The following is an 83,647-nucleotide window of genomic DNA, read 5'->3' on the forward strand; positions in this document are numbered from 1 at the left end:
TGATGATCGCGGTGCCTGCCACGAGGCCGAGGTTCCAGCCCAGGCCGAGCAGGGCGAGGGCAAGGGCAAGCGCAGCGACGGAGTCGGCGGGCGCGGCGGCGGCGAGGATGCCCGCGGCCAGGAGGGTGATGCCGGAGGCGACGGCGACCTTGATACGGCCGTAGCGGTCGGCGAGTCGTCCGGTAAGGGGCGAGGGCAGGTACATGGCGGCGACGTGGACGGCTATGACCAGGCCGGAGGCGGCGGTGGTGTGGCCGTGGTCGTGCATATGTACGGGCGTCATCGTCATGATCGCGACCATGACGAGCTGGGTGAGGACCATGATCAGCGCGCCCAGGACGACACCTGCGCTGCGGCCATGGACCGGAGCGGTCTCCTCCGTACCGGAGGTGCCGCTGTCGGCCGGCTGCTCGGCGTCGACGGTTCGGGCGAGCAGCAGGGGGTCGGGGCGCAGCCAGATCGCCAAGACGAGGGCGGCTGCCGCGTAGGCGACGGTGGCCAGGAGGAAAGGGCCGGCCAGGCGGGGGATGCCGAGGGTGTGGGCGAGGTTGCCGGTGGGCGCGGTGAGGTTGGGGCCGACTACGCCGCCGAGGGTTGTGGCGACCAGGACGGTGGAGACGGCGCGTCCTCGGCGGTCGGGGGCGGCGAGGTCGGCGCCGGCGTAGCGGGCCTGGAGGTTGGTGGCGGTGCCGGCGCCGTAGACGAACAGGGCGATGAACAGCAGAACGGGGTTGTCGGCGACGGCGGCGGCGATGACACCGGCGCCGCCGACCGCCCCCGTGAGGTATCCCGCGGCAAGGCCAGGCCGACGGCCACGGGCCTGGGAGATGCGGCCGACCGCGACGGCGGCGAGTGCGGATCCCGCGGTGAACAGGGCGCTGGGCAGGCCGGCCAGGCCGGTGGATCCGAGCATGTCCTGAGCCAGCAGGGCGCCCACGGTGATGCCGGCGGCGAGCCCGGCACCGCTGAGGACCTGGGAGACGACCAGGACGGTCAGGATGCGTCGCTGCGCCTGGGAGCGCGCGGATATCTCGGGCGGAGCGGAAGCGGTGCTGGTCAAGGGGGTTCTTTCGACGGGGCCGCGAGAGCCGGGCGAGCGGGCCCGGCCGTCGCTGCGAAGAGCGGGCGCACGGCCGGGCCGGGGGCGGATGGTCAGGAGGCGTCGAGGGCCTGCGTGAGGTCGGCGATGAGGTCGTGGGCGTCTTCCAGGCCGACGGACAGGCTGATCATGCTGTCGGCGATGCCCCGCTTCGCGCGCTCGCCGGGCGAGACACCGTGGTGGGTGGTGGTGATCGGCTGGGTGACCAGGCTCTCCACGCCGCCGAGGCCGGGGGCGATGGCGAACAGCCGCAACCGGTCCACGACGGCGGCGGTCTCTTCGGCGGTGGTGTCGAACGCGAACGTCGTGTGGGTGGACATTCCCTGCGCGGTGGTGTCGGTCATGCCTCTCCTGCTCGTCGTCGCATCTCACGTAGGGGCCGATGGCCCCGTTCTCACAGCGCGGCAGCCGCCTTGAGCAGCGCGGTCGCAGCCGTTTCGATGTCCTCGGGCGTGCTCCAGCGGCCCAGGGACAGCCGCAGGGCCCCGAGCGCGCGCTCCTCGTCCAGACCCATGGCGGTCAGGACGGGGGAGGGGGTGTGGGTGCCGCTGTGGCAGGCCGAGCCGGTGGAGGCCGCCAGGCCGGGTGCGGCGGCGAGGAGTTCGTGTCCGAGCACGCCGTCGATGCTGACGTTGAGTGTGTTGGGCAGGCGTCCCGTTTCGGGACCGTTGAGGTGGATGCCGCCGGGCAGGGTATCGGCCAGGCGCCGGTACAGGCCGTCCCGGAGTGCCGCGATACGGTCCGGTGCGCCGTCGGCGAGTTCCCCGGCGGCGAGTTCGGCGGCCGTGCCCAGCGCGACGGCGAGCGCGACGCTCTCGGTGCCGGCACGCAGGCCCCCTTCCTGTCCTCCGCCGTAGACGAACGGTTCAAGGGCGACGCCCTGTCGGACGTACAAGGCGGAAATGCCCTTCGGGGCGTACATCTTGTGGCCGACCACCGTCAGCAGGTCGACGCCCAACTCCCGTATGTCCAAGGGGATTTTTCCGGCCGCCTGGGCGGCGTCGCAGTGGAAGAGCGCCCCGTGGGCGCGGGTGATGCGGGCCAGTTCGGCGATGGGCTGGAGGGCGCCGGTCTCGTTGTTCGCGGCCATGACCGAGACCAGGATCGTGCGCTCGGTGAGGGCGGCGACGAGCGCCGCCGGGTCGACCAGACCGTCGTGGTCAACGGGCAGATATGTCACGTCGGCGCCGTGAAAGCGCTCCAGGGCGCGGCAGGTCTCCAGGACAGCCGGGTGCTCGGTGACCTGGGTGATCACATGCGGGCGCTCGGCCTTGGCGCTCAGTACGGCGCCGCGCAGGGCGAGGTTGTCGGCCTCGGAGCCGGAGCCGGTGAAGACGATCTCGTCGGGCCCGGCCCCGATCAGGGACGCGACCTGCGCGCGTGCCTGATCGAGCGCGTGGCGGGGGTGATCGCCGTAGGAATGGCTGCTGGAGGGGTTGCCGAAGTGATGCCCCAGGTGAGGCAGCATCGCGTCGACCACCCTCGGGTCCACCGGGGTGGTGGCGTTGTAGTCCAGATAGACCGGCCCGCCCCGCAGCCCCGGGTGCGCGGGGATCACGCGGCTTCTCCGGTGGCCACCGGCAGGTCGGCGAGGCGCCACTCCAGCATGCCGTCGGACAACCGTACGGCTCGCCGCCCACGGGCATGGAGCAGTCGTACGGCATCGTGGGCCAGGACGCAGTACTCGCCTCGGCAGTAGGCGACGACCTCGGCATCGGCGGGCAACTCGGCGATCCGGTCGGCGAGTTGCTCGAAGGGGATGGAGAGCGCACCGGGGATGTGCCCGGCTGCGTACTCCTCGGCCGGACGCACGTCCAGGACGATGACCTCGCCCGCCTGCGCGCGGGCCAGCAGTTCTTCGCGCCCGACCCCCTCCGACTCGTCGTCCCCGAGGTAGGCGGCGCGGGCGGCTTCGACACCTGCCTGGTGGGTCTGGGCCACCCGGCGCAGCAGGGCGTACAGCGCGGCGACGTCGTCTCCGGCCAGCCGGTAGTGGATGCGCACACCCTCACGGCGGGTGGCCACGAGCCCGGCCTGCTTGAGGGTCTGCAGATGCGCGGACGCGGTGGTCAGGTTCAGCCCGGCGGCCTTGGCGAGGGCGTCGACAGTGCGCTCTCCCTGAGCCAGCAGATCGAGCAGTTCCAGACGCTTTCCACTGCTCAGCGCCTTACCAGTGTGGGCGAAAGCGTCGTACAGCGCCGACCTGCGCGCGGGGTCTTCCAAGGCATCCTCCATAAATCCATGGAATATTGTATCCATAGGTGGGTGCTGTGACCACCCAGCGCTCACCGTGACACCAGGAGAGCCTGATGCGCTTCGCCGACGATCACCTGATACCGCTGGTCGACGAAGGGCTGGGCAACAGCGCCTACCTCGTCGACCTGGGCGACGGACGCGCCCTGGCGGTGGACGCGAGCCGGGATCTGCGTGCTCTGCGCACTGCCTCCGAGCGGCGCGGGTTGAGCGTCGCCGGCGCGCTGGTCGCCGGAGTCCTTGCCGATGCCTACGACCTCACCACAGCCATCTGGACCGTCGCCGTCCTCACAGCGGTCTCCGGCCTCGTCGTCGCGGTCCGCATGGACGAAACCCACCCGCGACCCGCTCCGACGAACAACTGAGACGGACAACGCCGAAGGGCCCCACCGCGAACGGTGGGGCCCTTCGACATCGTGCCCGGTGAGGCACTGGCGGAGGATACGAGATTCGAACTCGTGAGGGGTTGCCCCCAACACGCTTTCCAAGCGTGCGCCCTAGGCCTCTAGGCGAATCCTCCGCCGGAAACATTACATGACCGAGAGGAGTGCTCGCGAACTCGTTCCCTGCCCCGGACATCAGGTAGCCTTGGCGCAGCCCCTCACGCGGCGCTATCTGACTGAACTCCCCCAGGGCCGGAAGGCAGCAAGGGTAGGTCGGCTCTGGCGGGTGCGTGGGGGGCGTTTGCGTTCCGGGGTTCCTGGGGCGGGGTCCGTTGTCAGTGGGCGCCTATAACCTCGTATGCGTGTCGTCTCTCGCTCTGTACCGCCGCTATCGCCCGGAGACCTTCGCCGAGGTCATCGGGCAGCAGCACGTCACCGACCCGTTGCAGCAGGCGCTGCGCAACAACCGGGTCAACCACGCGTACCTGTTCAGCGGGCCGCGCGGCTGTGGCAAGACGACCAGCGCGCGCATCCTGGCGCGGTGTCTGAACTGCGAGCAGGGTCCTACGCCCACGCCGTGCGGTGAGTGCCAGTCGTGCCAGGACCTCGCGCGCAACGGCCCCGGTTCCATCGACGTCATCGAGATCGACGCCGCTTCCCACGGCGGCGTGGACGACGCCCGTGACCTGCGTGAGAAGGCCTTCTTCGGGCCGGCCCGCAGCCGGTACAAGATCTACATCATCGACGAGGCCCACATGGTCACGTCGGCCGGCTTCAACGCGCTGCTGAAGGTCGTCGAGGAGCCGCCGGAGCATCTCAAGTTCATCTTCGCGACCACCGAGCCCGAGAAGGTCATCGGGACCATCCGGTCGCGGACCCATCACTACCCGTTCCGGCTCGTCCCGCCCGGGACGCTGCGGGAGTACCTCGCCGAGGTGTGCCAGAAGGAGGCCATCCCGGTCGAGGACGGCGTCCTCCCACTGGTCGTGCGCGCCGGTGGCGGATCCGTGCGTGACTCCATGTCCGTCATGGACCAGCTGCTGGCAGGCGCCGCCGCGGACGGTGTGACGTACGCCATGGCGACCGCCCTGCTCGGCTACACCGACGGCTCCCTCCTCGACTCCGTCGTCGAGGCCTTCGCCACCGGTGACGGGGCCGCGGCCTTCGAGGTGGTCGACCGTGTCATCGAGGGCGGGAACGATCCCCGTCGGTTCGTCGCCGACCTGCTGGAGCGGCTGCGTGACCTGGTGATCCTCGCCGCCGTCCCGGACGCGGCCGAGAAGGGGCTCATCGACGCCCCCGCCGACGTCGTCGAACGCATGCAGGCCCAGGCCGGCACCTTCGGCGCCGCCGAGCTGAGCCGGGCCGCCGACCTCGTCAACGAGGGCCTGACCGAGATGCGCGGCGCCCACTCGCCCCGCCTCCAGCTGGAGCTGATCTGTGCCCGCGTCATGCTCCCCGCCGCCTACGGTGACGAGCGGTCCGTCATGGCCCGACTGGACCGCATCGAGCGCGGCGTGAACTTCTCCGCCCAGGGCCCCGCCGGTATGCCCGCCATGGGGTACGCGCCAGGGCCCGAGGGACATGGGGCGGCGGCCGCTGCTGCGGCTGCTCCCGTGGCGCCGGGCGGCGGTCCGGCCGCGGCCCGGGCGGCGGTCCGCGCCTCCGGAGCGCCGGGTGGCGGGGCCCCCGGGGGCCCGGGTGGCCCCGGGGGCCCGGGTGGCCCCGGCGGCCCCGGTGGTGGCAGTGGCAGCGGCGGTCATGCCGCGGAGGCTGCGGGCGGGTATGGGCAAGCACCCGCTGCGGCGGGTCAGGAAGCGCAGCAGCCGGCGGTTTCGGGCGAGCCTGCTCCCACCAGCCGGCCCGCGCCCCCCGGCCCGGCCGACGGCGGGCACGCCCAGCCTGCCCAAGCCCGGCCTGACCAGCCGCCCCAGACGCCCCCCGCCCAGGCTCCCGCTCCTTCCAACGCCCCGGCAGCGCCCGCCGCCCCGGCCCCCGGCGCCTGGCCCACCGCGGCCTCCGCCGGCAGCGGCCGTCGCCCGGGCGGCTGGCCCACGGCCGCCTCGGGGTCACCCGCGCCCGCAGCCACACCCGCATCCACACAGGCATCCACACCCGCGTCGAACCCCCAGGCAGCGACCACCCCCGCCCAGAGCGCGCCCGCACCCACCAGCCCCCCACCGGCGCCCCCGGCCTCGGGCCCGGCACCGGCCGCTCCCGCCGCCCCGGCCCCCGGGGGTCTCGACCCCCGCATGCTCTGGCCGAACATCCTGGAAGCGGTCAAGAACCGCCGTCGCTTCACCTGGATCCTGCTCAGCCAGAACGCCCAGGTGGCCGGGTTCGACGGCACCACCCTCCAGCTCGGCTTCGTCAACGCCGGCGCGCGCGACAACTTCCTGAGCAGCGGCAGCGAGGACGTGCTGCGGCAGGCGCTGGGCGAGCAGTTCAACGTCCAGTGGAAGATCGAGGCGATCGTCGACCCGTCCGGCGGCTCGGCACCGCAGGCCCCGTCCGGCCCGTCCGGGTTCGGAGGCGGCCAGGGCGGTCATGGCGGCGGCACCGGTGCCTACGGCGGTGGCGGTGGCGGCGGTTACAACGCCGGCGGCGGAGGCGGCGGCCACAGCCCCGGCAGCGGCGGCGGTACGGCGACCGCCCAGCGCCCCGCCCCGTCCCAGTCGTCGGCCCCCTCAGCCCCCGCCCAGCAGTCGAGCACACCCACCCGCGGATCCACACCGGCCCCCGCACCCACCGCCTCCGTACCCCAGCCCTCCGCCCCGGCGCCCCGGTCCGTCTCCGTCGAGGACGACATCCCCGAGGACGACGATCCCGACCTCGACGAGTCGGCCCTCTCCGGCCAGGAGCTGATCGTCCGGGAGCTGGGGGCGACGGTGGTGGAGGAGTTCTCCAACGAGCCCTAGGGGGTGCTCGCACGAGCCCCGGCCGCGAGCCGGCCCGAGCGACCAGCCAAGGCGCCCCGTTTTGGAGAAACCTCCAACCAAGTCAAGCCGGCCGCAGCGGTGTGTGTTTCGCGATCGCTCGCGGCCCGGCTGCCGGACTACGCACTCCAGCTTGCTGTCATTGCGATGCGTTCCTTCCACTGCCTCATGCCCTGACCGTCCGCCTCCCAGCGGTCGCAGAACTGGCGCAGTTGTTCGCATCTGGCCAGCATGGCGGCCTTGCGGTCCGCCCACGTGGGCACTTGCCCGCCGTAGGCTCGGAAGAAGTGGTCCAGGGCGTGGACGCATCCGGGGTGATGCATCCGCACGATCCACTCGCACCATGCAAGGTCTTCGACGGGAGCTCCGAGGCGGGCGAACTCCCAGTCGACCACGGCGGTGACTTCGAGGGTGTCGGGGTCGAGCAGCACATTGTTGGGCCCGAAGTCCCCGTGCACCAGGACCTCGCCGGCCTCGTGCCTGCCTGCGGTCAGCACGTCGGGCGCGACCATGTGGATGCGACGCAGCAGTTCTCCGCAGCTCGCCAGCACCGCCGCGGGCTGAGCTTCCAGGAGGTCCTGGCCCGGGATGCCTGCCATGAAGCCGAGCGTCAGGGTGGCCTCGGTCGCTGCGTGCACCGGCGGCACGGGCAACTGGTCCTGGAGTCGGGTCAGGAGAGTGTGCTCGCGACGCAGTCTGAGGTCGGCGTCGGGTCCTTCATAGGTCTTCTCCACGACGGTCCCGTCGCCAAGGGTGCTGTTGGTGTAGCCGTGCTTCAGGGGACGCATCCGCAGATCATCAACCACCTGCGGTCCCCCGGTCACTCCTGGCTGCCTACCCGGTCGCGGACGAGAGGAGTGTTGGGAAGGCCCGGTCTTCGTCGAAGCGCTGCCGGCTCTGGAGGCAGTGGTGGAGTTGTCCGAGGAAGCGGTTGAGCAGGTGGCGCCGCTCTGGCGGGAGGCTTCTCGGGCCGGGCTGACCACAGGCATTGCCCGACACCCACGTCACCGCCACGGAACCCACCGGGTGGACAGCGGCGCCGGTCTCAGAGCGGGCCTCAAGGGCCAGAGAGGGCCAAGGCGTACCGCGGTCCGTCGCAAGCCGCTCGCTTCCCCCTTGCGGGCGCCGGTCCGAGCCGCTTACACCCTGGATTAGGCTGACCCCCGTGAAGGTCCTCGTCATCGGCAGCGGCGCCCGCGAACACGCCCTGTGCCACTCCCTGTCCCACGACCCCGACGTCACCGCGCTGCACTGCGCCCCCGGCAACGCCGGCATCGCCGAGGTCGCCGAGCTGCATCAGGTCGACGCCCTGGACGGCACGGCCGTCACCACGCTGGCCAGGCGGCTCGGCGCGGACCTCGTGGTCGTCGGCCCGGAGGCGCCGCTGGTCGCCGGTGTCGCCGACGCCGTCCGCGAGGCCGGCATCCCGGTCTTCGGCCCGTCCGGCCGGGCCGCTCAGCTCGAGGGCTCCAAGGCCTTCGCGAAGGACGTCATGGCGGCGGCCGAGGTTCCCACGGCGCGGTCGTACGTCTGTACGACCCCTGAGGAGGTCGACACGGCCCTCGACGCCTTCGGCGCTCCGTACGTGGTCAAGGACGACGGGCTCGCCGCCGGCAAGGGCGTCGTCGTCACCGACGACATCGAGACGGCCAGGGCGCACGCCACCGCCTGCGAGCGCGTGGTCATCGAGGAGTACCTCGACGGCCCCGAGGTCTCCCTGTTCGCCGTCACCGACGGCGAGACGGTCGTGCCGCTCCAGCCCGCCCAGGACTTCAAGCGCGCGCTGGACGGCGACGAGGGCCCGAACACCGGCGGCATGGGGGCGTACTCCCCGCTGCCGTGGGCCGACCCGAAGCTGGTCGACGAGGTGATGCAGACCGTCCTCCAGCCGACGGTGGACGAGATGAAGCGCCGTGGCACACCGTTCTCCGGGCTGCTCTACGCCGGTCTCGCGATCACCTCCCGCGGCGTGCGCGTGATCGAGTTCAACGCCCGCTTCGGCGACCCCGAGACCCAGGTCGTCCTGGCCCGGCTGAAGACGCCGCTGGCCGGTCTCCTGATGGCCGCGGCCACCGGCAACCTCGCCCATCTGGAGCCGCTGCGCTGGAGCGACGACGCGGCCGTGACCGTGGTCGTCGCCTCGCACAACTACCCCGGCACCCCGCGCACCGGCGACCCGATCACCGGTCTCGACGAGGTCGCCGCCCAGGACGCGCCGCACGCGTACGTGCTGCACGCCGGCACCAAGCGTGACGGTGACGCGATCGTGAGCGCCGGTGGCCGCGTCCTGTCCGTCACGGCCACCGGCAAGGACCTCGCCGAGGCCCGCGACCGCGCCTACACGGCCGTCGGCCGCATCCGCCTCGACGGCTCCCAGCACCGCACGGACATCGCCGCGAAGGCGGCCGGCGCGTAACCGACCGTCAACACCGGCACCCCTCGTCACGCCAACGTGGGAAACCATCCCGCTCGGTGAACCCCGCAGGCCCCGGATCCGTCTCAGGATCCGGGGCCTGAAGTTTTCGGTATGCCGGGCCTGATCCTCGCTGTCCGTCATCCACCTTTCCCCAAAGCCATTCCATCGAGTGACCGATGTTCTATCCGGCTGACGGGGGGTGGAGCCCCAACTAGGGTGCGGCGCAAGCGTTCGGGCACTTGGCCCACCGGCATTGCGATGTCAGTGGCGGGTGCCACAGTGGGGGAGTGAGCAAGGAAAGCGTCAGGTCAACGGGGAGGGGGTGAGGTCGGTCGTGACCGGAATGGGTGTCGAGGCAGGCGCACAGGCCGCGCGGGCACGGGCACTGGTCGTGCTGCGCATCCGCAGCCGCGCGCTGGCCGTCGCCCTGCTGCCCGCCGCCGTCGCCGTGATCCTGCTCGCGGGCGCCGCCGGCGGCCGTCTCGTCGGCCCCGGCTGGAATGCCGCCCGCTGGATCCTCACGCCGGTCGCGGTCCTCGTGCTGCTCGCCGCCGGCGGCGTCGCCCTGGTCGTCGTCCGGGCCCGGCCCGCCATGAGCCCGACCATCCCGATCGCCGAGGAATCGGCCCCCGACCTGTACCGGATGGTGCGCGACCTCGCCGATCGTCTCGACGTCCCCGCGCCCTCCGCCATAGCGCTCACGCCGGACTGCGACAGCTGGCTGGAGGACCGCACCCATCGGGCCCACGGCCCGCCCCCCGCCGAGGAGCACGACGACATAGCGGGCGGCGGCAGACACCCGCACCGCCGGCACCCGGTCGCACCGGTCCTCGTCATCGGCTCCCCCTTCCTGTGGTGGATGCGGGTCGGCGAGCTGCGCGCGGTCCTCGCCCCGGTCGTCGCCGGTACGGGCCCCTCGGCGCACCCGGACATAGCCGCCGCCCGGCGCTTCGTGCGAGGTCTGGACGCCGCGGTGGCCGTGGCCTCGGCGCCGGAGCGCGGGCCGGTGTCGCGGGCCGTGCTGGCCGGTGTCGGCTGGGTGGCCCGGCTGCTGCTGCGCAGTTGCCGTGTGCACGCCTCCGAGATGGAGCGGGGCGTGGCGGCCGCGGCCGCGGAGCGTGCACAGGCTGTGGATTACGGGCTGCGGATCGTCGCCCAGGAGCAGGTGGGCCTGGCGTACGCGGGCTGGGACCGGCTGCTGACCCGGGTCGCGCTGCCCGCCTGGCGGATGGGCCGCTGGCCGTCCCGGCTCGACGCCGGCGTGGTGGCCGCGCTCACGGAGCTGTCCCGGCGCGACCGCCTGGCCGAGGGCTTCGCGTCCCGACTCGGTGAGCGGCCCGCCTGCGATCTGCTGGAGGAGCCGGGCGTGGTCGACGAAGCGGCCTCTCTCCTCGCCGCGCGCCTCTTCCACGGCGGCCCGGCGGGGCCCGGTCCCGACTGGTCACCGGTCGGCTGGAGCGAGTATCCGGAGGAGGTCGTGGACCGCAAGTGGCGCGTCGACGCGGCCCGGCTCCACCGGGTCCTGGACTCCATGGGCGTCCGCCCGGCCCCGGGAAGCCCGGCCCCGCACACCGGCGGCCCGACGCTGTCCCGCGTCCTCGACCACCTGACGGACCGGGCCGGAGAGATGCCCTTCGCCACCCGGAGCCCCGAACCACCCCCGGACGACGAAGAGGACCTCTCCGGCACGACCCCGCGCAGCGCCACCCTCGCCGCCCGCCTCAGAGCCGAACTGTCCCGCGAGGAAGCCACCGCGACGCCGGGCCCGCCGACTGCCGCCGCCTCGACCACAGCCACCTCGGCCACCACCCCGTCGAGCGCCGCCCCGCCGCCCACCTCCCCCTCGGCCACGGCCCCGCCGCCCACCAGCCCCCCGCCCACCCCGGCCCCCGCAGCCCTCTGGGACGACCGGACCCTCCCCCTCTCGCCTCTCCAGCCGCCGCGCACGGCCCGTGAACTGCTCGCCGACCACCTCACGGCGATGATCTGCTGCGCCGCGATGGACACCGCGGGCGCGACACCGGGCCTGGACTGGCTGGACGGCCCGACCCTCCTCCACAACGGCGAGCGCACCGCCGACCTGGCGCCCAAGGTCCTCACCCTGATCGAGGACGGCGACTCCACTCCTCTGCGGGCCTGGCTGGCCGAACTGGGGATACGGCCGGAGAAGCCGGTCCGGCTCGGCTGACTCCGGACCCTCGGACCCCTGGACTCCGGGGGGAACGCCTGCCTCCGCTTCTGGCCAATTCGAAACGAACAGTAACGAAGTGCGCGCATTATGTGATGTGCTTGGACCGTTCGCGCACATGGCAAGAGCTTGCGACATACGACAAACACATAGGCACGAAGGAACCACACAGGTCGCAGCTCACCACATCGCACGCACAGCCACGGGGGCGAAGGGGAGGGGAAGCACCATGGGCTCGGAGCAGATCCGCCGCTGGGAGTCGGGAGCGCTGGCGCACGCCGTGACGGATCCTTTCGGACAGGGCCCCGTTCCGTGGCTGCGCGGAAACGTGACGTACTTCGACGACAGCGGCCACGTCGTCCCCTGGTACGTGGACCAGGATCCGGCCCGGGCCCCGAAGAAGGACAGCCGCTCCGGCGGCCCCCGCGCGGCCGACGACGTCCACCGCCAGATCAAGGGTTTCACCTCCACCGGCGCGGTCGCGCCCGGCGAGGCCATCGACTTCCACATCACCGTCGACCCACCCCAGGAGTTCGGCGTCGACATCTACCGCATCGGCCACTACGGCGGTGACGGCGCCGCGAAGATCACCACCAGCCCGCGCCTGTCCGGCATCGTGCAGCCCCCGCCGCTCACGGCGGACCGCACGGTCTCCTGCCACCACTGGTGGCTCTCCTGGCGGCTCCAGATCCCGTCGTACTGGAACACCGGCGCGTACGTCGCCGTCCTCACCACCGCCGACGGCTACCGCTCCCACGTCCCCTTCACGGTCCGCCACGACCTGCCCGCCGACCTGCTCCTCGTCCTGCCCGACATCACCTGGCAGGCGTACAACCTCTACCCGGAGGACGGCCGCACCGGCGCCAGCCTCTACCACGCCTGGGACGAGCAGGGCCGTCTGCTGGGCGAGTCCGAGGCCGCCACCACGGTCTCCTTCGACCGCCCGTACGCGGGCGCGGGCCTCCCCCTGCACGTCGGGCACGCCTACGACTTCATCCGCTGGGCCGAGCGCTACGGCTACGACGTCGCCTACGCGACCGCCGGTGACCTGCACGCGGGCCGCGTCGATCCCACCCGCTACCGCGGCCTGGTCTTCCCGGGCCACGACGAGTACTGGTCGGCCGCGATGCGCGGGGCCGTGGAGCGCGCCCGCGACGCCGGCACCTCGCTCGTCTTCCTCTCCGCCAACTCGATGTACTGGCAGGTGGAACTGGGCCCCTCCCCCTCCGGCATCCCCGACCGCCTGCTGACCTGCCGCAAACGCAGGGGCCCCGGCAAACCGGTGCTGTGGCGGGAGATCGACCGGGCGGAGCAGCAGCTCCTCGGCATCCAGTACGGAGGGCACGTCCCCGTGCCCCACCCCCTGATCGTGCGCAACGCGGGCCACTGGCTGTGGGAGGCGACCGGGGCGCACGAGGGGGACGAGATCGAGGGCCTGGTGGCGGGCGAAGCCGACCGCTACTTCCCGCGCACCCCGCTGCCCGAGCACGAGGAGCGGGTGCTGCTCGCCCACTCGCCGTACACGGACAAGGAGGGCACTGCCCGCCACCAGGAGACGTCCCTGTACCGCGCGCCCTCCGGCGCCTGGGTCTTCGCATCCGGAACGTTCGCCTGGACCCCGGCCCTGGACCGCCCCGGCCACATCGACGCCCGCGTCCAGCGGGCCACCGCAAACCTCCTGGACCGCATCTGCAAACGCGACTGACCCGCTGTCCGCGATGGCTCCCGCATACGGGAGAATCGACCCATTGGACATCACCACGGGGAGGAACCGTGTCCGGATTCGTAGAGAAGCCCGAGCCGATCCAGGTTCCGGGCCTGGTGCATCTGCACACCGGCAAGGTGCGCGAGCTGTACCAGAACGAGGCGGGCGACCTCGTGATGGTCGCCAGCGACCGCATCTCCGCATTCGACTGGGTGCTGCCGACGGAGATCCCCGACAAGGGCCGGGTCCTCACCCAGCTCTCCCTGTGGTGGTTCGACCAGCTCGCCGACCTGGTCCCGAACCACGTCCTGAGCACGGAACTGCCCGCGGGCGCCCCCGCCGACTGGGAGGGCCGCACGCTCGTCTGCAAGTCGCTCCGGATGGTCCCCGTGGAGTGCGTGGCCCGCGGCTACCTGACCGGCTCGGGCCTGGTCGAGTACAACGAGTCCCGCACGGTCTGCGGCCTCGCCCTCCCGGAGGGCCTGGTCGACGGCAGCGAGCTGCCCGCCCCGATCTTCACCCCGGCCACCAAGGCCGCCGTCGGCGAGCACGACGAGAACGTCTCCTACGAGGAGGTCGCCCGCCAGGTCGGCGCCGACACCGCCGCCCGGCTGCGCCAGGCGACCCTCGCCGTCTACTCCCGGGGCCGGGACATCGCCCGTGAGCGGGGCATCATCCTCGCGGACACGAAGTTCGAGTTCGGCTTCGACGGCGACGACCTGCTCCTCGCGGACGAGGTCCTCACCGCGGACTCCTCCCGCTTCTGGCCGGCCGACGCCTGGCAGCCGGGCCGCGCACAGCCGTCGTACGACAAGCAGTACGTCCGCGACTGGCTGACCTCGGCGGAGTCCGGCTGGGACCGCAAGAGCGAGCAGCCGCCGCCCGCGCTGCCGCAGCAGGTCGTCGACGCCACTCGCGCCAAGTACGTGGAGGCGTACGAGCGCCTGACCGGCACGAGCTGGACGTAGGACGCGCACGGAGAAAACCCGTGGACACGGAGAAGCCCCCCGGCCGGAGCCGGGGGGCTTCTCACTGGAGCGAACGACGAGGTTCGAACTCGCGACCTCAACCTTGGCAAGGTTGCGCTCTACCAACTGAGCTACGTTCGCATGCGCCGTGGCGCGGGAACCACTATACCCAACCTCGCTCCCGCGCGAGCCGCACCGCCGCATGCCGGTTCTCCGCCCCGAGTTTCGACACGGCCGACGACAGGTAGTTCCGCACGGTCCCCTGCGACAGGGCGGCCCGCTGAGCGATCTCCGCCACGGGCGCACCGTCGGCCGCGAGTTCCAGCACCTCGGCCTCCCGGGCGGTCAGCGGCGAGTCCCCGGCGGCGATGGCGTCGGCGGCCAACTCCGGGTCGACGTAACGGTTCCCGGCGTGCACCGTGCGGATGAGCTCCGCGAGCCGCTGCGCACTCACGGTCTTCGGCACGAACCCCCGCACCCCGGCCTCCAGCGCCCGCTTCAGATGCCCGGGCCGCCCGTGGCTGGTGACGATGAGCACCTTGCAGCCGGGCAGGTCGGTGCGCAGGGATGTGGCGACCTTCACACCGTCGGCGCCGGGCATCTGGAGATCCAGTACGGCGACGTCGGGCCGGTGCGCCCGGGCCATCGCGAGCGCCTCGGGCCCGGTGGCCGCCTCGGCGACGACGATGAGGTCGTCCTCCAGCGACAGCAGTGCGGCGAGCGCCCCGCGAATGAGGTGCTCGTCATCGGCGAGCAGCAGCCGCACCGGCTCCACGGCCGTCATGACGTGACCTCACTCACAGCGGGCACAGCGGGCACAGCGGGCACAGCGGCGAGGGACTCGCACGGGGCGGACTCCGACGGCAGCGGAATCTCCGCCGTCAGCCGGAACAGCCCCTCGCCCGCCGGCCCGGCCTCCAAGGTCCCGTCGATCTCCGCCAGCCGCTCCCGCAACCCGGCGAGCCCGGAGCCGGACGAGCCGGACGACCCGCCCCCGTCCCCGTCCCCCGCGACCCCGTCGTTCTCCACCGACAACACCACTCGCCCCTCCAGAACCCCCAGCCGCACCGCACACCACCGTGCGTCCCCGTGCCGCAGGACATTCGTCGCGGCCTCCCGCACGACCCACCCCAGGGCGGACTGCACCCCGGCCGGCAGCCCCGCCGGGGTCCGCCCGCGCACCGTGCAGTCGATCCCGGCCGCGGTCAGCACCCCTTGCGCACCGGCGAGTTCCGAGGCGAGATCGGCCTCCCGGTAGCCGCGCACGACCTCGCGGACCTCCCGCTGCGACTCGTGCGCGAGCCGCTGCACCTCGACCATCTGCGCCACGGCCTCCGGCCGCCCCCGCTGGGCGAGCTGCACTGCCAGTTCGCTCTTGAGCGCGATCACGGCGAGGTTGCGCCCCATGACGTCGTGCAGATCCCGCCCGAACCTGAGCCGCTCCTCGGCGACGGCGAGCCGGGCCCGGGTCTCGCGGGCCTCGTCGAGTTCGTAGACGGCGTTGAGCAGCCACACGGAGAAGACAGCCGTGAAGGCGATGAACACGCTGCCGACCAGCACGATCGACGCGGTGAACAGCGCCGTGAGGGCGGAGGCGCCGAGCGCGGACGTCACGACCCAGGTGCCTGCCGCGAAGCCGGCCGCGATGCCGAAGGCGCGCCGCCGGTCGCGCACACCGAGCGCGATGATGCCGGGACCGAAGATCAGGATCACTCCGAAGACCCCACCGGCGGCGGTGTCGACGTCTTCGCCTCCGGGTCCGTGCTCGGCGATGCCGATCGCGGCGACGGAGGCCGCGGCGGTGACGGCGGCCAGGGTCCACATCAGCCCGACGGGCTGGGGCCTGCGGCCACGCGTCCAGTCCACCGCCCGCGACACGGTCACGAAGGCGAGGGTGGCGTGCACGGCCACCACCACCATGACGGCACCACCGAGCCGTGCCCCCAGCGGGGCCGCGGACGTGAGTCCGACGGAGAAGAACTCCATCACCGCGAAGAAGTAGAACGACCACCGCGTGTACGTCTCGACCTTCTCCGGTGTGCTCTTCCGCCGCCACCACCTGCCCGGCCCGCGCATCAGCCCGTCACTCCCCCTTCGGTCAGCGCCGCGGTTCCCAGCGGAACCACCGCCGTACAGCAAACACCGCGATGAGGATCCAGGCCATCGCCGTCGCGAGGGCGCCCAGCGCCTCGGAGGCCGGCAGATCGCCGGTCCAGCCGCCGCGCACCAGGGTGACGACGGGGGTCAGCGGCAGCAGTTCGCAGACGGAGGCCAGCCGGTCGGGCATCAGCTCCAGCGGGAGGAACATGCCGGAGCCCATCATCGACACGAGCAGCAGCGGCATGGGCGTGACCTGGGCGCTCTCGCCGGTCCGCGTCACGGCGGCGGTCGCCGCTGCGAGGGCCGCGCACATCACGAGCCCCAACAGCAGTCCGACGACGGCCAGATGGGGCGCGGACGGCGCGGACAGGTCCAGCAGCACCGAACAGCCCACGGCCAGCAGCAGGCACTGCGCGAGTCCGGTGAGGGCGGCCGGCAGCGCGGAGCCGGCGAGGATCTCGACGTCCCGCAGCTCACCGGTGCGCAGCCGCTTGAGGACGAGTTCCTCACGCCGGACGACGAAGGCGCCGACGAGCACCGAGTAGACGGCGAACAGCAGGGAGAAGCCGACCGCGGCGGGCAGCACCAGGGTGCCGGTGTTCAGCCCGGCTTCGGCGAGGTCCATCTCCTCGGCCGCCGACCGCACGCTGAGCGGCATCACCAGCGGGACGAACAGCGCCGCGACCAGCGCGCCCCTGGTCCGCCCGAGCAGGGTCAGTTCGGCGCGGGCGAGGGCGGTCATCCGGCTCAGCGCAGTGGTCGCCGCCGGTGCCGGGCGGGGCGTCGTGCGGATGGTGCTCATGCCGCGTACTCCTTCGTCGTCGGGCCCGTGGCCCGGCCCGCGGAGACCTCCTTGGCGATACGGAGGAACGCCTCCTCCAGGGAGGCCGGCCGCACGTCCAGGCGGCGCAGTTCCACCCGGGCCCGCGCGGCCCACAACAGCAGTTCGGTGGCCGTCCGCTGCAGCTCGTGGGTGCGGAGCCGGACGGTCCGGCCGTCGGTCTCGTGCCCGGTGACGCCCAGCTCGCCGAGCGGCGGGAGATCGCCGACGAAGTAGCCGTCGGGCAGGTCGAAGGAGATCCGCGACGGTTCGGCGGCGGTCACCTCGGCCGGGGTTCCGGTGGTGGCGATGCGGCCCTCGTGCATGATCGCCAGCCGGTCGGCGAGGTTCTCGGCCTCCTCCAGGTAGTGCGTGGTCAGCAGCACCGTCGTACCGCCGTCGCGCAGCGCGCTCACCAACTCCCAGGTCTCGCGGCGGCCTTCGGCGTCCAGCCCGGTGGTCGGCTCGTCCAGGAAGAGCACCTCGGGGGCGCCGAGCAGCGCGAGCGCCAGGTCCAGCCGGCGCCGCTGACCGCCGGACAGCTGCTTGACCCGGATGCCGGCTTTCGACTCCAGCCCGACCAGCGCCAGGACCTCCGCCGGCGGCCGCGCCCCGCTCACACAGCCCGCCCACATCCGGGCGGTCTCCGCGACGGTCAGCTCGGACGGGAAGCCGCCCTCCTGGAGCATCACGCCGGTGCGCGGCCGGACGAGGGCCCGGTCGGTGTACGGGTCGTGCCCGAGGACCCGGACCCGCCCGCCCGACGGCGCCGCGAGTCCCTCCAGCAGTTCGACGGTCGAGGTCTTGCCCGCGCCGTTGGTGCCCAGCAGGGCGAAGATCTCCCCGCGTCGCACGGAAAAGGTGATTCCGCTGACCGCCTCGAACCCGCCCCCGTACACACGTCGCAGGTCAGTGACCTCTATCACGTGTTCGTGTCCGTTGGTTTCCATGTCTTCAGCGTCCCGGCCCCGCGGCCGGGGAAGCAGTGCGCGCTGTCATCACTCGGCATGACAAATGTCAGAAGGCAGGGGAGCAAACACGAAGAAGACCCCGGTCCATCAGGACCGGGGTCTCATTCCCGAGCGGACGACGAGGCTCGAACTCGCGACCTCAACCTTGGCAAGGTTGCGCTCTACCAACTGAGCTACGTCCGCATATGCTCCCGATCGGCTCTCACCGATCGGTGCGGGCACCAGCCTACCTGATCCACATGAGTGGTCGGTACTGGCGATGCAGAGCGGGTGACAGGAATCGCACACTGCGCCTTCCCCCTGGAAGGGGGATGTTCTACTACTGAACTACACCCGCATGTTTCCGTGAGCCGGGCCTTTCGGCCTCGCCCCTCGGCGTGCTCCAGACTCTAGCTGATCAGCCGGGGTGCTGCGCAAGTCGGTTGCCGCGAGGGGCGGGTGACCGGTCGTCCGTCCGGGTCTCACCGGGCCGTCACTGGGCGGCGGTGAACGCCTCGTAGACCTTCTTGGGGATGCGCCCGCGTGCGGGGACCTCCATCTTGTGGGCCTGGGCCCAGGCCCGCACGGCCGACGGGTCGGGGGCGACCTCCGTCTGCCGGTACGCCCGGCCCGAGCGGGACCGCTTGCGGCCGGCCTCCACGTAGGGCGCGAGCGCCTTCCGCAGTTCGCCGGCATTGACTTCGTTCAAGTCGATCTCGTACGACTTGCCGTCCAGTCCGAAGGCGATCGTTTCCGCCGCTTCCGAGCCGTCGATGTCGTCAAAGAGAGTGACCACGACCTTCTGCGCCACGAATATCGGTCCCTTCCTGCGGCACTTGCCAATTCATTTCTACAGTGCCTGGCAATGCATTGTGAAATCCGACTAAATCCTTCCGCGTGTCCAAAATCAAGAGGGGAGCGGAGCGACTTCGTTGGAAGGGTGGTGGCGGGAGACGGGTGGGCGCAATAGGTTTCGGGCGTCGACCCGGAATCTTTCCCGGAAATTTTCGTGTGTGGGTCCGTCGATGCAGGATCGTGATGACCGTCACGTAGTTTCCTACAAGTCGACGCGCGTAGAATTTTTGTGCGGGTAGTCTGAAGGAACCTGCTCAGCACCACACACCGGGAGTGCCAGTGGCACGCGTCGTAGTCGACGTCATGCTCAAGCCGGAGATCCTCGACCCCCAGGGCCAGGCGGTGCAGCGCGCACTGCCGCGGCTGGGTTTCGAAGGGATCTCGGACGTCCGCCAGGGAAAGCGTTTCGAACTGGAAGTTGACGGGCCGGTCGACGAGGCCGCCCTCGCCCGCATTCACGATCTTGCGGAGTCCTTCCTCGCGAACACCGTGATCGAGGACTTCACGGTCCGGGTCGAGGAAGTCGCGGAGGCCGTGAAGTGACCGCTCGTATTGGCGTCGTCACTTTCCCAGGCAGTCTGGACGACCGGGACACGCAGCGCGCGATCCGCCTCGCGGGCGCCGAGCCGGTCGCCCTGTGGCACAAGGACAAGGACCTCAAGCAGGTCGACGCCGTGGTGCTGTGCGGTGGTTTCTCCTACGGCGACTATCTGCGCGCCGGGGCCATCGCCCGTTTCTCGCCGGTCATGGAGCCGCTGATCGAGCAGGCGAAGGCCGGCCTGCCGGTCCTCGGCATCTGCAACGGCTTCCAGATCCTCACCGAGGCCCATCTGCTGCCCGGCACGATGCTGCGCAACAACCACCTGCACTTCATCTGCCGTGACCAGAAGCTGCGGGTGGAGAACGCCGAGACGGCCTGGACCAGCGACTACACCGCCGGCCAGGAGATCCACATCCCGCTGAAGAACATCGACGGGCAGTACGTCGCCGACCAGCGCACGCTGGACACGCTGGAGTCCGAGGGCCGGGTCGCCTTCCGGTACCTGGACGTCAACCCCAACGGCTCGAACAACGACATCGCGGGCGTCACCAACGAGGCCGGCAACGTCGTAGGCCTCATGCCGCACCCCGAGCACGCCGTCGAGCCGCTGATCGGCACCGGTCGTACCGACGGCCTCCCGTTCTTCACCTCGATCCTCAAGAAGCTGGTCAACGCATGAGCCGGACGCCTCTGGACACGGTCGAGCACGCGGCCGCGACCCCCGACGTCGAGCTGCCCTGGGCCGAACTGGGCCTGAAGAAGGACGAGTACGAGAGGGTCGTGGAGATCCTCGGCCGCCGGCCCACCGGGGCCGAGCTCGCCATGTACTCGGTGATGTGGTCGGAGCACTGCTCGTACAAGAGCAGCAAGGTGCACCTGCGCCAGTTCGGCGAGAAGGCGCCCGAGAACGACGCCCTGCTCGTCGGCATCGGCGAGAACGCCGGTGTCGTGGACGTCGGCCAGGGCTACGCGGTCACCTTCAAGGTCGAGTCGCACAACCACCCGTCGTACGTCGAGCCCTACCAGGGCGCGGCCACGGGTGTCGGCGGCATCGTCCGCGACATCATCGCGATGGGTGCGCGCCCGGTCGCCGTCGTGGACCCCCTCCGTTTCGGCGCGGCCGACCACCCCGACACCAAGCGCGTCCTGCCGGGTGTCGTCGCGGGCATCGGCGGCTACGGCAACTGCCTGGGCCTGCCCAACATCGGCGGCGAGGTCGTCTTCGACTCCTGCTACCAGGGCAACCCGCTGGTCAACGCCGGGTGCATCGGTGTGATGCGGCACGAGGACATCCACCTGGCGAAGGCGTCCGGCGCGGGCAACAAGGTCATCCTGTACGGGGCTCGTACGGGTGGTGACGGCATCGGCGGCGCGTCGATCCTGGCGAGTGAGACCTTCGACGACGCCAAGCCCTCCAAGCGCCCCGCCGTCCAGGTCGGCGACCCCTTCCAGGAGAAGCTCCTCATCGAGTGCACCCTGGAGGCCTTCAAGGAGAAGCTGGTCGTCGGCATCCAGGACCTGGGTGCGGCGGGCCTGTCCTGCGCCACCAGCGAGCTGGCCTCCAACGGCTCCGGCGGCATGCGTGTGACGCTGGACGACGTCCCCCTGCGCGACTCGACGCTCTCGCCCGAGGAGATCCTCATGAGCGAGTCGCAGGAGCGCATGTGCGCGGTCGTCGAGCCGGAGAAGGTCGACCGCTTCCTGGAGATCTGCGAGAAGTGGGACGTCATCGCCACCGTCATCGGTGAGGTGACCGACGGCGACCGCCTGGAGATCTACTGGCACGGCGGCAAGATCGTCGACGTCGACCCGCGCACGGTGGCCCACGAGGGCCCGGTCTACGAGCGCCCGTACGCCCGCCCGTCCTGGCAGGACGCCCTCCAGGCGGACGACGCGAACAAGCTGCCCCGGCCTGCGACGAGCGAGGAGCTGAAGGACCAGGTCCTGAAGCTGGTCGGCTCCCCGAACCAGGCGTCCAAGTCCTGGATCACCTCCCAGTACGACCACTTCGTGCAGGGCAACACGGTCCTCGCCCAGCCCGAGGACTCCGGCATGATCCGGATCGACGAGGAGACCGGCCTCGGCGTGGCCCTCGCCACGGACGGCAACGGCCGGTACGCCAAGCTCGACCCGTACACGGGCGCGCAGCTCGCGCTGGCGGAGGCCTACCGGAACGTGGCGACGACCGGCGCCAAGCCGCTCGCCGTCTCCGACTGCCTGAACTTCGGCTCGCCCGAGGACCCGGCGGTGATGTGGCAGTTCGCGGAGGCCGTGCGCGGTCTGGCGGACGGCTGCCTGCAGCTGGGCACCCCGGTGACCGGCGGCAACGTCTCGCTCTACAACCAGACGGGCGAGGCGGCCATCCACCCGACCCCGGTGGTCGCGGTCCTGGGCGTCATCGACGACGTGACCCGCCGCACGCCGGTCGCCTTCCAGGAGGAGGGGCAGCTGCTCTACCTCCTCGGCGACACGCGTGAGGAGTTCGGCGGTTCGGCCTGGTCGCAGGTCGTCCACGACCACCTCGGCGGTCTGCCGCCCAAGGTCGACCTGGAGCGTGAGCGGCTGCTCGCGGAGATCCTGATCGCCGCCTCCCGCGACGGCATGATCGACTCGGCGCACGACCTGTCCGACGGCGGTCTCATCCAGGCGGTCGTCGAGTCGGCGCTGCTCGGCGGCAAGGGCGCGCGTCTGATCGTCCCGGACGGTCTGGACGCCTTCACCTTCCTCTTCTCCGAGTCGGCGGGCCGCGCGGTCGTGGCCGTGCCGCGTTCGGAGGAGGTCCGCTTCAACGACATGTGCGGTGCGCGGGGCCTGCCGGTCACCCGTATCGGTGTCGTGGACGGCGACTCGGTGGATCTCCAGGGCGAGTTCACGCTCTCCCTCGCGGAGCTGCGCGAGCTCCACGAGGGGACGATCCCGGCGCTGCTGGCGTAGCCACGCATCACGAAGGCCCCGCCCCGCCTGTCATGGCGACGGGCGGGGCTTTCGCATGTCCGGACGCGTATCGGGGACCGTCCCGAGATTGCACGCAATTACGTAGTTCCGTAATCTCCTCAGAGTGGAACTGGAACAACGTGTCGCCGATCTCGAACGACGGCTGGCCGCCCTGGAAGGCGCCCACCGCGCCGGACCCCGCCTCGACGCAGGCGACTTCTGGGCCCTGAACGGGCTGAAGGAGCAGCTGTCCGAGCTGGGGGCCGCCGACGGCGGTGTCCTCTACACCGGCTCCGTACGCCTGCCGACGGGCGAGCAGTACGCGTGGCAGACGGGGGCCCTGACGGAGGGGCTGCTGGAGGACGACTGGACACCGGTCGCCGAGTCGTTCGCGGCACTCGGCCACCCGGTCCGGCTCCGGCTGCTGCGCGAGGTCCTCGGCGGCCGGCGCACCGCGGCGGAGCTCGCCGAGCTGGACGAGGTCGGGACGACCGGCCAGATCTACCACCACCTGCGCCAGCTGACCGGAGCCGGCTGGCTGCACACGACCGGCCGGGGCCGCTACGAGGTGCCGCCGGGGCGGGTCGTACCGCTGCTGGTGGCGGTGGCGGTGGCGACAGCGCGGCCCTGAACGACTGAACCCGTGACAGACCGAACCCGTTCACCGACCGGACCGGAGGAACGATGTCCGTACGCAAATCAGCCAAGGTCACCTACCGCGCCCTGCAACTGGCGTTTCTCGGCCTGGTGGTCGCCCACGCCGCGCTGGACCTGGGCTACCCGTGGTGGTGGAACTTCCTGCCGATCGCCCTGGCCTACGTCATCCTCAGCGTGGCCAACAGGTGGGGCGGCGCACCGGACAGCCCGCGCGCGGCCCGGGAACCGGTCGAGGTCCAGCCGCCCGTCACCGGCCGCTGGACCGCGCTGAACAGCCCGGCCGACCGCACCCCGAGCCACGGCACGCACGCCTACGGCCAGACCTACGCCATCGACGTCGTCGCCGAGCCCGAGCCGGGCGCCCGCCCGGGCTTCAGCCGGCTGTGGCCGCTCGCGCGCCGCAACAGCGCCTTCCCCGCCTACGGTGCCCCGCTCCTCGCGGTCGCCGACGGCACCGTTGTGCGGGCCGCCGACGGCCAGCGCGACCACCTCAGCCGTACGTCGCCGCTCGCGCTGCTGTACCTGATGGTCCTGGAGGCGTCCGTGCGCGACCTGTCCGGTGCCGGACGCGTCGTCGGCAACCACGTCGTCCTCGACCTCGGCAACGGCACCTACGCGCTCTACGCCCATCTCCAGCGCGGCTCGCTCACCGTCCGCGAGGGGGACCGGGTGACCGCCGGACAGCAGCTCGCCCGCTGCGGCAACTCGGGCAACTCCACCGAGCCCCACCTCCACTTCCAGCTGATGGACGGCCCCGACCTCGACATCGCCCGAGGCATTCCCTTCACCTGGCGCGGCATCGGCGTCCCCCGCAACGGCGAGACATTCGAGACGCCCGCGACGGCCTCGCAGCCCGCATAGGCTGATCTCCATGCCCCCGGCCAGGAAGCGCGCCCGCCGCTACGACCCCGTCAAGATCCGCACCGCGGTGTTCACCCAGTTCGGGCACGTGCGGGAGGCCGTACGCACCCTCACCGCCGAGCAGCTCGCGCTGCCCACCCGGCTGGGGGACTGGACGGTACGGGAGCTCGCCGCGCACGTGACCATGGCCGTGGAGACCGTCAGCCGCAACCTGGAGCGCGCGGAGCCGGCGAAACCGGAGCTCGCCCTTGTCGACTGGCCCTTCGCCACCGCCGCCCGCGCCGGTGACATCGCCGACGGCACCCGCGATCTCGCCGCCGCCACCCCCGACCTCGACGCCCTCTACGCGCACACCGAGGAGCGTCTCAGGCAGAAGCTGGCGGACGCGCCCGGCGAGCGCGTCCTCGCCGCCCGCACCGGCGCCATCACCCTCGCCGACTACCTGGTCACCCGCACCGTCGAACTCGTCGTCCACACCGACGACCTGAACGCCGCCGTCCCCGGCCTCGACATCCCCTGTGACCGCCAGGCCCTCGCCGCCTGCACCCGCCTCCTCGCCGACGCCCTCGCCGCCAAGGCACCCGGCGGCTCCACCGAGGTGCGGATCCCGCCGTACGCCGTGGTGCAGTGCGTGGCGGGCCCGAGGCACACCCGGGGCACCCCGCCCAGCGTGGTCGAGACGGACCCGCTGACCTGGATCCGGCTCGCGACCGGGCGGCTGGCCTGGGCCCAGGCGCTCCAGGACGCCCGCGTGAGCGCCGGCGGCGAGCGGGCGGATCTTTCGGCCCACCTGCCACTGATGGCATAAGGGGAACCGATCCCCCCGGGTCTCCCGTCGAAGTGGCATGGACAGGCAGAAGCAGCGCATGACCCTGACGGCCGCCGCCATGCTCGTCCCGCTCATGGCGGCCTGCGGCAACGAGAAGACGGACGCCGGCAGCGGTTCGGTCGGTGCCGGGAAACCGGCGACGGTGACGGGCGTGCGGTGGAACGTGGACAGCGTCACCGCCGGCGGAAAGACGCAGAAGGCCCCCTCCGGCGCCCATGTGACCCTCGACAAGGGCCGGGCCGAAGGCAGCCTCGGCTGCAACAAGTTCGGCGCCCCGGCCACCGTCGAAGGCGACCGCGTCCGGCTCGGCAGGACCATGTCCACGGAGATGGCCTGCGAGAACAAGCCCATGGAGTTCGAGCAGACCCTCGCCCGCACGCTCTCCGGCCGGGAGTTCGAGGCTCAGGCGGACGGCGACCGCCTCACCCTCACCACCGGCCAGGGCGACACCGTCCGCCTGACCAAGGCGAAGGACGCCCCGCTGAGCGGCACCCAGTGGACCGTCACGGCCCCCGACACCGACGGCCGCGCCCACCTCACCTTCGACACGAAGAAGGGCACCGTCTCCGGCAGCCTCGGCTGCAACAAGGTCCACGCCGAGGCCACCGTCCGCGACGGCCATATCACCCTCGGCCGCCCGGCCACGACCCGAATGATGTGCGAAGACTCACTCATGTCCGACGAGAAGGCCCTGCTGCGACTTTTCGACGGGAAGCTGAAGTACGCAGTCGATCACCAAACCCTGACGCTGACCAGCGAGAACGGCACGCGTGTGCGAGCCGTCGCCGCGTAGTGATCCACTGAAAAGTCCGGTATCCCCAATTCGGACCAGTGGACGACCTCGCCTACACTCGGTGGCGTGCCACGTGGTGACGGACGACTCAACCACGACCTGCTCCCCGGTGAGAAGGGCCCCCAGGACGCTTGCGGCGTCTTCGGTGTCTGGGCTCCGGGCGAAGAGGTCGCCAAGCTCACGTACTTCGGGCTCTACGCCCTCCAGCATCGAGGCCAGGAATCCGCGGGAATCGCGGTCAGCAACGGCTCGCAGATCCTCGTCTTCAAGGACATGGGCCTCGTTTCCCAGGTCTTCGACGAGACCTCACTCGGTTCGCTCCAGGGTCACATCGCGGTCGGTCACGCCCGCTACTCGACCACCGGCGCCTCCGTGTGGGAGAACGCCCAGCCGACGTTCCGCGCGACCGCGCACGGCTCCATCGCGCTCGGTCACAACGGCAACCTCGTCAACACCGCCCAGCTCGCCGAGATGGTCGCCGACCTGCCCAAGCAGGAGGGCGGCCGTACGCCGCGCGTGGCGGCCACCAACGACACCGACCTGCTCACCGCGCTCCTCGCGGCCCAGGTCGACGAGGACGGCAAGCCGCTGACCATCGAGGAGGCGGCCGGCGAGGTGCTGCCCCAGGTGCGCGGTGCCTTCAGCCTCGTCTTCATGGACGAGAACACGCTCTACGCCGCCCGTGACCCGCAGGGCATCCGCCCCCTGGTCCTCGGCCGGCTGGAGCGAGGCTGGGTCGTGGCCTCGGAGTCCGCGGCCCTCGACATCTGCGGCGCCGCCTACGTCCGCGAGATCGAGCCGGGCGAGTTCGTCGCCATCGACGAGAACGGCCTGCGCACCTCCCGATTCGCGGAAGCGAAGCCCAAGGGCTGTGTCTTCGAGTACGTCTACCTCGCCCGCCCCGACACCGACATCGCCGGCCGGAACGTCTACCTCTCCCGTGTGGAGATGGGCCGCAAGCTGGCGAAGGAGTCCCCGGTCGAGGCCGACCTGGTGATAGCGACCCCGGAGTCCGGCACCCCGGCGGCCATCGGTTACGCCGAGGCCTCCGGCATCCCCTTCGGCGCCGGCCTGGTGAAGAACGCCTACGTCGGCCGTACGTTCATCCAGCCCTCGCAGACCATCCGCCAGCTGGGCATCCGCCTGAAGCTGAACCCGCTGAAGGAAGTCATCAAGGGCAAGCGCCTGGTCGTCGTCGACGACTCGATCGTGCGCGGCAACACCCAGCGGGCCCTGGTCCGCATGCTCCGCGAGGCGGGCGCCGCCGAGGTCCACATCCGGATCTCCTCCCCGCCCGTGAAGTGGCCCTGCTTCTTCGGCATCGACTTCGCCACCCGCGCCGAGCTCATCGCCAACGGCATGACGATCGAGGAGATCGGCACCTCCCTGGGCGCCGACTCCCTGGCCTACATCTCCATCGACGGCATGATCGAGGCGACCACCATCGCCAAGCCGAACCTGTGCCGCGCCTGCTTCGACGGCGAGTACCCGATGGAGCTCCCGGACCCCGAGCTGCTCGGCAAGCAGCTCCTGGAGACGGAGCTGGCCGCCGGCCCGGCCGCCACGGCCGCCGCCGACGCGATCCGCCGCCCGTAGGCGGCCCGCACTACCTGCTGTACGACACGAAGGTTCTCATTAGCCATGTCTGAGACAACTGGTGCCAGCTACGCAGCCGCGGGCGTCGACATCGAAGCGGGCGACCGCGCCGTCGAGCTGATGAAGGAGTGGGTGAAGAAGGCCCAGCGCCCCGAGGTCCTCGGCGGCCTCGGCGGCTTCGCCGGACTCTTCGACGCCTCCGCCCTGAAGAACTACGAGCGGCCCCTGCTCGCCTCCGCCACCGACGGCGTCGGCACCAAGGTGGACATCGCCCGCCAACTGGGCGTCTACGACACCATCGGCCACGACCTGGTCGCCATGGTCATGGACGACATCGTGGTGTGCGGCGCCGAGCCGCTGTTCATGACCGACTACATCTGCGTCGGCAAGGTCCACCCCGAGCGCGTCGCCGCCATCGTCAAGGGCATCGCCGAGGGCTGTGTGCTGGCCGGCTGCGCCCTGGTCGGCGGCGAGACGGCCGAACACCCGGGCCTGCTGGGCGAGGACGACTTCGACGTCGCCGGCGCCGGTACGGGCGTCGTGGAGGCCGACCGGCTGCTCGGCGCGGATCGTATCCGGACGGGTGACGCGGTGATCGCCATGGCGTCCTCCGGACTTCACTCGAACGGGTACTCGCTGGTCCGGCACGTCCTGCTGAACCAGGCCGGTCTCGCGCTGGACACCCACGTCGACGAGCTCGGCCGCACCCTCGGCGAGGAGCTGCTGGAGCCGACGAAGATCTACTCGCTGGACTGCCTGGCCCTGATGCGCACCACCGAGGTGCACGCCTTCAGCCACGTCACCGGCGGCGGACTCGCGGCCAACCTCGCCCGGGTCGTCCCGGACGAGCTGCACGCGATCGTCGATCGCTCCACCTGGACCCCGGGCCCGGTCTTCGACCTCGTCGGCAAGACGGGCAACGTCGAGCGCCTGGAGCTGGAGAAGACGCTGAACATGGGCGTCGGCATGATCGCGATCGTGCCGCAGGAGTCCACGGACGTGGCCCTGACGACCCTGGCCGACCGCGGCGTGGACGCCTGGGTGGCCGGAGAGATCACGGACCGGGGCGAGCACACCACTGGTGCCGCCCTGATCGGTGACTACGCGAACTGACGCACGGGGGGTTGCACCCCTGCGGGACCTTGCAGGCAGCACAGAACCCGGTCGGTGACCTTCCGTCACCGACCGGGGACATGCTCAGTGCAAGGTCAAGCGCCGCGACGGTGTTGCGAGGACTGGCCGTCCTCGTCTTCGTCGTCGTCCTCGTAGAGGTCGGCGTACCGTGCGTACAGGTCGTCGTCCTGATCATCGTCCTCGAACGGCCCGCCGTTAGGCGGCTGCGGATTCGAAGGCGATGCACCCAGCTCCTCGGCCAGGCGTGAGAGGTCAGTCCCACCGCTGTTGTACTTCAGCTGGCGGGCGACCTTCGTCTGCTTGGCCTTGGCCCGGCCGCGCCCCATGGCTCGACCCCCTCAACGACGGGGCTCGACGGCCCCAGAGTCTTGACACGCGTTCATGGTCCGGAACGGCCTCTCCGCAGAGAGACCGGTCCGTAGGGCTCCCACGGTACCTGAGCCCGCGCCCATACGGTACGTCGCCCGCATGACGTGCCCGCGCCCAGGACCTTCGAGGCGCCCCGTCCTCGCTGGTCAACCGCGATTTTAACCACTTATCGGCGGTCGACCCGCCGGTAGAAGTGAGAGTTCTCTCTAACTGCCCACCGACGGGTACCGGCCAAACGTACGAGGGCGCTCCCGAATCAGTGCGCCCGGCGGGCCGCGGCCGCGTCGTGCATGCGCTGCTCGGCGATCCGGTCCGCCGCGGCGGCCGGCGGAATGCCGTCTTCCTTCGCACGTGCGAATATGGCCAGCGTCGTGTCGAAGATCTTCGCCGCCTTCGCCTTGCACCGCTCGAAGTCGAAGCCGTGCAGTTCGTCGGCCACCTGGATGACACCGCCGGCGTTCACCACGTAGTCCGGCGCGTAGAGGATCCCGCGGTCGGCGAGGTCCTTCTCCACGCCCGGGTGGGCGAGCTGGTTGTTGGCCGCGCCGCAGACCACCTCGGCGGTCAGCACCGGCACGGTGTCGTCGTCCAGCGCCCCGCCCAGCGCGCAGGGGGCGTAGATGCCCAGCCCGTCGATGCGGATCAGCTCGTCGGTGTCCTTCACGGCCATGACGTCCCGGTGCCGCTCGGTGATCCGCCGTACGGCGTCCTCGCGTACGTCCGTGACGAAGACCTCGGCGCCCTCCTTCACCAGGTGCTCCACCAGGTGGTGGCCGACCTTGCCGACGCCGGCGATGCCGATGCGCTTCGCGCGCAGCGAGGGGTCGCCCCACAGGTGCTGCGCGGAGGCCCGCATGCCCTGGTAGACGCCGTAGGCGGTGAGGACGGAGGAGTCACCGGCGCCGCCGTTCTCCGGGGAGCGGCCCGTGGTCCAGCGGCACTCGCGGGCCACGACGTCCATGTCGGCGACGTATGTGCCGACGTCGCAGGCGGTGACGTACCGGCCGCCGAGGGAGGCGACGAACCGGCCGTAGGCGAGGAGGAGCTCCTCGGTCTTGATCCGCTCCGGGTCGCCGATGATCACCGCCTTGCCGCCGCCGTGGTCCAGACCGGCCATGGCGTTCTTGTACGACATCCCACGGGCGAGGTTCAGCGCGTCGGCGACGGCCTCGGTCTCGTTCGCGTACGAGTAGAAGCGCGTACCGCCGAGCGCGGGGCCCAGGGCGGTGGAGTGGATGGCGATGACGGCCTTGAGGCCGCTCGCGCGGTCCTGGCAGAGCACGACTTGCTCATGTCCTCCCTGGTCCGAGTGGAACAGGGTGTGCAGTACATCAGCAGGTGCGCCGGTTACGTCGGTCACTGTGGTGACTCCTGAGTAGTTGCGGCGGGTGGAGACCAGCCTCCGTGTGGGTGGCGGGGGCCGTTGAGCATGAGATTAGAGCCTGAGGGGCCCGCCGACCGCACAGTGCTCAGGATCACCTCCGACCGGAGTACACCCGTGCGACGATTTGCATAGATTTCCCGCGCGTTTGTGAGTGGGTTCCGCAGGTTTTCGCGACGGTGCGCGGGGGAGGGAGCAGGCGTGCCCAAGGTGTCCTCGGTGATCGTCCCCTACGCGACCTATCTGCGCGTGTACGAACCGCTGGCCGCCTTCGCCGAGCCTGAGCGCAGTCACTGGGCCCGCTACGCCCGCCGCCCGGACCGGCCCTCGTACCAGGACGAACTCCGCCGTGCGCTGGCGGACTTGGCACCCACCCCGCCGGTCCTGGTGCCGGTGCACGAGAGCGAGGACGCCTTCGTGCTGGACGTCGACGGCGTCGTCTGCGTCTGCCCCTGGCGCACCCGGCTGCGCGGCTGGCAGGCCCTGGAGGAGCTCTCCGAGGAGCTGCCGCCGCCGGTCCTGGACGCGGTCCTGCCGCCCTTCCTGCGCCGCCAGGCCGCCCAGGACTACGAGCGCTGGCTGGCGGTGAACCCGGACGCCCGGCCGTGGATCCGTACGGCGACCTGGCAGGTGCCGATCAGCTGGTTCGTGCTGGTCGCCGACGAGGAGCGCGAGTACGACAAGGGCGACAGCGAGGACAGCCCGCCGGTGCTGCGTTACCGCACGCCCATGGTGCAGGCCCGGCGGCGGGTGGCCCGGGGCCTGCGGGCCCTGAAGGAGGCCATGGACGAGGGGCCGCTGATCGACGGCCTGGTGGACGTCGGGCGCTGGCTGGAGGAGTTCCATCCGCGCTCGCTCGTGGAGCTGGACTACGGCGGCCTGGTGCACGCCGTACCGGCCGGGACGCTGGAGGACGACCACTCGGCGGCGGACGTGGCCGAGGGGATCGCCGCGCTGCGCCGGGGCGACGGGGCGGCCGCCGGGGAGGCGTACGCCCGGCTGGTGACCCGGTGGCGTTCCGTACGGGATCTTCGGTCGGCGAACTGACCTCCGACCCGACCTCTGACCTTCGGTTCCTACGGACCGCTTGTGACCGGTCACGAACAGACGTTTGACGTACCGCCCGTTTTGGGGTTACGTCCTCGCACCGACGTTTCCGAAATGCTCTGTGCGTCTACTGACGCCTTGTCAACAAGGGACGTAGGTTCCGATCCGGGCGTACCTCTCAAGTAGGCCAAACGTGACGGACTGCACGTACATGACCCTTGCGCCCCTTGCCCCTCCTCATGCCAAAATAGGACAAGGAGTCCGGGGGGCTCCTTCCGTCCCGTTGTGCTGCATCGTGGGCGGAATCTCAGCATTGCACGCTTTGGGGGGTCTGGTGACTCCTGATCGTCCTGTGACTGATCGTCACAGTGGCGTGACTGTCCGCTATGGCATGGTCCATCGGCTTCCGTCGCTGATGAACACCTGGGAGGGCAATTCCATCGGTTTGGCCGACGCGGCTGGACAGATGGTGTAGTTGTAGTGCCGAGGACAAGCCGTTCGTCCTATAACCGACTCGACTCGCGTCCGCCATTTCGGGCAACGCGGGTCAAGGTGCAGAATTTAGAGGAAAGAACCGAGAAGGTTCGGTTCTCCCGAGGAGGCCGCTCATGACCGCTCGCACCCCTGATGCCGAGCCGCTGCTGACCCCGGCTGAGGTCGCCACCATGTTCCGCGTCGACCCCAAGACGGTCACGCGGTGGGCGAAGGCCGGCAAGCTCACGTCGATCCGCACGCTCGGCGGGCATCGCCGCTACCGCGAGGCCGAGGTCCGCGCTCTGCTCGCGGGCATTCCGCAGCAGCGCAGCGAGGCCTGAACAACTGAATAACCGGGCAAACCGGCTGGTCCCCCATCAGCCGTGACGTCCGGAACCACAGCTCCAAGCGACGCAGGTCCTGCCCCAACAGGCCCTACGCCCACGCCAGTCAGAGCTCTCCAGGCATATAACAGGGTGCGTCGTCGATCGCGCTGGACTCCGCCGGGTCCAGCGCGATCTTTTTTGTGCGTCGGCTGTCGGACTCGTGGCCTGGCTGTGAGCGGCCTTGTCGGAGTCCGGGGAGGGGTGTTGGATCCCCTGTGTGCGGCACCGTCGAAGCGGTGCAATTGCACATATAAAATTGACCTGTTGTAGGCGGGGTGTAAGTACCGTACTTTCCAAAACTCATGCCGTGACACCCGTCACATACCAAGCGGCTTGTTAGCTCCGCCGAGCGTGCGGTAGTGGGACCACGGGCCCCAGCCTCCCCTGTACGCACGGGTGTTGAGGCCGGCTCCGGTCACGCCCGCGCCGGGCTCTCGTTCTCTACGGCCCCCTGGGAGGTCCTGGGGGCCTGGGCGGTGCGTGGGGCGGCGGACGGGGCGGCCTCCATCGCCAGCCTCAGCAGGTGATGGCAGATCGGGCAGTGGCGCGTGAGATGCCGGTACGACGACGCGGCCGCCAGGTGCGCACGGAGGAGGGCCCGCGTCTCGTGCCTAGCCGATGCCGCCATACGCCACCTCCGGAAGGCCGAACGGGAACGGCCCTGGTTTCTGGGTACCGAGGGATTGAGAGGCCGTCAAGACGGCGTGAGGGCCCGCGAGAGGGCATCGCGCAGGTGAGGGGCGCAAGGGCGCACAAAGAAAGAGCCCGGATCCGAAGATCCGGGCTCTGTACTGCGGTCCTGACGGGATTTGAACCCGCGGCCTCCACCTTGACAGGGTGGCGAGCACTCCAAACTGCTCCACAGGACCAGGTTTCGCGGCGCGATTCGTGCGTTGCGCTGCGAGAAGAGACTCTACAGGAGGGTGGGGTCCTGGTCGAACTCACCCTGCGTGCGCGTCCCGTTACGGTGCGGCCGCGTCGATCGCCTTCACGATCCGCTTGTCGGAGACGGGGTACGCCGTGCCCAGCGCGTGAGCGAAGTAGCTGACCCGGAGTTCCTCGATCATCCAGCGGATGTCCAGGACCGACGACGGCACCGGCCGCCCCTGCGGCATCTGCTCCAGCAGCCAGGCGTACTCGTCCTGCATCTCGTGGACCTTCTGCATCCGTGTGGTGTCCCGCTGGACGTTCGTCGGCATCTGCTGCAGACGCCGGTCCGCTGCCACCAGGTAGCGCATCAGGTCCGGCATGCGGCGCAGACCCCCCTCCGTCACGAAGCCGGGCTTCACGAGGGCGTCCAGCTGCTGACGCACGTCCTGGAGGTTCGGCAGCAGCGCGGGGCTGCGTACGGCCTTCAGACGGCGTTCACAGGCCTGCCAGGCGGCCAGCACCTGCTGCACCCGGTCCACCGTACGGACGGTCGTGTCGACGATCTCGGCGCGCACCTTGTCGTACAGCTTGCGGTACGACTCCTCGTCCCACGCCGGGCCGCCGAAGTCCGCGATCAGCTTGTCGGCGGCCGCCATCGCGCAGTCGTCGAACAGCGCCTGGATGGAGCCGTGCGGATTCGCGGACAGCGCCAGCTTCTGCGGGTTCGTCAGCTTCTCGGAGGCGAACTTCGCCGGGTTCACCGGGATGTTGCGCAGGATCAGGCGGCGGGTGCCCTTCCACATGGCCTGCGCCTGTTCCGCCTCCGTGTCGAAGAGGCGTACGGAGACCGTGTCGCCGTCGTCGACCAGCGCGGGGTAGGCCTTCACCGGCTGGCCGGCCCGCCGGGTCTCGAAGACGCGGGTGAGCGTGCCGATCGTCCAGTCCGTGAGGCCCTTGCGCTCCAGGGACTCGCCGCCCTGACGTTCCGCCGTGGCCGCTGCCGCCTGGGAGAGGGCCTTGCGGGCCTTCGGCCGGAGTCTGAGCTTCAGTGCCTCCAGGTCCTTGTCCTCGGCGAGCTTGCGGCGCCGCTCGTCGACGATCCGGAACGTGACCTTGAGGTGGTCGGGGACCTTGGACCAGTCGAAGTCGTCCGCCTCGAAGGGGACCCCGACCAGGCGCCGCAACTCGCGGGTCATGGTGGTCGTGAGGGGCTCCTGCAGAGGGACCGCGCGGTCGAGGAACGCCTTCGCGTAGTTCGGCGCGGGCACGTAGTTGCGGCGGATCGGCTTGGGCAGGGACCGGATGAGCTCCGTGACGAGCTCCTCCCGCAGGCCCGGGATCTGCCAGTCGAAGCCCTCGTCCGTGACCTGGTTGAGGACCTGGAGCGGGATGTGGACGGTCACGCCGTCGGCGTCCGCGCCCGGCTCGAACTGGTATGTCACGCGGAACGTGAGGTTGCCCTGGCGCCAGGTGTCCGGATAGTCGTCCTTGGTGACCTCGCCCGCCTTCTCGTTGATGAGCATCTCGCGCTCGAAGTCGAGGAAGTCGGGCTGTTCGTGCCGCTTGCGCTTCCACCAGGAGTCGAAGTGGGCGCCGGAGACCACGTGGTCGGGGATCCGCTGGTCGTAGAAGTCGAACAGCGTCTCGTCGTCGACCAGGATGTCCCGGCGCCGGGCCCGGTGCTCCAGCTCCTCGACCTCGGTGAGGAGTCTGCGGTTGTCCGAGAAGAACTTGTGGTGCGTGCGCCAGTCACCCTCGACGAGCGCGTTCCGGATGAACAGCTCGCGGCTGACCTCCGGGTCGATCCGGCCGTAGTTGACCTTCCGCTGCGCCACGATCGGCACGCCGTAGAGCGTGACCTTCTCGTACGCCATCACCGCGGCCTGGTCCTTCTCCCAGTGCGGCTCGCTGTACGTGCGCTTGAGGAGGTGGCCGGCGAGGGGCTCGACCCACTCCGGCTCGATCCTGGCGTTGACGCGGGCCCACAGGCGCGAGGTCTCGACGAGTTCGGCGGACATCACGAAACGCGGCGGCTTCTTGAAGAGCGCCGAGCCGGGGAAGATCGCGAACTTGGCGTTGCGGGCGCCCAGGTACTCGTTCTTCGCGCCCTCCTTCACGTCCTTCATGCCGACATGGGAGAGCAGGCCGGCGAGGAGGGAGACGTGGATGCGGTCGGCCGGGGCGTCGTCCTCGTTGAGGTGGATGCCCATCTGCTTCGCGACCGTGCGCAACTGGCTGTAGATGTCCTGCCATTCGCGGATGCGAAGGAAGTTGAGGTACTCCTGCTTGCACATCCGGCGGAAGGAGGACGAGCCGCGCTCCTTCTGCTGCTCGCGGATGTAGCGCCAGAGGTTGAGGTAGGCCAGGAAGTCGCTGGTCTCGTCCTTGAAGCGGGCGTGCTGCTGGTCGGCCTGGGTCTGCTTGTCGGCGGGGCGCTCGCGCGGGTCCTGGATGGACAGCGCGGCGGCTATGACCATGACCTCGCGGACGCAGCCGTTCCTGTCCGCCTCCAGGACCATGCGGGCCAGCCGCGGGTCGACGGGCAGCTGGGCGAGCTTGCGGCCGGTGTCCGTGAGCCGCTTGCGGGGGTCCTTCTGCGCCGGGTCGAGGGCGCCCAGCTCCTGGAGGAGCTGCACACCGTCGCGGATGTTGCGGTGGTCCGGCGGATCGATGAAGGGGAACTTCTCGATGTCGCCGAGGCCGGCCGCGGTCATCTGGAGGATGACGGAGGCGAGGTTCGTCCGGAGGATCTCCGCGTCCGTGAACTCCGGGCGGGCGTTGAAGTCGTCCTCGCTGTAGAGGCGGATGCAGATGCCGTCGCTGGTACGGCCGCAGCGGCCCTTGCGCTGGTTGGCGCTGGCCTGGGAGACCGGCTCGATGGGGAGGCGCTGGACCTTGGTGCGGTGGCTGTAGCGCGAGATGCGGGCGAAGCCCGGATCGATGACGTACTTGATGCCCGGGACCGTGAGGGAGGTCTCGGCGACGTTCGTGGCCAGGACGATCCGGCGTCCGGTGTGCGCCTGGAAGACGCGGTGCTGTTCGGCGTGGGAGAGCCGGGCGTAGAGGGGCAGGATCTCCGTGAAGCGGTAGTTCTTCTTGGTGAGCGCGTCGGCCGTGTCGCGGATCTCCCGCTCGCCGGAGAGGAAGACAAGGATGTCGCCCTTGCCCTCCTTCTGGAGTTCCTCGACCGCGTCGGTGATCGCGGTGATCTGGTCGCGGTCGGCGTCGTCGCCGTCCTCCTCCAGGAGCGGCCGGTAGCGGACCTCCACGGGGTACGTACGGCCGCTGACCTCGACGATCGGGGCGTCGCCGAAGTGCCGGGAGAAGCGCTCGGGGTCGATGGTGGCCGAGGTGATGACGACCTTGAGGTCGGGGCGCTTCGGCAGCAGCTGGGCGAGGTAGCCCAGCAGGAAGTCGATGTTGAGGGACCGCTCGTGGGCCTCGTCGATGATGATCGTGTCGTAGGCGCGCAGCTCACGGTCGGTCTGGATCTCGGCGAGCAGGATGCCGTCCGTCATGAGCTTGACGAAGGTGGCGTCCGGGTCGACCTGGTCGGTGAAACGGACCTTCCAGCCGACGGCCCCGCCCAGCGGGGTGTCCAGCTCCTCGGCCACGCGCTCGGCGACGGTGCGGGCGGCGATACGGCGGGGCTGGGTGTGCCCGATCATGCCGCGGACCCCGCGGCCGAGCTCCATGCAGATCTTCGGGATCTGCGTGGTCTTCCCGGAACCGGTCTCACCGGCGACGATCACGACCTGGTGGTCGCGGATGGCGTCGGCGATCTCGTCCTTCTTCTGGCTGACCGGCAGCTGCTCGGGGTACGTGATCTCGGGAACACCGGCACGGCGCCCGGCCATCCGCTCCTCGGCCTTGCCGACCTCCGCCTCGATCTCGGCCAGCACGGCGGCGCGGGCCTCCGGCTTACGGATCTTGCGCGCACCTTCGAGCCTGCGCCCGAGCCGGTGCGCGTCGCGCAGGGAAAGCTCGGTCAGGCGGGAGGCGAGGGCGCCGAGGGCGGGGGCGGATTGCGTAGACATACGCGGTCCAGGATCTCATCCCGCGGATTTTTGTGGCTAACGCTTTTGTCTCCGGTGGTTCGGCCGAGGCCCGGGTGGTTTGGCCGGGGCCACGGCTCTCGGAGGAGGGCACAGCGAAACCCCCGTCGAGAGCTCGACGGGGGTTTCTTTGGTGGCTGGGGCCGGGGTCGAACCGGCGACCTTCCGCTTTTCAGGCGGACGCTCGTACCAACTGAGCTACCCAGCCACGAGGTTTCACGTGAAACCTCAGCGGTCCTGACGGGATTTGAACCCGCGGCCTCCACCTTGACAGGGTGGCGAGCACTCCAAACTGCTCCACAGGACCAAGCGTGTCGTACGACAGTGTCGCACAGGGTGGTGCGTGCCCCCAACGGGATTCGAACCCGTGCTACCGCCTTGAAAGGGCGGCGTCCTAGGCCGCTAGACGATGAGGGCTATCGGCCCGCCTGGGCGCTTCTCAGCGCGTCGGGGACGTGAGAAGCATATGGGATGGCGGGAGCTATCGCCAAAACGGTTTAGGGGGAGGCCGTCGGGGAGGTTGCCGGGGGCTCCGTCGCGGGGGTGGTCGGGGACTCCGTCGCGCCGGGCTGGTTCTCCTCCGGGAGGTGGCGGCTGACCTCGGCGGTCGTGAGACCGAGGCCGCCCAGTTCGATCTCGTCCCAGGCCTGGAGGTGGCGGGTGTCCCGGTCGAAGTACAGGATCGACGCCTCGATGGGGTCCGGGTGCTTGCCCTCGATGGCGCGCAGGCCGCTGCCGCCCGTGGAGCCCTCGATACGGAGCCGGGTGCCGTACTTCAGGACTTCCATCTCGTCGTGGTGGATGTGCCCGGCCAGCACCAGCGGCACCTCGCCGTCGACCTCGCGGGCCGCCGACGGCTCATGGGCGATGGCGATGTCCACCGGCCGGCCGGCCGTGCGCTGGTCGCGCAGGGCCGTGGCCAGGCGGGCGCCGGCCAGTTCCTGGGACTGTTCGGCGCCGGGCTGCTTCGAGCGGTCCGGGGTGAACTGCGGGTCGCCGATGCCCGCGAAGCGCAGGCCCTTGATCGTCTCGGCCCGGCCGTCGTCCAGGACGTGGACGTTCTTCAGGCCCTGAAGATAGCGCTGCGTGATCGTCGAGTCGTGGTTGCCGCGGACCCACACGTAGGGCGCCCCGAGGTCCTCGATGGGGTCCAGGAAGCCGTTCTCGGCGGCCGTGCCGTGGTCCATCGTGTCGCCCGAGTCGACGATCACGTCCACCTTGTACTGCTCCACCAGCGAGGCGATGATCTTCCAGCTCGCCGGGTTCAGATGGATGTCGGAGACGTGCAGGACCCGGATGGTCGAGGGGTCGGGGGCGTAGGCGGGAAGGGTCGAGGTGGCGTCGTAGAGCTTGGTCACGTTGGTGACCAGGCGGGCCAATTCCTTCTGGTAGACGTCGAATTCGGTGACGATGCTGCGCGCGTTGCCGACCAGGGAGGGGGCCGAGGAGAGCAGCCCGGAGAACTTGGGTTCCAGGACGGAGTCGGGGCGCCAGGTGGCGTACGCCGTGCCGCCCGAGGCGGCGAGGAGGGCGAGCGCGAGGCCGCCGGCCGCCAGGGCGCGGCGCGGGCGGCGGTAGACCGCGAGGCCGAGCGCGGTGGCGCCGCCGACGACCGCGACGCTCGAACGGACGGCCAGGTCGAGGGTGCCGCGTCCGACGTCCTCGGTGACCTCGTCCTGGAGGCCGGAGAGCCGCTCGGGGTGGTCGACCAGGGCCTGGGAGCGCTCCGGGTCGAGCTGGTCGACGTTCACGTCCAGGCGGACGGGAGCGATGTGGCTGTCCAGCTGGAGGGCGCCCAGGGGCGAGACGTTGATCTTGGTGCCGCCGGTGAAGGAGGGGCGCAGCGTCATGGTGGTGTTCATGGGGCCGACCGGGACCCGGACATTGCCCACGACCAGCAGTCCCAGCCAGGCGCCGAGGAGCACGACGGCCACGAGTCCCACCGCACGGGACCACGGGTGCGGCTGCGGCACGAGTGCGATCGCGGCCGGGCCCTGCCGGGAGCGGTAGCGGCGGGCCAGGGTGCGCGGGGCCTTGCGGATCGGGTTCAGGACACTCAGGACTGCGGCGGGGACGCGGGCCATTGGTCCCGTATGCCCAAGTCCCGGGCCGGATATGCGGCGCCGGAAGGCACTCGTAGTGCCGGGTCGTGGCCGACAATGGGCCTGTGCTGGAGATGACGCGCGAGGAGTTCGAGGAACTGGTCGCCGAGGCGCTCGACCGGATCCCGCCGGAGTTGACGCGACTGATGGACAACGTCGCGGTGTTCGTCGAGGACGAACCGCCCTCGGACGATCCCGAGCTGCTCGGGCTGTACGAGGGGACTCCGCTGACCGACCGGGGCGAGTGGTACGCCGGTGTGCTGCCGGACCGGATCACCATCTACCGGAATCCGACGTTGCGGATGTGCGAGTCGCGGGAGGACGTCGTCGCCGAGACGGAGATCACGGTGGTGCACGAGATCGCGCACCACTTCGGCATCGACGACGCGCGTCTTCACGCCCTGGGTTACGGCTGAGCGGGTTGTGAATGCGGGGCGCGTGTCCTCTTGCGGGCGGGGGGAGTTGGAGGTGTTGACTCCCTCACCCTTCCCGGAGGTGGCCCCGTGCGCCCCTTGTACGTTCCCGTCCGCCTGGCCGCCACGGTCGTGGCCGTCGCCGCTGCCGCCGGCTGTATGAGCGTCGGCGACGACGCGGGAGGGAGCGCCAAGCCGTCGCACTCCACCGGGCGGCACGGCGGGGAGGCGCCCGACGGAGGGTCGGCGACGTCGGGCGGCGGCACCGGGTTCGGGGCGACGGCCGACGCCGAGCGCGGGCACGGCAAGGACAAGAAGGGGAAGAAGGGCAAGAACGGCGGGGCGGGGGAGCCGGTGTCTCCGGGGGTGTCGCCGTCCGCCGTGGTGGGCCCGTCCGCGCCCGGGCGCGACACGCCGGGAAGGCCGGCCGGGCCCACGCCGAAGCCGCCGGCTCCGCCGACGCCCACCCGGACGGCCGAACCCGAGCCCACACCGACGCCGACCGAGGTGACGACGTCGCCGGAGCCGACGGACAAGCCGGAGCCGTCGTCGTCGGCGCACGAGCCGCCGGGGCCGCAGCTGGAGCAGCGGGAGCCGGCGCCGGAGGCGGGGGCGCCGGCGTAGACCTGCCGGCTCGTGCCGTCGGCCGGGATCAATTCGGGCGGGATCAATTCGGGCGGGAACAATTCCGGGAGGTGGTCGGTTGGCAGACCACGGGAGGTTCTCCGGGCCACTGGCCGACGGAGGGCGTCCCAACTGTCTCCAGCGGAGTCCGGTTTGCCTTGCGGGGCCCGGAGTGCGTATGGTGGCAGATCGTTTGATCCCATCTTGCCCGGCGCCACCGCAGAGCGCGCCGTGTGGCGCGTACTCTCCCTTGCCGTGGTGGACCGCATTGAGGCGGTCGTATTGCGAATCGCGAATCACGGAGTTGACGGGCGCGTGCCGACGAGACTCCGGAAGGTTTCGCATTCGCATGTCCATCGCCAGTACTGATCACGTCGTCGTGCCCGAGAACGAGGCAGCCGAGGACGCCCCCGAGGTCACTTTCGCCGACCTCGGTCTCCCCGAGGGCGTCGTCCGCAAGCTCGCGCAGAACGGCGTGACGACCCCCTTCCCGATCCAGGCCGCGACCATCCCGGACGCCCTGCTCGGCAAGGACATCCTCGGCCGGGGCCGCACCGGCTCCGGCAAGACCCTCTCCTTCGGTCTGCCGGCCCTGGCCACGCTGGCCGGCGGCCGCACCGAGAAGCACAAGCCGCGGGCCGTCATCCTCACGCCGACGCGTGAGCTCGCCATGCAGGTCGCCGACGCGCTCCAGCCCTACGGCGACGTCCTCGGCCTCAAGATGAAGGTCGTCTGCGGCGGCACGTCCATGGGCAACCAGATCTACGCCCTGGAGAAGGGCGTCGACGTCCTGGTCGCCACGCCGGGCCGGCTGCGCGACATCATCAACCGCGGCGCCTGCTCGCTGGAGAACGTGCAGATCGCCGTCATCGACGAGGCCGACCAGATGTCGGACCTGGGCTTCCTGCCCGAGGTCACCGAGCTGCTCGACCAGGTCCCGGCGGGCGGTCAGCGCATGCTCTTCTCGGCCACGATGGAGAACGAGATCTCCACGCTGGTCAAGCGTTACCTGACCGACCCGGTCGTGCACGAGGTCGACAGCGCCCAGGGCAACGTCACGACGATGTCGCACCACATCCTCATCGTGAAGCCCAAGGACAAGGCGCCGGTCACCGCGGCCATCGCCTCCCGCAAGGGCCGCACGATCATCTTCGTCCGGACCCAGCTGGGCGCCGACCGCGTCGCCGAGCAGCTGCGCGACTCCGGTGTGAAGGCCGACGCGCTGCACGGCGGCATGACGCAGGGCGCGCGGACGCGGACCCTGGCCGACTTCAAGGACGGGTACGTCAACGTGCTCGTCGCGACCGACGTCGCGGCGCGCGGTATCCACGTCGACGGCATCGACCTGGTGCTGAACGTGGACCCGGCCGGCGACCACAAGGACTACCTGCACCGCGCCGGCCGTACGGCCCGCGCGGGCCGCACGGGCACGGTCGTGTCGCTCTCCCTGCCGCACCAGCGGCGTCAGATCTTCCGGCTGATGGAGGACGCGGGCGTCGACGCCACGCGCCACATCATCCAGGGCGCCGGCGCCTTCGACCCGGAGGTCGCCGAGATCACCGGCGCCCGGTCGATGACCGAGGTCCAGGCCGAGTCCGTGGGCAACGCCGCGCAGCAGGCCGAGCGTGAGGTCGCCCAGCTCACCAAGGAGCTGGAGCGGGCGCAGCGGCGTGCGAACGAGCTGCGTGAGGAGTCCGACCGGCTGCTCGCGCGGGTCGCCCGGGAGCGGGGCGAGGAGCCGCAGGCGGCGGTGTCCGGGGAAGCGGCGGAGGTTCCGGCCGGCGTCGAGGTGTCGGTGCCGGAGCAGCGGACCGCGCAGGACGCCGAGCGCGCCGAGGCTTCCTCCGCGCCGTACGAGCGCCGGGAGCGGCGCGAGGAGCGCGGCGGCGGCTTCCGGCGTGACGACCGGGGTGGCCGTTCCTTCGAGCGCCGTGACGACCGCGGCGGCCGTTCGTACGAGCGCCGTGACGACCGCGGCGGGTTCAACCGCGACCGTGACCGGGACCGCGACCGCGACCGCGACCGTGGCGGCCGTTCCTTCGACCGCGACCGTGACCGTGGCGGTTTCCGCCGGGACGACCGGGGCGACCGGGGTGAGCGCGGCGGCTTCCGGCGTGACGACCGTGGCGGTCGCTCCTTCGAGCGTCGCGACGACCGCGGCGGCAGCCGTCCGTTCGAGCGTCGTGACGACCGGGGTGGCCGTCCGTTCGAGCGTCGTGACGACCGCGGCGGCTTCCGCCGGGACGAGCGCACCGGGCACCGCGGCAGCGACCGTCCCTTCAACCGCGACCGCCGGGACGACCGTCCGGGCTACCGCGCCGGCGGGCACGAGCGTCCGTACGGCCGTCGTGACGAGCACCGTGGCGGCGGTTCCGTCGGCCGCCGCGAGGACAAGCCGCGCTGGAAGCGCAACGGCTGACACCGACGCGTGACGAGCGCCGCGGCCCCTCCTGCGGGCGGGCTGCGGCGCTCTGCCGTTGCCGCCCCGCGGGGGTGGATCCGCGGCCGTCACGGCGTCAGTTGCCCCTCCGGCACGGCCGGGAACCGATACCCGATCGGAGACTCGGCCTCGTCCGGCTATGCTCGTGGGGGCAACAACGCCTGGGCCCTTAGCTCAATTGGCAGAGCAGTGGACTTTTAATCCATTGGTTGTGGGTTCGAGTCCCACAGGGCCTACGACCAGCAGGTGGGGGCTATGCCCTCTGACCTGCTGTGCAGCGCCTGAGTCGGCTTCGGTCGGGTCGGGCGCTGGTTCGGTTTCGGGCCCCTGCGTGAGCGGGTGACGCGCCGCAATGCCTCAAGACGACTGAGGGACAGAGCCGGCGGAACATCACGACCTGCGGATGACAGCGCCGCGGCCGTTGTCGGTGACCCGCAGCCTCAGGTGGGTGACGGTGGCCTCGGCGGCAGCGCCACTGCCGGTCCGGAGGAGTGGGGGCCAACGCCGCCTCGTCCCGTTAGCCGCCGTTCTGTGTGGCCGGCTTGGAGTAGTTGTCATGCCAGGCGGCCTTGGCGCCCGAGTCGCCGATCCGGTAGACGTCCACCACGGCGCCGACCCCGACAGCGAGGGAAAGCACTACCACCGCGCTCCGGAGCAGTATCGAGGGCGACCATGAGGCGCCCGCCGTGCCGTCCGGGGTGGGTGCTGAGCGGCGTGCCGTCCACCAGACCACGGCCGAGACCACGAAGAGGCCGAGAGCCCACGGCAGCAGGCCGTCGCCCAGTTCGGCGTGCTTGCGCACCAACGGGTCGCTGTCGACGTGCTGTTCCAGCCACTCCCCGGCGTGGGTGGCCACCGGCACGCTCGCCAACGTCACGAGCGTGAGGATCGGCAGCAGCAGCCCGAGCCGCCGGGCGCTGGCGGGCCAGGCCGCGCACACCACGAGGGCCAGGGCGCTCAGGGGCACGAGGACGATGACGAAGTGCACGAACAGGACGTGCGCGGGCAGTCCGTTGACAACGGTGAGACTCATGAGGGCTTTCTCCGTGGGTGGTCGGCCGGATCGTCTGCGCGTGGACTTTTTCACAGGGACTTCTCAGTTGCCTCTGAGTCGCACCGGCATCACTGGCGCCCCGTAGCGCCCACGGGCGGTCGGGATCCACCCGGTCGGTCGTGAGGATGACGTCGGCGGCCAGGGCGGATGCGTCGTTGACGCGGTCGCCGACCATGACGGTGACCGCTCGTGCGCGTTCCGCCCGTATCGCCGTGACCTTGTCGGCGGGGAGCCGGTCGGCCAGGACATCGTCGAGGCCCAGGGACGCGGGCACAGCGATCAGGTCGATGCCGGCCCGTGCCCTCCGCGACGCGGCCAGGCCCCAGGCCACGGCGGGAACGCCGGTCTCCGGCTTCTCCCGCCGGCATCCCCGGGTGTCCGTGCGACCGCGCACACCGCGCCGGACGGCAGGGCCGAACGGGTCACAGCGATGGGCCTGTCGGTCAGTTCGGGCATGGATGGCGAAATCGTAGGATGTCGGTGTGCGTGTGCTGGTGGTCGAGGACGACCCGGGGATCGCCGCTTCCCTGGTGCTGGGCCTGGAGCGGGCCGGGTACCGGGCGCGCAGCGTCGGCACCGGGCGGGAAGCGCTGGCCGAGGTCCCGGAGCCCGATGTGGTGCTGCTGGACCTGGGGCTGCCCGACCTGGACGGTGTCGAGGTCTGCCGCCGCCTGCGGAGCCGTTCCCGCGCGGCGATCATCGTGGTGACGGCGCGTGGGGAGGAAGCCGACCGGGTCGCGGCCCTGGACGAGGGCGCCGACGACTACCTCGTCAAACCGTTCGGCCTGGCGGAGCTGCTGGCGCGGATCCGGGCCGTGCTGCGCCGCGTCGAGCCGTCCGACTCCGAACTGCTGCGACACGGCATCCTCGCGGTGGACCTGCGTTCCCGCAGAGTGACCGTGGGTGGCCGTGAAGTCGCTCTCACACCGAAGGAGTTCGACATCCTGGAGTGTCTGGCCGCCGACCCGGGACGGGTGGTCACCCGGCAGGAAGTCCTGGAGCGCGCCTGGGACGCGCACTGGTACGGCCCCACCAAGGTGCTGGACGTGCACATCGCGGCGCTGCGCCGCAAGCTCGGCGTACCCGGGCTGGTGGAGACCGTGTACGGCCGGGGATTCCGCCTCGGCGCAGCTGAGCCTGGCCAGGACCCGGACCTCGGTGTGCGATGACCCGGCGTATCGCACTGGCCTTCATCGCGCTGATCGTCATGCTGCTGGCGCTTGCGGTGGTACCGCTGGGGCTGTCCCTGTCACAACGTGAGGGGACCTCGTTCCGGGACGCGACCGAGGCGGTGGACCGGACGATCGCCGCGGCGGCCGAGGAACACCTGTCGGACCACCGTTCCCCCGCCTCCATGAGACGGCTCCTGGAAGACGCCGAGCGGGCAGGGGACTGCGCCGCGGTCTTCGACGCGGCAGGGCAGATCGTGGCGGCCACCGAGTGCCCCGGACGAACGGGCGAAGGCGACGCGGACGACGAGGCCGTCGACAGCTGGGGCGACCTGGCGCGCCAGGTGCTCGTCCACCCGGAGACGGCCACGCGTGAGCGGGACGACCGGCTGGTCGTCGCGGTGCCGGTCGGCGACACCACGGATCCGGTCGGGGTGGCGGTGCTGTCCCGGTCGGCGGATTCCATGAACGACCGGATCGGCGCGATGTGGGGACGGCTGGCGCTGATCGGCGTCGGCGTCCTGGTGGCGGGCGTGCTGGTGTCGGTGGCGCTGGCCCGCTGGGTCGGGCGCCCGCTGCGGGCCGTGGACGCCGCCGCGCTACGGCTCGGCGAGGGCGTGCTGGACGTACGGGTACCGGGCGGGCACGGTCCGCAGGAGGTACGCAGGCTCGCCTCGACCTTCAACACGATGGCGGCCCGCATGGAGGCCCTGATCCACGGGCACCGGGCGGTCGTCGCCGACGTCTCGCACCAACTGCGCACGCCCTTGACCGCGCTGCGGCTGCGGCTCGATCTGCTGGCGGCGGACGCCGACGACGTCACGGCGGCGGAGTTCGCCGGCGCGCAGGAGGAGATCGCCCGGCTGTCCCGGCTGGTGGACGGGCTGCTCGCGGTGGCCCGCGCGGAGACCGCGGTGCCCAGGCCGGTTCCGGTCCGGGTGGACGAGGTGGTGGACGAGCGGGTCACCGCATGGGAGCCGGTTGGACGGGAGCGGCGGGTGTCGCTCGTCGGCCGTTGCGGCACCGGGCTCACGGCGTACCTGGGAGCGGGGGATCTGGAGCAGGTGATCGACAACCTGGTGGCCAACGCCCTGGACGCGGTGGGCGAGGGCGCGGTCGTACGCATCGAGGGGAGGGCTACACGCGACGGGGTGCTGCTGCGGGTGGTGGACGACGGTCCCGGGATGACCGCGGCGGCGCGCGAGGCGGCCTTCCGGAGGTTCGGCAATCCGGAGGCGTCCGGCAGCGGCCTGGGGCTGGCCATCGTGCACCGGCTGGTCACCGCCAACGGCGGCACCGTACGGCTTGAGGACACGGTCGGCGGGGGGCTGACCGCCGTGCTGGAACTCCCCGCGCCACCGTCGCAGGGGCCGTCGCGCGGGCCGCGGGCAGGATCTTAACCGCTTCTGAAGAACTCCTGAACCGGTTCCCGACAGGCCGCGAGGCAGCCTGGGCAGTAGGACAAACCGTCCTCCTGGTGAGGAGTTCATCCATGCCTCTTCCCGAGCAGCCCACAACCGCCGATCGATCCGTGCGGGACGCCGTCCGGCGCCGCGAACGCGGGCTGCGTCGTGTGAGCGCCACGACCCGTTGGGTGGCGGCCGCGGCCGTCGCGGGCACCGCCGTACTGGGCGCCGGTTACGCGCACGCACTCCCCGGCATCGCCCTGCCCGCGGGGTCCGCCAACCACGACAGCGGCACCAGCACGGGCACGAGCGGCGGTCTCCAGCCCGCCGGGCAGCCGCCCGCGCCGACCGGGCAGGCGCCGCAGACTCAGTCGGGTGCGTCGTGAGCGCCATGTCGGCGGGCGCCCGCGGCCGAGCCGGAAGCGGCGTGAGCAACGCGCTCCCGCGAGCGACCGCCCGCACCGCCACTCCCGCCGGCACCGCCGCTCCGGGTTCCACTGCTCCGGGTTCCGCCCGCTCGGCTCACCCGGAGCCCGCCACCGCGGTCTTCTCCGCGCTGGGCACCACCGCCGTGCTGCTCACCGCAGACCCGGCCCTCGCTGACGACGCACTGCTGATCCTGCGAGCAGAGCTGGCGGCCATAGACGCGGCGTGCAGCCGGTTCCGCCCCGATTCCGAGCTCTCCCGCGCCAACGCCGCCGCGGGCACCGGACCCGTACCGGTGAGCGCCCTACTCGCCGAGGCCGTGCAGGTGGCCCTGCGCGCAGCCGAACTCACCGACGGTGCCGTCGATCCCACGGTGGGCCCTGCGGTCATGGCACTCGGCTACGACCGCACCTTCGCCCAGGTGGCCGCGCGGCAGCCCGAGGAGGACACCGGTCCACTGACCACGCCGCGGCCCGCCGCGGGCTGGCGGACCGTCCGCTGGGACCCGGCCCTGCGGCTGCTGCGCCTGCCCGCCGGTACGGCGCTCGACCTCGGCGCCACGGCCAAGGCCCTGGCTGCGGACCGGGCGGCTCGCCGGGCCGCCGCGGCGGTGGGCTGCGGGGTCCTGGTCAACCTCGGCGGCGACCTGTCAGCGGCCGGCGAACCACCGGAAGGCGGCTGGCGGGTCGCGATCGCCGACGACCACGCGGCTCGGGACGGCGGCTGGCGGGTTGGGATCGGTGACGACCGCGCGGCTCGGGACGGCGGCTGGCGGGTTGGGATCGGTGACGACCGCGCGGCTCGGGACGGCGGCTCACCGGCCACGACCACCGACCACCACGCGACCCCGCAGACCGGATCCGGACGCCCGGTCGTCTCGATCCGCGACGGCGGCCTCGCCACGTCCGGCACCACCGTCAGAGCCTGGCGGCGCGGCGGCCGGAGCCTGCACCACATCGTCGACCCGGCCACCGGCGACATCCCGCCGCCCGTCTGGCGCACCGTCAGCGTTGCCGCGGGCAGCTGCGTGGACGCCAACACGGCCACCACCGCCGCCCTGGTCCTCGGCAAACGCGCCCCCGCCTGGCTGCGCGGCACGGGTCTGCCGGCCCGGCTGGTCCGCGTCGAAGGAAGCGTGCTGTACCTGGGAGCCTGGCCCGCCGAGGGAGGCGGCCGATGAACGGCGCCGTCCTGCTCGCGTCGGGAGCCCCGGGCCCGAGCCCGCTCTGGTACGCCACCCGGGCCGGCGGCACCGTCTCACTGGTCCTGCTGACCGCGACGGTCGCGCTCGGCATCGCGACGGCGGGACGGTACGCGCCTGTACGCCTGGGCCGGTTCGAGGTGTCCGCGCTGCACCGCAACCTGTCGCTGCTCACCCTGGCCTTCCTGGGGATGCACATCGTCACCGCCATCGCAGACAGCTATGCCCACCTCACCTGGCCGACGGCCTTCGTGCCGTTCATGGCCTCCTACCGTCCCCTGTGGGTGGGCCTGGGCGCGGTGGCTCTGGACCTCCTGCTGGCGGTCGCGGTCACGAGTGCGGTCCGTGGGCGCCTGGGCCCGCGCCGGTGGAAGGCGGTGCACTGGCTGGCGTACGCGTCATGGCCGGTGGCGCTCTTCCACGCGGCCGGCACCGGCACGGACACCCGCCTGAGCCCGCAACTGGCGCTGTACGCGGGCTGTTTGCTGACCGTCCTGGCCGCCGTGTGGTGGCGGCTGGTCAGGGCCGGGGCGCAGGCCGTCCGGGTCCGCCGGTGGGCGACGGCGGCCTTGGTGCTGGTGCCCGTGACCCTGGTCGCGTTCCTGGCCGGCGGCCCGTTGCGGCCGGGCTGGGCCCATCGCGCGGGCGGCACGGCACAGGCCCCGGCGCCGTCCACCGCCCCCGCGGTCCCCCATCAGTCGACGGCCCCGCAGCAGCACGACCAGGAAGGCACACACGAGGAAGGCACATACGAGGGAGACGACGCCGAATGAACCTGGACACCGGAAACGTCATCAACGGAGAACATTCGGCGGCAGCCCCCTGCGGCCCCAACGGCGAACGCCTGCTGTCCGGCTGGTACGACACCGTTCGGACCGCCGACCTGGCGGAACACCTCGGCCGGTACGGCCCGGTCCCGCTGTCCTCGGCACGCAGCCGCGGGGCCGCCATGCCGCTGGTGCGCGCAGTGGAGGAGGCCGGGCTCACCGGCCGGGGCGGAGGGGGCTTCCCCACCGGCCGCAAACTCCGCTCCGTGGCCGGGGCGAAGGGGCCCGCCGTGGTCGTCGCCAACGGCATGGAGAGCGAACCTGCCAGCCACAAGGACGAGGTGCTGCTCACCCTCGCCCCGCACCTCGTCCTGGACGGCGCGGCACTGGCCGCCGTCGCGGTCGGCGCGAACGCGGTGCACCTGTGCGTGCCCCGAACCCGGGCGACGCAGGCGGACCAGCTCACCGCGGCGGTCGCAGAGCGGCGCCGCGCCCGGCTCGACCCGGTTCCGGTGAAGGTCCACACGCTGCCCCACCACTTCGTCTCCAGCGAGGAGACATCCTTGGTGAGCTGGCTGAACGGCGGCGACGCCCGCCCCCGGGGCACCCCACCGCGCCCCTTCGAGAGGGGCGTAGGCAAACGGCCCACCCTGATCGGCAACGTGGAGACCCTGGCCCACCTCGCGCTGATCGCCCGCTACGGCTCCGCCTGGTTCCGCGAGAGCGGCAGTCCCCGGGCACCGGGCACCACGTTGGTCACGGTCTCGGGTGCCGTCCCCTACCCGGGGGTGTACGAGATCCCGGCGGGCAGCCCGATGACAGTGGCGCTGAACCGGGCCGGCGGGCCGCAGGGGCGGCTCGGCGCCGTGCTCGCGGGCGGCTTCTTCGGCAGCTGGCTGCCGATGCCGCTGAGCACCACGGCCCCGGAGCGGGGCGCCGGCGTCCTGGTGGCGCTGCCCGAGGAGACCTGCGGGCTCGCCGAGACGGCAGCCGCGCTGGGCTACCTGGCCGCGCAGAGCGCCCGGCAGTGCGGGCCGTGCCGGTTCGGACTGCCGGCCGTCGCCGAGGACTTCGCCGCGCTCGCCCGGGGCAGCGCCGACGCCCAGCGGATCGACCGGCTGCACCACCGCCTCGGACTGCTCCCTGGGCGCGGCGCGTGCAGCCATCCCGACGGCGGAGCACGGCTGGCCACCTCAGCGCTGCGGGTCTTCGCCGACGATGTCCACCGGCACGTACACACAGGACCGTGCCGCGCTGCGTACGCCCCCCTCGTCCTGCCCGTGCCCTCGGCCCGGCCCCCGGCGGAGGAGGAATGGCGATGACCCGCGCCCAAGCCCAAGCCCAGGTTCAGGTACTGGCCGTGGATTTCGCCGCCTGCGACGGACACGGACTCTGTGCCGAACTGCTGCCCGAACTGGTCGGCCTGGACGAATGGGGCTACCCCGTGCTCCACAGCCGCACAGTCCCGCCCGATCTGCTCCCCCACGCCCGACGCGCGGTCGCCGCGTGCCCGGTGATGGCGCTCCGGCTGAACCGAGTGCCCACGCCTCCGCCCGGTCGGCCGCCGGGCCGCACCACAGCCGCACCACGCCGAGCGGTGTCCCACGAACCGCCGGGGTGACCGACGGTCACCATCCCGCTCGTCAGGGATCGCGGCCATCGAAGCTGCTGTTCAGCGACCTGCTTTCAATCCATTGGTTGTGGGTTCGAGTCCCACAGGGCCTACCGGAGCCGGTCGGGGAAGCGGTCCCCGACCGGCTGTGCGGTGCCCGGGTCGGCTTCGGTCGGCTCGGGCGCCGTTGGGCTTTCCGGTGAGGTGCCGAGGCGGGCCGTCATCTCGTCCGTCGACGGCCGAAGATCCTTGACCTCAAGCGAGGTTGAGTTTCTACGGTCGGTTGTGTCGAACGAAGAACGACGACGGAGGGACCGGCCGTGGAGTATTCGCACAGCGACGCCGAACTGATCCAGCAGCCCATCGGCTACTGGAGTTGGGCCGCCTTCAACGCTGTCGTCACCCGCACCCAGGGCGCCCTCGCGGGGATCGGCACCACACAGCCGCAATGGTGGGTCCTCGCACAGGTAGCACGAGCCGACAGGGCCAGGTCTCGCGACGAGGTGTCCCGCCTGCTCGAGAACTACCTCGACACGGGCCCGCAAGCCATGGAACGGGAGATCGACATCACCATCGCCCAGGGCTGGATCACCGAGGATTCCCAGGGGCGCCTGGCCCTCACGGAGGAGGGCAGGGCGTTCTACGGCACGGCCGCCGCACTCCAGGACGAGCTGTGGGCGGAACGGCACGCGGGCATCTCCGACGAGGAGTACCTGACCACCCTCAAGGTGCTGCAGCGCTTCATCCACAACACCGGCGGCCGCGCCTGGCACCACTAGGGCCCTTCTGATGGATCTCCGCAGCGTCGCGACGCCCGGCACGCACGCTCGCCGCACACCGAACGCCGCTCCTTCTCCTGCGGAGATCCATCAGACGGGCCCTAACCCGTCGCCAGCATCCCCGACCTCAGGCGGGCCACCGTGCGGGAGATCAGCCGGGAGACGTGCATCTGGGAGATGCCGAGGCGCTTGCCGATGTCCGCCTGGGTGAGTTCCTCCACGAAACGGAGGTGAAGGATGAGGCGCTGGCGTTCGTCGAGTTCGGCGACCAGGGGGGCCAGCGCGTGGAAGTCCTCGACGAGTCCCAGGGCCGGGTCCTCCTCGCCGATGAACTCGGAGAGCGTGCTGTCGCCGTCCTCCGGGTCGCCGGTGATCGCGGCGTCCAGGGACGAGGACAGGTAGCCGTTCGCCGCGACCTGGGCCTCGACGACCTCCTCCTCCGAGAGGTTCATCAGCGCCGCCAGTTCCCCGACCTTCGGCGCGCGGCCGAGGCGGGAGGCCAGTTCCTCGGTGGCCTTGGCGAGTTCCGTGCGGGCCTCCTGAAGGCGGCGCGGCACGTGTACGGCCCAGGAGGTGTCGCGGAAGAACCGCTTGATCTCGCCGATGATGTACGGCACCGCGAAGCTGGTGAACTGCACCTCGCGGGAGACCTCGAACCGGTCGATGGCCTTGATCAGCCCGATGACGCCGACCTGGACGACGTCCTCCATCGACTGGCCGCTCGCACGGAACCGGCGGGCCGCGAACCGCACCAGCGACATGTTCATCTCGATGAGCGTGTTGCGCGCGTACTGGTGTTCGGGGGTGCCCTCCTCCAGCACGGCGAGCCGCTCGAGGAACTGCCCGGTCAGCTCGCGCGCGTCCTGCGGGGCGAGCTTCTGCGGCTCGGCGATCTGCGGCAGCTCCGCACCGGTGTCGGTGCCGGAATCCGTCGTCGTGTCGATGCGCGTCGTCGTCACGGGCCCTCCCTCGTCGTCCGGCCCGCTCCCGTCCCCCGTCAGGCCACCTCCAGGCCGCTACCCGCAGTCGCCCCGAGCATGCCCCACGACCTGCCCGCCGAGACGTTGGCCACAGTCGGCGCAGGTCGGGGCGGTGACGGGGTACCCGCAAGCTCGGCTCACGGTACGGGCAGGAGGCGGGGCGGTGCGGCACGGAGGACTGGGCGGCGGAACGCGTGGGACGGTCAGTTGCCGTTTGACAACTATAGCCGTGGGACAACAATCTAGCCGTGATGTGCGGGCGCGGGGGAGGATCCGGGATGTTCGTCCCTTTGCCGCGACGGGCGGTTCAGGCAGTGCGGGTACCGGGCGCGGAGTCGTCGGCGTCGTCGTGTATCCGGGCCGCGGCCGCGTCGCAGAACGCCTCCAGGCCCTGCAGCAGCGCGACCCGCTTGCCCGCGGGCATCTGGTCGAGCACCGCGCGCAGCGTCTGCTCCCGGCGGACGCGCAGGTCGGCCAGGAAGGCGCGGCCCCGCCCGCTCAGGTGCAGCTGTACCTCGCGCCGGTCCGCCGCGCTCACCACGCGTTCGACGAACCCGGCCGCCTGGAGCCGGTCGCAGAGCCGGCTGGTCGAGGGCGGGGTGGAGGCGAGGGAGTCGGCGAGGGTGCGCAGGTTGATCCCCTCGTGGTGCTCCAGGATGAGCAGCACGCGCAGCTGGGACGCCGAGGCGGGTGCCGTGGAGGCCCGGCCCCAGATGACTTCCAGCAACTCCGCGGCCGTGGAGGTCACACGGGCGACCTCTGCTGGCTCAGGGCGGGGTCGGAGGGAAGTCACAGTCACACTCTCGCAGGCACCGGGATGGCCGTCAGCGTACTAGGCGAGCCGTGCCCGGGCCCCGCACCGGCCCCGGTACCGAGGGCCGATTCCGAGGACCCCGGAGATGTCCGGGGAGATGTCCGACCCAGGATCGAGGATTGGGCTTCGACCATCGTGACGACGATCGTGAACAGATTCGTGACCGCCGAGCGCGCCCTGCGCACGGCGGCTCCCCATCAACTGCTGGACGCGGTCCGTCGTGTACTGACCGATCAGTACGCGGCGGACTCCGTCGAGCTGTACCTGGCCGACTACGGACTGACGGTGCTTCAGCCGGTGTCCGAGCCGCCGCACACTCTGCGGCCGGTGTCCGTCGCCAACAGCCCGGCGGGCCGGGCCTTCGGCGCGCAGGAGCCGTATGCGGAAACCCTCTCGGGCGACCTCGTCCGCGTGCATCTGCCGGTCACCGTGCGCGGTGATCGCCTCGGTGTGCTGACGGTGACCCTGCCGGGCGGCGAGCACGCAGACGGCCGCTTCGGCGGGCACACCGACGGCCGCCTCGGCGAACTGGCCGAGATCGCCGAGGTGCTCGGGCACGAGATCGTCGTGGCCGAGCGGGACACCGACCTGTACCTCCAGGCGCGCCGCAGGGACCGGCTCACGCTGGCCGCCGAGATGCAGTGGCAGCTGCTGCCGGGCCGCTCCTGCGTCCGCCCCGAGTACGAGCTGGGCGCCCAGCTGGAACCGGCGTACGCGATCTTCGGTGACAACTTCGACTGGTCCGCCACGGCCGACCGGCTCAGTCTCTACGTCACCAACGGCATGGGCGAGGGCATAGAGGCCTCGCTGCTGACGAACCTGGCGATCAACGCGCTGCGCAACGCGCGCCGGGCCGGTCTCCCCCTCGCCGACCAGGCGGCCCTGGCCGATCAGGCGGTGCACGCGCACTACCGGGGCCGCTGCTACCTGTCCGTGCTCATGCTGGACATCGAGCTGGCCACCGGGCGGGTCCGGGCGGTGGACGCCGGTTCCCCGCGACTGCTGCGGCTGCGCCGGGGCGCGGTGGAGCGGGTGCCCTTCGACGCCCAGCTGCCGCTCGGCATGTTCGAGGAGACCGACTACGTGGCCCAGGAGTTCGCGGTCGAGCCCGGTGACCGGCTGGTCTTCGTCAGCGACGGGGTGTACGACGTCGGCTCCCCGGGCGGCGAGGCGTACGGGGACGCCGCCCTGGCCCGGGCGATCCAGTCGACCCGGCTGCTCCCGGCCGCCGAGGTGCCCCGGGCCGTCCTGCGCGAACTGTCCGGCCACCGCGGCAGACCCGTCCCGGACGACGACGCCCTGGTGGTGTGCCTGGACTGGCGTGGGCGGGAGGGGCCGGGGAAAGCGGAGGTCAAGGGGTGTGAGTGAGCGGCTGTTTGGAGGAGCCGTACGTCGGCCCTAATGTTTGTCATACGGCAAGTAATGGCTGAGGTGCTGCCGCGCGACCTCGGTCCGGCCCGTGCAAGGGAGCGATGCGAGTGTCGGTGTCGGTGTCGGAAGAGAACGCGGAACGAGAGCCGGCCGCACAGCGGGTGAGTGCCTTTCTCGAAAGGCGCCGGGAGCAGGTCGCCCAACGGTGGGCGGACGCCGCGCTGTTCCGCACGGTCTTCACCGTGTCCCGCGACGAGGCGGTGGAGGCGGGCAGGTCCGTGGCGGCGGCGCTGGCCGCGGTGGCGGCCGCCGGGCGGCTGGACGACATCCGGGCCTGCGGATTCGAGTCGGTGCGCGACCAGTTGGGGCGGATGGCCGCCTCCCGCGCCCGCATGGGCATCGACACGGACGGGCTGGCCGGCGAGGTGGCAGCCCTGCGCGAACCGGTGACCGACCTGCTGCGCGCCGAGTTCCCCGACCCCTGTGCCCCCGAGGCCCAGGAGAGTGTGCTGGCCCTCACCGTCCTGATGGGCACGCTGCGTCTGGTCGTACTGGAGACGACGGTCAGCGCGGGCGAGGAGGTGATCGCACGGCAGCGCGAGCAACTGCACGAAGTGGCCACGCCGGTGATCAAACTCTGGGAGAGCACCGTCGCCGTGCCGCTCATCGGCACGCTGGACAGCGCACGCAGCCAGACGGTCATGGAGAGTCTGCTCGACGCGATCGTCGCCGAGCGCGCCCGGTACGCCATTCTCGACATCACCGGCGTGCCCACGGTCGACTCGCTGGTCGCCCAGCACCTGATGAAGACGGTGGCCGCGGCCCGGCTGATGGGCGCCGAGTGCATCGTCTCCGGCATCCGGCCAGCTATCGCGCAGACCATCGTCCAGCTGGGCATCGACCTCGGCACGGTGCTCACCCGCGCGAGCCTGGCGGACGCCCTGGCCTACGCGCTCAGCCGGGAGGGCGTCGAGATCGCGCCGCTCCGGGCGGACAGCGCGGGCGCGCGATGACCGGCCCCTCGGCGAACGGGCCAGGGGGATTCGGGCCCCCGGTCGCCGGGCCCTCGGGCGGGCACGGCTTCACGGTGCCGGTGCTCCGGCTGGGCGACATCCTGCTGGTCACCCTCCAGGGGGAGCTGCACGACGGCATGGCCGAGCAGCTCCAGCAGGACATCACCGACCGGATCGCGCACACCAGGGTGACCGGCGTGGTCATCGACATCTCCGGCGTGGACATCGTCGACTCCTTCCTGGGGCGGGTCCTCGCCGAGATCGCCGCCGCCGCCGGACTGCTGGCCGCCCGTACGGTGCTGGCCGGGATGCGCCCCGCGGTGGCGATCACCCTGGTGGAGCTGGGGCTCACGCTGCCCGGACTGCGGACCGCCCTGGACGTCGAACGCGCGATGGAGCTGCTCGCCCCGGGTGAGCGGCAGGGAGAGGGGAGTCCGTGATGCGGGCCTCCCGCCATGCCGCCCCGGCCAGCCTGCCGATCGGCTCGGACGCCGACCTGGCCTGGGTGCGGCAGCAGGTCCGGCAGGCCGCCGCCGAGCTCGGGTTCGGCCTGGTGCAGCAGACCAAGCTCGTCACCGCCGCCAGCGAGCTGGCCCGCAACACCCTCGTCCACGGCGGAGGTGGCCATGTGGAGATCACCCCGCTGGACACCGGGCCGGCGCCCGGCCTGCGGCTGGCCTTCGTCGACGCCGGGCCCGGCATCCGCGACCTGGACCGGGCGATGACCGACGGCTACACCAGCGGCGGCGGGCTCGGACTCGGCCTGAGCGGGGCCAAGCGGCTGGTCCAGGAGTTCGAGGTGGACAGCCGGCCCGGTGAGGGGACCACCGTCACCGTCACCGCCTGGGCCACGGTCGTGCCGCCGGCCCGGCCGGGGCCGTGATGAGCAGGGTGTGGGACGTGCCGGTCGACGACTCGACCCGGGTGCGGGACGTCCGGGTCGCGGCGGAGACGGCCGGCGCGTGCGCGGGGCTCGGCCCGCACCGCATCGCGACCGCCGCGCTGGTGGCGACGGAGCTGGCGACCAACCTGGTGCGGCACGCGGACGGCGGCTACGTCCTCATCGACCTCGTCGAGCGCGCCACCGCCGACGGCCGGCGCCCGTCCGTGCAGCTCGTCGCGCTCGACCACGGCCCGGGCATCCCGGACGTCGCGGCGGCGATGCGCGACGGCTACACCACCGCGGCCTCCCTGGGCGCCGGCCTCGGCACGTGCCGGCGCATAGCGAACGACTTCGACCTGCACAGCGTGCCCGGCCGGGGCACGGTGGCCATGGCCCGTATCGACCACGAACCCCCCGTCGGCGGGTACCGGACGCCCCCGCGGGGCCCGCGCGCCGGTGGCGTCAACGTCCCCCTCGGCCGGGCCGAGCACTCCGGCGACGCCTGGAGCCGGGTCTGCGCCGGCGACCGCCACACCCTCCTGCTCGCCGACGGGCTCGGGCACGGGCCCAAGGCCGCGGAGGCGTCGGGCGCCGCCGTGGACGCGCTGCGTGACGTGGCCGACCGGCCGCCCGCCGAGATACTGCGGGCGCTTGGCCGGTCCCTGCGCCGCACCCGGGGCGCGGCGGTCGCCGTGGCCCAACTGGACCTGGGGTCAGGGCGGTTGCAGTTCGCCGGGATCGGCAACGTCGGCGCCCGGCTGCGCACCGACGGCACCTGGAAGGCGATGCTGTCCCAGCCCGGCATCGTGGGCGCGCAGGCCCCGGCGTCCGTGTCCGTGCAGCGGGAGCTGTGGCGAGGCGACAGTCTGCTCGTCCTGCACAGCGACGGCCTGCCCGGCCGCTGGACACCACCCGACGACACCGTGCTCCTCGGCTGTGACCCGGCGGTGGTGGCCGCGGTGGTGCTCCGCGACGCGGGCAGCGCGGCCCGCCCGGTGCGGGACGACACGTGTGTGGCGGTGCTGGGCGGGGGTCAAGGCGGGGGCGTCGGGAGTCGTCATGGCCCGGGGGGCTGAGGGGCATCGGGATCCCGCGCCGCCAGAAACCCCCGCAACCCCCGGCTCAGCGCCACCCGTTCCGCCGGTTCCATCGCGGCCAGTGCCGTGGCCAGGGCCCGTGCGCGGCGGACGGCGACATCGCCGAGGACGTGCCGGCCGTGCGGGGTGAGCCGTAGCTGTACCTCGCGCCGGGTGTCCGGGTGCGGGGCGCGTTCCAGGAGGCCGGCCGCCGCCAGGCGGTCGCACAGGCGGCTGGCCGTGGGGAGGCCGATGTCCAGCCGGTCCGCCAGGGCCGTCAGGTTCAGCCCGGGCGCCGCCTCCAGGGTGCGCAGGGCCCGCAGTTGGTGCAGGGACAGCCGCAGGGACGCGTCCTGGGCGGCGACCGACCACAGGGCCGTCAGGCTCTCCACGGCGTCGGCGATCTGTGCCGCGACGTCCTCCGGGCCATCACCCCGTCTCCTCGCCCGGGGATCGCCGGGGCCGCCGAAATCGGTCACGAAACGGTCACTTTCCATAAGCTCCGGGTACTGCAGAGGTCGCCCTCTTTCAAAGGCTGTACCCGATGAGCCGAGCGGCAAGCCGCCCCGTTCGCGCACCGTCCGTGCCGGGAGCTCAGCCCGCGCTGAGCCCCGTCAGCGCCGCGAGCGGCAGCGTGTGCTGGGTCTGGAGGACCTTCGCGCGCAGGTACCGGACGTTGTGCGCGGTGGTGAAGACGCCCGTGGGGACGCGGTCGCGGACGGCCACGCCCAGGTCGCGCAGCTGGGCGGCCTTGTCGGGGTTGTTGGAGAGCAGGTCCAGCTCGCCGATGCCCAGGGCCCGGAGCATCTGGGCCGCGGCCGTGTAGTCGCGGGCGTCCTCCGGCAGTCCCAGGGCCGCGTTCGCCTCGTAGGTGTCGAGGCCCTCGTCCTGGAGGGCGTACGCGTCGAGCTTGTTATAGAGGCCGATGCCCCGGCCCTCCTGGCGGAGGTAGAGGAGCACGCCGCCGCGCTCGGCGATGCGCTCGACGGCCTCGCGCAGCTGCGGGCCGCAGTCGCAGCGGGCCGAGCCGAACACGTCCCCGGTCAGGCACTCGGAGTGCAGCCGCACCAGCGGAACCGGGCCGGGCTCGCCCAGGACGACGGCCACGTGCTCCTGGCCGTCGGCCAGGCCGTGGAAGGTGACGACTTCGGCGTCGACCTCGTAGCCGTCGTGAAAGCGCAGTGGGACCCGGACGCGGGAGCGCGGGGTGGCGAGGACAGCGGGCGTGTCGGGCATGCGGGGCCTCCGGGTTCCGTTCCTGTTCGGCTGCACAGCCGTCGGCTTGCGGTCTGCTTCAGATTTGAAGCAGATCCACGTCCGGAACCCTACCCTTGCTTTAAATTTGAAGCAACGAGAAGCGTGAGGTCGAGGTGCGTTGTGACGTGTGTCACGAACAGGCCGTCGAGGACCTCCGTCGCCACGGCACGTCGTCCGACGCCGGCCGCGCCCCGTCCTCCTGGAGCCCCTGCGCGATCGCCGTGGCGATCTCCTCCAACTGCTCCACCTGCTCCTCGCTGAGCCGGTCGAACAGGAAGCTCCGCACGGTCTCGACGTGCCCGGGCGCCGCCCGGTCCAGTACGGCGAACCCGTCGTCCGTCAGGGCCGCGATGCTGCCCCGCTTGTCGTACCGGCAGGCCTCGCGCCGCAGCATGCCGTCCTTCTCCAGTCGCGTCACGGCGTACGTCAGCCGGCTGCGGGTGATCTTCAGCCGCTCGGCGAGGTCGGTCATGCGCAGCCGCCGCTCCGGGGACTCCGACAGGACGGACAGGATGGAGTAGTACAGGTGCGGCATGCCGGCGTCCTGCTGGAGCTGCCGGTCGATCGCGTCCTCCAGGAGGGAGGATGCGGCGATGTACGCGCGCCAGGCGCGTTGCTCCTCGGGGGTGAGCCAGCGAGTCGTCATGCCGCCAGTGTAGGTTTGTTTCAAACTTGAACCAAGCCCTGTCCAGTCCGCCGTCCCGACCAGCCGCGGAGCGTCGATGTCCCACCCGTACGTCCTGCTGTCCGCCGCCGTCTCCCTCGACGGCTACCTGGACGACACCGGTCCCGAACGCCTGCTGCTGTCCAGCCCGGCCGACTTCGACCGGGTCGACGAGGTCCGTGCCTGCGTCGACGCGATCCTCGTCGGCGCCGGCACCATCCGCGCCGACAACCCGCGGCTGCTGGTGAACTCACCCGAGCGCCGCTCCGCCCGGGTGGCCGCGGGCCGGCCGGAGTACCCGCTCAAGGTCACCGTCAGCGGCTCCGGCGACCTCGACCCGGGCGCCCGGTTCTGGCACACCGGCGGCGAGAAGGTCCTGTACACCACCGACCGGGGCGCACAGCGCGCCGGTGCCCTCGGCATCGCCGCCGACGTCGTCCCGCTCGGCGCCGACCTCGACTGGCGGCGGCTCCTCACCCACCTGCACGACGTCCGCGGCGTACGACGGCTCATGGTCGAGGGCGGCGGCCTGATCCACACCCAGCTCCTCACCCAGGGCCTGGCCGACGAACTCCAGCTGGTCCTCGCCCCGCTCTTCGTGGGCGACCCCGGGGCACCCCGCCTCTTCGGACCCGGCGGCTACCAGTCCGGCCGGCTCCGGCTGCTGGAGACCCGGCGGATCGAGGACGTCGTCCTCATGCGCTACGAGCCGACCGCCCCCGGCACCGGCCCCCTCCCCTCCGCCGCCGACCACCACTGGCTGGCCCTCGCCTGCGAACTGGCCGCGCGGTGCCCGCCGTCGGACACGGCGTTCAGCGTCGGCGCGGTGGTGGTCGCGGCCGACGGCACGGAACTGGCCCGGGGGCACTCCCGCGAGGGCGGCGACCCGCTCGCGCACGCCGAGGAGGCGGCCCTGGCCAAGCTCGACCCGGCCGACCCCGGGCTCGCCGGCGCCACGGTCTACAGCAGCCTGGAGCCCTGCGCCCGCCGGGCCTCCCGCCCCGCACCCTGCGCCCGGCTGATCCTCGACGCGGGCGTACGGCGCGTGGTCACGGCCTGGCGCGAGCCGGACACCTTCGTGGCGGACGCCGACGGCAGCGGCCTGCTGGCGGCCCGGGGAGTGGAGGTCCTCGTCCTCTCGGAGCACGAGCAGCAGGCCAAGGCACCCAACCGTCACCTGCTGCGCAGCCGCTGAACACCGGGTGTGCGCGAGCGGTCCCGCGGATGGCGTACACTGGTGTCACAACGACGCGGGGTGGAGCAGCTCGGTAGCTCGCTGGGCTCATAACCCAGAGGTCGCAGGTTCAAATCCTGTCCCCGCTACTGAAGGCCGAGGGCCGGAATCCGAAAGGGTTCCGGCCCTCGGTGTTTTCCCTGAACTCGCCCTTACTCTCGGTGAGCGAATCGCGCCGCTCCGCATGACAACTGACACGCCGTCAAAGACCGTGAGTCGCTTACGAGGCGGTCAACTCGCCCGTTTTGGGCTGGTCGTGGCGGGTTGGTTCGCGCGAAAAAGGTTAATGATCAAGCGGAACCGCTGGAATACCCACCGCGCGTCTATTAACGTTCGATAACGCAGCGCGGTCGTCCCAGCCGTCACAGAAGGCGGCTCCGTGCGCACGCGCCGAATCCCGAAAGGGAACCGGGGAACCACCACTTGGGGTGAATCGAGCGGATGCCGCCGTGGAAGCACGGCCGGTATACGCGCGTAGGAGACCTTCCTGCTCCGAACCCGTCAGCTAACCCGGTAGGCGAGAAGGAAGGAAAGGAGTACGCCCACGTGGCGTCCAACCGGCCTGCCCCCGCGGCCCCGTCCGCGCCGAACCAGCGCGACACCGAAACCTTCGGCTACGGCGGTCACCACACCGACGAGGGCCCGTTCCAGGAATGGAACCCCACCGCGGAGTCCATCCGTCCCATCCGCGGCCGGCATCGCGTCACCAAGCAGCGCGGCGGAGGACTCGCGCGCAGCTCCACCGTCCTGGGCGTCGGCGTCATAGCAGCCGTGGGCGCGGGCGGCATGGCCAGCGCCCAGACCGGCAAGCCGCCGGTGTCGATCTCCGTCCCGGACCTGCCCTCGGTGGGTTCCCTCATCTCGGACGACGACACCCCCGAAGGCTCCGCCACCCCGCTCAGCAGCCTCGGCACGGCCGCCGCCGAAACCGAGCAGGGCACCTCCGGCGCCGGTGAGGCACTGCGCGCCCGGATCATGGCGCAGGTCGAGCACCAGCAGGAACAGATCGAGACCAAGGCCGCGCAGGACGCCGCCGAAGCCGCCCAGAAGGCGGCCACGGAAGCCGCCGCCAAGGCCGAGAAGGAAGCCAAGGCCAAGGCCGCCGAAGCCAAGAGGAAGGCGGAGGAGGAGGCCCGGAAGAAGGCCGAGGCCGAGCGGCTCGCCGCCCTCGCCAAGCAGTACACACTGCCGACCTCCGCGTACACCATCACCTCGACCTTCGGTCAGTCCGGCGCCTACTGGTCCTCCGGCTACCACACCGGCCTCGACTTCGCCGCCCCCACGGGCACGCCGATCAAGGCGGTGCACAGCGGCACCATCACCGAGGCCGGCTGGAGCGGCTCGTACGGCTACAAGACGGTCCTGACCCTCGATGACGGCACGGAGATCTGGTACGCGCACCAGTCGTCCATCGGCGTCAGCGTCGGCCAGAAGGTCAGCACGGGCGACGTCATCGGCCGCGTGGGCGCGACCGGCAACGTCACCGGGGCGCATCTGCACCTCGAGGTCCACACCGGTGGTTCCAACAGCGGCATCGACCCGATGGCGTGGCTGCGGGGCAAGGGCCTGAACGTCTGAGCGGCGGTGTTCCGGGTTTCCCGCGGGGAGTTCGTGCGGGGAGCGTGCGGGGGGCGTTTACGGGACTTTTGCGTCCGCTGTGGAATGAGCCTCCCCCGCACGGCCGTTGACACGGAGCATGACTTCTCTTCGCAAGCTCGGCTCCTCCGGCCTCGAGGTCTTCCCGCTCGCCCTCGGCGGCAACGTCTTCGGCTGGACGGCTGACGAGGCTCAGTCCTTCGCCGTCCTCGACGCGTACGCCGCCGCCGGCGGCAACTTCGTCGACACCGCCGACGTCTACTCGGCGTGGGTGGACGGCAACCAGGGCGGCGAGTCCGAGACCGTGCTCGGCAAGTGGCTGACGTCACGCGGCAACCGCGCGGACGTCGTCGTCGCCACGAAGGTCAGCCAGCACCCCGAGTTCCAGGGCCTGTCCGCCGCCAACATCAAGGCCGCCGCCGACGCCTCCCTGCGGCGCCTCGGCACCGACTACATCGACCTCTACTACACCCACTTCGACAAGCCCGAGGTGCCGGTGGAGGAGATCATCGGCGCACTCGACGACCTCGTGAGGGCCGGGAAGGTCCGGCACATCGCCGCCTCCAACATCTCCGCGGAGCGGCTGCGGGCCTCACTGGAGTTCTCCGACCGCGAGGGGCTCGCCCGGTACGTGGCCCTCCAGCCCCACTACAACCTGGTCTCCCGAGACACCTACGAGGGCGAGCTCCAGGACCTCGCCGCGCGGACCGGCCTGGCGGCCGTCCCGTACTACGCGCTCGCGTCCGGCTTCCTGACCGGCAAGTACCGGCCCGGTACGACCGTCGACAGCGCGCGGGCGGGCGGTGCCGCCCAGCACCTTCAGACCGAGCGGGGCCGCCGGGTCCTCGACGCCCTCGACGAGATCTCCGCGGCCCACGACGTCCCCGCCGCCACGGTCGCCCTCGCCTGGCTCGCGGCCCAGCCGACGGTCGTGGCGCCGATCGCTTCCGCGCGGACGGTGGAGCAACTGCCCGCGCTGATCGGCGTCGGGGAGCTGACGCTGACGGAGGCGGAGCTCGGGCGGCTCACGGAGGCCTCGGCCTGACGGTTTCCGCCAGGCGGGGCTGACCCGGGTGTCCGCTACGGCCGGTACGGGTTGTACGCGGGGTGCCCGAGGTGCCCGAGGTACGGGCTCGGTGTCGGCGTCGTCGCGTACCCGTACCCGTACGCCCCGTGCACCGGCCAGGGCGGGGCCGCCACCGGTACCGGAGGGGCCGTGATCCGCGCGGCGTGGTCCAGCGCGGGGCGAGCCACCTCCCGGCGTCGCCACAGTTCGTCCAGCAGTTCCCGCTCCCGTACGACGAAGTCGGCACCGGCGCGGCCGCGGCGGCCCCGGTGCCGCAGGAACGCCAGGGACGTCGCGTACGCCTCGTACCGCGCGACCTCGCGCGCCGCCGCCCGGCCCGCGTGGCGGCGGGCGTACTGGCGGGCGATCCGCCGGGCCCGCATCGAGCCGAGCGCGTACGGCTCGACCGGGGACAGCCACCCGGCCACGGCGTAGGCGGGCAGCTCCGCCTGTACGGTCTTCAGCTCCCGCTGCCGCGTCCAGACCACCAGCCACGTCAGCAGCCCGAAGATGGGCACCATGAACGCCGCGTACACGGCGAAGAACCCGTACTCGCCGAACGCCGACGAGGCGTTCCACATCGCGTGCATGCCCATCGCGAGCAGCAGCCCGGAGAGCGGGAAGGCGACACGGCGGACGTGCTGGCGGTCCGCCGCGAGCGCGGAGACACCGAAGCCGATGCCGGTCAGCACGGTGAAGAGCGGGTGCGCGAACGGCGACATGATGATGCGCACGAAGAAGGTCGCCGCCGTGACGGAGGCGATGCCGGTGCCGCCGGTGAGCTGGTCGGTGCCGAAGGCGGTGCCCAGGTAGAGGATGTTCTCCGTGAACGCGAAGCCGGTGGCCGTGACGCCGGCCGCGACCACTCCGTCGAGGATGCCGGTGAAGTCGCGGCGGCGGAAGAGGAAGACCAGGAGGACGGCCGCCGCCTTGGCGATCTCCTCGACCACCGGCGCTATCACGGTCGCGCCGAGCGTGTCCGCGCTGGACGGGTCCGCCGTCGCCGTCGCTATCCATCTCGTCGCGAAGCTGTTGGCGACGATCGCTATGAGCGCCGCCGCGCAGGCGCCCCAGGCGAAGCAGAACAGCAGGTTGCGCCAGGGGCCCGGTTCGACCCGGTCCAGCCAGCGGAACGCGGCTATGAGCAGGGGCACCGGGAGCGTGGCCAGCCCCAGCCCGACCAGGAACCCTTCCGTGCCGGTCTCCTCGCGGACCAGGGCGAGGATGACGAGCCCGGATATCGCGAGCAGCGTGGTCGGCGCGCCGTAGCGCACCCAGGTGCGCTGCCACCAGTGGGCGTGCCGCAGGGGGCCGGCGGCGGGTGCGCCGCCGGCGGGACCACGGGGACAGGGATGTGGGGGGCAGGTGGCCACGGCATTGACCCTAACGACGGATGGGCGCTGACCGCAGGCGGGGAGGGATATGGGTGCGGTGCGAGTGCGGTCAGGCGCCGGCGGGGGGTTGGTCCACGTGCTGTACGCGACGGAAGAGGAGGTCGTTCACGACATGTCCCTTGTCCAGTCCCTGGCCCTCGAAACGGGTCAGGGGACGGAAGTCGGGACGGGGCGCGAAACCGCCGTCCGCCTGGGTGTTCTCGAAGTCGGGATGTGCCGTGAGTACGTCGAGCATCTGTTCGGCGTACGGTTCCCAGTCGGTGGCGCAGTGCACGATCGCGCCGGGCCTGAGGCGGGTGGCGGCGAGGGTCAGGAAGTCGGGCTGGATGAGCCTGCGCTTGTGGTGCCGCTTCTTGGGCCAGGGGTCGGGGAAGTAGACGCGCAGGCCGTCGAGGGAGTCCTGGGTGAGCATCTCGCGCAGAAGGATGATCGCGTCGCCGTTGCCGACCCGGATGTTGGACAGGCCGTTGTGGTCGGCGAGGTTGAGCAGGTTGCCCTGGCCGGGGGTGTGGACGTCGACGGCGAGGATGTTGGTGGTGGGGTCGGCGGCGGCCATCCGGGCGGTGGCCTCGCCCATGCCGAAGCCGATCTCCAGGACGACGGGGTTGTCGTTGCCGAACAGGTCGGCCAGGTCGAGGGTCCTGCTGCCGTCGATGTCGAGGCCCCACTTGGGCCACAGGCGCTGGAGCGCGTCCGCTTGACCGGCGGTGACGCGGCTGCGGCGGGGCTGGAAACTCCGGATCCGCCGCTCGAAGTGCGACCCGGCGGGGTCGGCCTTCGGCCCGTCGGGGAAGCGCGGCTCACCTTTGACCCGGCTGTGCCGGATGGAGGCACCGGGGGCGGGCGGCTGGGGGCTTTCGGGGGTATTCACGGAGTCAGACACAGTGAGACCGATTTTACGGCCGCGCTGGGGTGGCTGGGTGGCCGCCTACGCGGGTGGGGTGGGTGCCTGCGGCGGCCTGCGCGGGTGTGGGGGGGCGCGTCGCGCCTGACGCCGAGTGGTGGGTCGGGGCCACGCCGGGGGGTGTCCGTCCTCGGAACGGCGCGATGGGGTCGGACACCAATTAACCGTCCGTTGACGCGCCAACCGCTGCGGGCGGACACCCCCCGACACGTCCCCTTCTCGCCGTGGGCGGGTGCGGGTGCGTCGTGGTTGCCCCGGCTGCGGGCAGTCGTGCCTCTGCCCGTGCCTTAAGGGCCTGGGGGGTGCCCCCAGGGCGGCTTGGGTGGGCGCAGCGGCACCCTGCTCCGCTGGGCTGCGGACCCACTCGGCCTCAGTGAGAACCCCGAGTAGCTCGCATCCCTCTGGCCGGTCACAGTGCGCTCAACGCTCTGCGGGCCACCTCCCTGCCGATCGGCAGGGATGCCGTAGCCGCGGGGGACGGTGCGTTCAGTACATGGACCGTGCGCGCGCCCTCGCGGATCAGGAAGTCGTCCACCAGCGTGCCGTCCCGCAGGACCGCCTGGGCCCGGACCCCCGCCGCCGTCGGCACCAGGTCGTCCTCGGACACCCCGGGCAACAACCTCCGCACCGCCTCCGTGAACGCCCCCTTGGACAGCGACCGCCGCAGCTCCCCCGCCCCGTACCGCCAGTGCCGCCGGGCGATCCGCCAGGAGCCCGGCCAGGCCAGCGTCGACCCCAGCTCCCGCGCCCGGACCGTCCCCCATCCGTACCCCTCGCGGGCCAGCGCCGGGACCGCGTTGGGCCCGATGTGGACGCCCCCGTCGATCCCGCGCGTGAGATGCACCCCGAGGAAGGGGAACGCCGGGTCGGGGACCGGATAGACCAGGCCCCGCACCAGCTCCGGCCGGGCCAGCTCGTAGTACTCGCCCCTGAACGGCACGATCCGGACGTCCGGGTCGTCCCCGGTCAGCCGGGCGATCTCGTCGCTGTGGAGGCCGGCGCAGTTCACCAGCACCCGCCCGCGCACGATGTCCCCGGTGGACGTGAGCACGGCGACTCCGCGCTCGGAGCGGCGGTCGACGCGCACGACCCGCGTGCCGTAGCGGATCTCCGCGCCCGAGCCGTGGGCCAGCTGGCGGGCGACCGCGACGAAGTCGCAGATACCGGTCGTACCGACGTGTATCGCGGCGAGGCCCCGCACCTCCGGCTCGTACTCCGCGATCTGGGGCCCGCCCAGTTCACGGACCGGGATGCCGTTCTCCCGGCCGCGCTGCACGAGTGCGTGCAGGCGGGGGAGCTCCGCGCGGTCGGTCGCGACGATCAGCTTGCCGGTGACCGCGTGCGGGATGCCGTACTCGGCGCAGAACTTGACCATCTCCGCCGCGCCCCCCACCGCGTAGCGCGCCTTGAGGGAGCCGGGGCGGTAGTAGATGCCGCTGTGGATGACGCCGCTGTTGCGGCCCGTCTGGTGCCGGGCCGGGCCCGGTTCCTTCTCCAGGACCGTGACACGTGTGCCCGGTGCGGCGCGTGTGATCGCGTACGCCGTCGACAGACCGACGATCCCCCCGCCGATCACCAGCACGTCACAGTCGTACGCGATCTCCGGCACTCGCGTCACCCGCACCACCTCCCGCTTCGATAGTGCACTGCGCCACTGACAATGCCTTCAAACGCGGGGACGGCAGCATCCCTGCCCGGTTACGCCGGAGCCATCAGCAGCGGCCGTGCGCGTTCACGCAGCTCGACCACCCGTGGCTCGTCACCGTACGGCTCCAGCCGGTGCAGGAGGTCCTTGACGTACTCGGTGGTACGGGCCGAGGAGATGCGTCCGGCGACCTCCACCGCTCGCACGCCCTGCTCGCACGCCGCGTCCAGGTTCCCCGACTCCAGTTCGGCCACCGCCGAGACGACCAGGCGCAGGCCGTGGGAGCGGACGAACTCCTCGGTGGGCTTCGACAGGGCCTGTTCCGTGAAGCGGCGGACCTGGCGGGGCGCCTTGAGGTCGCGGTAGCACTCGGCCGCGTCGGCGGCGAAGCGGTCGTAGGAGTAGAAGCCGAGCCAGCTCGGGTCGTGGTCGCCGGGGCGGGCGCGCTCCAGCCAGCTCTCGGCCGCCTTCAGGGCGCCGCCGGCCGCCTGGGCGTCACCGGCACGCGCGTGTGCCCGGGCCTCGACGAGGCGGAAGAAGCTCATGGTGCGTGCCGTGGCCAGGCCGCGGTTGCGTTCGAGGGCGGCCTGGGCGAGGTCCACGCCCTCGTCGCCGAAGCCGCGGTAGGTGGCCTGGAGGGACATGGAGGCCAGGACGTAGCCCCCCAGGGGGACGTCCGCCGCGGCCCGGGCCAGGCGCAGGGCCTGGATGTAGTAGCGCTGGGCCGCTTCCTGCTGGCCCGTGTCGAAGGCCATCCAGCCCGCGAGCCGCGTGAGTTCGGCGGAGGCGCCGAAGAGGGCCCGGCCCACCTCGTCGGAGTAGGAGCCGAGCAGCAGCGGTGCCGCCTCGACCCTTAAGCATTCCGGGACCATCGACGAACGCCAGTCGCCGCCGCCGTACTTGGAGTCCCAGCGCCGCGCGTCCTCGGCGGCCTCCCGCAGCTTCTGCACATCGCTGTGGCCGACTTTGAGCGGTGCGCCGGAGCCCTCGCCGGGACCCACGTCACGCGCGACCGAACTGTCGGCCGGGGTTATCAGCCATCGTGAGGCGGGCGTCGCGTACGCGCTCACCGCGAACGATCCGGCCAGCGACTGCCAGATGCCGCCCCCGGCGCGGCGGCCCGCGAGGTCGAGACGGTACAGCTCCGTCGCGGACTTCACCGCCTGTCCGACGTCTCGCGGGAAGGCGAGGCCGACTTCGGGGGCGGGGTCCGCGTCCGCCAGGCCGATCTCGTGGAGCGGCACCGGGCGGCCGAGCTTCTGGCCGATGGCGGCGGCGATCAGGTGGGGCGCCGCACCCTGCGGCACCATGCCCTTCGACACCCAGCGCGCCACCGACGTCTTGTCATAGCGAAGCGTCAGTCCTCGCTGAGCGCCAAGGTCGTTGACGCGCCGCGCGAGGCCTGCGTTGCTGATTCCCGCGAGGGCGAGAACGGCGCCGAGTTTTTCGTTCGGCCCGCGTTGCTCCCTGGACATGCGCCACCCCTCGACACAGACGGCTGCCGACGTTGGCATAACCACGCGGCATTCGTAAACCCAGCGTAGTTCGCCGCATCCCAAGCGTTAAGGGGCATTGTTCCGGTTGGCGGGATTGTGGTCCGCACTGAAGTGCGGTTCGGATACGGGCTGTTGCGATGTGCTCCCAGTGTGTGGCCGTGCGCCTGTCCGTGCGCTCTTCTCCGGCCACCGCGGGAGCGGTTCCATGGTCGTTGCGTGGGTCGGCCCGCTGTACTGGATCCAGTGGGCTGGGGGATACCGCCGCCTACATCCCCGCGGGCGGCGGAACGGTCCGGGAGGCGTGCTCCGTCTCCCGGACTGCGCGACCGCGCGGTGGTCCGCAGGGTCTGTACGGAGAGTGTTCGACGCTGCGTGCGAGATGGGGAATTGGCCGAAAATCGACCCCGTCGATGGTGGGGTATCAGGCCTCCTACCACGGTAGTTGAGGGCGCGTCGGGCGTATTCGGGGCGCGTATCGGGGGCGCATTCGCGCCGCAGTCGTACTGGTGACATGTCGCTGACGTGTCTTGCCTCCTGGCCGTCCCTTCTGTTCTCGCCGCCTCCGAGGGCGTCTTCGTCTCCGTTCCCGGGGTGTTCGCGGCGGCGTGGGAGGCTCCGCCGGGGCGCGTTCGGCGGAGCGCAAGCGGCGCGGGCGCACTCTGGAACGCCTCCTTCATGGCAGCATGGTGAACCGGTTCGTACGGTGCACTGGTTGTCCACAGCCTGTGGAGGCGGCGATGCGGTGGTTGGTGGGATGGAGCAGCACCGCCGCGGGAGCCGTCGCTGCCGGCTCGGCGGGGGCCACGGGACCCGACGGCGAGACCCTGCACCCGGTGGGTTCCCAACTCCTGTGGGGCGACCCCGATCCGCTGTGGGCGGTCGGTGACTGGCGCCCCGACGAGGTGCGGGTCGTGAAGGCCGACGACCGGACGCGCATCGCGGTCCTCGGCATCTGCGGCGCCACCGACGAGCAGCTGCGCGTCGCGCTGTTCGCCGCGCGCGGCGGGGCACTTCGGCATCTGACCGCCTGGCCGGGGAGCTACACCGCGATCGTGCAGGTCGGCCGGAGGGTCACCGTCTGCGGTGACCTCGCGGGCGCGCGGCCGGTGTTCTACACCCCCTGGGCCGGCGGTACGGCGTATGCGACGGCCGCGCTGCCGCTGGCCGACCTCATCGAGGCCAACCTCGACTTCGGGCACCTCGCCGCGCTGCTGGCCGCCCCCGACGTGCCCGCCGCGCTGCACGACTCCACGCCGTACGACGGCGTGAAGCGCATTCCGCCGGGGCACGCGCTGATCCTGCGCGCGGGGGCGCGTGAGATCGCGGGGTACGAGCCGGTCGCCTCGCTGGCGGTGGCGGCGCCCTCGGCCGACCCCGACAGCGCGGTCGACGCCGTGCGCGACGCGCTCGTGGAGGCCGTACGGACCCGGCTGTCCGCGCCCCGGCACGTCCCCGGGGCGGACATCGACCCCGGGCCCGTGCCCGGCATGGGGCCCGCCGAGCGGCGTGCCGCGCGCGGGATGCCGGTGCCGGGGATCGGGGCGGACCTGTCCGGCGGGCCGGCCTCGGGGACGCTGGCGCTGCTGGCCGCGGGGCTGCCCGGGAGGCCGGGCACCGTGCTGGGGCACGGCACGGGCGCGGGGGAGCGGCTGCTGGCGGTCACGTTCAACGACCTGGCCGTCGGAGGGCGGGAGGCCGAACTGGAGCGGGCGGGCGCGCTGGCCGCGAACCCGCGGCTGCACCACGTCGTCGTGGCCGGGGGCGAGGAGACCCTGCCGTACGCCGATCTGGAGGGCCCTCTCACCGACGAGCCGGGCGCGTTCCTGGTGACGGCGGCCCGGCACCGGGCGCGGCTCGCGGCCGGCAGCGCGGACCACTTCACGGGCTACGGCGCGCGGCAGGTCCTGGACGCCCATCCCGCGCGGCTCGCCGACCTGCTGATGGACCGCAAGCGGCGCCACCTGGTGCGGCCCGTCGCCGCGCTGGCCAAGACGGACGGCTCGGTGCTGGTCCCCGCGCGCGTGTACGCGGCGGCGCGGCGGCTGTCCCGTACGCCGTACCGGGCGGGGCTCGAATCCCTGGCCGAGCGTCTGCTGGACCACCGCACGGACGACGGCCCGGACGTGGCCGGGGGCGCGGTGGAGGCCTCGCTCGCCGCGCTGACCTGGGGGAGACCCGGCCCGGCGGCGCGTTGGCTGACCGGTGAGGCGCTCGCTGAAGTATCGGTTCGCCTTCAGGCGGCGACGCACCGGTCGGAGCTGGTGGGCCCGGGGCAGCGGCCGGGTGACTTCCGCGCGCGTGCGGCGCTGGCGCGGTATGCGGCGGACCTGCGGGTGCTGGAGCAGGCCGCGGAGATCCGCTTCCAGCGGCTGCACGCGCCGTTCCTCGACAACCAGGTCGTGCGCGCGGCCCGGGCACTGCCCGAGGCGTTGCGGGTGCGGCCGGGGGCGCGTGCGGCGATCCTGCGGACGGTGCTGGAGGGGGCCGGGGTGCGGGACCTGCCGTCCGGGTGGGGCGCCCCGACCCAGGCGACGGCGGCGGCCGCGGCGCGTACGGGGCTGAGGGTGGCGGCGGACTCCCTGGTCGCCCTGTTCGACACGCCGCTGCTGGCGGAGGCGGGGCTGGTGGAGGCCCGGGTGGTCCGCAAGGCCCTGCGCTCGGCGGCGGCCGGTGAGCCCCTTCCCTTGGACGGCCTCGCCGACCTCGTCTCCCTGGAACTGTGGCTCCGCCGCCTGCTGTCCCGCCGTGGCACCTGCTGGACGGGCACACCGGCCCGCCAGCGGGCTGTACCGGCGGGAATCGCGCCGCAGCGGGGGGCGTTGGGGGCGGGGGCCGCCGGGGCTCGGCGGGTGTAGCGCCTACGCCTGATGCCGGGTGTGGCGCCTTCGCCTGATGCCGGGTGTGGCGCCTTCGCCTGATGCCGGGTGGTGGGTCGGGGCCGCGCCGGGGGGTGTCCGTCCTCGGAACGGCGCGATGGGGGCACACACAACCACCTGTTCGTTGACGCGCCAACCGCTGCGGGCGGACACCCCCCGACACGGCCCCTTCGCGCCGTGCGCGGGTGCGGGCGCGTCTCGGCTGAGCTGCCGCAGGCCGCCCTGGCTGCGGGTCGCCGTGGCCGCCCTGGCTGCGAGGCCGACGCTCTCTGTTGGCTGTGGCGGCCTGGCTGGGGGCCGTCGGTCTCGCTGAGCTGCGGGCAGTGGTGCCTCCCCCAGTGCCCGTTGTGCGACACCAGACGCAGCCCCTCCCAGAAACACCCGGCCCCCGAAAACCCCACGGCCCTCACGCCCACTCGGGCGACAATGACCCGGTGCGGTACAGAATCCTGGGCGTCACCACGGCAGTGGACGAGCACGGCACAGCCGTACCCCTCGGCGGCCCCCGCCTCCGGGCCCTGCTCACCGCCCTGGCCCTGCGCCCCTCCCACGTCACCACCCCCCAGACGCTGATCGACGAGGTGTGGGCGGACGACCCGCCCCAGGACGCCCCCGCCGCGCTCCAGGCCCTCGTCGCCCGCCTCCGCCGCGCGATCGGCAAGGACGCCGTGACCTCGGACACCGGCGGCTACCGCCTCACGGCCACGCCGGACGACATCGACCTCTTCGTCTTCGAACGGCTCGTCCGCCAGGGCACCGACGCGCTCGCCGCCGACGCCCCCGCACTGGCGGAACGCCATCTCGACGACGCCTTGGCCCTCTGGCGCGGCCCCGCCCTCGCCGACCTGCCCGACCGCACCGCCGCCAGCCGCCCGGAGGCCGCGCGCCTGGAGGCGACCCGGGCCCGGGCCGAGGCCCGCATACGGCTCGGCCGCGCCCCGGACGTCGTACCGGAACTGCGGGAACTGACCGCCGTACACCCGTACGACGAACAGCTGCACGCCCTCCTCATTCGCGCCCTGCGCGACACCGGCCGCGAGGCCGACGCACTCGCCGCCTACGAGTCCGCCCGCCGCGCCCTCGCGGAGGGCCTCGGCACCGACCCCGGCCCGCAACTGCGCGCCCTCCACGCCGACCTGCTCGCCGCGGCCGCGGGGAGCGGGAAACCGGCGCCCGCTCCGCCCGAGCGCACCGGGAACATCCGCCCCCGCCTGACCTCCTTCGTCGGCCGGGAACCCGAGATCGACGCCATCCGTTCAGACGTGCACAGGGCCCGCCTCGTCACCCTCACCGGACCGGGCGGCTCCGGAAAGACCCGTCTCGCCGAGGAAGCCGCCGCCGGGCTCCCGCAGGCGTGGCTGGCCGAGCTCGCCCCGCTCGACCGGCCGGAGGCGGTGCCGGGAGCGGTGGTCAGTGCGCTCGGTCTGCGCGAGACCGTGCTGCTGACCAGCGAGCTGACGGCCTTGCAGGACGACCCCGTCTCCCTGCTCGTGGAGTACTGCGCGCCGCGCAGCCAACTGCTGATCCTTGACAACTGCGAGCATGTCATCGGTGCCGCCGCCCACCTCGCCGAGACGCTGCTGACCCGCTGCCCGGGGCTCACGATCCTCGCCACCAGCCGTGAACCCCTGGGCGTGCCCGGTGAACTGGTGCGTCCGGTCGAGCCCCTGCCGCCGGACCACGCCCGCCGGCTGTTCGCGGAGCGCGCCGCCGCCGTCCGCCCCGACGCGGACGCCGTGCTCCGTGACGAGCGGGCGGTGGCGGAGATCTGCCGCCGCCTGGACGGGCTGCCGCTCGCCATCGAACTGGCCGCGGCGCGCCTGAGGCTGCTCACGCCCCGGCAGATCGCCGACCGGCTGGACGACCGCTTCCGCCTCCTCACCTCCGGCAGCCGTACGGTCCTGCCCCGCCAGCAGACCCTGCGGGCCGTCGTCGACTGGTCCTGGGACCTGCTCGACGAGGCCGAGCGGACGGTGCTGTGCGAGGCGTCCGTGTTCGCGGGCGGCTGGGACCTGGCGGCGGCGGAGGCCGTGTGCACGGGGCCCGCCGCCGAGCTGCTCGGGGCGCTCGTCGACAAGTCCCTCGTCGTGGCGGCACCCTGCGACCCGGACGGTGCGGGTGGCATGCGGTACCGATTGCTGGAGACCATCCACGAGTACGCCGTCGAGCGCGCCGCCGAAGACCCGCGGCTGCGTGCCGCGGCCGAGCGGCGGCACCGGGCGTGGGTGCGCGCACTCGTCGAGCGGGCCGAGCCGCTGCTGCGCTCCGCCGGGCAACTGCCGTGGGTCTCCCGCCTGGAGACCGAGCTCGACAACATCCGCGCGGCCCTCGACCGGACCCTGACCGCCGGCGACGAGCAGGAGGCCGGCGCTCTGGTCCTGGCCATGGGCTGGTTCTGGTGGCTGCGCAACTACCGGCAGGAGGGCCTGGAATGGCTCGACCGGATCCTGCGGCTGGGCGTGGAGAGGGACGCCGCCGCCGGGCTCGTGACGTCCGGCGGCGAGCCGGGGCTGCCCGATCCCGTCGACCACTTCCTCGCCGCGCCGGACGGGGAGACGGGGCATCCGCTGCACGCCCTGCGGATGGATCTGCGCATGCTGCATGTGTTCTTCATGACCGAGGCCGGGGGCATGCAGGAGTTCCTCGACGAGCGGCGGCCGTATGTGGAGCGGGTGTGGGCCTACTTCCAGGAAGGGGGCCCACGGGCGGCCCGGATCCCGGGGATCGTTTGCCTGGTCTTCTCCGCCTACCTGGGCGACCGCGGCGACCTCCGGTCCGTCATGGACTTCGCCGTCGCCAACTGCCGTATGTACGGCGGGGACTGGGAGACCGCGGTCGCCCTGATGTTCCGTACGCACATGGTCGTCGACGCACCCGGCGACCTGGCCGGCGTCGACGACGACCTCGCCGACCTGCGCGTCCTCAGCCGCCGCACCGGTGACCGCTGGCTGCGGGCCCAGGTGTGCAGCGCGGCCGGCGAGGCCGCCATGGCGCGCAGCCGCTTCGAGGAGGCCAAGGGGGAGTACGAGGAGGCGCTGCGGCTCGCCTACGAGGTGGGCGCGTACGCCGAGTCGCCGTTCCTCATCGCCCGGCTGGCCGAGATCGCCTACCGTGCGGGAGACCGCCCGGCCGCGCTGGCGGGGCTGGACGAGGCGAGCGCCGCCGCCGAGCGGTACGGCGTGGCGGACTCCAGGGCGTTCGTCCTGCTGCTGCGGGCTCAGATGGCGGCTGACGAGGGGCACATCGCCCGGGCGCGCGAGTTCTGCGAGGCGGCGCGTGCGGACGCCGCGCGCGGCACACCGCCGCCCCAGTTCATGGTGATGCTGGATCTCATGGACGCCATGGTCACGGCGAGCGAGTCCGGCCCGGAGCCCGCCCTGGCCAAGCTGACCGGTGCCCTGCGCGACGCCGTGGACAAGCGCTGCTCCGACCTGATCCGGGCCACCGTCGTGGACAGCGCCGCCGGACTGCTGGCCGACCTCGGCGAATTCCCGCGCGCGGCACGGCTGCTGGGCGCCGGGGACCGCTGGTGGGCCGGCCGTCCCCGCCCCATGCCGGAGCACGCCCGGGCGGAACGGACCGGGGCAGCCGCCCGCGCCGCCCTGGGCCCTGACCGGTGCGAGTCGGAGCGCGCCCGGGGCGCGGCCCTCACGGCGGAGGACGTCCTGCGCGAGCTGGAACAGCCGCGCAGCGCTCACGCCGCCGGGCAGAGAGCCGCTAACCGCACGTGAACCTGGACTCCGCCCAGTCCGCCAGGGCCAGGTTGTCGAGGGCGCCGTGCGGTTCCACCACCATCCGTACGGTGCTGCGCCCGGTGAGGTTCACCCGCACGGGAACCGCCGGGTCACCGCCCTCCACCAGCCCGGACCGCCACAGCCGCACCCCGTCGGCGTAGACGGAGAAGTACACCTTGCCCAGCTTCAGCGCCATGTCGTCCACTCCGACGAGCGCCTCGTACGAGGAGCAGGAGCGGTTGAGGTCGATGGTGACGGAGGAGCGGCCGTGCACGGTGACACCGTGCGTGTACCGCCGGTCGCCGGCCGACAGGCCGTCCCGCTGCCAGACCCAGCTGCTCGCGCCGATCCGCATCTCGGGCGCGGTGCCGTCGCCGCTGATGTCGTACGACAGTTCGCTCCACTGGTAGACGGCCGGGGCGGGCGGTCTCCCGGTCGGTGTGGGCCTGGGCGTGGGTGTGGGCGCAGGGGGCGGTTCCGGCCTCGGGGACGCGGGCGGCGGGGTGGGCGTCGGTGCCGTGGCCGGGGGTGGTGTGGACGACGGGCTGGTCCTGGGGGTCGGTGTCGGCGCCGGCGTCTCGGCCCGCGCGGGCACGATCGCCGGTGGCCGCGGTCCGGGTTCCCGCCGCGAAGGAGAGGGCGTGGGTTCGGCGGGCCGGTCCACCGGCGACGTCGGGGTGGGAGCCGGCCTCGCCTCGTCCTGCGGCTCCTCGCTGCCGGTCAGCGCCAGCACCACCGCGGCCACGACGCCCACGGCGACCACACCGGCCGCGATACCGGCCTTCAGCGGCGCGCCCACCCCTTCGGAGGCCGCCGCGCCACCTCCCGCCCCACCGGACGAGCCGCCCCCTGGAGCCCCGCTCGCCTCGCCGGCCGAACCGTCACCCGCGGCCGTCCCGCCCGACGAGCCCCCGCCCGACGAGCCCCCGCTCGCCGCGGCGGCCGGGACCGCGGCTCCGGCCGCTCCCGCTCCCGCTCCCGCGCCACCGGCGACGAGCCCGGCCGCCTTGGCGTACCCGGCGGCGCCGAACCAGCCGATGACCGCGAGCGGCACCACCGCGGGGACACCGCCGGCGACCTCCTCGATCTGCGTCGCGGCCAGCCGGCACTTCGCGCACTCCTCCAGGTGCTTGCGCAGACCCCGCTCGGCACGCGTGCGCAGCCGGCCGCGGGCGTACCTGCCGAGCTGGTCGGCGTAGCGCGCGCATTCCTCGTCGGCGGTGAGCGTGGCGCTGACGTGGGCCCGGAGGCAGGCCTGCTTGAGGCCCTCGCGGGCCCGGCCGGCGAGCACGCGCGTGCCGTTGGCGTCCAGCCCGAAGAGCGTGGCGACCTCGCTGGGCGACTCGTCCTCGACCTCGGTGTGCCACAGCACGGCCTGCCATCGCTCCGGCAGCGACCGGAAGGCCCGCATGGCCATGGACCGCTCGGCGTCGTGCATCGCCCGCACGTCCGCGCGCACGTCGAGCGTGTCGTCGTCGGACACGGCGGAGCCGCGTGCGGACTGGGCGGCGAACGCCGCGAAGTCGTCGACGAGCTGCTCCCGCCGCGCCGACCGCGTCCAGGAGGCGGCGACACGCCGGACGGAGGTGAGCAGGTAGGCGCGCACGGCGTGCTCGGGTCCGGAGCCGCCGCGTACCGCCTGGAGCATGCGGGCGAAGACCTCGGCGGTCAGGTCGTCGGCGGTGTGGGCGTCACGGCAGCAGGTCCGGGCGTACCGGCGCACGGCCTGCGCGTGGCGCCGGAACAGCTCCTCGTACGCCGTGTCGTCGCCCGAGCGCATCCGGTCGATGAGATCGGCGTCGGAGGGCGGCAGCTCGCGCGACGGCGGCAGGACGCTGTCCTCACGCCACGCGCGCTGTGGCGGGACCGGGCCGCCGGCTGTGGCGTCCCCGTTCCCGTTCCCGCTCGACTCGTCCCGCCGCCCGTCAACGCTCATCGCGGAAAGCCCCCGCCAGCCGCCCAACACGTCCAGACCACCAGGGTCAGAGTGCCATAGGTGCCTTTGCTCAGAACCCAGGAGTGCCGGACCATCACTTTTCCGCGATCGAGCGGCCTGACGGAGAGGCCTGACGGACCAACCCAGGCGACCAGCCGAACCCGATCAGTCCAGCCGCTCGGCAGCCGACAGCACCAGCCGATCGCTCGGCCGTTGCGTCAGCCCCTCCGGCTGCCCGTTCCGCAGCCCTCCGGCTGCCCCTTCCGTCAGTCGCCCCTCCCGGCGTCCACCCGCCTCACGCCGGTCGTGACCGCAGCCCCTCCAGCAGGATGTCCAGCAGCCGGGCCGACGCGGCCGCCTGCTGTGCCGCGTCCGGCAGTGAGGGCGCGGCCGTCGCGATCACCAGCAGCACGTCCGACACCGACACGTCCGACCGCAGCTCACCCGCCGCCCGCGCCCGCTCCACGAGCTGGCCCACGACCTCCAGCAGCGCCGACGCCCCGGCGTCGTCCTCCGCCACGACCGCCGATGCCGGCACCGAGGCGACCGCCACCGGCTCCTCCGGCACCAGCCGCAGCTCCGCCGGGCCCGGCTGCGTCCGCTGCTGCGGCACCCGCGACTGATCGGCACGGTCCTCCTCGACCGAGACCCTCAGCACCTGCGGCGGCAGCAGCCGCCCGGCGCCGGAGGCCACCGACGTACGCAGGAAGCGCGACAGCGCCGACCACGGCTCGTCCTCCTGCCCGAGCGCCGCGCGCGCCTGGTCGGTCAGCCGGGAGGTCTCCTCCTCGGCTATCCGCCGCACCAGGACGTCCTTGCTCGGGAACCGCCGGTACACCGTGCCCACGCCGACCCGCGCGCGTCGCGCCACGTCCTCCATCGGCGCGCCGTACCCCAGCTCGCCGAACACCTCACGCGCCGCCCGCAGCACGTGCTCCAGATTGCGCTGTGCGTCCACGCGCAGCGGCGTCGTCCGCGATCCGTTCCCGCGTCCGTTGCCCGCCGTCGCGCTCATCGCCACGCCGCCCGCCGCGACAGCGGACGCGGACGACCAATGAGAGTCCTGAACATGCATATGTATTCCCCCGGTAATGACGTCTCCCCCCGGAGACACTCCCCGCCATTCGATGCCGGGACGGAGGAACAGGCTCCTGGTCTGCAGGCCCGCCGGTCGCGGACCCACTGAGCGCATCCCCCTACACCCCGTCGACAGACGAACATAGTTGAGAGAGAGTCAATTCAGAAGGGGCATGTTCCGCACAGAGCGCCCACCGATCGGAGTACGGGTCGCATACGTCCCGAATGTACCCCCGGCCATCCCCAGCACCACCCCTGCTGACCTGTGGGTATTCGCCGCAGCTCGTCTTTCCGGCCAACTCCGCGCGCTCTCCCGCTCCGGTCACACAATTCGTCGAGGCTGTGGACAAACGCAAGCGACGGGTGCGTCATGGGATGGTGAAGGAACGTGCGCGCATTCTCGTTGTCGGTGGTGGCTACGTCGGGATGTACACAGCCCTGCGCCTCCAACGCAGACTGAAACGGGAACTGGAGCGGGGCGAGGTGGAGATCACGGTCGTCACCCCCGACCCGTACATGACCTACCAGCCGTTCCTTCCCGAGGCCGCCGCGGGCGCCATCTCCCCCCGCCACGTCGTCGTACCCCTGCGCCGCGTCCTCGACCGATGCCGCGTCGTCATCGGCGAGGCCACCGCCATCGACCACGCCAAGCGCACCGCCACCATCAGCACCCTCGCCACCGAGGAGGAGGGCACCGGCGGGCAGCTGCTGACGTACGACGAACTCGTCCTCGCCCCCGGCTCCGTCTCACGCACCCTGCCGATTCCCGGCCTCGCCGACCACGGCATCGGCTTCAAGACCGTCGAAGAGGCCATCGGCCTGCGCAACCACGTCATCGAGCAGATGGACATCGCCTCCTCCACCCGCGATCCCGCGATCCGCGACGCGGCCCTCACCTTCGTCTTCGTCGGCGGCGGCTTCGCCGGCGTGGAGGCGCTCGGCGAACTGGAGGACATGGCCCGCTACGCCGCGCGCTACTACCACAACGTCCAGCCCGAGGACATGAAGTGGATCCTCGTCGAGGCCTCGGACCGCATCCTGCCCGAGGTCGGCGAGGAGATGGGCCGCTACACCGTCACCGAACTGCGCCGCCGCAACATCGACGTACGCCTTCAGACCCGCCTGGAGTCCTGCGCGGACCGGGTCGCGGTGCTCAGCGACGGCGCCCGCTTCCCCACCCGTACGGTCGTCTGGACGGCCGGCGTCAAACCCCACCCGGTGCTCGCCGCCACCGACCTGCCCCGCAACGACCGCGGACGCCTCACGTGCACGGCGGAACTGGCGATCGAGGGCACCACGCACGCGTGGGCCGCGGGAGACGCCGCCGCCGTCCCCGACGTGACCGCGGACGAGCCGGGCCGCGAGTGCGCCCCCAACGCCCAGCACGCCCTGCGCCAGGCCAAGGTCCTCGCCGACAACATCGTGCACACCCTGCGCGGCGAACCCCTGCAGACGTACGAACACGCCTACGCCGGATCGGTCGCCTCCCTGGGCCTCCACAAGGGCGTCGCCCACGTCTACGGACGCAAGCTCAAGGGCTACCCCGCCTGGTTCATGCACCGCGCCTACCACCTCAGCCGCGTGCCCACCTTCAACCGCAAGGCGCGCGTGCTCGCCGAATGGACCCTGGCCGGGCTCTTCAAACGCGAGATCGTCTCCCTGGGTTCACTCGAACACCCCCGGGCCGAGTTCGAACTCGCGGCCGGTGGAAAGCCTTCCCAAGACCCCCCGGTGAACCCGAAGGGGTCGTCCTGACCGGACCCAGGAACTCCCACGGCCGGCCCGGCGTCTGACGGATGCCGGTCCGGTCCGCTCACTGCCAGACTGGTCCACCACCACGGGCGTGCCCCACGCGCCCCGGTGCGGGCCCCCGGGGCCCCGGCCGGTTCCGGTGCCGGCCGCCGACGACTACACGAGGCAAGGATTCGTGAACTTCACGCGCTGGAGCGCCCGGCTCCCCGGAACGCAGCGCCGCGCCGCAGCGCGGACCGAGCAGACGGCCTCCCCGGACCGGCGGGGGGAAGGTTCCGTACCCGCCGCCCGAGCCGAACAACTGACCGACGAGCCACCGCCCGTACCCGCCGTCGACGAACTGCGGGTGCGCGAGGTCCTCGACCGCGTCCCGTCCCTCGTCGCCCTGGTCCACGGCCCCGACCACCGCATCGCCTACGTCAACGACGCGTACACGACCGCCTTCGGCGTACGCCCCCTGGGCGAACGCGCCCGCGAGGCCCTCCCCGAACTGGACGCCCTCGGTCTGTTCCCCCTCCTGGACCAGGTCCAGCGCAGCGGCAAGCCGCGCACGGTCAAGTCCCGCAAGGCCCCCGACGGCCGCTCCTACACCTTCACCTGCACCCCGGTCGCCCAAGGCGACGGCAAAGGCGGCAGCGACGCCCGCGGAGTCCTCGTCTTCGCCACGGACGTCACCGACCACGCCGAAGCGGCCGAACGCCTGCGCGCCAGCGAACGCCGCCAGCGCGAAACGGCGGTGACACTCCAGAGATCACTGCTCCCCCAGGAGCTCGAAGAACCCGACGACCTGCGCGTCGCCGCCACATACCACCCCGGCGGCACCGAGGCCGCGGTCGGCGGCGACTGGTACGACGTCATCACGCTCGGCGGCGGCCGCACGGCCCTCGTCATCGGCGACGTCATGGGCCGCGGCGTCCGCGCGGCAGCGGTCATGGGCCAGCTCCGCACAGCGGTCCGCGCCTACGCCCGCCTCGACCTGCCCCCGCACGAGGTCCTCCAGCTCCTCGACGGCCTGGCCGCCGAGATCGACGCCAACCAGATCGCCACCTGCGCGTACGCGGTCCACGACCCGAACGAGGGCAAGCTGGTCTACGCCTCGGCGGGCCACCTCCCCATCCTCGTCCGCGACGAGAACGGCGCGGTCCTGCGCGCCGACGAACCCACCGGCCCGCCGCTGGGCACCGGCGGCTGGATGCACGCCTCGGGCTCGATCCCCCTCGGCCCCGGCTCCACGGCCGTCCTCTACACGGACGGCCTGGTGGAACGCCGGGACGCCGACCTGGACGAGGGCATCGCCGCCTTGGCGAACGCCCTGGCCGGCGCCACCGGCACACCCCAGGTCGTCTGCGACCGCCTGGTCCGCTCGGCGGGCGTGACCCCCGACCACGACGACGACGTCGCCGTCCTCGTCCTCCAGCACCCGGCCCGGACAGGCCCGGAGAGCGAGCTCTTCCGCAACGCCGCCCTGGAACTCCTGGGCGGCGTGGAAGCGGCCCCACGCGCGCGTGCCTTCGCCTCCGGCGTCCTGACCAGCTGGCGCTTCCCCGCCGATCTGCACGACCTGGGCGTCCTGGCGACCAGCGAACTGGTCGCCAACTCCCTCCAGCACGGCACCCCGCCGATGCGCCTGCGCCTGCGCCGCACCGACCGCCGCCTGATCATCGAGGTCACCGACGGCGACGACCACCTCCCCAGGCGCCGCCGCGCCGAACCGGCCGACGAATCGGGCCGCGGCATCGCCATCGTCGCCACGATCGCGTCCAACTGGGGCTGCCGCCGGACCCCGGGCGGCGGCAAGGCGGTGTGGTGCGAGTTCGCACTGCCGCGCCCGCAGACGACGTAGGGCGACAGAAGCGGGGACCGTAAGGACAGAGAGGCAAGGGGAGGGGATCAGACGTCCGCGGAAACGGGCGCCCCACCCCGCGCCACAACCCGGCTCTTCGCGAGCCACGGCTGATCCTGCACCGCCGTGAGCTGCCGCCCCAGCCGCACCGCCAGGAAGCTGATACCCAGCGAGAACAGCAGGAACGCCACGATGTACGGCGCGTGCAGCGAGGCCCCCAGCGGCCCGCCCACCGCCGGCCCGACGGCCAGCGCGAGCTGCTTGACCAGGGCGAACGCGGAGTTGTACTGCCCGGCCATCCCCTCCGGCGCCAGATCGGCGACCAGCGGGGCGACCGTCGGCGACAGCATCGCCTCACCCAGCCCGAACAGGGCATACGTCGCCACGAACGCGGCCGTCGCCATCTCCTGGCTCCCATGCCCGAGCCCCGCATACCCGGCGACAGCCCAGGCCACGGCCCAGATCAGCCCGACAGCGGCGATCACCCGCGACCGCCTGCGCCGCTCCACGAACCGCAGCACGGCGAACTGCGCCACGACGATCACCAGCGTGTTCGCCGCCAGCGCGGTCCCCAGTGCCGACGTCGATATCCCGGCGGCCTCGACCCCGTACGCGCTCAGCCCCGACTCGAACTGCCCGTAGCAGGCGAAGAACAGCACGAAGCCCAGCACACACAGCTGCACCATGGCCCGGTTGCCCAGCAACTGCTTCCAGCTGCCCCGCCCCGACGCCACGGGCGCCGCCTCGATCCGCGGCGCGTGCGGCACCCGAACCGTCGCCATCACCACGACCAGCAGCAGGAACATCGCCGCCTCGATCGCGAAGAGCAGCGTGAAGGAGGCCGCACTAGAGGTGTCGACGAGATGCCCACCGATGAGTCCGCCCACCCCGAGCCCCAGGTTCTGGAGGAAGAACTGCATGGCGAAGGCCCGCGAGCGCGTGTCCGCGGTCGAGCTGTCCACGATCATCGTCGCCAGCGCCGGCTGCGTCACGGCCTGCCCGGCCCCCAGCACGGCAGCCCCCGACAGCACCGTCGCGGCACCGCCCGCCAGCCCCAGGCCCAGTGCACCGACGGCGGCGGCGACCAAGGCGGCGAGCAGCACCGGCAGCGGGCCGCACCGGACGATGGCCCGCCCGGCGAACGGCAGCACGACCAGCGCCGCCACAGCGAAGACGGCGAGTACGAGACCCGCCGTCATGGCTCCCAGCCCCCGCACCTGCGCCACATAGACGTACAGATAGGGGACGGTGAAGCCGAGCCCGAACGCGCTGAGTGCGTTGCCCACGTGGATCCGGCGCATCGCTGCGCCCATCGCCCTGGTCACGTTCACCTCTCTCACAAGTAGTTAGGAGTGAAGACTTCGAAACTAAAGTTCGAAGCTAAAGAGTACATATCCAAGGACTTCAAGGCAAAGAACGAGCGTGCGATACTCCCCCCATGGGCGACACCCCCGGCCCCAGCGAGCCGACCCTCGAAGAGCAGATCGCGGCGTACCAGCGCGAGTTCCAGGACCTCGACCCCCAGGTGGAGCAGATCGTCTCGGCCCTGTCCCGCCTGAACCGCCGCATGAACGTCGCCTACGGCCGTCAGACCGCGGCCCTCGGCATCAGCAACGCCGAGTGGGAGGTCCTCAAGGCCCTCGTCCTCTCGGGCGCCCCCTACCGCTTGGGCCCGAGCGACCTCGCCAAGCGCCTCGGCCTGACTCCGGCCGCCATGACCCACCGGATCGACCGCATGGTCGGCGAAGGACTGGTCACCCGGGAGCGGGACGAGACCAACCGGGTCCGCGTCATCGTGGAACTCACCAGCGGAGGTCGTGAGAAGTGGCTGGAGGCGATGCGCCTGGCGACGGTCTTCGAGGAGGACCTGCTCCAGGACCTGTCCCCGCAGGAGCGCACCGCGCTCGGCGAGGTCCTCACCCGGCTCCTGCGCCGGGTGGAAGACGCCCAGCCGGACGCCGGCGGCCGTCTCTCCGACCTGGACTGACGCCCGCACAAAGCTCTTGACAGGGGCCGCTTGACAGCCCCCTCCCTGATCCGTAAAGTTCTTCGGGTTGCCGCGGAGCCGTAACGGTTCTGCGACAGCACTTCCGCCGCATGAGCGGCACCCAACCACTAGCAAGATCGATCCCAACGGGATTGATTTCGGCGTGCCCGAATTCAATTCGAATGGGGACTCGACGACCTGATCGACTCCGGACTGGCTTCGATTTTGGAATCGCCGAGAGAACGCGCTAAGGTTGGACACGTCGGAACGGCCCAGCGGCCGGGAAGACGAACCCCGCTGACTGGGGGTCAGATCGAGAAAAGGATCTGATAGAGTCGGAAACGCAAGACCGAAGGGAAGTGCCCGGAGGAAAGCCCGAGAGGGTGAGTACAAAGGAAGCGACCGTTCCTTGAGAACTCAACAGCGTGCCAAAAGTCAACGCCAGATATGTTGATA

General features: G+C 71.9%; 69 protein-coding genes, 10 tRNA genes, 1 other RNA gene and 1 riboswitch (1 of these 81 cut by a window edge). Of the genes, 44 read left to right on the forward strand and 36 right to left on the reverse strand.

The window, feature by feature from the left end; translation table 11 throughout:
• From ACFZDA_RS30570 to ACFZDA_RS30585, 4 genes are all read right to left on the reverse strand, one after another.
• Nucleotides 1–1,060, reverse strand: partial view of an MFS transporter gene (locus tag ACFZDA_RS30570; protein ID WP_391087903.1) — the 5' portion only. The gene continues 197 nt to the left of window position 1, outside the view; the window shows 1,060 of its 1,257 coding nt (coding positions 1–1,060); its start codon is at nt 1,058–1,060; its stop codon lies beyond the left edge, outside the window.
• Between the two features lie 92 nt (nt 1,061–1,152).
• Entirely contained in the window at nt 1,153–1,443 is a 291-nt protein-coding gene (locus ACFZDA_RS30575) for a PLP-dependent transferase (RefSeq protein WP_391087906.1), read from the reverse strand.
• Nucleotides 1,444–1,493: 50 nt separating this feature from the next.
• Nucleotides 1,494–2,657, reverse strand: coding sequence for an aminotransferase class V-fold PLP-dependent enzyme (locus ACFZDA_RS30580; RefSeq protein WP_391087909.1), 1,164 nt, complete (start codon nt 2,655–2,657; stop codon nt 1,494–1,496).
• Entirely contained in the window at nt 2,654–3,322 is a 669-nt protein-coding gene (locus ACFZDA_RS30585; protein WP_391087912.1) for a metalloregulator ArsR/SmtB family transcription factor, read from the reverse strand. The genes ACFZDA_RS30580 and ACFZDA_RS30585 overlap by 4 nt, the downstream gene beginning before the upstream one ends.
• An 86-nt stretch (nt 3,323–3,408) precedes the next feature.
• Between ACFZDA_RS30585 and ACFZDA_RS30590 the strand changes: the two genes are divergently transcribed.
• Nucleotides 3,409–3,717: a hypothetical protein gene (locus tag ACFZDA_RS30590; protein WP_391087915.1), complete on the forward strand. Its 309-nt coding sequence runs from the start codon at nt 3,409–3,411 to the stop codon at nt 3,715–3,717.
• Between the two features lie 67 nt (nt 3,718–3,784).
• On the opposite strand, the gene ACFZDA_RS30595 is transcribed toward ACFZDA_RS30590, so the two are convergent.
• Nucleotides 3,785–3,872, reverse strand: a tRNA-Ser gene (locus ACFZDA_RS30595).
• A gap of 72 nt (nt 3,873–3,944) precedes the next feature.
• Here ACFZDA_RS30595 and ffs point away from each other — a divergent pair.
• Both ffs and ACFZDA_RS30605 read left to right on the forward strand, forming a co-directional pair.
• Nucleotides 3,945–4,043, forward strand: an RNA gene (ffs, locus tag ACFZDA_RS30600) — signal recognition particle sRNA small type.
• Nucleotides 4,044–4,097: 54 nt separating this feature from the next.
• The gene (locus ACFZDA_RS30605) at nt 4,098–6,653 is read left to right on the forward strand and encodes a DNA polymerase III subunit gamma and tau (protein WP_391087918.1); all 2,556 of its coding nucleotides are present in this window, start codon (nt 4,098–4,100) and stop codon (nt 6,651–6,653) included.
• 137 nt (nt 6,654–6,790) lie between these two features.
• On the opposite strand, the gene ACFZDA_RS30610 is transcribed toward ACFZDA_RS30605, so the two are convergent.
• Complete coding sequence (locus ACFZDA_RS30610) at nt 6,791–7,459, reverse strand: phosphotransferase (protein ID WP_391087921.1); 669 nt, start codon at nt 7,457–7,459, stop codon at nt 6,791–6,793.
• Nucleotides 7,460–7,836: 377 nt separating this feature from the next.
• Between ACFZDA_RS30610 and purD the strand changes: the two genes are divergently transcribed.
• From purD to ACFZDA_RS30630, 4 genes are all read left to right on the forward strand, one after another.
• Nucleotides 7,837–9,087, forward strand: a complete 1,251-nt coding sequence (gene purD, locus ACFZDA_RS30615) for a phosphoribosylamine--glycine ligase (protein WP_391087924.1) — start codon at nt 7,837–7,839, stop codon at nt 9,085–9,087.
• Nucleotides 9,088–9,430: 343 nt separating this feature from the next.
• The gene (locus ACFZDA_RS30620; RefSeq protein WP_391088129.1) at nt 9,431–11,275 is read left to right on the forward strand and encodes a hypothetical protein; all 1,845 of its coding nucleotides are present in this window, start codon (nt 9,431–9,433) and stop codon (nt 11,273–11,275) included.
• A 229-nt stretch (nt 11,276–11,504) separates the two neighbouring features.
• Nucleotides 11,505–12,980, forward strand: coding sequence for a N,N-dimethylformamidase beta subunit family domain-containing protein (locus ACFZDA_RS30625; protein ID WP_391087927.1), 1,476 nt, complete (start codon nt 11,505–11,507; stop codon nt 12,978–12,980).
• Between the two features lie 68 nt (nt 12,981–13,048).
• Entirely contained in the window at nt 13,049–13,948 is a 900-nt protein-coding gene (locus ACFZDA_RS30630; protein ID WP_391087931.1) for a phosphoribosylaminoimidazolesuccinocarboxamide synthase, read from the forward strand.
• 65 nt (nt 13,949–14,013) lie between these two features.
• On the opposite strand, the gene ACFZDA_RS30635 is transcribed toward ACFZDA_RS30630, so the two are convergent.
• The 8 genes from ACFZDA_RS30635 to ACFZDA_RS30670 form a co-directional block, all read right to left on the reverse strand.
• A tRNA-Gly gene (locus ACFZDA_RS30635) sits at nt 14,014–14,089 on the reverse strand.
• Between the two features lie 22 nt (nt 14,090–14,111).
• On the reverse strand, nt 14,112–14,732 hold the full coding sequence (locus tag ACFZDA_RS30640; protein ID WP_391087933.1) for a response regulator: 621 nt from the start codon (nt 14,730–14,732) through the stop codon (nt 14,112–14,114).
• A complete protein-coding gene (locus ACFZDA_RS30645) occupies nt 14,729–16,024 on the reverse strand; it encodes a histidine kinase (RefSeq protein ID WP_391087937.1) in 1,296 nt (431 codons plus the stop codon). The genes ACFZDA_RS30640 and ACFZDA_RS30645 overlap by 4 nt, the downstream gene beginning before the upstream one ends.
• A gap of 22 nt (nt 16,025–16,046) precedes the next feature.
• Nucleotides 16,047–16,850, reverse strand: a complete 804-nt coding sequence (locus ACFZDA_RS30650; RefSeq protein ID WP_391087941.1) for an ABC transporter permease — start codon at nt 16,848–16,850, stop codon at nt 16,047–16,049.
• Nucleotides 16,847–17,818, reverse strand: coding sequence for an ATP-binding cassette domain-containing protein (locus ACFZDA_RS30655; RefSeq protein ID WP_391087944.1), 972 nt, complete (start codon nt 17,816–17,818; stop codon nt 16,847–16,849). Before ACFZDA_RS30655 ends, ACFZDA_RS30650 begins: the two co-directional genes overlap by 4 nt.
• Before the next feature lie 131 nt (nt 17,819–17,949).
• Nucleotides 17,950–18,022 (reverse strand) — tRNA-Gly (locus ACFZDA_RS30660).
• Nucleotides 18,023–18,104: 82 nt separating this feature from the next.
• Nucleotides 18,105–18,176 (reverse strand) — tRNA-Gly (locus ACFZDA_RS30665).
• Nucleotides 18,177–18,311: 135 nt separating this feature from the next.
• Nucleotides 18,312–18,629, reverse strand: coding sequence for a histone-like nucleoid-structuring protein Lsr2 (locus ACFZDA_RS30670; RefSeq protein ID WP_391087946.1), 318 nt, complete (start codon nt 18,627–18,629; stop codon nt 18,312–18,314).
• Nucleotides 18,630–18,952: 323 nt separating this feature from the next.
• Here ACFZDA_RS30670 and purS point away from each other — a divergent pair, with 323 nt between their 5' ends.
• The 9 genes from purS to purM all read left to right on the forward strand — a co-directional run bounded on the left by purS (nt 18,953) and on the right by purM (nt 27,997).
• The gene (gene purS / locus ACFZDA_RS30675) at nt 18,953–19,216 is read left to right on the forward strand and encodes a phosphoribosylformylglycinamidine synthase subunit PurS (RefSeq protein ID WP_010045045.1); all 264 of its coding nucleotides are present in this window, start codon (nt 18,953–18,955) and stop codon (nt 19,214–19,216) included.
• On the forward strand, nt 19,213–19,893 hold the full coding sequence (purQ, locus tag ACFZDA_RS30680) for a phosphoribosylformylglycinamidine synthase subunit PurQ (RefSeq protein WP_391087949.1): 681 nt from the start codon (nt 19,213–19,215) through the stop codon (nt 19,891–19,893). The genes purS and purQ overlap by 4 nt, the downstream gene beginning before the upstream one ends.
• Nucleotides 19,890–22,148: a phosphoribosylformylglycinamidine synthase subunit PurL gene (gene purL / locus ACFZDA_RS30685; protein WP_391087952.1), complete on the forward strand. Its 2,259-nt coding sequence runs from the start codon at nt 19,890–19,892 to the stop codon at nt 22,146–22,148. Before purQ ends, purL begins: the two co-directional genes overlap by 4 nt.
• Nucleotides 22,149–22,272: 124 nt before the next feature.
• Nucleotides 22,273–22,779, forward strand: a complete 507-nt coding sequence (locus ACFZDA_RS30690) for a helix-turn-helix domain-containing protein (protein ID WP_391087955.1) — start codon at nt 22,273–22,275, stop codon at nt 22,777–22,779.
• Between the two features lie 53 nt (nt 22,780–22,832).
• On the forward strand, nt 22,833–23,666 hold the full coding sequence (locus ACFZDA_RS30695) for a peptidoglycan DD-metalloendopeptidase family protein (RefSeq protein WP_391087958.1): 834 nt from the start codon (nt 22,833–22,835) through the stop codon (nt 23,664–23,666).
• 10 nt (nt 23,667–23,676) lie between these two features.
• Complete coding sequence (locus tag ACFZDA_RS30700; protein WP_391087961.1) at nt 23,677–24,474, forward strand: sterol carrier family protein; 798 nt, start codon at nt 23,677–23,679, stop codon at nt 24,472–24,474.
• Nucleotides 24,475–24,511: 37 nt separating this feature from the next.
• Nucleotides 24,512–25,288, forward strand: coding sequence for an META domain-containing protein (locus tag ACFZDA_RS30705; RefSeq protein WP_391087965.1), 777 nt, complete (start codon nt 24,512–24,514; stop codon nt 25,286–25,288).
• Between the two features lie 66 nt (nt 25,289–25,354).
• Nucleotides 25,355–26,884 carry an amidophosphoribosyltransferase gene (gene purF, locus ACFZDA_RS30710; RefSeq protein ID WP_391087967.1) on the forward strand — a complete coding sequence of 510 codons (1,530 nt, stop codon included), beginning with the start codon at nt 25,355–25,357 and terminating at the stop codon, nt 26,882–26,884.
• Nucleotides 26,885–26,929: 45 nt separating this feature from the next.
• Nucleotides 26,930–27,997 (forward strand): phosphoribosylformylglycinamidine cyclo-ligase, encoded by a 1,068-nt coding sequence (gene purM, locus ACFZDA_RS30715; protein WP_391087970.1) that lies wholly within the window; start codon nt 26,930–26,932, stop codon nt 27,995–27,997.
• A 95-nt stretch (nt 27,998–28,092) separates the two neighbouring features.
• Here the strand turns inward: purM and ACFZDA_RS30720 are convergent, their stop codons facing one another.
• Nucleotides 28,093–28,344: a DUF3073 family protein gene (locus tag ACFZDA_RS30720; RefSeq protein ID WP_391087973.1), complete on the reverse strand. Its 252-nt coding sequence runs from the start codon at nt 28,342–28,344 to the stop codon at nt 28,093–28,095.
• 299 nt (nt 28,345–28,643) lie between these two features.
• Nucleotides 28,644–29,747, reverse strand: a complete 1,104-nt coding sequence (locus ACFZDA_RS30725; protein ID WP_391087976.1) for a Glu/Leu/Phe/Val dehydrogenase dimerization domain-containing protein — start codon at nt 29,745–29,747, stop codon at nt 28,644–28,646.
• 222 nt (nt 29,748–29,969) lie between these two features.
• On the opposite strand from ACFZDA_RS30725, the gene ACFZDA_RS30730 reads away from it, so the two are divergent.
• On the forward strand, nt 29,970–30,815 hold the full coding sequence (locus ACFZDA_RS30730) for a hypothetical protein (RefSeq protein WP_391087979.1): 846 nt from the start codon (nt 29,970–29,972) through the stop codon (nt 30,813–30,815).
• A 608-nt stretch (nt 30,816–31,423) separates the two neighbouring features.
• Nucleotides 31,424–31,630, forward strand: coding sequence for a developmental transcriptional regulator BldC (gene bldC / locus ACFZDA_RS30735; protein ID WP_003949541.1), 207 nt, complete (start codon nt 31,424–31,426; stop codon nt 31,628–31,630).
• Between the two features lie 460 nt (nt 31,631–32,090).
• Here bldC and ACFZDA_RS30740 read toward each other — a convergent pair whose 3' ends face one another.
• From ACFZDA_RS30740 to ACFZDA_RS30770, 7 genes are all read right to left on the reverse strand, one after another.
• Nucleotides 32,091–32,303: a DUF6274 family protein gene (locus ACFZDA_RS30740; protein WP_391087982.1), complete on the reverse strand. Its 213-nt coding sequence runs from the start codon at nt 32,301–32,303 to the stop codon at nt 32,091–32,093.
• Nucleotides 32,304–32,469: 166 nt separating this feature from the next.
• Nucleotides 32,470–32,544: transfer RNA gene (locus ACFZDA_RS30745), tRNA-Asp, on the reverse strand.
• A 93-nt stretch (nt 32,545–32,637) separates the two neighbouring features.
• Nucleotides 32,638–36,582: an ATP-dependent RNA helicase HrpA gene (gene hrpA, locus ACFZDA_RS30750; RefSeq protein ID WP_391087984.1), complete on the reverse strand. Its 3,945-nt coding sequence runs from the start codon at nt 36,580–36,582 to the stop codon at nt 32,638–32,640.
• A 149-nt stretch (nt 36,583–36,731) separates the two neighbouring features.
• Nucleotides 36,732–36,808 (reverse strand) — tRNA-Phe (locus ACFZDA_RS30755).
• Between the two features lie 24 nt (nt 36,809–36,832).
• Nucleotides 36,833–36,907: transfer RNA gene (locus ACFZDA_RS30760), tRNA-Asp, on the reverse strand.
• A gap of 37 nt (nt 36,908–36,944) precedes the next feature.
• Nucleotides 36,945–37,017 (reverse strand) — tRNA-Glu (locus ACFZDA_RS30765).
• An 80-nt stretch (nt 37,018–37,097) separates the two neighbouring features.
• On the reverse strand, nt 37,098–38,684 hold the full coding sequence (locus ACFZDA_RS30770) for a metallophosphoesterase (protein WP_391087987.1): 1,587 nt from the start codon (nt 38,682–38,684) through the stop codon (nt 37,098–37,100).
• A gap of 83 nt (nt 38,685–38,767) precedes the next feature.
• Between ACFZDA_RS30770 and ACFZDA_RS30775 the strand changes: the two genes are divergently transcribed.
• From ACFZDA_RS30775 to ACFZDA_RS30790, 4 genes are all read left to right on the forward strand, one after another.
• Nucleotides 38,768–39,118: a metallopeptidase family protein gene (locus ACFZDA_RS30775; RefSeq protein WP_010044994.1), complete on the forward strand. Its 351-nt coding sequence runs from the start codon at nt 38,768–38,770 to the stop codon at nt 39,116–39,118.
• Between the two features lie 87 nt (nt 39,119–39,205).
• On the forward strand, nt 39,206–39,739 hold the full coding sequence (locus ACFZDA_RS30780; protein ID WP_391087991.1) for a hypothetical protein: 534 nt from the start codon (nt 39,206–39,208) through the stop codon (nt 39,737–39,739).
• Nucleotides 39,740–40,088: 349 nt separating this feature from the next.
• Nucleotides 40,089–42,158 (forward strand): DEAD/DEAH box helicase, encoded by a 2,070-nt coding sequence (locus ACFZDA_RS30785; RefSeq protein WP_391087993.1) that lies wholly within the window; start codon nt 40,089–40,091, stop codon nt 42,156–42,158.
• 184 nt (nt 42,159–42,342) lie between these two features.
• Nucleotides 42,343–42,415 (forward strand) — tRNA-Lys (locus ACFZDA_RS30790).
• A gap of 281 nt (nt 42,416–42,696) precedes the next feature.
• Here the strand turns inward: ACFZDA_RS30790 and ACFZDA_RS30795 are convergent.
• Complete coding sequence (locus ACFZDA_RS30795; RefSeq protein ID WP_391087995.1) at nt 42,697–43,212, reverse strand: DUF2231 domain-containing protein; 516 nt, start codon at nt 43,210–43,212, stop codon at nt 42,697–42,699.
• A 503-nt stretch (nt 43,213–43,715) separates the two neighbouring features.
• Here ACFZDA_RS30795 and ACFZDA_RS30800 point away from each other — a divergent pair.
• From ACFZDA_RS30800 to ACFZDA_RS30835, 8 genes are all read left to right on the forward strand, one after another.
• Nucleotides 43,716–44,402 carry a response regulator gene (locus ACFZDA_RS30800; RefSeq protein WP_391087997.1) on the forward strand — a complete coding sequence of 229 codons (687 nt, stop codon included), beginning with the start codon at nt 43,716–43,718 and terminating at the stop codon, nt 44,400–44,402.
• The gene (locus ACFZDA_RS30805; protein ID WP_391088000.1) at nt 44,399–45,802 is read left to right on the forward strand and encodes an ATP-binding protein; all 1,404 of its coding nucleotides are present in this window, start codon (nt 44,399–44,401) and stop codon (nt 45,800–45,802) included. The genes ACFZDA_RS30800 and ACFZDA_RS30805 overlap by 4 nt, the downstream gene beginning before the upstream one ends.
• Nucleotides 45,803–45,894: 92 nt before the next feature.
• Nucleotides 45,895–46,194, forward strand: a complete 300-nt coding sequence (locus ACFZDA_RS30810) for a hypothetical protein (protein ID WP_391088002.1) — start codon at nt 45,895–45,897, stop codon at nt 46,192–46,194.
• A 41-nt stretch (nt 46,195–46,235) separates the two neighbouring features.
• Complete coding sequence (locus ACFZDA_RS30815) at nt 46,236–47,414, forward strand: FAD:protein FMN transferase (RefSeq protein WP_391088004.1); 1,179 nt, start codon at nt 46,236–46,238, stop codon at nt 47,412–47,414.
• The gene (locus ACFZDA_RS30820; RefSeq protein ID WP_391088008.1) at nt 47,411–48,208 is read left to right on the forward strand and encodes a ferric reductase-like transmembrane domain-containing protein; all 798 of its coding nucleotides are present in this window, start codon (nt 47,411–47,413) and stop codon (nt 48,206–48,208) included. The genes ACFZDA_RS30815 and ACFZDA_RS30820 overlap by 4 nt, the downstream gene beginning before the upstream one ends.
• Nucleotides 48,205–49,524 (forward strand): NADH-ubiquinone oxidoreductase-F iron-sulfur binding region domain-containing protein, encoded by a 1,320-nt coding sequence (locus tag ACFZDA_RS30825; protein ID WP_391088011.1) that lies wholly within the window; start codon nt 48,205–48,207, stop codon nt 49,522–49,524. Before ACFZDA_RS30820 ends, ACFZDA_RS30825 begins: the two co-directional genes overlap by 4 nt.
• Complete coding sequence (locus ACFZDA_RS30830; RefSeq protein ID WP_391088014.1) at nt 49,521–49,823, forward strand: ferredoxin; 303 nt, start codon at nt 49,521–49,523, stop codon at nt 49,821–49,823. Before ACFZDA_RS30825 ends, ACFZDA_RS30830 begins: the two co-directional genes overlap by 4 nt.
• A 311-nt stretch (nt 49,824–50,134) precedes the next feature.
• On the forward strand, nt 50,135–50,593 hold the full coding sequence (locus tag ACFZDA_RS30835; protein WP_391088017.1) for a MarR family winged helix-turn-helix transcriptional regulator: 459 nt from the start codon (nt 50,135–50,137) through the stop codon (nt 50,591–50,593).
• A 101-nt stretch (nt 50,594–50,694) separates the two neighbouring features.
• On the opposite strand, the gene ACFZDA_RS30840 is transcribed toward ACFZDA_RS30835, so the two are convergent.
• Both ACFZDA_RS30840 and ACFZDA_RS30845 read right to left on the reverse strand, forming a co-directional pair.
• Nucleotides 50,695–51,537 (reverse strand): SigB/SigF/SigG family RNA polymerase sigma factor, encoded by an 843-nt coding sequence (locus tag ACFZDA_RS30840; RefSeq protein WP_391088131.1) that lies wholly within the window; start codon nt 51,535–51,537, stop codon nt 50,695–50,697.
• 343 nt (nt 51,538–51,880) lie between these two features.
• A complete protein-coding gene (locus tag ACFZDA_RS30845; protein WP_391088019.1) occupies nt 51,881–52,321 on the reverse strand; it encodes a MarR family transcriptional regulator in 441 nt (146 codons plus the stop codon).
• Between the two features lie 213 nt (nt 52,322–52,534).
• Here ACFZDA_RS30845 and ACFZDA_RS30850 point away from each other — a divergent pair, with 213 nt between their 5' ends.
• The 5 genes from ACFZDA_RS30850 to ACFZDA_RS30870 all read left to right on the forward strand — a co-directional run bounded on the left by ACFZDA_RS30850 (nt 52,535) and on the right by ACFZDA_RS30870 (nt 56,730).
• Complete coding sequence (locus tag ACFZDA_RS30850; RefSeq protein WP_391088022.1) at nt 52,535–53,755, forward strand: SpoIIE family protein phosphatase; 1,221 nt, start codon at nt 52,535–52,537, stop codon at nt 53,753–53,755.
• Between the two features lie 116 nt (nt 53,756–53,871).
• Nucleotides 53,872–54,771 (forward strand): RsbRD N-terminal domain-containing protein, encoded by a 900-nt coding sequence (locus ACFZDA_RS30855; RefSeq protein WP_391088025.1) that lies wholly within the window; start codon nt 53,872–53,874, stop codon nt 54,769–54,771.
• Nucleotides 54,768–55,211, forward strand: coding sequence for an STAS domain-containing protein (locus ACFZDA_RS30860; RefSeq protein ID WP_391088028.1), 444 nt, complete (start codon nt 54,768–54,770; stop codon nt 55,209–55,211). The genes ACFZDA_RS30855 and ACFZDA_RS30860 overlap by 4 nt, the downstream gene beginning before the upstream one ends.
• Complete coding sequence (locus ACFZDA_RS30865) at nt 55,211–55,654, forward strand: ATP-binding protein (protein WP_391088029.1); 444 nt, start codon at nt 55,211–55,213, stop codon at nt 55,652–55,654. The genes ACFZDA_RS30860 and ACFZDA_RS30865 overlap by 1 nt, the downstream gene beginning before the upstream one ends.
• Nucleotides 55,654–56,730 carry a SpoIIE family protein phosphatase gene (locus ACFZDA_RS30870; protein WP_391088032.1) on the forward strand — a complete coding sequence of 359 codons (1,077 nt, stop codon included), beginning with the start codon at nt 55,654–55,656 and terminating at the stop codon, nt 56,728–56,730. The genes ACFZDA_RS30865 and ACFZDA_RS30870 overlap by 1 nt, the downstream gene beginning before the upstream one ends.
• On the opposite strand, the gene ACFZDA_RS30875 is transcribed toward ACFZDA_RS30870, so the two are convergent.
• The 3 genes from ACFZDA_RS30875 to ACFZDA_RS30885 form a co-directional block, all read right to left on the reverse strand.
• Complete coding sequence (locus tag ACFZDA_RS30875; protein WP_391088034.1) at nt 56,712–57,209, reverse strand: MarR family transcriptional regulator; 498 nt, start codon at nt 57,207–57,209, stop codon at nt 56,712–56,714. The genes ACFZDA_RS30870 and ACFZDA_RS30875 overlap by 19 nt on opposite strands.
• A gap of 115 nt (nt 57,210–57,324) precedes the next feature.
• The gene (ribA, locus tag ACFZDA_RS30880) at nt 57,325–57,966 is read right to left on the reverse strand and encodes a GTP cyclohydrolase II (RefSeq protein ID WP_307176110.1); all 642 of its coding nucleotides are present in this window, start codon (nt 57,964–57,966) and stop codon (nt 57,325–57,327) included.
• A 151-nt stretch (nt 57,967–58,117) separates the two neighbouring features.
• Entirely contained in the window at nt 58,118–58,633 is a 516-nt protein-coding gene (locus ACFZDA_RS30885) for a MarR family transcriptional regulator (RefSeq protein ID WP_391088038.1), read from the reverse strand.
• 76 nt (nt 58,634–58,709) lie between these two features.
• Here ACFZDA_RS30885 and ACFZDA_RS30890 point away from each other — a divergent pair, with 76 nt between their 5' ends.
• The 4 genes from ACFZDA_RS30890 to ACFZDA_RS30905 all read left to right on the forward strand — a co-directional run bounded on the left by ACFZDA_RS30890 (nt 58,710) and on the right by ACFZDA_RS30905 (nt 62,526).
• Entirely contained in the window at nt 58,710–59,846 is a 1,137-nt protein-coding gene (locus ACFZDA_RS30890; RefSeq protein ID WP_391088041.1) for a dihydrofolate reductase family protein, read from the forward strand.
• Nucleotides 59,847–59,900: 54 nt separating this feature from the next.
• A tRNA-Met gene (locus ACFZDA_RS30895) sits at nt 59,901–59,974 on the forward strand.
• 289 nt (nt 59,975–60,263) lie between these two features.
• Nucleotides 60,264–60,420: riboswitch (cyclic di-AMP (ydaO/yuaA leader) on the forward strand.
• A gap of 11 nt (nt 60,421–60,431) precedes the next feature.
• Nucleotides 60,432–61,463 carry a peptidoglycan DD-metalloendopeptidase family protein gene (locus ACFZDA_RS30900; protein WP_391088043.1) on the forward strand — a complete coding sequence of 344 codons (1,032 nt, stop codon included), beginning with the start codon at nt 60,432–60,434 and terminating at the stop codon, nt 61,461–61,463.
• Between the two features lie 118 nt (nt 61,464–61,581).
• Nucleotides 61,582–62,526: an aldo/keto reductase gene (locus ACFZDA_RS30905; RefSeq protein WP_391088045.1), complete on the forward strand. Its 945-nt coding sequence runs from the start codon at nt 61,582–61,584 to the stop codon at nt 62,524–62,526.
• A 35-nt stretch (nt 62,527–62,561) separates the two neighbouring features.
• Here ACFZDA_RS30905 and ACFZDA_RS30910 read toward each other — a convergent pair whose 3' ends face one another.
• The 4 genes from ACFZDA_RS30910 to ACFZDA_RS30925 all read right to left on the reverse strand — a co-directional run bounded on the left by ACFZDA_RS30910 (nt 62,562) and on the right by ACFZDA_RS30925 (nt 67,965).
• Nucleotides 62,562–63,920 carry a PrsW family glutamic-type intramembrane protease gene (locus tag ACFZDA_RS30910; protein ID WP_391088047.1) on the reverse strand — a complete coding sequence of 453 codons (1,359 nt, stop codon included), beginning with the start codon at nt 63,918–63,920 and terminating at the stop codon, nt 62,562–62,564.
• Nucleotides 63,921–63,990: 70 nt separating this feature from the next.
• A complete protein-coding gene (gene trmB, locus ACFZDA_RS30915; RefSeq protein ID WP_391088050.1) occupies nt 63,991–64,824 on the reverse strand; it encodes a tRNA (guanosine(46)-N7)-methyltransferase TrmB in 834 nt (277 codons plus the stop codon).
• 430 nt (nt 64,825–65,254) lie between these two features.
• Nucleotides 65,255–66,469 (reverse strand): L-2-hydroxyglutarate oxidase, encoded by a 1,215-nt coding sequence (lhgO, locus tag ACFZDA_RS30920; RefSeq protein WP_391088054.1) that lies wholly within the window; start codon nt 66,467–66,469, stop codon nt 65,255–65,257.
• A 74-nt stretch (nt 66,470–66,543) separates the two neighbouring features.
• On the reverse strand, nt 66,544–67,965 hold the full coding sequence (locus tag ACFZDA_RS30925; RefSeq protein ID WP_391088057.1) for an MFS transporter: 1,422 nt from the start codon (nt 67,963–67,965) through the stop codon (nt 66,544–66,546).
• A gap of 758 nt (nt 67,966–68,723) precedes the next feature.
• Here ACFZDA_RS30925 and ACFZDA_RS30930 point away from each other — a divergent pair.
• Nucleotides 68,724–70,841 carry an asparagine synthase-related protein gene (locus ACFZDA_RS30930; RefSeq protein WP_391088060.1) on the forward strand — a complete coding sequence of 706 codons (2,118 nt, stop codon included), beginning with the start codon at nt 68,724–68,726 and terminating at the stop codon, nt 70,839–70,841.
• 455 nt (nt 70,842–71,296) lie between these two features.
• Nucleotides 71,297–74,593: a BTAD domain-containing putative transcriptional regulator gene (locus tag ACFZDA_RS30935; protein WP_391088063.1), complete on the forward strand. Its 3,297-nt coding sequence runs from the start codon at nt 71,297–71,299 to the stop codon at nt 74,591–74,593.
• Here the strand turns inward: ACFZDA_RS30935 and ACFZDA_RS30940 are convergent.
• The gene (locus ACFZDA_RS30940) at nt 74,580–76,532 is read right to left on the reverse strand and encodes a sigma-70 family RNA polymerase sigma factor (protein ID WP_391088066.1); all 1,953 of its coding nucleotides are present in this window, start codon (nt 76,530–76,532) and stop codon (nt 74,580–74,582) included. The two genes, ACFZDA_RS30935 and ACFZDA_RS30940, sit on opposite strands and share 14 nt — an antisense overlap.
• 295 nt (nt 76,533–76,827) lie before the next feature.
• Nucleotides 76,828–77,607, reverse strand: a complete 780-nt coding sequence (locus ACFZDA_RS30945; protein WP_391088068.1) for a TetR family transcriptional regulator — start codon at nt 77,605–77,607, stop codon at nt 76,828–76,830.
• Between the two features lie 377 nt (nt 77,608–77,984).
• On the opposite strand from ACFZDA_RS30945, the gene ACFZDA_RS30950 reads away from it, so the two are divergent.
• Entirely contained in the window at nt 77,985–79,364 is a 1,380-nt protein-coding gene (locus tag ACFZDA_RS30950; protein ID WP_391088071.1) for an FAD-dependent oxidoreductase, read from the forward strand.
• A gap of 172 nt (nt 79,365–79,536) precedes the next feature.
• On the forward strand, nt 79,537–81,204 hold the full coding sequence (locus ACFZDA_RS30955; RefSeq protein WP_391088074.1) for a SpoIIE family protein phosphatase: 1,668 nt from the start codon (nt 79,537–79,539) through the stop codon (nt 81,202–81,204).
• 47 nt (nt 81,205–81,251) lie between these two features.
• On the opposite strand, the gene ACFZDA_RS30960 is transcribed toward ACFZDA_RS30955, so the two are convergent.
• Nucleotides 81,252–82,517: an MFS transporter gene (locus ACFZDA_RS30960; protein ID WP_391088134.1), complete on the reverse strand. Its 1,266-nt coding sequence runs from the start codon at nt 82,515–82,517 to the stop codon at nt 81,252–81,254.
• 125 nt (nt 82,518–82,642) lie between these two features.
• Here ACFZDA_RS30960 and ACFZDA_RS30965 point away from each other — a divergent pair, with 125 nt between their 5' ends.
• The gene (locus ACFZDA_RS30965; protein WP_391088077.1) at nt 82,643–83,191 is read left to right on the forward strand and encodes a MarR family transcriptional regulator; all 549 of its coding nucleotides are present in this window, start codon (nt 82,643–82,645) and stop codon (nt 83,189–83,191) included.
• Nucleotides 83,192–83,647 lie beyond the last annotated feature (456 nt).

The sequence above is a fragment of the Streptomyces sp. NPDC007991 genome (assembly GCF_042958445.1).
Lineage (GTDB): Bacteria > Actinomycetota > Actinomycetes > Streptomycetales > Streptomycetaceae > Streptomyces.

Coding starts and splice junctions, on each gene's coding strand:
- ACFZDA_RS30870 (WP_391088032.1), top strand. CDS start 55,654: ATGAGCAGGGTGTGGGACGTGCCGGTCGACGACTCGACCCGGGTGCGG.
- bldC (WP_003949541.1), top strand. CDS start 31,424: ATGACCGCTCGCACCCCTGATGCCGAGCCGCTGCTGACCCCGGCTGAG.
- ACFZDA_RS30720 (WP_391087973.1), bottom strand. CDS start 28,344: ATGGGGCGCGGCCGGGCCAAGGCCAAGCAGACGAAGGTCGCCCGCCAG.
- ACFZDA_RS30575 (WP_391087906.1), bottom strand. CDS start 1,443: ATGACCGACACCACCGCGCAGGGAATGTCCACCCACACGACGTTCGCG.
- ACFZDA_RS30825 (WP_391088011.1), top strand. CDS start 48,205: ATGAACCTGGACACCGGAAACGTCATCAACGGAGAACATTCGGCGGCA.
- ACFZDA_RS30650 (WP_391087941.1), bottom strand. CDS start 16,850: ATGAGCACCATCCGCACGACGCCCCGCCCGGCACCGGCGGCGACCACT.
- ACFZDA_RS30655 (WP_391087944.1), bottom strand. CDS start 17,818: ATGGAAACCAACGGACACGAACACGTGATAGAGGTCACTGACCTGCGA.
- ACFZDA_RS30700 (WP_391087961.1), top strand. CDS start 23,677: ATGCCCCCGGCCAGGAAGCGCGCCCGCCGCTACGACCCCGTCAAGATC.
- ACFZDA_RS30950 (WP_391088071.1), top strand. CDS start 77,985: ATGGTGAAGGAACGTGCGCGCATTCTCGTTGTCGGTGGTGGCTACGTC.
- ACFZDA_RS30785 (WP_391087993.1), top strand. CDS start 40,089: ATGTCCATCGCCAGTACTGATCACGTCGTCGTGCCCGAGAACGAGGCA.
- ACFZDA_RS30905 (WP_391088045.1), top strand. CDS start 61,582: ATGACTTCTCTTCGCAAGCTCGGCTCCTCCGGCCTCGAGGTCTTCCCG.
- ACFZDA_RS30770 (WP_391087987.1), bottom strand. CDS start 38,684: ATGGCCCGCGTCCCCGCCGCAGTCCTGAGTGTCCTGAACCCGATCCGC.
- ACFZDA_RS30890 (WP_391088041.1), top strand. CDS start 58,710: ATGTCCCACCCGTACGTCCTGCTGTCCGCCGCCGTCTCCCTCGACGGC.
- ACFZDA_RS30885 (WP_391088038.1), bottom strand. CDS start 58,633: ATGACGACTCGCTGGCTCACCCCCGAGGAGCAACGCGCCTGGCGCGCG.
- ACFZDA_RS30930 (WP_391088060.1), top strand. CDS start 68,724: ATGCGGTGGTTGGTGGGATGGAGCAGCACCGCCGCGGGAGCCGTCGCT.
- ACFZDA_RS30705 (WP_391087965.1), top strand. CDS start 24,512: ATGGACAGGCAGAAGCAGCGCATGACCCTGACGGCCGCCGCCATGCTC.
- ACFZDA_RS30860 (WP_391088028.1), top strand. CDS start 54,768: ATGACCGGCCCCTCGGCGAACGGGCCAGGGGGATTCGGGCCCCCGGTC.
- ACFZDA_RS30830 (WP_391088014.1), top strand. CDS start 49,521: ATGACCCGCGCCCAAGCCCAAGCCCAGGTTCAGGTACTGGCCGTGGAT.
- ACFZDA_RS30740 (WP_391087982.1), bottom strand. CDS start 32,303: ATGGCGGCATCGGCTAGGCACGAGACGCGGGCCCTCCTCCGTGCGCAC.
- ACFZDA_RS30645 (WP_391087937.1), bottom strand. CDS start 16,024: ATGCGCGGGCCGGGCAGGTGGTGGCGGCGGAAGAGCACACCGGAGAAG.
- ACFZDA_RS30820 (WP_391088008.1), top strand. CDS start 47,411: ATGAACGGCGCCGTCCTGCTCGCGTCGGGAGCCCCGGGCCCGAGCCCG.
- ACFZDA_RS30925 (WP_391088057.1), bottom strand. CDS start 67,965: ATGTCCAGGGAGCAACGCGGGCCGAACGAAAAACTCGGCGCCGTTCTC.
- ACFZDA_RS30960 (WP_391088134.1), bottom strand. CDS start 82,517: ATGGGCGCAGCGATGCGCCGGATCCACGTGGGCAACGCACTCAGCGCG.
- ACFZDA_RS30620 (WP_391088129.1), top strand. CDS start 9,431: ATGGGTGTCGAGGCAGGCGCACAGGCCGCGCGGGCACGGGCACTGGTC.
- ACFZDA_RS30640 (WP_391087933.1), bottom strand. CDS start 14,732: ATGACGGCCGTGGAGCCGGTGCGGCTGCTGCTCGCCGATGACGAGCAC.
- ACFZDA_RS30810 (WP_391088002.1), top strand. CDS start 45,895: ATGCCTCTTCCCGAGCAGCCCACAACCGCCGATCGATCCGTGCGGGAC.
- ACFZDA_RS30795 (WP_391087995.1), bottom strand. CDS start 43,212: ATGAGTCTCACCGTTGTCAACGGACTGCCCGCGCACGTCCTGTTCGTG.
- ACFZDA_RS30625 (WP_391087927.1), top strand. CDS start 11,505: ATGGGCTCGGAGCAGATCCGCCGCTGGGAGTCGGGAGCGCTGGCGCAC.
- ACFZDA_RS30590 (WP_391087915.1), top strand. CDS start 3,409: ATGCGCTTCGCCGACGATCACCTGATACCGCTGGTCGACGAAGGGCTG.
- ACFZDA_RS30865 (WP_391088029.1), top strand. CDS start 55,211: ATGCGGGCCTCCCGCCATGCCGCCCCGGCCAGCCTGCCGATCGGCTCG.
- ACFZDA_RS30940 (WP_391088066.1), bottom strand. CDS start 76,532: ATGAGCGTTGACGGGCGGCGGGACGAGTCGAGCGGGAACGGGAACGGG.
- ACFZDA_RS30695 (WP_391087958.1), top strand. CDS start 22,833: ATGTCCGTACGCAAATCAGCCAAGGTCACCTACCGCGCCCTGCAACTG.
- ACFZDA_RS30805 (WP_391088000.1), top strand. CDS start 44,399: ATGACCCGGCGTATCGCACTGGCCTTCATCGCGCTGATCGTCATGCTG.
- ribA (WP_307176110.1), bottom strand. CDS start 57,966: ATGCCCGACACGCCCGCTGTCCTCGCCACCCCGCGCTCCCGCGTCCGG.
- purM (WP_391087970.1), top strand. CDS start 26,930: ATGTCTGAGACAACTGGTGCCAGCTACGCAGCCGCGGGCGTCGACATC.
- ACFZDA_RS30965 (WP_391088077.1), top strand. CDS start 82,643: ATGGGCGACACCCCCGGCCCCAGCGAGCCGACCCTCGAAGAGCAGATC.
- ACFZDA_RS30945 (WP_391088068.1), bottom strand. CDS start 77,607: ATGCATGTTCAGGACTCTCATTGGTCGTCCGCGTCCGCTGTCGCGGCG.
- hrpA (WP_391087984.1), bottom strand. CDS start 36,582: ATGTCTACGCAATCCGCCCCCGCCCTCGGCGCCCTCGCCTCCCGCCTG.
- purL (WP_391087952.1), top strand. CDS start 19,890: ATGAGCCGGACGCCTCTGGACACGGTCGAGCACGCGGCCGCGACCCCC.
- ACFZDA_RS30610 (WP_391087921.1), bottom strand. CDS start 7,459: ATGCGTCCCCTGAAGCACGGCTACACCAACAGCACCCTTGGCGACGGG.